Source organism: Pseudomonas sp. Z3-8, assembly GCF_051131975.1.
GTDB lineage: Bacteria > Pseudomonadota > Gammaproteobacteria > Pseudomonadales > Pseudomonadaceae > Aquipseudomonas.
The window spans coordinates 5,280,001-5,391,820 of sequence record NZ_CP071643.1 but is presented as its reverse complement, the minus strand read 5'-3'; the positions used below and the strand labels follow the sequence as shown (position 1 = coordinate 5,391,820).

Annotated in this window: 107 protein-coding genes (2 of these 107 running past the window's edge); 43 read left to right on the top strand and 64 right to left on the bottom strand. The window is 61.7% G+C overall.

All coding sequences use genetic code 11. The features are described from left to right. Together pncB and J3P94_RS24620 are read right to left on the bottom strand one after the other, a co-directional pair. Window positions 1-449, bottom strand: partial view of a nicotinate phosphoribosyltransferase gene (pncB, locus tag J3P94_RS24625; protein ID WP_305497159.1) — the 5' portion only. The gene continues 778 nt to the left of window position 1, outside the view; only the first 449 of its 1,227 coding nucleotides appear in the window; the start codon lies at window positions 447-449; its stop codon lies beyond the left edge, outside the window. 236 nt (window positions 450-685) lie between these two features. Continuing rightward, window positions 686-1,594 carry a LysR family transcriptional regulator gene (locus J3P94_RS24620; RefSeq protein ID WP_434569987.1) on the bottom strand — a complete coding sequence of 303 codons (909 nt, stop codon included), beginning with the start codon at window positions 1,592-1,594 and terminating at the stop codon, window positions 686-688. A 179-nt stretch (window positions 1,595-1,773) separates the two neighbouring features. Between J3P94_RS24620 and amaB the strand changes: the two genes are divergently transcribed. From amaB to J3P94_RS24580, 8 genes are all read left to right on the top strand, one after another. Then, complete coding sequence (amaB, locus tag J3P94_RS24615) at window positions 1,774-3,264, top strand: L-piperidine-6-carboxylate dehydrogenase (RefSeq protein ID WP_434569986.1); 1,491 nt, start codon at window positions 1,774-1,776, stop codon at window positions 3,262-3,264. A gap of 168 nt (window positions 3,265-3,432) precedes the next feature. Beyond that, window positions 3,433-4,716 (top strand): L-pipecolate oxidase, encoded by a 1,284-nt coding sequence (gene amaA / locus J3P94_RS24610; RefSeq protein WP_434569985.1) that lies wholly within the window; start codon window positions 3,433-3,435, stop codon window positions 4,714-4,716. A gap of 370 nt (window positions 4,717-5,086) precedes the next feature. Then, window positions 5,087-6,223, top strand: coding sequence for a branched-chain amino acid ABC transporter substrate-binding protein (locus tag J3P94_RS24605; protein WP_434569984.1), 1,137 nt, complete (start codon window positions 5,087-5,089; stop codon window positions 6,221-6,223). A gap of 162 nt (window positions 6,224-6,385) precedes the next feature. Beyond that, complete coding sequence (locus J3P94_RS24600) at window positions 6,386-7,300, top strand: ABC transporter permease subunit (protein WP_039592565.1); 915 nt, start codon at window positions 6,386-6,388, stop codon at window positions 7,298-7,300. Between the two features lie 2 nt (window positions 7,301-7,302). After that, window positions 7,303-8,583 (top strand): high-affinity branched-chain amino acid ABC transporter permease LivM, encoded by a 1,281-nt coding sequence (gene livM, locus J3P94_RS24595; RefSeq protein ID WP_434569983.1) that lies wholly within the window; start codon window positions 7,303-7,305, stop codon window positions 8,581-8,583. Next, complete coding sequence (locus tag J3P94_RS24590) at window positions 8,580-9,452, top strand: ABC transporter ATP-binding protein (protein WP_434569982.1); 873 nt, start codon at window positions 8,580-8,582, stop codon at window positions 9,450-9,452. The genes livM and J3P94_RS24590 overlap by 4 nt, the downstream gene beginning before the upstream one ends. Next, entirely contained in the window at window positions 9,449-10,165 is a 717-nt protein-coding gene (locus tag J3P94_RS24585) for an ABC transporter ATP-binding protein (RefSeq protein WP_305497148.1), read from the top strand. Before J3P94_RS24590 ends, J3P94_RS24585 begins: the two co-directional genes overlap by 4 nt. Window positions 10,166-11,012: 847 nt before the next feature. Then, window positions 11,013-11,777 carry an SDR family oxidoreductase gene (locus J3P94_RS24580; RefSeq protein WP_434569981.1) on the top strand — a complete coding sequence of 255 codons (765 nt, stop codon included), beginning with the start codon at window positions 11,013-11,015 and terminating at the stop codon, window positions 11,775-11,777. 124 nt (window positions 11,778-11,901) lie between these two features. Here J3P94_RS24580 and J3P94_RS24575 read toward each other — a convergent pair whose 3' ends face one another. From J3P94_RS24575 to J3P94_RS24545, 7 genes are all read right to left on the bottom strand, one after another. After that, a complete protein-coding gene (locus J3P94_RS24575; protein ID WP_434569980.1) occupies window positions 11,902-13,035 on the bottom strand; it encodes an AGE family epimerase/isomerase in 1,134 nt (377 codons plus the stop codon). A gap of 178 nt (window positions 13,036-13,213) precedes the next feature. Next, a complete protein-coding gene (locus tag J3P94_RS24570) occupies window positions 13,214-13,786 on the bottom strand; it encodes a HupE/UreJ family protein (protein WP_434569979.1) in 573 nt (190 codons plus the stop codon). Between the two features lie 30 nt (window positions 13,787-13,816). Then, a complete protein-coding gene (gene ureG / locus J3P94_RS24565; RefSeq protein ID WP_434569978.1) occupies window positions 13,817-14,431 on the bottom strand; it encodes an urease accessory protein UreG in 615 nt (204 codons plus the stop codon). Window positions 14,432-14,440: 9 nt separating this feature from the next. Next, a complete protein-coding gene (locus J3P94_RS24560; protein WP_434569977.1) occupies window positions 14,441-15,115 on the bottom strand; it encodes an urease accessory protein UreF in 675 nt (224 codons plus the stop codon). Next, a complete protein-coding gene (gene ureE / locus J3P94_RS24555; RefSeq protein WP_434569976.1) occupies window positions 15,112-15,612 on the bottom strand; it encodes an urease accessory protein UreE in 501 nt (166 codons plus the stop codon). Before ureE ends, J3P94_RS24560 begins: the two co-directional genes overlap by 4 nt. Window positions 15,613-15,888: 276 nt before the next feature. After that, window positions 15,889-16,521, bottom strand: a complete 633-nt coding sequence (locus J3P94_RS24550) for a TetR family transcriptional regulator (RefSeq protein WP_305497134.1) — start codon at window positions 16,519-16,521, stop codon at window positions 15,889-15,891. A 155-nt stretch (window positions 16,522-16,676) separates the two neighbouring features. Next, window positions 16,677-17,186 carry a hypothetical protein gene (locus tag J3P94_RS24545; RefSeq protein ID WP_305497132.1) on the bottom strand — a complete coding sequence of 170 codons (510 nt, stop codon included), beginning with the start codon at window positions 17,184-17,186 and terminating at the stop codon, window positions 16,677-16,679. A gap of 388 nt (window positions 17,187-17,574) precedes the next feature. Here J3P94_RS24545 and J3P94_RS24540 point away from each other — a divergent pair, with 388 nt between their 5' ends. The 3 genes from J3P94_RS24540 to J3P94_RS24530 all read left to right on the top strand — a co-directional run bounded on the left by J3P94_RS24540 (window position 17,575) and on the right by J3P94_RS24530 (window position 21,484). Continuing rightward, window positions 17,575-19,644 (top strand): AsmA family protein, encoded by a 2,070-nt coding sequence (locus J3P94_RS24540; RefSeq protein ID WP_434569975.1) that lies wholly within the window; start codon window positions 17,575-17,577, stop codon window positions 19,642-19,644. 172 nt (window positions 19,645-19,816) lie between these two features. Then, window positions 19,817-20,722: a hypothetical protein gene (locus tag J3P94_RS24535; protein WP_434569974.1), complete on the top strand. Its 906-nt coding sequence runs from the start codon at window positions 19,817-19,819 to the stop codon at window positions 20,720-20,722. 51 nt (window positions 20,723-20,773) lie between these two features. Next, a complete protein-coding gene (locus tag J3P94_RS24530; protein ID WP_434569973.1) occupies window positions 20,774-21,484 on the top strand; it encodes a hypothetical protein in 711 nt (236 codons plus the stop codon). Here the strand turns inward: J3P94_RS24530 and J3P94_RS24525 are convergent. After that, on the bottom strand, window positions 21,466-22,434 hold the full coding sequence (locus J3P94_RS24525) for a LysR substrate-binding domain-containing protein (RefSeq protein WP_434569972.1): 969 nt from the start codon (window positions 22,432-22,434) through the stop codon (window positions 21,466-21,468). The two genes, J3P94_RS24530 and J3P94_RS24525, sit on opposite strands and share 19 nt — an antisense overlap. Before the next feature lie 128 nt (window positions 22,435-22,562). On the opposite strand from J3P94_RS24525, the gene J3P94_RS24520 reads away from it, so the two are divergent. The 4 genes from J3P94_RS24520 (at window position 22,563) to J3P94_RS24505 (ending at window position 25,960) form a co-directional block, all read left to right on the top strand. Next, the gene (locus tag J3P94_RS24520; protein ID WP_434569971.1) at window positions 22,563-23,201 is read left to right on the top strand and encodes an FMN-dependent NADH-azoreductase; all 639 of its coding nucleotides are present in this window, start codon (window positions 22,563-22,565) and stop codon (window positions 23,199-23,201) included. Window positions 23,202-23,336: 135 nt separating this feature from the next. Then, window positions 23,337-24,227: an alpha/beta fold hydrolase gene (locus J3P94_RS24515; RefSeq protein ID WP_434569970.1), complete on the top strand. Its 891-nt coding sequence runs from the start codon at window positions 23,337-23,339 to the stop codon at window positions 24,225-24,227. Between the two features lie 199 nt (window positions 24,228-24,426). Further along, complete coding sequence (locus J3P94_RS24510) at window positions 24,427-24,723, top strand: PsiF family protein (protein WP_305497125.1); 297 nt, start codon at window positions 24,427-24,429, stop codon at window positions 24,721-24,723. A 223-nt stretch (window positions 24,724-24,946) separates the two neighbouring features. After that, window positions 24,947-25,960, top strand: coding sequence for an AI-2E family transporter (locus tag J3P94_RS24505; protein WP_434569969.1), 1,014 nt, complete (start codon window positions 24,947-24,949; stop codon window positions 25,958-25,960). 132 nt (window positions 25,961-26,092) lie between these two features. Here the strand turns inward: J3P94_RS24505 and J3P94_RS24500 are convergent, their stop codons facing one another. Then, window positions 26,093-27,367 (bottom strand): Hsp70 family protein, encoded by a 1,275-nt coding sequence (locus tag J3P94_RS24500; RefSeq protein WP_305497121.1) that lies wholly within the window; start codon window positions 27,365-27,367, stop codon window positions 26,093-26,095. Between the two features lie 292 nt (window positions 27,368-27,659). Here J3P94_RS24500 and J3P94_RS24495 point away from each other — a divergent pair, with 292 nt between their 5' ends. Beyond that, a complete protein-coding gene (locus J3P94_RS24495; protein WP_434569968.1) occupies window positions 27,660-28,598 on the top strand; it encodes a DnaJ C-terminal domain-containing protein in 939 nt (312 codons plus the stop codon). Window positions 28,599-28,649: 51 nt separating this feature from the next. Then, a complete protein-coding gene (locus tag J3P94_RS24490) occupies window positions 28,650-28,949 on the top strand; it encodes a chaperone modulator CbpM (protein WP_264433249.1) in 300 nt (99 codons plus the stop codon). A 142-nt stretch (window positions 28,950-29,091) separates the two neighbouring features. Here J3P94_RS24490 and ureC read toward each other — a convergent pair whose 3' ends face one another. The 11 genes from ureC to urtA form a co-directional block, all read right to left on the bottom strand. Next, window positions 29,092-30,792, bottom strand: a complete 1,701-nt coding sequence (ureC, locus tag J3P94_RS24485; RefSeq protein ID WP_434569967.1) for an urease subunit alpha — start codon at window positions 30,790-30,792, stop codon at window positions 29,092-29,094. Window positions 30,793-30,933: 141 nt separating this feature from the next. Continuing rightward, the gene (locus tag J3P94_RS24480) at window positions 30,934-31,242 is read right to left on the bottom strand and encodes an urease subunit beta (protein WP_434569966.1); all 309 of its coding nucleotides are present in this window, start codon (window positions 31,240-31,242) and stop codon (window positions 30,934-30,936) included. Then, on the bottom strand, window positions 31,239-31,772 hold the full coding sequence (locus J3P94_RS24475; RefSeq protein ID WP_305497115.1) for a GNAT family N-acetyltransferase: 534 nt from the start codon (window positions 31,770-31,772) through the stop codon (window positions 31,239-31,241). Before J3P94_RS24475 ends, J3P94_RS24480 begins: the two co-directional genes overlap by 4 nt. A gap of 5 nt (window positions 31,773-31,777) precedes the next feature. Continuing rightward, a complete protein-coding gene (locus J3P94_RS24470) occupies window positions 31,778-32,311 on the bottom strand; it encodes a GNAT family N-acetyltransferase (RefSeq protein ID WP_434569965.1) in 534 nt (177 codons plus the stop codon). 9 nt (window positions 32,312-32,320) lie between these two features. Next, a complete protein-coding gene (gene ureA, locus J3P94_RS24465; protein WP_434569964.1) occupies window positions 32,321-32,623 on the bottom strand; it encodes an urease subunit gamma in 303 nt (100 codons plus the stop codon). Window positions 32,624-32,771: 148 nt separating this feature from the next. Further along, window positions 32,772-33,614: an urease accessory protein UreD gene (locus J3P94_RS24460; RefSeq protein ID WP_434569963.1), complete on the bottom strand. Its 843-nt coding sequence runs from the start codon at window positions 33,612-33,614 to the stop codon at window positions 32,772-32,774. A 30-nt stretch (window positions 33,615-33,644) separates the two neighbouring features. Further along, window positions 33,645-34,343 carry an urea ABC transporter ATP-binding subunit UrtE gene (gene urtE, locus J3P94_RS24455; RefSeq protein ID WP_434569962.1) on the bottom strand — a complete coding sequence of 233 codons (699 nt, stop codon included), beginning with the start codon at window positions 34,341-34,343 and terminating at the stop codon, window positions 33,645-33,647. Between the two features lie 133 nt (window positions 34,344-34,476). Beyond that, complete coding sequence (gene urtD / locus J3P94_RS24450; RefSeq protein ID WP_434574294.1) at window positions 34,477-35,349, bottom strand: urea ABC transporter ATP-binding protein UrtD; 873 nt, start codon at window positions 35,347-35,349, stop codon at window positions 34,477-34,479. Next, window positions 35,349-36,425, bottom strand: a complete 1,077-nt coding sequence (gene urtC, locus J3P94_RS24445; RefSeq protein WP_434569961.1) for an urea ABC transporter permease subunit UrtC — start codon at window positions 36,423-36,425, stop codon at window positions 35,349-35,351. Before urtC ends, urtD begins: the two co-directional genes overlap by 1 nt. Then, on the bottom strand, window positions 36,425-37,927 hold the full coding sequence (gene urtB / locus J3P94_RS24440) for an urea ABC transporter permease subunit UrtB (RefSeq protein ID WP_434569960.1): 1,503 nt from the start codon (window positions 37,925-37,927) through the stop codon (window positions 36,425-36,427). Before urtB ends, urtC begins: the two co-directional genes overlap by 1 nt. A 162-nt stretch (window positions 37,928-38,089) precedes the next feature. Next, on the bottom strand, window positions 38,090-39,355 hold the full coding sequence (gene urtA / locus J3P94_RS24435) for an urea ABC transporter substrate-binding protein (protein ID WP_434569959.1): 1,266 nt from the start codon (window positions 39,353-39,355) through the stop codon (window positions 38,090-38,092). Between the two features lie 272 nt (window positions 39,356-39,627). Between urtA and J3P94_RS24430 the strand changes: the two genes are divergently transcribed. Continuing rightward, window positions 39,628-41,163, top strand: a complete 1,536-nt coding sequence (locus J3P94_RS24430; protein WP_434569958.1) for a class I SAM-dependent methyltransferase — start codon at window positions 39,628-39,630, stop codon at window positions 41,161-41,163. On the opposite strand, the gene J3P94_RS24425 is transcribed toward J3P94_RS24430, so the two are convergent. The 12 genes from J3P94_RS24425 to cbiE all read right to left on the bottom strand — a co-directional run bounded on the left by J3P94_RS24425 (window position 41,138) and on the right by cbiE (window position 51,038). Next, window positions 41,138-42,148, bottom strand: coding sequence for a FecCD family ABC transporter permease (locus tag J3P94_RS24425; protein ID WP_434569957.1), 1,011 nt, complete (start codon window positions 42,146-42,148; stop codon window positions 41,138-41,140). The genes J3P94_RS24430 and J3P94_RS24425 overlap by 26 nt on opposite strands. After that, window positions 42,145-43,092 (bottom strand): ABC transporter substrate-binding protein, encoded by a 948-nt coding sequence (locus tag J3P94_RS24420; protein WP_434569956.1) that lies wholly within the window; start codon window positions 43,090-43,092, stop codon window positions 42,145-42,147. The genes J3P94_RS24425 and J3P94_RS24420 overlap by 4 nt, the downstream gene beginning before the upstream one ends. Further along, window positions 43,089-43,877 (bottom strand): ABC transporter ATP-binding protein, encoded by a 789-nt coding sequence (locus J3P94_RS24415; RefSeq protein ID WP_434569955.1) that lies wholly within the window; start codon window positions 43,875-43,877, stop codon window positions 43,089-43,091. The genes J3P94_RS24420 and J3P94_RS24415 overlap by 4 nt, the downstream gene beginning before the upstream one ends. Before the next feature lie 194 nt (window positions 43,878-44,071). Further along, entirely contained in the window at window positions 44,072-45,451 is a 1,380-nt protein-coding gene (locus J3P94_RS24410) for a PepSY-associated TM helix domain-containing protein (protein ID WP_434569954.1), read from the bottom strand. Window positions 45,452-45,731: 280 nt separating this feature from the next. Then, window positions 45,732-46,121 carry a DUF2946 domain-containing protein gene (locus J3P94_RS24405; RefSeq protein WP_434569953.1) on the bottom strand — a complete coding sequence of 130 codons (390 nt, stop codon included), beginning with the start codon at window positions 46,119-46,121 and terminating at the stop codon, window positions 45,732-45,734. A 57-nt stretch (window positions 46,122-46,178) separates the two neighbouring features. Beyond that, the gene (locus tag J3P94_RS24400; protein WP_434569952.1) at window positions 46,179-46,658 is read right to left on the bottom strand and encodes a copper chaperone PCu(A)C; all 480 of its coding nucleotides are present in this window, start codon (window positions 46,656-46,658) and stop codon (window positions 46,179-46,181) included. A 46-nt stretch (window positions 46,659-46,704) separates the two neighbouring features. Beyond that, the gene (locus J3P94_RS24395) at window positions 46,705-47,103 is read right to left on the bottom strand and encodes a DUF2946 domain-containing protein (RefSeq protein WP_434569951.1); all 399 of its coding nucleotides are present in this window, start codon (window positions 47,101-47,103) and stop codon (window positions 46,705-46,707) included. Window positions 47,104-47,223: 120 nt separating this feature from the next. Then, window positions 47,224-47,514 (bottom strand): addiction module antidote protein, encoded by a 291-nt coding sequence (locus J3P94_RS24390; protein ID WP_305497099.1) that lies wholly within the window; start codon window positions 47,512-47,514, stop codon window positions 47,224-47,226. 3 nt (window positions 47,515-47,517) lie between these two features. Next, window positions 47,518-47,820, bottom strand: coding sequence for a type II toxin-antitoxin system RelE/ParE family toxin (locus J3P94_RS24385; protein WP_434569950.1), 303 nt, complete (start codon window positions 47,818-47,820; stop codon window positions 47,518-47,520). A gap of 191 nt (window positions 47,821-48,011) precedes the next feature. After that, window positions 48,012-48,740, bottom strand: a complete 729-nt coding sequence (locus J3P94_RS24380; RefSeq protein WP_434569949.1) for a cobalt-precorrin-6A reductase — start codon at window positions 48,738-48,740, stop codon at window positions 48,012-48,014. After that, a complete protein-coding gene (locus tag J3P94_RS24375) occupies window positions 48,737-49,834 on the bottom strand; it encodes a cobalt-precorrin-5B (C(1))-methyltransferase (RefSeq protein WP_434569948.1) in 1,098 nt (365 codons plus the stop codon). Before J3P94_RS24375 ends, J3P94_RS24380 begins: the two co-directional genes overlap by 4 nt. After that, window positions 49,827-51,038, bottom strand: coding sequence for a precorrin-6y C5,15-methyltransferase (decarboxylating) subunit CbiE (gene cbiE / locus J3P94_RS24370; RefSeq protein WP_434569947.1), 1,212 nt, complete (start codon window positions 51,036-51,038; stop codon window positions 49,827-49,829). The genes J3P94_RS24375 and cbiE overlap by 8 nt, the downstream gene beginning before the upstream one ends. A 324-nt stretch (window positions 51,039-51,362) precedes the next feature. Between cbiE and cobG the strand changes: the two genes are divergently transcribed. The 4 genes from cobG to cobJ are packed head-to-tail and all read left to right on the top strand — an operon-like array spanning window position 51,363 to window position 55,726. Beyond that, window positions 51,363-52,682, top strand: a complete 1,320-nt coding sequence (cobG, locus tag J3P94_RS24365; RefSeq protein WP_434569946.1) for a precorrin-3B synthase — start codon at window positions 51,363-51,365, stop codon at window positions 52,680-52,682. Next, window positions 52,675-53,301: a precorrin-8X methylmutase gene (locus J3P94_RS24360; protein ID WP_434569945.1), complete on the top strand. Its 627-nt coding sequence runs from the start codon at window positions 52,675-52,677 to the stop codon at window positions 53,299-53,301. The genes cobG and J3P94_RS24360 overlap by 8 nt, the downstream gene beginning before the upstream one ends. Further along, the gene (locus tag J3P94_RS24355; RefSeq protein WP_305501368.1) at window positions 53,301-54,032 is read left to right on the top strand and encodes a precorrin-2 C(20)-methyltransferase; all 732 of its coding nucleotides are present in this window, start codon (window positions 53,301-53,303) and stop codon (window positions 54,030-54,032) included. The genes J3P94_RS24360 and J3P94_RS24355 overlap by 1 nt, the downstream gene beginning before the upstream one ends. Then, window positions 54,029-55,726: a precorrin-3B C(17)-methyltransferase gene (gene cobJ, locus J3P94_RS24350; protein WP_434569944.1), complete on the top strand. Its 1,698-nt coding sequence runs from the start codon at window positions 54,029-54,031 to the stop codon at window positions 55,724-55,726. Before J3P94_RS24355 ends, cobJ begins: the two co-directional genes overlap by 4 nt. A gap of 25 nt (window positions 55,727-55,751) precedes the next feature. Here the strand turns inward: cobJ and J3P94_RS24345 are convergent, their stop codons facing one another. Next, window positions 55,752-56,411 (bottom strand): hypothetical protein, encoded by a 660-nt coding sequence (locus J3P94_RS24345; RefSeq protein WP_434569943.1) that lies wholly within the window; start codon window positions 56,409-56,411, stop codon window positions 55,752-55,754. A gap of 217 nt (window positions 56,412-56,628) precedes the next feature. Between J3P94_RS24345 and J3P94_RS24340 the strand changes: the two genes are divergently transcribed. After that, window positions 56,629-57,450 carry a hypothetical protein gene (locus J3P94_RS24340; protein ID WP_434569942.1) on the top strand — a complete coding sequence of 274 codons (822 nt, stop codon included), beginning with the start codon at window positions 56,629-56,631 and terminating at the stop codon, window positions 57,448-57,450. A gap of 4 nt (window positions 57,451-57,454) precedes the next feature. On the opposite strand, the gene J3P94_RS24335 is transcribed toward J3P94_RS24340, so the two are convergent. The 13 genes from J3P94_RS24335 to J3P94_RS24275 all read right to left on the bottom strand — a co-directional run bounded on the left by J3P94_RS24335 (window position 57,455) and on the right by J3P94_RS24275 (window position 74,293). Then, a complete protein-coding gene (locus J3P94_RS24335) occupies window positions 57,455-58,051 on the bottom strand; it encodes a MarC family protein (RefSeq protein WP_039593516.1) in 597 nt (198 codons plus the stop codon). A gap of 62 nt (window positions 58,052-58,113) precedes the next feature. Continuing rightward, window positions 58,114-60,888, bottom strand: coding sequence for a response regulator (locus tag J3P94_RS24330; protein ID WP_434569941.1), 2,775 nt, complete (start codon window positions 60,886-60,888; stop codon window positions 58,114-58,116). A 99-nt stretch (window positions 60,889-60,987) separates the two neighbouring features. After that, window positions 60,988-62,283, bottom strand: a complete 1,296-nt coding sequence (gene purD, locus J3P94_RS24325; protein WP_434569940.1) for a phosphoribosylamine--glycine ligase — start codon at window positions 62,281-62,283, stop codon at window positions 60,988-60,990. 148 nt (window positions 62,284-62,431) lie between these two features. Then, window positions 62,432-64,039 (bottom strand): bifunctional phosphoribosylaminoimidazolecarboxamide formyltransferase/IMP cyclohydrolase, encoded by a 1,608-nt coding sequence (purH, locus tag J3P94_RS24320; protein ID WP_434569939.1) that lies wholly within the window; start codon window positions 64,037-64,039, stop codon window positions 62,432-62,434. Window positions 64,040-64,122: 83 nt separating this feature from the next. Next, entirely contained in the window at window positions 64,123-64,443 is a 321-nt protein-coding gene (fis, locus tag J3P94_RS24315) for a DNA-binding transcriptional regulator Fis (protein ID WP_025211617.1), read from the bottom strand. Beyond that, on the bottom strand, window positions 64,440-65,447 hold the full coding sequence (dusB, locus tag J3P94_RS24310; protein ID WP_434569938.1) for a tRNA dihydrouridine synthase DusB: 1,008 nt from the start codon (window positions 65,445-65,447) through the stop codon (window positions 64,440-64,442). Before dusB ends, fis begins: the two co-directional genes overlap by 4 nt. Window positions 65,448-65,631: 184 nt before the next feature. Beyond that, complete coding sequence (locus tag J3P94_RS24305) at window positions 65,632-66,861, bottom strand: DUF3426 domain-containing protein (protein WP_434569937.1); 1,230 nt, start codon at window positions 66,859-66,861, stop codon at window positions 65,632-65,634. Window positions 66,862-66,891: 30 nt separating this feature from the next. Continuing rightward, window positions 66,892-67,770 (bottom strand): 50S ribosomal protein L11 methyltransferase, encoded by an 879-nt coding sequence (prmA, locus tag J3P94_RS24300; RefSeq protein ID WP_434569936.1) that lies wholly within the window; start codon window positions 67,768-67,770, stop codon window positions 66,892-66,894. Between the two features lie 151 nt (window positions 67,771-67,921). Then, window positions 67,922-69,280 carry an acetyl-CoA carboxylase biotin carboxylase subunit gene (gene accC, locus J3P94_RS24295; RefSeq protein WP_007971365.1) on the bottom strand — a complete coding sequence of 453 codons (1,359 nt, stop codon included), beginning with the start codon at window positions 69,278-69,280 and terminating at the stop codon, window positions 67,922-67,924. A 17-nt stretch (window positions 69,281-69,297) separates the two neighbouring features. Next, window positions 69,298-69,762 (bottom strand): acetyl-CoA carboxylase biotin carboxyl carrier protein, encoded by a 465-nt coding sequence (gene accB / locus J3P94_RS24290; RefSeq protein ID WP_053118072.1) that lies wholly within the window; start codon window positions 69,760-69,762, stop codon window positions 69,298-69,300. Window positions 69,763-69,810: 48 nt separating this feature from the next. After that, window positions 69,811-70,263, bottom strand: coding sequence for a type II 3-dehydroquinate dehydratase (gene aroQ / locus J3P94_RS24285; RefSeq protein ID WP_305497076.1), 453 nt, complete (start codon window positions 70,261-70,263; stop codon window positions 69,811-69,813). A gap of 360 nt (window positions 70,264-70,623) precedes the next feature. Next, on the bottom strand, window positions 70,624-71,226 hold the full coding sequence (locus J3P94_RS24280; protein WP_370871141.1) for a methyl-accepting chemotaxis protein: 603 nt from the start codon (window positions 71,224-71,226) through the stop codon (window positions 70,624-70,626). A gap of 1,396 nt (window positions 71,227-72,622) precedes the next feature. After that, window positions 72,623-74,293 (bottom strand): diguanylate cyclase, encoded by a 1,671-nt coding sequence (locus tag J3P94_RS24275; protein ID WP_434569935.1) that lies wholly within the window; start codon window positions 74,291-74,293, stop codon window positions 72,623-72,625. A 429-nt stretch (window positions 74,294-74,722) separates the two neighbouring features. Between J3P94_RS24275 and J3P94_RS24270 the strand changes: the two genes are divergently transcribed. The 6 genes from J3P94_RS24270 (at window position 74,723) to J3P94_RS24245 (ending at window position 81,379) form a co-directional block, all read left to right on the top strand. Beyond that, on the top strand, window positions 74,723-75,790 hold the full coding sequence (locus J3P94_RS24270) for a DUF2333 family protein (RefSeq protein WP_434569934.1): 1,068 nt from the start codon (window positions 74,723-74,725) through the stop codon (window positions 75,788-75,790). A gap of 3 nt (window positions 75,791-75,793) precedes the next feature. Then, window positions 75,794-76,351 carry an NUDIX hydrolase gene (locus J3P94_RS24265; RefSeq protein ID WP_434569933.1) on the top strand — a complete coding sequence of 186 codons (558 nt, stop codon included), beginning with the start codon at window positions 75,794-75,796 and terminating at the stop codon, window positions 76,349-76,351. A 171-nt stretch (window positions 76,352-76,522) separates the two neighbouring features. After that, window positions 76,523-76,894 carry a translation initiation factor Sui1 gene (locus J3P94_RS24260; protein ID WP_434569932.1) on the top strand — a complete coding sequence of 124 codons (372 nt, stop codon included), beginning with the start codon at window positions 76,523-76,525 and terminating at the stop codon, window positions 76,892-76,894. A 208-nt stretch (window positions 76,895-77,102) separates the two neighbouring features. Then, window positions 77,103-79,016 carry an arginine decarboxylase gene (gene speA / locus J3P94_RS24255; RefSeq protein WP_039593533.1) on the top strand — a complete coding sequence of 638 codons (1,914 nt, stop codon included), beginning with the start codon at window positions 77,103-77,105 and terminating at the stop codon, window positions 79,014-79,016. A 246-nt stretch (window positions 79,017-79,262) separates the two neighbouring features. Beyond that, entirely contained in the window at window positions 79,263-80,585 is a 1,323-nt protein-coding gene (locus J3P94_RS24250; protein WP_434569931.1) for a type VI secretion system Vgr family protein, read from the top strand. Continuing rightward, window positions 80,582-81,379: a DUF4123 domain-containing protein gene (locus J3P94_RS24245; RefSeq protein WP_434569930.1), complete on the top strand. Its 798-nt coding sequence runs from the start codon at window positions 80,582-80,584 to the stop codon at window positions 81,377-81,379. Before J3P94_RS24250 ends, J3P94_RS24245 begins: the two co-directional genes overlap by 4 nt. A 5-nt stretch (window positions 81,380-81,384) precedes the next feature. Here the strand turns inward: J3P94_RS24245 and J3P94_RS24240 are convergent, their stop codons facing one another. Both J3P94_RS24240 and J3P94_RS24235 read right to left on the bottom strand, forming a co-directional pair. Further along, window positions 81,385-82,734 carry an MATE family efflux transporter gene (locus J3P94_RS24240; RefSeq protein ID WP_434569929.1) on the bottom strand — a complete coding sequence of 450 codons (1,350 nt, stop codon included), beginning with the start codon at window positions 82,732-82,734 and terminating at the stop codon, window positions 81,385-81,387. Window positions 82,735-82,956: 222 nt separating this feature from the next. Continuing rightward, a complete protein-coding gene (locus J3P94_RS24235; protein WP_305497064.1) occupies window positions 82,957-83,250 on the bottom strand; it encodes a hypothetical protein in 294 nt (97 codons plus the stop codon). A gap of 164 nt (window positions 83,251-83,414) precedes the next feature. Here J3P94_RS24235 and J3P94_RS24230 point away from each other — a divergent pair, with 164 nt between their 5' ends. Genes J3P94_RS24230 through J3P94_RS24215 form a run of 4 tightly spaced genes read left to right on the top strand, consistent with a single transcriptional unit; the run spans window position 83,415 to window position 85,677 of the window. Next, a complete protein-coding gene (locus tag J3P94_RS24230; protein ID WP_434569928.1) occupies window positions 83,415-83,720 on the top strand; it encodes a MazG-like family protein in 306 nt (101 codons plus the stop codon). After that, window positions 83,717-84,466: a methyltransferase gene (locus tag J3P94_RS24225; protein ID WP_434569927.1), complete on the top strand. Its 750-nt coding sequence runs from the start codon at window positions 83,717-83,719 to the stop codon at window positions 84,464-84,466. Before J3P94_RS24230 ends, J3P94_RS24225 begins: the two co-directional genes overlap by 4 nt. A 24-nt stretch (window positions 84,467-84,490) precedes the next feature. Next, window positions 84,491-85,099: a DUF4136 domain-containing protein gene (locus J3P94_RS24220; RefSeq protein WP_305497058.1), complete on the top strand. Its 609-nt coding sequence runs from the start codon at window positions 84,491-84,493 to the stop codon at window positions 85,097-85,099. A gap of 20 nt (window positions 85,100-85,119) precedes the next feature. Next, window positions 85,120-85,677 carry a DUF4136 domain-containing protein gene (locus J3P94_RS24215; protein WP_434569926.1) on the top strand — a complete coding sequence of 186 codons (558 nt, stop codon included), beginning with the start codon at window positions 85,120-85,122 and terminating at the stop codon, window positions 85,675-85,677. Window positions 85,678-85,797: 120 nt separating this feature from the next. Here the strand turns inward: J3P94_RS24215 and J3P94_RS24210 are convergent, their stop codons facing one another. Further along, window positions 85,798-86,652: a MaoC family dehydratase gene (locus tag J3P94_RS24210; protein WP_434569925.1), complete on the bottom strand. Its 855-nt coding sequence runs from the start codon at window positions 86,650-86,652 to the stop codon at window positions 85,798-85,800. Window positions 86,653-86,654: 2 nt separating this feature from the next. After that, window positions 86,655-88,007 (bottom strand): 3-oxoacyl-ACP reductase, encoded by a 1,353-nt coding sequence (locus J3P94_RS24205; RefSeq protein WP_434569924.1) that lies wholly within the window; start codon window positions 88,005-88,007, stop codon window positions 86,655-86,657. 181 nt (window positions 88,008-88,188) lie between these two features. Here J3P94_RS24205 and J3P94_RS24200 point away from each other — a divergent pair, with 181 nt between their 5' ends. Continuing rightward, window positions 88,189-89,466 carry an acetyl-CoA C-acetyltransferase gene (locus J3P94_RS24200; protein ID WP_434569923.1) on the top strand — a complete coding sequence of 426 codons (1,278 nt, stop codon included), beginning with the start codon at window positions 88,189-88,191 and terminating at the stop codon, window positions 89,464-89,466. Here J3P94_RS24200 and J3P94_RS24195 read toward each other — a convergent pair. Continuing rightward, complete coding sequence (locus J3P94_RS24195) at window positions 89,453-90,481, bottom strand: bile acid:sodium symporter family protein (RefSeq protein ID WP_434569922.1); 1,029 nt, start codon at window positions 90,479-90,481, stop codon at window positions 89,453-89,455. The two genes, J3P94_RS24200 and J3P94_RS24195, sit on opposite strands and share 14 nt — an antisense overlap. Window positions 90,482-90,560: 79 nt before the next feature. On the opposite strand from J3P94_RS24195, the gene J3P94_RS24190 reads away from it, so the two are divergent. Together J3P94_RS24190 and J3P94_RS24185 are read left to right on the top strand one after the other, a co-directional pair. Continuing rightward, window positions 90,561-91,352, top strand: coding sequence for an AraC family transcriptional regulator (locus J3P94_RS24190; protein WP_434569921.1), 792 nt, complete (start codon window positions 90,561-90,563; stop codon window positions 91,350-91,352). 205 nt (window positions 91,353-91,557) lie between these two features. Continuing rightward, a complete protein-coding gene (locus J3P94_RS24185) occupies window positions 91,558-92,451 on the top strand; it encodes a PA4780 family RIO1-like protein kinase (protein WP_072410317.1) in 894 nt (297 codons plus the stop codon). 160 nt (window positions 92,452-92,611) lie between these two features. Here J3P94_RS24185 and cueR read toward each other — a convergent pair whose 3' ends face one another. The 3 genes from cueR to J3P94_RS24170 all read right to left on the bottom strand — a co-directional run bounded on the left by cueR (window position 92,612) and on the right by J3P94_RS24170 (window position 95,970). Then, the gene (cueR, locus tag J3P94_RS24180; protein WP_434569920.1) at window positions 92,612-93,004 is read right to left on the bottom strand and encodes a Cu(I)-responsive transcriptional regulator; all 393 of its coding nucleotides are present in this window, start codon (window positions 93,002-93,004) and stop codon (window positions 92,612-92,614) included. Beyond that, window positions 93,001-95,394 carry a heavy metal translocating P-type ATPase gene (locus tag J3P94_RS24175; protein ID WP_434569919.1) on the bottom strand — a complete coding sequence of 798 codons (2,394 nt, stop codon included), beginning with the start codon at window positions 95,392-95,394 and terminating at the stop codon, window positions 93,001-93,003. Before J3P94_RS24175 ends, cueR begins: the two co-directional genes overlap by 4 nt. A gap of 192 nt (window positions 95,395-95,586) precedes the next feature. Beyond that, on the bottom strand, window positions 95,587-95,970 hold the full coding sequence (locus J3P94_RS24170; RefSeq protein ID WP_434569918.1) for a hypothetical protein: 384 nt from the start codon (window positions 95,968-95,970) through the stop codon (window positions 95,587-95,589). A 148-nt stretch (window positions 95,971-96,118) separates the two neighbouring features. Here J3P94_RS24170 and J3P94_RS24165 point away from each other — a divergent pair, with 148 nt between their 5' ends. Both J3P94_RS24165 and J3P94_RS24160 read left to right on the top strand, forming a co-directional pair. Then, a complete protein-coding gene (locus J3P94_RS24165; RefSeq protein WP_434569917.1) occupies window positions 96,119-96,316 on the top strand; it encodes a heavy-metal-associated domain-containing protein in 198 nt (65 codons plus the stop codon). Window positions 96,317-96,411: 95 nt separating this feature from the next. Beyond that, on the top strand, window positions 96,412-97,614 hold the full coding sequence (locus tag J3P94_RS24160; protein ID WP_434569916.1) for a multidrug effflux MFS transporter: 1,203 nt from the start codon (window positions 96,412-96,414) through the stop codon (window positions 97,612-97,614). A 1-nt stretch (window position 97,615) separates the two neighbouring features. Here the strand turns inward: J3P94_RS24160 and J3P94_RS24155 are convergent, their stop codons facing one another. Together J3P94_RS24155 and J3P94_RS24150 are read right to left on the bottom strand one after the other, a co-directional pair. After that, the gene (locus J3P94_RS24155; RefSeq protein WP_305497035.1) at window positions 97,616-97,786 is read right to left on the bottom strand and encodes a hypothetical protein; all 171 of its coding nucleotides are present in this window, start codon (window positions 97,784-97,786) and stop codon (window positions 97,616-97,618) included. A 144-nt stretch (window positions 97,787-97,930) separates the two neighbouring features. Then, on the bottom strand, window positions 97,931-98,944 hold the full coding sequence (locus J3P94_RS24150; protein ID WP_434569915.1) for a zinc-binding alcohol dehydrogenase family protein: 1,014 nt from the start codon (window positions 98,942-98,944) through the stop codon (window positions 97,931-97,933). Window positions 98,945-99,265: 321 nt separating this feature from the next. On the opposite strand from J3P94_RS24150, the gene J3P94_RS24145 reads away from it, so the two are divergent. Further along, complete coding sequence (locus J3P94_RS24145) at window positions 99,266-100,000, top strand: ArsR/SmtB family transcription factor (protein ID WP_434569914.1); 735 nt, start codon at window positions 99,266-99,268, stop codon at window positions 99,998-100,000. Between the two features lie 89 nt (window positions 100,001-100,089). Beyond that, entirely contained in the window at window positions 100,090-101,472 is a 1,383-nt protein-coding gene (locus J3P94_RS24140) for an MFS transporter (protein WP_434569913.1), read from the top strand. 56 nt (window positions 101,473-101,528) lie between these two features. On the opposite strand, the gene J3P94_RS24135 is transcribed toward J3P94_RS24140, so the two are convergent. Then, window positions 101,529-102,482, bottom strand: coding sequence for an adenosine deaminase (locus tag J3P94_RS24135; RefSeq protein WP_434569912.1), 954 nt, complete (start codon window positions 102,480-102,482; stop codon window positions 101,529-101,531). Window positions 102,483-102,669: 187 nt separating this feature from the next. Here J3P94_RS24135 and J3P94_RS24130 point away from each other — a divergent pair, with 187 nt between their 5' ends. Continuing rightward, window positions 102,670-103,761: a calcium:proton antiporter gene (locus J3P94_RS24130; RefSeq protein ID WP_434569911.1), complete on the top strand. Its 1,092-nt coding sequence runs from the start codon at window positions 102,670-102,672 to the stop codon at window positions 103,759-103,761. Window positions 103,762-103,880: 119 nt separating this feature from the next. Here J3P94_RS24130 and J3P94_RS24125 read toward each other — a convergent pair whose 3' ends face one another. The 5 genes from J3P94_RS24125 to J3P94_RS24105 all read right to left on the bottom strand — a co-directional run bounded on the left by J3P94_RS24125 (window position 103,881) and on the right by J3P94_RS24105 (window position 108,821). Then, a complete protein-coding gene (locus tag J3P94_RS24125; protein WP_434569910.1) occupies window positions 103,881-105,239 on the bottom strand; it encodes an 8-oxoguanine deaminase in 1,359 nt (452 codons plus the stop codon). 172 nt (window positions 105,240-105,411) lie between these two features. After that, window positions 105,412-106,098 (bottom strand): SDR family oxidoreductase, encoded by a 687-nt coding sequence (locus J3P94_RS24120; RefSeq protein ID WP_434569909.1) that lies wholly within the window; start codon window positions 106,096-106,098, stop codon window positions 105,412-105,414. A gap of 446 nt (window positions 106,099-106,544) precedes the next feature. Beyond that, complete coding sequence (locus tag J3P94_RS24115; RefSeq protein WP_434569908.1) at window positions 106,545-107,138, bottom strand: IMPACT family protein; 594 nt, start codon at window positions 107,136-107,138, stop codon at window positions 106,545-106,547. Window positions 107,139-107,144: 6 nt separating this feature from the next. Next, a complete protein-coding gene (locus J3P94_RS24110; RefSeq protein WP_305497021.1) occupies window positions 107,145-107,795 on the bottom strand; it encodes a TetR/AcrR family transcriptional regulator in 651 nt (216 codons plus the stop codon). A gap of 105 nt (window positions 107,796-107,900) precedes the next feature. Next, window positions 107,901-108,821, bottom strand: coding sequence for a LysR family transcriptional regulator (locus J3P94_RS24105; RefSeq protein WP_434569907.1), 921 nt, complete (start codon window positions 108,819-108,821; stop codon window positions 107,901-107,903). 121 nt (window positions 108,822-108,942) lie between these two features. Here J3P94_RS24105 and J3P94_RS24100 point away from each other — a divergent pair, with 121 nt between their 5' ends. Both J3P94_RS24100 and J3P94_RS24095 read left to right on the top strand, forming a co-directional pair. After that, window positions 108,943-110,292 (top strand): aspartate aminotransferase family protein, encoded by a 1,350-nt coding sequence (locus J3P94_RS24100; protein WP_434569906.1) that lies wholly within the window; start codon window positions 108,943-108,945, stop codon window positions 110,290-110,292. 63 nt (window positions 110,293-110,355) lie between these two features. Then, a protein-coding gene (locus tag J3P94_RS24095; protein WP_434569905.1) for a CoA-acylating methylmalonate-semialdehyde dehydrogenase crosses the window boundary here: on the top strand, window positions 110,356-111,820 show its 5' portion. 29 nt of this gene lie beyond the right edge of the window; 1,465 of the gene's 1,494 nt are visible here — the first part of the coding sequence; it begins with the start codon at window positions 110,356-110,358; its stop codon lies beyond the right edge, outside the window.

Here is a 111,820-nt window from a genome sequence, read left to right as displayed (position 1 = left end):
TCTCGCGCCTGTTCCAGGACGACTTCACGGTAGCGATAACGGTTGCGCACCTCGCTGACGATGGCCAGCAGCGGTACTTCGAACAGGATGACGTGCAGCCAGGGCCCGCGCAGACGGATAAACAGCTCGCCGTTATCGATGCCGGTGTGCACATAGCGCAGGTTGAAGCGAAACAAGCCCAGGAAGCGCAGGAAGTCCGGCTTGAGGAAGCTGATGCGCTCGAGGAAACCCAGCTGGTCGGCGCTCAGGCTCAACTCGGCGAGGCGTTCGATCTGAAAACGAATTTCCGCGAGGTAAGGGCGCAGGTCTTCGCTGTTGCGGCAACGAAACTCCCATTCCACCTCGACGTTGGGGTAGTTGTGCAGCACCGCCTGCATCATCGTCAGCTTGTAGAAGTCGGTGTCGAGCAGGTTCTGCACGATGCGATCGGCAAACACGCTCTCGCTCATAATGGGAATCTCCAGACGGGTGCTGCGGCGTGCGGCAGTTCGTGTTGAAAGGTCTAGTGGCGCATAACCGTGATGGTTATTGCCAGTATTTTTTAGCGTCCGCAGATCTTTTGTGGTGAGGGAGCTTGCTCCCGCTCGGCTGCGAAGCAGACGCAGAATTTTTCATCTGACAGATTTTTAGGGCCGCTGCGCAGCCCAGCGGGAGCAAGCTCCCTCGCCATGGGGGGCAACTGTCGCTATGGCGGCGCATCAGGGCTATCGATCTGCTCCAGCATCCATTCCACGAACATCCGCACCTTGGGCACCTCCGCCGAATGTTCCGGGTACGCCAGGTAATAGGCATTAGTGTTGGGCATTGCATGTTGCCAGGGAATGACCAGTTTGCCGTCGGCCAGTTCTTCTTCCACAAGGAATCTGGGCAGCAGTGCAACGCCGCAGCCGACCTGCGCGGCGCGGATGCACATGTAAAAAGTTTCGAAGCGCGGCCCGTGGTAGCTGTGTTCGGTGTGGTAGCCCTGGTCATCGAACCAGTCGTGCCAGGCCTGGGGGCGCGAGGCGTTTTGCAGCAGGACCAGATCGGCCAGTTGCGTCGGGTCGGTAAAAGGCTCGTCCGGCAAGCTGCCCGGGGCGCAGACCGGCACCAGTTCTTCGCCGAACAGCTTCAGGGATTCGGTGCCCGGCCGCGATCCCTGGCCAAAATAGAACGCCAGGTCACTGCGTCCCTGCTGCAGGTCGTCGGCCTCCTGCTCGCTGCACAGGTCCAGATGAATGCTGGGATGGCGCAGGCGCCAGCCCTTGAGGCGTGGGACCAGCCAGCGGGCGCCAAACGTCGGCGGCGTGGAGACTCGTAGTACTTCGGTATCGCCTCCGTAGGAGCGCAAGTAATGGGTCGACATCTCGACTTGGGTGAGGATTTTTCGTACCTCTCCCAAGTACAAATCGCCAGCGGGTGTCAGTTGCAAGCGTCGGCGCACGCGACGAAACAGCAGGTGCTGCAGCAACTCTTCCAGTTGCGCGACCTGTTTGCTGACGGCGCTCTGGGTCAGGTTCAATTCTTCGGCGGCGCGGGTGAAGCTCAGGTGACGGGTCACCGCTTCGAAGCACTGCAGCGCCGTGATCGACGGCAAATAACGTTTATTGAGCATGACGGGGCCTTGGTTCTGGTCGCTCTGCTTGTCCTGTAATCAGGTCAGCATGAATAAACGGAATGATATCTCGCTTAAAGGTCGTTTGTTGGCAAGTCTCGGGCCAGCTACAACTACAGGTCTGATCAGCCGTGATTGCCCGGCTGCCACATCTTTGTCTTTCGCATGAGGAATTACCCATGGTTGCTGCATTGCTTGATCGTCTGGGCGTCAACCCGGCCCTGTACCAGAACGGCAAACAGCCCGTGCATTCGCCCGTCGACGGCAGTCGCATCGGCGCGGTGAACTGGGAAGGCGCCGCTGAAGTCGAGCAACAGGTCAGCCGTGCCGAACATGCCTTCGATTTGTGGCGCAAGGTGCCGGCGCCCCGTCGCGGCGAACTGGTGCGTCAGTTTGGCGACCTGCTGCGTGAATACAAGGCCGACCTCGGCGAACTGGTGTCGTGGGAAGCCGGCAAGATCACCCAGGAAGGCCTGGGTGAAGTGCAGGAGATGATCGACATCTGTGATTTCGCCGTCGGTCTGTCCCGCCAGTTGTATGGCCTGACCATCGCCTCCGAGCGACCGGGCCATCACATGCGGGAAACCTGGCACCCGCTGGGGGTGGTCGGGGTGATCAGCGCCTTCAACTTCCCGGTGGCGGTGTGGGCCTGGAACACCACGCTGGCCTTGGTGTGCGGCAATTCGGTGATCTGGAAACCGTCGGAGAAAACCCCGCTGACTGCCCTGGCCTGCCAGGCATTGTTCGAGCGCGTACTGGAGAATTTCAGTGATGCGCCGCCGTACCTGAGCCAAGTGATCATCGGTGGCCGCGATGCCGGCGAAGCCTTGGTGGATGACCCGCGCGTGGCGTTGATCAGCGCCACCGGCAGCACCCGGATGGGGCGCGAAGTCGCACCGAAAGTCGCGGCGCGTTTTGCCCGCAGCATCCTCGAACTGGGTGGCAACAACGCCATGATCCTGGCCCCGAGCGCCGACCTGGACATGGCCGTGCGGGCGATCCTGTTCAGCGCCGTCGGAACCGCCGGCCAGCGCTGCACCACCCTGCGCCGTTTGATCGCCCATGACTCGGTGAAGGAGGAGATCGTCACCCGCCTCAAGGCCGCCTACTCGAAAGTGCGCATCGGTCATCCGCTGGAAGGCAACCTGGTAGGGCCGCTGATCGACAAGCAGAGCTTCGACAACATGCAGGATGCGCTGGAACAGGCGCTGAGCGAAGGCGGTCGGGTGTTTGGCGGCAAGCGCCAGCTCGAAGACCAGTTCCCGAACGCTTACTACGTTTCGCCGGCCATCGTCGAAATGCCGGAGCAAAGCGACGTGGTGCGCCACGAAACGTTCGCGCCGATCCTCTACGTGGTCGGTTACAAGGATTTTGCTGAAGCGCTGGATTTGAACAATTCCGTGCCCCAAGGCTTGTCGTCGTGCATCTTCACCACCGACGTGCGTGAGGCCGAGCAGTTCATGTCGGCGGTGGGCAGCGATTGCGGCATCGCCAACGTCAACATCGGCCCGAGCGGCGCGGAGATCGGCGGTGCCTTTGGTGGCGAAAAGGAAACCGGCGGCGGTCGCGAGTCCGGCTCCGATGCATGGCGCGGCTATATGCGTCGTCAGACCAATACTGTGAATTATTCGCTGGAACTGCCTTTGGCCCAGGGGATTACTTTCGACTGAGAACCGGTCAGCGAAAGCTCTCTGTGGAAATAGTCCCCCTGTGGGAGCGAGCCTGCTCGCGAAAGCGCCGGATCAGCCAATATGAAGGTTGGTAGATGAACCGCTTCGCGAGCAGGCTCGCTCCCACATTGAATTCTGTGTTTGTTAGGTTTCTGTTGGAGTCTGGCAATGCCGTTACGCGAAGAATGTCTGTGGGAAAAGCTGACGCCACAACGGCCCGAAAACACCATGCTCACAGGCGAGGTCACGGTAGATGTCTGTGTGATCGGCGCCGGTTTCACCGGTCTGTCAGCGGCGGTGCACTTGCTCGAGCAGGGCAAACGCGTGGCAGTGCTGGAGGCCCATCGGGCCGGACATGGCGGCTCGGGGCGTAACGTCGGGCTGGTGAACGCCGGCCTGTGGATCCCGCCGGATGATATCGAGGCCGGTTTTGGCGAGGCGGTGGGCAGCCAGCTCAACCGCATGCTCGGGGCCGCGCCGGCCTTGGTATTCAGCCTCGTCGACAAATACAACATCGATTGCCAGCTGCGCCGCGAAGGCACCCTGCATATGGCCCACAACGCCCGGGGCGAGGCGGACCTGCGCAGCCGCGAAGAACAATGGAAACGCCGTGGCGCGCCAGTGGAACTGCTGACCGGCCAAGCCTGTGCCGAGGCTACCGGCACCGACAGGATCGCCGCGGCATTGCTCGATCGCCGCGCCGGCACGCTCAACCCGATGGCCTACACCAGCGGGCTGGCCAAGGCCGCCAAGGACCTTGGCGGCCAGTTGTTCGATCATTCGAAGGTCACGCGCCTGGAACGCCAAGGCCAGCGCTGGTCAGTGCAGACTGCCCAGGGCTCGGTGCTGGCCGAGCAAGTCGTGATCGCGTCCAACGCCTATACCGAAGGCGACTGGACCGAACTGCGGCGCAATTTCTTTCCCGGATATTACTATCAGGTCGCTTCGGTCCCACTGACCGACGCGGCCGCCCACCGCATTCTGCCGGGCGGGCAAGGTTCCTGGGATACTCGCCAGGTATTGAGCAGCATTCGCCGGGACAAGGACGGGCGCTTGCTGCTCGGCAGCCTGGGCAATGGCAACCGTAAGCCAACCTGGTTTCTCAAGGCCTGGGCGGACCGGGTGCAGCAGCATTATTTCCCTTACCTCAAACCCGTGGAGTGGGAGTGCACCTGGACCGGTTGCATTGCGTTCACGCCCGATCATCTGATGCGCCTGTTCGAGCCGGCGCCAGGCCTGGTGGCAGTCACCGGCTACAACGGTCGAGGCGTGACCACCGGCACCGTGGTCGGCAAGGCATTCGCCGATTATCTGTGCCACGGCGATGCCAAGGCATTGCCGATCCCTTTCGCGCCCATGGAACCCTTGGCCGGCGTGGGCCTGCGCAGTTGCCTGTATGAGGCGGGCTTTTCCCTGTATCACGCGGGCCAGTGCCTGCGGATCGTCATCTGATTGTTGAAAAGTGTTACGAGCAGCGGCGTTTTTCAACACAGCGGCTAGCCTGTTATGGTGCGGGCTGTAGCAGCCGCGCACCGGCAGTGTGCAGTTAGGTGACGCAGGTTGTTACACAGTGGTTGCACGCCGTTTCGTATGGCGGTTGCAATGATGGCTCATGGAGGGTTCCACCTACTTGTAAAAACGGTTGCACCTCGTCCGGTTTAGACGGTTGCACGCCCTGTGAAAAAGGGCCCGAAACAGTCGAAATAACAATAAAGCAGCGACTTTTTTAAGAATAAAAAACCGATGGCACGGCCCTTGCTCTTAGCTTTTCAGTGAAGTGAAGTCGCAGTGCCAACTAAAAAAAACCTTGGAGCACCACCTCATGTCCCAGACGTTTTACAAGAAAGGCTTTCTGGCCCTCGCAGTGGCAGCTGCGCTGGGTGTTTCTGCGTTTGCCCAGGCTGATGTGAAATTTGGTGTGGCGGGGCCGATGACCGGCGCCAACGCCGCGTTTGGCGAGCAGTACATGAAAGGTGCGCAGGCCGCGGCCGATGTCATCAACAAGGCAGGTGGCGTCAATGGCGAGAAAATCGTTCTGGTCGCCGGTGACGATGCCTGCGAACCGAAGCAGGCCGTGGCCGTGGCCAACCGACTGGTTGACCAGGACAAAGTGATCGGCGTGGTCGGGCACTTCTGCTCGTCCAACACCATCCCGGCCTCCGAGGTCTATGACGAAGCAGGCATCATTGCCATCACCCCAGGCTCGACCAACCCGGCCGTTACCGAACGTGGCCTGAGCGCGATGTTCCGCATGTGCGGTCGTGACGACCAGCAAGGCATCGTGGCTGGCGACTACATCGTCGACGTGCTCAAGGGCAAGAAAGTCGTCGTCCTGCACGACAAGGACACCTACGGCCAAGGCCTGGCGGATGCTACCAAGGCACAACTGGCCAAGCGTGGCGTGACCCCTGTGTTGTACGAAGGCCTGACCCGTGGCGAAAAAGACTTCAGCGCCGTGGTGACCAAGATCCGTTCGGCCGGTGCCGACGTGGTCTACTTCGGCGGCCTGCACCCGGAAGCCGGCCCGCTGGTTCGCCAGCTGCGTGAGCAAGGCCTCAAGGACGTCAAGTTCATGTCCGACGATGGCATCGTCACCGATGAACTGGTCACTACCGCTGGTGGCGCGCAATACGTCGACGGCGTGTACATGACCTTCGGCGCCGACCCGCGCCTGCTGCCGGACAGCAAGGCCGTGGTGGACGCTTTCCGTGCCCAGGGCGTCGAGCCTGAGGGCTACACCCTGTACGCCTATGCCTCGGTGCAGGCACTGGCCGCCGGTTTCAATGGTGCCAAGTCCAACAAGGGCGAAGACGCCGCCAAGTGGCTGAAAGCCAACCCGGTGAAAACCGTCATGGGCGAAAAAGCCTGGGACTCCAAGGGAGACCTGAAAGTCTCCGACTATGTGGTCTACCAGTGGGACAAGGACGGCAAATACCACCAGTTGGAAAAACAGAAGTAAGGGCTGAAGCGACCGTCCAGACCCTTCTGGAAGCCGGCCAAACTCCGGTTTCCAGAAGGTGCGCGCTGGTCGCGCCTGACATTGCTCCGACGTAAATCTGTATTTTCCTTAGAAGAGCCGCACGCCCTGGGTGTGCAGGTTCTCACTGCGTGAGATTGCGTTATGGATGGTATTTTCCTGCAGCAACTGATCAATGGCCTGACCCTCGGGTCGGTCTATGGTCTGATCGCCATCGGCTACACAATGGTCTATGGCATCATCGGCATGATCAACTTCGCCCACGGCGAGGTTTACATGATTTCCGCTTACCTCGCGGCAATCAGTCTGGCTCTGCTGGCTTACTTCGGTATCGAATCCTTTCCGCTGATGATCCTTGGCACTCTGGTGTTCACGATCGTGGTCACCGGGGTATACGGCTGGGTCATCGAACGCGTCGCCTACAAACCCCTGCGCAACTCCACCCGACTGGCACCGCTGATCAGCGCCATCGGCATCTCGCTGATCCTGCAGAACTACGCGCAGATCAGCCAGGGCGCCCGCCAACAGGGTGTGCCGACACTGCTCGAAGGCGCCATGCGCGTCGATATCGGTACCGGCTTCGTGCAGCTCACCTACACCAAGATATTCATCCTGATTGCCGCATTCGCCGGCATGGCGCTGCTGACCTACATCATCAAATACACCAAGCTCGGCCGCATGTGCCGTGCCACCCAGCAAGACCGCAAGATGGCCTCCATCCTTGGCATCAACACCGACCGGGTGATTTCCTACGTGTTCATCATCGGTGCGGCTATGGCGGCCCTGGCCGGTGTGCTGATTACCATGAACTACGGCACCTTCGACTTCTATGCCGGCTTCATCATCGGCATCAAGGCGTTCACCGCGGCGGTACTCGGCGGCATCGGCTCCCTGCCTGGGGCAATGCTCGGCGGGATCATCCTCGGGATCTCCGAGTCGCTGTTCGCCGGTCTGATCAACTCCGACTACAAAGACGTGTTCAGTTTCTCGCTGCTGGTGCTGATTCTGATTTTCCGTCCCCAAGGCCTGTTGGGTCGCCCACTCGTGGCGAAGGTATAAGTATGTCTGCTGCCAATAAACCGCTTGATATCAAAAAGAGCGTCATCGACGCGATCCTGGCCGGCCTGATCTCGCTGATCGTATTCGGGCCGATCGTCGGCGTAGTGCTCGACGGCTACAGCTTCAACCTGCAACCGGCCCGCGTCGGCTGGCTGGTGGCGATCGTGATGGTCGGGCGCTTTGCCCTGAGCCTGTTCCTGCAAACCCCGAAGGGGCTGAAGATCCTCCAGGGGTTCGAGAGCACCGGTTCCGGCGTGCATGTGCTGCCACCCGACTACAAATCGCGGCTGCGCTGGATCATCCCGGCCCTGATCGTGATTGCCATCGTGTTCCCGTTCTTCGCTAACAAGTACGTGCTTACCGTAGTGATCCTCGGGCTGATCTACGTGCTGCTGGGCCTGGGCCTGAACATTGTGGTCGGCCTGGCCGGGTTGCTCGATCTGGGTTACGTGGCGTTCTACGCCATCGGCGCCTACGGCCTGGCGCTGGGTTACCAATACTTGGGGCTGGGTTTCTGGACCGTGCTGCCGCTGGCGGCCATCGCAGCGGCGATGGCGGGGTGTATTTTAGGATTCCCCGTGTTACGAATGCACGGTGACTACCTGGCCATCGTGACCCTGGGTTTCGGCGAGATCATCCGGCTGGTGCTGAACAACTGGTTGTCGTTCACTGGCGGGCCGAATGGCATGCCGGTTCCTGCGCCAACCTTCCTGGGCCTGGAGTTCGGCAGGCGAGCGAAGGACGGCGGGGTGCCGTTCCATGAGTTCTTCGGCATCGACTACAACCCCAACATCAAATTCCTGTTCATCTACATCGTGTTGTTCATCACCGTACTGCTGGTGCTCTACGTCAAGCATCGCCTGACCCGCATGCCGGTCGGCCGCGCTTGGGAGGCCCTGCGCGAGGACGAGATCGCCTGTCGCTCCATGGGCTTGAACCATGTGCTGGTCAAGCTTTCCGCGTTCACTATCGGTGCTTCCACCGCTGGCCTGGCAGGTGTGTTCTTCGCCAGTTACCAGGGTTTCGTCAATCCGTCCTCGTTCACCTTCTTCGAGTCGGCGTTGATCCTGGCAATCGTGGTGCTGGGTGGCATGGGCTCGACGGTTGGCGTGGTGATCGCGGCATTCGTGCTCACCGTGGCGCCGGAGCTGTTGCGCAGTTTCTCCGAGTACCGCGTGCTGCTGTTCGGCGTGTTGATGGTATTGATGATGATCTGGCGCCCACGCGGCCTGATCCGCATCAGCCGTACCGGTGTGACGCCGCGCAAGGGGGTAGCGCCATGAGCGAAGTCGTACTCAAAGTCGAAAACCTGATGATGCAGTTCGGTGGCATCAAGGCCCTCAGCGACGTCAGCCTGCAAGTCAAGCGCAACTCGATCTTCGCCCTGATCGGCCCCAACGGCGCGGGCAAGACCACGGTGTTCAACTGCCTGACCGGTTTCTACAAGGCTTCGGGCGGCAAGATCGAACTCAACGTGCGTGGCGAGCAGACCAACGTGATCAAGTTGTTGGGCGAAGCGTTCCGCCCGACGGACTTTGTCTCGCCAAAGTCTTTCGCCAGCCGGCTGTACTACAAGATGTTCGGCGGCACCCACCTGGTAAACCGCGCCGGCCTGGCGCGAACGTTCCAGAACATTCGCCTGTTCAAGGAAATGTCGGTGCTGGAAAACCTGCTGGTGGCCCAGCACATGTGGGTCAATCGCAGCCTGGTGGCGGGCATCCTAAATACCAAGGGGTATCGCCAGGCTGAAAGCGATGCCCTGGACCACGCTTTCTACTGGCTGGAAGTTGTGGACCTGGTGGACTGTGCCAACCGCCTGGCTGGTGAGCTTTCCTACGGCCAGCAGCGCCGCCTGGAAATCGCTCGGGCGATGTGCACGCGTCCGCAGATCATCTGCCTCGACGAACCGGCCGCCGGCCTCAATCCCCAGGAAACCGAAGCGCTGAGCGCGATGATCCGGCTGCTGCGCGACGAGCACGATCTGACCGTGGTGCTGATCGAACACGACATGGGCATGGTGATGAGTATTTCCGATCACATCGTAGTGCTGGACCATGGCAACGTGATTGCCGAGGGCGGTCCCGAGGCGATTCGCAACGATCCGAAGGTGATCGCGGCTTATCTGGGCGCCGATGAAGAGGAATTGGTATGAGTGGGCCTATCCTCGAACTCAAGGAGCTGGACGTGTTCTACGGGCCGATCCAGGCCCTGAAGAAAGTCTCGATGCACATCGGCGAAGGCGAAACCGTGAGCCTGATCGGCTCCAACGGTGCCGGCAAGTCCACGCTGCTGATGTCGATCTTCGGCCAGCCCCGCGCTGCGGGTGGGCAGATCATCTACCAGGGCGTGGACATCACCCACAAGTCGTCGCACTACATCGCCTCTAACGGCATCGCTCAATCGCCGGAAGGGCGCCGGGTGTTCCCCGACATGACCGTTGAGGAAAACCTGCTGATGGGCACCATTCCTATCGGTGACAAATACGCCAGCGAAGACATGCAGCGCATGTTCGAGCTGTTCCCGCGGCTCAAGGAGCGCCGCAACCAGCGAGCCATGACCATGTCCGGCGGCGAGCAGCAAATGCTCGCCATCGCCCGGGCCTTGATGAGCCGGCCGAAATTGTTGCTGCTCGACGAGCCGAGCCTGGGGCTGGCGCCGATCGTGGTGAAGCAGATCTTCGCCACCCTGCGGGAGCTGGCGTCCACCGGCATGACTATCTTCCTGGTGGAGCAGAACGCCAACCACGCGCTCAAGCTGTCGGACCGGGCCTACGTGATGGTCAACGGAGAAATCCGCCTGACCGGCAGCGGCAAGGAACTGCTCGCCAACGAAGAGGTGCGCAACGCGTATCTTGGCGGGCATTGAGGCGGCAGCTGCAATGAAAAAAACCGGCGAGTGATCGCCGGTTTTTTTATCTCTCCAAACCACCATCGTCTCCTGTGGGAGCGAGCCTGCTCGCGAATGCGCCGGATCAGTTGTCGCTCATGTATTTGACTCGCCGCCTTCGCGAGCAGGCTCGCTCCCACAGGGGGATATATACAGTTTTCAGAATTGTGGACAACAATCTCGAAGCCCTGCGAAACCGCGACATAAAGTCGCCGCAAACAGTTGTTTTGTCACGGTTTTGACTTGTCCCCGTTTGCTGTTGAACTGGCTGTGGGTAACGTGGGTGTACTTGGCTGGAGCCCTTTGATTACGAGGCTTTCAGCGAGGTGAGCGTTTTTTGATCAGGCAGTTTTGGTCATTCGGAAGTGGCAGTTGTCAACAGTTTTTTGAGCGTCATAGGCGTTCGGAAAACGGTGAGCAAGCCTGTGGATAAGTCTGTGACTAAACTCTGGAAAGACCGCGCTGAGCAGCGTCGTTGCTGGCTTGGCGCCATCGTCTATCTAGACTCGGCTTATAGCAGATAACTTCTGCTGCACAAGCTCAGTTGGCGGGTCAAGCGAAAAAAATTTCCAAATGTCCCGCAAAGCCTTATACACAGCGGCTTCCGGTGTTCGTACTTGCCCCCGATTATTGTGGACGTGCCTGTGGATAAGATGCGCGCAACCCGCTGCAGCCCTTGTTTGGCAAGGCCTGGGCTCGATTGGTTGTTTTATGACCAGCCGTGCAGGCAAAAACGCGTCCTCAAGCCTTGCCCACGGCGTGTCAGGGCGGGCATGCTGTGGGCCGATTTCCATTAATGGTTTGAAGCCCAAGCAAGGAGAACACGATGTCCGACACCCTGTTTATCACCGGCGCTACGTCCGGTTTTGGTGAAGCCTGTGCCCGTCGTTTTGCCGAGGCCGGTTGGAAACTGGTGCTGACCGGTCGTCGTGAAGAGCGCCTCAGCGCCCTCTGTGCCGAGTTATCGAAGCAGACCGAGGTCCATGGTCTGGTTCTGGACGTGCGTGATCGCAAGGCAATGGAAGAGGCCATCGCCAGCCTGCCGCCTTCGTTCGCCAAATTGCGTGGGCTGATCAATAACGCCGGCCTAGCCCTGGGCGTCGACCCCGCGCCCAAGTGCGACCTCGATGACTGGGACACCATGGTCGACACCAATGTCAAGGGCCTGATCTACAGCACTCGCCTGCTGTTGCCGCGGCTGATTGCCCATGGCCGTGGCGCCGGGATCGTCAACCTGGGCTCCATCGCCGGCAACTACCCATATCCGGGCAGTCACGTGTATGGCGCGAGCAAGGCTTTCGTCAAACAGTTCTCGCTGAACCTGCGCTGTGACCTGCAGGGCACCGGCGTGCGGGTGAGCAATATCGAGCCGGGGCTGTGCGAGAGCGAATTTTCCCTGGTGCGCTTCGGTGGTGACCAGGAGCGCTACAACGCGACTTACGCTGGCGCCGAGCCGATCCAGCCGCAGGACATCGCCGACACCATTTTCTGGGTGCTCAACACCCCGGCGCACATCAACATCAACAGCCTGGAGCTGATGCCGGTGAGCCAGACCTGGGCCGGCTTCGCCATCGAGCGCAACAAGGCCTGACGGGGTTCTGGAGATGAGCTTTTGTGGCGAGGGAGCTTGCTCCCGCTGGGCCGCGTAGCGGCCCAAAAAAGCTCACGACTGCTTCGCAGCCGAGCGGGAGCAAGCTCCCTCGCCACAGGGGGGATCAGGCCAGATATTCGGCCAGCCCGCGATAGCAGGTCAGCAGGTGATAAGGCGTAGTGGACGGCATGTCCCGGCGGCTGACATTGCCGTTGGCATCAAGGCATTCGTTCCAGCCCAGGGGGTGCAGGAAATGTTGCTGCAACGCCCGTAGCTGGCGCAGCAACGTCCCTTCGCTGCCAGGGCGCAACGTGAGTGCCCGCAGGTATTCCGCCTGGGCCCAGATGCGTGGGGTTGCATCGCGCGGAGCCGTCTGCGGTTCCAGGCCCAGCATGGCGCAAACGCCAGCGGTATCCGGATCGACGCCTTGTTGTTCGGTATCGCCGAAGCTGCGTTCCAGGGCCAGGTGCAGTTTGCCGCCACGCAACAAGGGCGATGAGGCCAGCAGGAAATACCACTCGAACTGATGCCCCGGCTCGAACCAGTTATCCACAGCCTTGAGCGGTTTCTCCATCATGACTTGTCGTTGCGGATCAACGAAGCACTTGAACATTCCCTCGCACAGGCTCAGCAACGCTTGGCGAACAGCGGCATCGTCGCGAACCGCAAGGGTCGCGAGAAAAGCTTCCGCCAGATGCATCAGCGGGTTCTGCAGCGGGCCGGTCTCGGCTGTCGACCAGTCGCGGCCGAGGCTGGCTTCGTAGAGACCGTCGCCAGTGGCGAAGCGTCGCGCGATGATTTCCAGGGCCGCGTTGAGCACCGACTCCACCAGCGGTTCGCGAACCTTGCCCCAGTAGTGGGCGCAGGCGAACAGGATGAAGGCGTGGGTGTACAGATCCTTGCCGGTATCCAGCGGTATCCCCTGCTGGTCGATGCTGTAGAACCAGCCGCCATGTTCGGCATCGTGGAAGTGCCGTTGCAGCGAGCGAAACAGCGCGGCGGCCCGTTCCTCGGCCTGCGGCACTTCGCCGATCAGGCTGGCGAATACATACAACTGCCGCGCACAGGCCATGGCGCGATAACGCTGGGGCGGCAGCGGCTTGTGCTGGGTATCCAGGGACTCGTAGGGCAACGCCAGCTCGGCATTCCAGCCCGGACCTTGCCACATTGGCACGATCACATCGTGAAACTGCTGATGCACCGTGGCGAACAGCGTGGTCAATTCGGGTAGAAGGGCGGAGCGGGAGGCTTCAGGCATTGGCGGACGTCGTCACGGCGGGGGCGTTTGCGCGACATGGTAGCAGAGTGGCAGGTTCTGGGATGCGGTGCCTGTCAGGCCGCTTTCGCGAGCAGGCTCGCTCCCACATGGACGGTGGACGCCAATCCATGTGGGAGCGAGCCTGCTCGCGAAGAGGTTTTGAATAAAACAGAAAAGGTCAGCTGGCCAACAACCAGACCCCAGCCGCCGCCGAAGCAGCCCCGGCCAACCTGATCACCGGCGCCGCCGCGCGTGGCAACACACGAACCAGCGCGAAGCCCGCGCCATGCAGCGCCGCCGTTGCGGCGACGAACCCCACCGCATAGGCCCACGGACTCGACATGTCCGGCAGCTCCAAGCCATGGGCCACGGCATGGAACAGCGCAAATATCGCCGTCGCACCGACTGCCAGGCTTAGCGGCGGACGCACCGCCAGGGCCACCGCCAGGCCAAGAGCGAGCACCGAGGCGGCGATGCCGCTTTCCAGCGCAGGCAGGTCCAGGCCTTCGAAGCCCAGCAAACCACCGAGCAGCATCGTCCCGACGAAAGTGCATGGCAATGCCCAGCGCGCGGCGCCTTGTTGTTGGGCCGCCCACAAGCCGACCGCCAACATCGCGAGCAGATGGTCGAGCCCGCCGATGGGGTGGCCCAGGCCGGCGATCAGGCCGTTATCGCCGTGACCGGGATGGGCGAAGGCCAGAGCTGGGGTCAGCAGCAAGGCGAGGGTTCCGAGGATACGTTTGAATGTCATGGATAAGCTTCCTTGTTCGAATGGGGAAAGTCACGCCGCGCTCAGCAGGCCCTGACGCTCGATGAAGGCGATGATGTCGTCCAGGCCCTGGCCAGTCTTCTGGTTGCTGAACACGAAGGGCTTGCCGTTGCGCATCCGCTGGGTATCGCTGTTCATCATTTCCAGGGAGGCACCCACCAATGGCGCCAGGTCGATCTTGTTGATCACCAGCAGGTCGGATTTGCAGATGCCCGGCCCGCCCTTGCGCGGCAGCTTGTCGCCAGCCGACACGTCGATCACGTAAATGGTCAGGTCCGATAGCTCGGGGCTGAAGGTCGCGGACAGGTTGTCGCCACCGGACTCGACCAGGATCAGGTCGAGGCCCGGGAACCGCCGGTTCAACTGGTCCACCGCTTCAAGGTTGATCGAGGCGTCTTCGCGAATCGCCGTGTGCGGGCACCCACCGGTTTCCACGCCGATGATCCGCTCCGGCGCCAGGGCTTCGTTGCGCACCAGGAAATCAGCGTCTTCACGGGTGTAGATATCGTTGGTGACCACGGCCAGGTTGTAGCGCTCGCGCAAGGCCAGGCAGAGAGCCAGGGTCAGTGCAGTCTTGCCGGAGCCTACCGGGCCGCCAATACCGACGCGCAAAGGTTGTGTATTCATGTATCTCTCCTAGGAACGGAACAGGCGGCTGTACTGGCGCTCATGGGCCATGCACGCCAGGGACAGGCCAAACGCGGCGCTGCCGTAATGGTCGGGGTCGATGGTCGAGGCGATCTGCTGGGCCTGTTGCAGCAATGGCAGCAGCTCGCTGGTCAACCTCTGCGCGGCTTGCTGGCCCAAGGGTAGGGTTTTCATCAGCACCGCCAGTTGGTTTTCCAGCCAGCTCCACAACCAGGCGGCGAGGGCATCCTCTGGCTTGATATCCCAGGCACGGGCCGCCAGGGCCCAGCCCAACGCCAGGTGCGGTTCGCTACGCTGTTCAAGGAAGCTGCGCGCGGCGCTGTCGAGCTCCGGCAGGCCCGCCAGCAATTGTTGCAACGAGTAGCCCATCTGCCGGCTCTCCTGGTACAGCTCGCGGGTTTCCCGACTGGCACGGTGTTGTTCACAAAGTTCCAGCAGCGCGTGCCAATCGTCGGCAGCGGCCGCCCTGCAATGAGCCAGCAGCAAGGGCGCTTCGAAACGCGCCAGGTTCAGTAGCATCTGATCGCTGATCCAGCGGCGCGCGTCGTCCGGCGTCTTGACCAGGCCGTTGTCCACAGCCATTTCCAGGCCCTGGGAGTAGCTGTAGCCGCCAATCGGCAGTTGCGGACTGGCCAGGCGCAGCAGTGCCCAGGCCGGGTTCATGAACGCACGCCGAACTGGTGCAGGCGCGGTGCGTAATTGAAATCTTCGTCGCCGTGCCGGGAATGATGATGGCCGCCGCCATAAGCGCCGTGTTCCGGCTGGAACGGCGCTTCAATGGATTCGGCGCTGGCGCCCAGTTGCTCAAGCATCGCCTTGAGCACGTAATCGTCCAGCAGGCGCAGCCAGCCATCGCCCACCTGCAGGGCAACGTGGCGATTGCCCAAGTGGTAGGCAGCACGGGTCAGTTCGAACGCATTGGCGCAGGTAACGTGGAGCAATTGTTCAGGGCGGGCGCAGACACGCACGATGCGCCCATCTTCGGCCTGAAGGCATTCACCGTCGTACAGCGGCGGCTGGCCTCGCTCCAAGAACAATCCCACGTCTTCACCCTCGGCACTGAAACAGCGCAGACGGCTTTTGCTGCGGGCGTCAAAGGTCAGGTGCAGCTCGGCGTCCCAGCGCGGTTGAGTGTCGATTCTGCGGTGGATAACCAGCATCGGAGTGCTTCCAGCAATAAACGGTGCTGTGTTTAGAGCAAGGGGCTTGCCAATCGAAGGGGATGTAGGAAATGGCGGGGATGGCGTTCCTGGATGGGGCGGGCTTCGTGCCGTTATGGTGCGCCTGGCGAAATCGTGCACCACTTCGAATCACGCACAAAATATTGTGGGAGCGAGCCTGCTCGCGAAGCGGTGCGTCAGGAAAATCAATGTTGGCTGACCCGGCGCTTTCGCGAGCAGGCTCGCTCCCACATGGAGGGTTGGGGGGGCAGGCAGTTACTCGGTGCTACCCAACCCGTGCCAATGCTTGAGGCCGATGAAGATGAACCGTAGTTGCTGGGTAATCTTCGCCTGGGGGGTGAGATGTTCGGGAAGCGCTTTGGCGGGCGGGTCGATGATGTCCGGCAGGGTGGCGAAGACACTCTTGACGACGAGGTCGGCCATCACGCTCAGTCCCGCAAGGTCCAGGTGTTGCAACTTGGGCATCAATGCCAGGTCGGCAGCCAGGTCCGAGCTGATGTCTTCGCGCAGCTTCGCGATGGCCTGGCGTACTGGCAGGGAGCCGCCGTACTGCTCGCGGGCCAGGAAGAGAAACTGCGATCGGTTGGCATGCACCACGTCGAGAAAAATCCGCACAGACGCATCGATGATGCCGCCCATGACAAATTCGTTGTGGCGCACCAGCCGGATGGTTTCGCGAAACGTCTGCCCGACTTCGCTGACGAGCGCCAGGCCAAGCTGGTCCATGTCGTCGAAATGTCGATAGAACCCGGTGGGTACGATGCCGGCTGTCTTGGCGACTTCGCGCAGGCTCAGGCTGCCGAATCCCCTGCCGCACTCCATCAAATGGCGCGCTGCATCCATCAGGGCATTTCGGGTCTGTTGTTTCTGTTCGGCGCGGGGAAGCATTGCAGGGCTGACTTCCAGGTCATGGGAGCGATGCACTCTAGCAAATCGTCTTTGGCGGCGTCGAACGGTAGGGACGGATCAGTCGGGAAACGAGGGGCTTGAAAAGTCAAAAGCCCGATTCAGGGAATCGGGCTTTTTTACGGGCCACCATGGGCTCAGCTCACTGCACTGTTGCGTTCGATTACGCGGTCACCACCGCCTTCGGCAAGGGTCTGGCCTTGTGGAGTGCGATCGGAACCGTCAGCGGCCAGGGTTTCGCCCAGTGGGGTACGGTCGGAACCGTCCGCGGCCAGGGTTTCGCCCAGTGGGGTGCGGTCGGAGCCGTCGGCCGCCAGGGTCTGGCCTTGTGGGGTGCGGTCGGAGCCGTCAGCCGCCAGGGTCTGGCCTTGTGGAGTGCGGTCGGAACCGTCAGCCGCCAGAGTCTGGCCTTGTGGAGTGCGGTCGGAGCCGTCAGCCGCCAGGGTCTGGCCTTGTGGGGTGCGGTCGGAACCACCTTCGACCAGGCCTTTCTCTTCCAGGCGGTCACGGCCACCTTCGGCTACGGTCTGGCTATAGACAGAATGGCTGTCCTTGACTTGCGGCGTGGCCTGTTCGGAAGCTGGCAAGGCGAAAGCGGTAGAGGCCAGCAGGGAAAGGGAAAGACTCATCAGTAGTTGGCGTTTCATGATCGTTGCTCCTCGAGAGGGCTGAAAAGTGGGTACGAGGGCAATGCTACTCTCGATAAGTCGATATAAAAGTTCATAAACACAATGGTAATAATCAACGGAATTGATTGTTCTGCGGGAAGGCTCTAGAACGGGCCTTTCAGAGGGGCGGTTTTGCCCTGGAGTGGGTAGTTTGTACCCACTCGCGCCCCGCAAAAGTGCGGGCGCGGTAACAGGTAGCTGTCGAAACGGTCAGGTTCCGAGGCGTTTTTTCGTGCCGGTCGTCGCGCTTGGTGGTAAACCTGTCGGCCGTTTCGGCAGTCCAATCGTTTATCGGCAGTGAGCCAGTAGCGGTTCGCCTTGCCTCAGGCGTCGCGGTCCGCACGCCAAATTGTCAGGAGCCTTGTGCATGACGCGCACCTCAAAAATTTTCGCCTGGGGCTTTGCCTGCCTCATCGCACTGCTGGCCGCGCTTGTGCTGGTCATCGCTTTCTTCGACTGGAACCGCCTCAAGCCCACGCTCAACGCGAAGGTTTCCGAGGAGTTGCATCGTCCATTCGCAATCAATGGCAACCTGGCGGTGATCTGGCAGCGCGAACCGCAGGAAGGCGGCTGGCGCGCCTTTGTGCCATGGCCACATGTCGTGGCCGAAGATTTGAGCCTGGGAAACCCAGACTGGTCGAAAATCCCGCAAATGGTCACGCTCAAGCGCGTCGAGCTACGTATTTCGCCCTTGGCCCTGTTGGCCCGGCGGGTGGCGATCCCGCGCATCGACCTGACCGAACCCAACGCCAGCCTGCAGCGCCTGGCTGATGGGCGCGCCAACTGGACCTTCCAGTTCGATCCGAAGGACCCGGACGCCGAACCGTCCAGTTGGTCGGTCGATATCGGTGCCATCGGCTTTGACAAGGGGCATGTCACGCTGGATGACCAGACGCTCAAGACCAGGCTCGAGGTGTTGATCGACCCGTTGGGCAAACCCATTCCGTTCAGCGATATCGTCGGTGAGAAGACTGCGAACAAAGCCCGGGAACAAGGTGCGGCACCACAGGACTACGCCTTTGCTTTCAAGGCTGACGGGCAGTATCAGGGACAGAACCTGAGCGGTTCCGGCAAGGTCGGTGGCTTGCTGGCCTTGCAGGATGCATCGCAACCCTTTCCCCTGCAGGCCCAGGCGAAGATTGCCGACACCCGCATCGAGCTGGCCGGCACCCTTACCGACCCGAAGAACCTTGGTGCCCTGGACCTGCGTCTGAAACTGGCCGGTAAAAGCCTGGCCAATCTTTACCCGTTGACTGGCGTGACGCTGCCGGATTCGCCGCCCTATGCCACCGATGGTCGCCTGATCGCCAAGCTTCACGAACCGGAGGGGGCGCAGTTCCGCTACGAGGCGTTCAACGGCAAGATTGGCGAAAGCGATATTCATGGCGACCTGGCTTATGTTTCCAGCCAGCCGAGACCGAAACTCACTGGCGCGCTGGTATCCGATCAGCTGTTGTTCAGCGACCTGGCGCCGCTTATCGGCGCCGACTCCAACACGCAACAGAAGGCTCGCGGCGGTGCCAGCAAACAACCGACCGACAAGCTCTTGCCGGTGGAAGAATTCCGCACTGAGCGCTGGAGCGTAATGGATGCCGACGTGGAGTTCACCGGCAAGCGCATCGTCCACAGCGAGCAGTTGCCCTTCACCGACCTCTACACTCATTTGCTGCTGAACAATGGCCAGTTGAGTCTTGAACCCTTGCGCTTTGGCGTGGCCGGTGGCCGTCTCGATGCGCAGATTCGCCTCAATGGACAGACTCGGCCCCTCGAAGGCCAGGCGAAACTGACCGCGCGAGGCTTCAAGCTCAAGCAGCTTTTCCCGGGTTTCGAACCGATGAAAACCAGTTTCGGCGAGCTCAATGGCGATGCCGATCTGTCCGGCCGAGGTAATTCGGTAGCGGCGTTGCTGGGCACCGCCAATGGCAACTTGAAGATGCTCATCAACGACGGTGCTATCAGTCGGGAGTTGATGGAGCTGGCAGGATTGAACGTTGGCAACTATGTGGTAGGAAAAATCTTCGGCGACAAGGAAGTGAAGATCAATTGCGCGGCGGCTGATTTCGGCATCAAGACCGGTCTGGCGACCACTCGCCTGTTTGTATTCGATACCGAGAACGCGATCATCTATATCGATGGCACGGCGAATATGGCCACTGAACAACTGGACCTGACTGTTACGCCGGAGTCCAAGGGCTGGCGATTGATTTCCCTGCGTTCGCCGCTGTACGTACGAGGCACCTTCGCCAAGCCCGCCGCCGGGGTGAAGGCCGTGCCGCTGATGTTGCGTGGGGCCGGAATGGTCGCGCTGGGTGTCATCGCCGCGCCGGCGGCGGGGTTGCTCGCGTTGGTCGCTCCCAGCGGCGGTGAGCCCAACCAATGTGCACCGTTGCTCGAACAGATGAAGGCCGGCAAGGCGCCGAAGACGGTAAAGGACTGATCGCGTTTGCGAAGTGGGCGGATGTTTGCCGGGTAGCAGAAAGTTAATGGACTGTCTGTTCTATTAGTTTCTGAGTGGGTGAGTGTTATTGGTCGAATTGTAACGCCGTCTTGGTTTTTAACGAATCGGACAGGGTTGCATGCGGCCGCTTGGATGGTGGTAATAAGCGGTCATGGATGAACTGTGGAAAGTCCGGGCTTATGTGATTAAGTTGGCGCTTGCCGTCATGCGGCTGAATAAGAAACAACAATCACTTATTAAAAGGAATATCATGAGTATTTTATTGCCCAGCATCGACGAGAGTATGCGCTTTTTTGAAACGGTAAGGCTTGCGCCCGTCAGTGTTGCTGATTTCTCTGCAGGTGCACCAAAGAGTTCCCGTTTAACGGCTATGGCTGAAAAGTCGGAGAGTCAGTCAGTTGCCCAGGCAGACGTATTATTAGCCAACGAGAATCCTGCCATTATCGGCTTTGCCGATAATTTGGACGGAGATACAAAACACGCGGCGGCGGACAGTGTTCACTTTGCTGAACGTGTTGCCACTTTCAAATTTGACAAGAACAAGCAGCCCCTCGAGTGGCACGCACTGTACAGTGATGCAATGAGGCATTGCGGATGGACGATGACCAGCAACAAGTATCAGGAGTTTACAACTTCACATACAAGTCTGACGATGGATTCCATCGTTCTGGAAATTGTCCAGGCGGTGGCAGGCCGAAACGCTCCGGCGATGCTTGATTTATTGTTCGGCGTCTTTGATCGGCTGCGATCCGACGAGAAGCTGGTAAATCTTTTTGATAGCACCAGTAAAAAAGGTGCGGATAAGGACTTCAGAATCGTGCCCTGCATCCAATCCCCAGGGGGAACTCCAATAACGGCTTTCCTGGCGGTCGACTGCACTCTCTCTTCAAGCCAAGGTGGGGCTTGGTTCTGGAAATGGAAAGTGTCGCGGCTTCGAATGAAGCGCGTGGCTACGATGGCCGAGCTCAATATGCGCATACATGATCGGAACAGGGACATGATCTACCAGAAACTGGATAAGAGCTCTGACGATTTTTTCAACAGTATCGAGTTATAAGCGCTCACCGGGTTGTTCGAATGAGCAACCCATCTTGGAAGGTGGTCTGTCATGTTGAATGAGGAAATGCTGCTGTTTCCGGAAGGGCTGTTGTCTATTTCGGAAGGCGTGCCGAAGGAGTGGCGGCAGAAACTTAAATATTCGTTGCTCTATTCGCATCTGCACGCTCGCTCGACCGGTGACAAGTTTGATGCCTTGGCGAAGTGGCGCGCAGGTTATTCTCGCGCCATGGAAAATCTGGAATGGACAACCCTGGCGAATAAAGCGTCCAGTTTCGAGCCGAAGAACGGGGTTGTCATTGTGCTGAGCGACTTGCTCGGGGAAAAATTGATATCAGATGTCAAGCTGCAGGCGCAGCTTGATCGGCTGATAGCCAGTGTTGAGGAAGCGCTGGGTTCAGAGGCGTTGGGTGCTGCAATCAGGGAGCAGTTGCTTTCACCTGCTCAGGCGAAGGACAAGTCCGATACGACTGTTTTCGTGCATGTCAGCCTGATAGACGTGGGCCCCGTTGTTTATACGGTATCTGTGAGGTTTCGGACTTCGCAACGTATTGATGAGCTTTTTTTCAAGCAGCGTTTCACGGGCAAGCATGTAGTGGGACAGGTCAGTGTGAATGTTTCCACAAGGCAACTCAGCACAGCCCGTTACGAAAGAAATGGTATTGAACAAAAGGTGCGGCGCGGCCTACCGACCAACGCGGACTCATTGCTCGTCGAGCTTTCTTCGGCAGGCTGTCCAGAGCCTCATGCTCTGCCAGCATGATCGCTCTGGCTCTGGGCGACCCGATCCTGAAACAGTTTTAACGAACTCGTCAGTGCGTGCCCGGACTGCCGCGCCTCTTCCTCCAGCCATTTGAAAAACGCTCGTACTGGCGGATGGCGTTCCCGGCCCGGAACGCATAAGGCGCTGTAGCCCGCGCCATTGACTTGGACGTGCGGGTGGTAAGCGACCAGTAGGCCGCTGGCGACGCTCTCGGAGGCCAGCACGTTGCTCGCCAGGACCAGGCCTTGCCCGGCAATTGCCGCTTGCAGGGCGTAATGCTCCTCGTCGTATTCGCGTATGCAGGGCTGACGGGTCATCCAGGTTTCTCCCGCCCGCGCGCACCAGGCTTCCCAGCCATGGGCATAAAGCTTGGTGTTGTGCCACCGTACACTGATCAACGTCGTCGGTTGTCGGGTCGCCAGAGCGGCTATTTGCTCCGGTGACCCGTATACACCGAAGTACTCATCGAACAGGCACATGCCATATAGGTTCGGGTAGTTCTCCAGGCTATAGCGCACCACCATGTCCACGCTGGCGTCCTGGTGCAGGTCGATCACTTCGCAGTGCGTGTCCAGGCGGACATTGATGGTGGGATGGCGCGCGTAGAACCGACCCAGGCGCGGCACCAGCCAAAGCGCCGCGAACGCTGCGGTGGTGGAAATCGTCAGATGCGCGGTGCTGCGTTGCGGGCGCAGGGTATCGACGCTTTGCGCCACTTCCAGCAAGGCACCGTGCAGGCTGTGGAACAAGCGTTGGCCACCTTCGGTCAGCCTCACCTGGCGAGGCAGGCGCTCAAAGAGTTGCACACCCAGCCAGGTTTCCAGTGAGCGGATCTGGTGGGAAATCGCCGTGGGCGTTACCGACAGCTCAGCCGCCGCGGCCTTGAAACTGAGCAATCGTGCCGCGGATTCGAAGGCACGCAACGCGTTGAGTGGCAGGGCAGCAAACATCTGGAATCTCCAATAGATGAGAACAGTTCATCCCGGTCAACTAACGCTCATTTGAGCTGATGCAGGCTTTGGCTTCAGTCTGAGAGCCATACATGGTTTCCAGTGTAGTCACAGTCCAGGAGTTTCAGATGAGCAATATTCTTGTGGTACATGGCAGCCCTCGCGGCGAGCGTTCCCATTCCCGACGTTTGACGGAGGCTTTCATAGCGGCTTGGCAGGCCGCCAATCCACCTACCCAACCGACCCGCCGCGAGGTCGGCCGGACCGTTATTCCTCCGGTCAACGAAGCCTTCATCGCCGCGGCGTTCCACCCCGAGCCTCAGGCAAGGCCGTTGACCATGCAGGCCGACCTGGCCTTGAGCGATGCGTTGGTGGCGGAGCTGCAGGACCATGACCGGCTGGTGATTTCCGCACCCATGCATAATTTCGGCGTGCCCAGCGGCGTGAAGGCCTGGATCGACCAGATCGTGCGCATTGGCGTGACGTTCAACCACAGCCTGGATAACGGTGTCTCGCAATATGAGCCGTTGGTGCTGGGCAAAAAGGCCCTGATCGTGACCAGCCGTGGCGATTTCGGCTTCGGCCCCGGAGGCTCGCTGGAATCCATGAACCACGCCGATACGCTGCTGCGCACGGTCCTGGAGTTTATCGGCATCAGCGACGTGACGGTGGTGGCCGCTGAAGGAGAGGAGTCGGCCGAGCACAGCTTCGCGCGGTCCTACGCCGAGGCCGAGCGGCGCTTGCTGGCGCTGGCACGAACATTCTGAACGGGGCTCGATCGGTTCATCGGGGGCTGGCGTCGGCGCCTTCGATTGACGACGCGGGCCGAAGTGGCGGGTGTGTCATAGACTGGTCATCATCGGTACCGATGCTGACCACCTCTTGATCACAAGGACGTCGCCATGTCGCAACGCTGCGCCACTCGCTACCCGCTGGTGCTGGTCCCGGGCATGCTTGGGTTCATTCGCCTGGTGTTGTATCCGTATTGGTATGGCATCGTCGAGGCGTTGCGCCGGGGTGGAGCCGTGGTGGTCGCGGTGAAGGTTTCGCCATTGCATTCGTCCGAAGTTCGCGGCGAGCAATTGCTGGCACGGATCGAGGAGATTCTCAGGGAAACCGGCGCGCAAAAGGTCAACCTGATCGGCCACAGCCAGGGCGCTCTCACTGCCCGCTACGCAGCCGCCCTGCGCCCGGATCTGGTCGCCTCGGTCACATCGGTGGCCGGCACCAACCACGGGTCCGAACTGGCCGATTACCTGCAAGACCATTATCCGGCCGACAGCGCCAAAGGGCGGTTGCTCAGCGCTTTTCTGCGGCTGATCAACGCGTTGATGAGCCTGCTCGACACCGGTTATCACGGGCCGAAATTGCCGGTGGACATCCGCGCCTCCCACGCCTCGCTGACGACTGCCGGCGTGGCGTTGTTCAACGAGCGTTATCCACAAGGCCTGCCGCAGACCTGGGGCGGGCAGGGGCCGGAAGAAGTCAATGGGGTGCGTTATTACTCGTGGTCCGGGACTCTGCAGCCGGGCAAGACCGACAGGGGCCGCAACCTGTTCGACGGCACCAATCGCAGCTGCCGGCTGTTCGCGCGCACCTTCGTGCGCGAAGCCGGGCAGTGCGACGGCATGGTCGGGCGCTACAGCTCGCACCTGGGCACGGTGATTCGTGATGATTATCCGCTGGACCATTTCGACGTGGTCAATCAGTCGCTGGGACTGGTGGGCAGGGGAGCGGAGCCGATCCGGCTGTTTGTCGAGCATGCGCAGCGGTTGAAGGATGCCGGGGTGTAGCGCATCAGTTGGACCGCGTTATCGTTCTTCGCGAGCAGGCTCGCTCCCACAGTGGCTCTGCGCCGTGCCCCTTTTGGGAGCGAGCCTGCTCGCGAAAGCGGTAGATCAAGCAATGAAGATCTGGCGATGAGGTGTAACAGGCTTTGTCTACACTGCACTTCATCGCCGTCCTTCTCGGGCGGCAACCAGGAGAAACACCATGAAGATGCTGCGTGTCCCTTTGTTGATGATCGGCCTGCTGCTGTGTTCCCAGGGCTTCGCCGCCACCGCCCAACAGACCAAGATGACCACCTGCAACGCCGACGCCACCGCCAAGGCCCTCAAGGGTGACGAACGCAAGGCTTTCATGAGCAACTGCCTGAAGGCCACTCCGGCCGCCGCTGAACCCAGTACACCGCAGGAACGCATGAAGACCTGCAACGCCACCGCGACGACCCAGGCCTTGAAGGGCGATGCGCGCAAGGCGTTCATGAGTGATTGCCTGAAGAAAAAGTAAGCGTTGAATCTGAGGAGGCTTCATCGCGATCAGGCTCGCTCCCACAGTGGCTTTGCAGTGCTCGGTCTGATGTGGGAGCGAGCCTGCTCGCGAAGAGGCCGGTGCGAGAAACAAAAAAACGCCTGAACCAGGACCCAGGTCGGCCGATACAATCCCTAGTGCTGCCAGCGGAACGCTGGCAGACTGCCGATCCTTTCATGTCGTTTTTTTGTCCTGGGGCTGTATGCCAACGTTTTCTCAGCGTCATATGTTGTTGGTGATCAGTTGGGTGATCATTTTTGGTGGGTTGTTGCTGGTGTTGCCGCTGCGCCTGTTGCCGAGCCTGTTGGCCGGGCTGCTGGTGTTCGAGCTGGTCAACATGCTCACCCCGCAGTTGCAACGACTGATCGAAGGCCGGCGTGCCCGCTGGCTGGCGGTAGCATTGTTGGGCACGCTGGTGGTCAGTGTGCTGAGCCTGATTTTCGCCGGGGCCTTCAGTTTCCTGCTGCACGAAGCGGAGAACCCGGGCGCATCCCTGGATAAATTCATGGGCGTGGTCGACCGCGCCCGTGGGCAATTGCCGCCGTTCATCGACGCCTACCTGCCGGCCAGCGCCGCCGAGTTCCGGGTGGCGATCGGCGACTGGGTGAGCAAGCACCTGAGCGACCTGCAGCTGGTGGGCAAGGACGCGGCGCACATGTTCGTGACGTTGCTGATCGGCATGGTCCTGGGCGCCATCATCGCCTTGCAGCGCATCCCCGACCTGACCAAGCGCAAGCCCCTGGCCGCCGCGCTGTTCGACCGCCTGAACCTGCTGGTGAAGGCGTTTCGCAACATCGTTTTTGCCCAGATCAAGATTTCCCTGCTTAACACCTTCTTTACCGGGATTTTCCTGGCGGTGGTGCTGCCGCTGTTCGGCATTCAACTGCCGTTGACCAAGACCCTGATCGTGATGACGTTCCTGCTGGGGCTGTTGCCGGTGATCGGCAACCTGATGTCGAACACCCTGATCACCATTGTCGCCCTGTCGCTGTCGATCTGGGTGGCCGTGGCGGCGCTGGGTTACCTGATCGTGATCCACAAGCTCGAATACTTCCTCAACGCCCGCATCGTCGGCGGGCAGATCAGTGCCAAGTCGTGGGAACTGCTCATGGCAATGCTGGTGTTCGAAGCCGCGTTCGGCCTGCCGGGTGTGGTGGCGGGGCCGATCTACTATGCGTATCTCAAGAGCGAGTTGAAGCAGGTGGGGATGGTTTGATCCAAAGGATGTGCTGTCTGATCTGGCGCCATCGCGAGCAAGCTCGCTCCCACAGTTAACCGGGTTTTTTCAGGAGGATGCGGTCAAGTGTGGGAGCGAGCTTGCTCGCGATTCAGGCGCCTCGGTCCTGGATCAGACCTGGCTGCCATACCGCTTCATCGCCTCGATCGCCAACCCGCTGCCAATACTGCCGAAGATATTACCTTCCACATGGCGCGCCTGGGGCAGCATCGCCGCGACGCTATTGCGCAGCGCCGGAATGCCGCTGGAGCCGCCGGTGAAAAACACCGTGTCGACTTGATCAACCCGCACGTTGGCATCGTTGAGCAGTTGCGTGACGCTGTTGCGCACTCGCTCCAGCAGGCCGTCGATCGCCGATTCGAACAAGGCGCGGCTCAGGTCCACGCTCAGGCCCGGCTCGATCCGGTCCAGGGCCACGTGGCGCTGGTCGGCGTGGGTCAGCTGAATCTTGGTTTCCTCCACTTCCATCGCCAGCCAATGCCCGGCACGCTGTTCGATCAGCTTGAACAGCCGGTCGATGCCGCCGGTGTCTTCGATGTCGTAGCGCATGCTGCCCAGGGCCAGCGTGGACTTTTGCGAATACACCGCGTTGATGGTGTGCCAGGTCGCCAGGTTCATGTGATGGCTGGTGGGCATGTAGGCGCCGCTTTTCATCCGGCTGCCGTAGCCGAACAGCGGCATCAGGCCTTGCAGGCTGAGCTGCTTGTCGAAATCGGTGCCGCCGATGTGCACGCCGCCGGTGGCGAGGATGTCGGCGTGACGGTTGTCGTGCATGCGGCGCTCGGGAGACAGGCGCACCAGGGAGAAGTCCGAAGTACCGCCGCCGATGTCGACGATCAGCACCAGCTCTTCTTTTTCGATGGTCGATTCATAATCGAACGCCGCCGCAATGGGTTCGTACTGGAAGGAGACTTCCTTGAAACCGATGGCCCGCGCCACGTCCACCAAAGTGTTCTCGGCTTCCTGATCGGCCATTTCATCGTCATCAACGAAAAACACCGGACGCCCCAGCACCACTTCTTCGAATTCCCGCCCGGCGGTGGCTTCGGCACGCTTCTTCAACTGACCGATGAACAACCCCAGCAGATCCTTGAACGGCATCGCCGTGCCGAGCACGCTGGTATCGTGCTTGATCAGCTTGGAACCCAGCAGGCTCTTTAGCGAGCGCATCAGCCGGCCTTCGTAGCCTTCCAGGTATTCGTGCAGTGCCAGGCGACCGTAGACCGGGCGACGTTCCTCAAGATTGAAAAAGACCACCGAGGGCAAGGTGATCTTGTCATCCTCCAGCGCGATCAACGTTTCCATGCCAGGACGCAGCCAGCCGACGGTGGAGTTGGACGTGCCGAAGTCGATACCGCAGGCACGCGCCGGGGATGGGTTTTTCATGTCTTTCAGTTCCGGTCGTAAAAACGGCCGCGCAGTGTATGCCAGTGCGGCGCGGATTCGAAGGCCGGTTGTCCACTAATTCGCAAACCCCGGCCTTGAAAGACCGCGTCGGCCCCCCAAACTTGCTGGCATGGGTCTGGTGGCACAGGGCGGTACAAGATCCGCCGCCAGCTGCCGATAAACTTCTGATGCACCGTCCGGTCACAATCTTGAGGCCGGTCAACCCGCTGTCCGGTCATCCGGGCATGCCGTGCGTGGCGGTGCGACATCGATAACGGATGGTGATGCTTAGATGGATTTCAAAGACTATTACAAGATCCTGGGTGTGGAGCCGACGGCCGACGACGCCACGATCAAGGCCGCCTATCGCAAACTGGCGCGCAAGTACCACCCGGATGTAAGCAAAGAGAAAGACGCCGAGACCAAGTTCAAGGATGTCTCCGAGGCGTATGAAGCGCTAAAGAGTGCGGACAAACGCGCTGAATACGATGACTTGCGCCGCTATGGCCAGCACGGCCAGCCGTTCCAGGGGCCGCCGGGGTGGCAGAGCCGTGGTGGTTTTGGCGGGCAGGACACTGGCGATTTCTCGGATTTCTTCAGTTCGATCTTTGGCAATCGCGGGCCGGGTTTCGGTGGCGGACAATCGGGTCGCAGCGCCGGCCGTCGGGGGCAAGACGTGGAAATGGAATTACCGATCTTCCTGGAAGAGACCCTGTCGAACGAATCGAAGAAGGTCAGCTTCCAGGTGCCGCAGTACAACGCCGCGGGCCAGCATGTGAGCAATACCAGCAGAAGCCTGAACGTGAAGATCCCGCTGGGAGTGACCGATGGCGAGCGCATCCGCCTCAAGGGCCAGGGCGCGCCCGGCATCGGTGGCGGCGCCAATGGCGACTTGTACCTGACCATTCGTTTCGCCCCGCACCCCAAGTTCGATGTCGAAGGCCAGGACCTGATCATCACTTTGCCCCTGGCGCCGTGGGAACTGGCGTTGGGCACCGAGGTGGCGGTGCCGACCCTCACCGGCAAGATCAACCTCAAGGTGCCGGCCGGCAGCCAGAACGGCCAGCGCATGCGCGCCAAGGGCCACGGCCTGCGCAACAAGGCCGGCGAGCGCGGTTACCTGTTCGTGCAGCTCAAGGCCGTGATGCCCAAGGCCAGCGACGAATCGGTCAAGGCGCTGTGGGCGGAGTTGGCGAAGAAAGCCGCATTTGATCCGCGGGAGAACTTCTGAACCGAGGATCATGGCTAGACTCGACAGTTGAAGCATTGGGAGAAGCAGACCATGAGCAACCCGATCATTGAACTGAACCTGATGGAATTCTGTGAGGCCGCTGCGTTGGCCGATGTCCATGTGATCGAAATTATCGAGCATGGCATTCTCGAACCTCACGGCACGGCCCCCACGGACTGGCGTTTCACTGATTACGAACTGGTCCTGGCCCGGCGTGCAGCGAAGCTGCGCCGCGAGTTGGAGCTGGAATGGGAGGGCGTCGCCCTGGCGCTGGACCTGCTGGAAGAGGTGCAGCAGCTGCGCAGCGAAAACCGCATGCTCAAGCAGCGGCTGGGGCGGCTGGTCGAATGAGGCAGGCTGGACATAAAACCCTGTGGCGAGGGAGCTTGCTCCCGCTCGGTTGCGCAGCAAACGCCAAAAAGCGAGGGCTGCTTCGCACCCCAGCGGGAGCAAGCTCCCTCGCCACGGAGTTTGCGTTCGGCCAGTTATCCACTCAAAACAGAAAATACCGCTGCGCCATCGGCAGCACATCAGCCGGTTCACACCACAACAGCACGCCATCGGCCTTGACCTGATAGGTTTGCGGGTCGACGTCGATGCTCGGCAGGTAGTCGTTGTGGATCAGGTCGGTCTTCTGCACATCGCGACAACCTTTCACCACGGCGATCCGTTTCTTCAAGCCCAATTGCTCCGGCAGGCCCGCCTCGGCGGCGGCCTGGCTGATGAAGGTCAGGCTGGTGGCGTGTCGTGAGCCGCCGTAGCTGGCGAACATCGGCCGGTAGTGCACCGGTTGCGGTGTCGGAATCGAGGCGTTGGCATCGCCCATCAGGCTGGCGGCAATCGCCCCGCCCTTGAGAATCAAGGTCGGTTTGACGCCGAAGAACGCCGGGCGCCACAACACCAGGTCGGCCCATTTGCCGACTTCGATGGAGCCCACCTCATGGCTGATGCCATGGGTGATCGCCGGGTTGATGGTGTACTTGGCGATGTAGCGCTTGATGCGGAAATTGTCGTTATCGGCGCCATCGCCGGGCAGGGCGCCGCGCTGCTTTTTCATCTTGTCGGCGGTTTGCCAGGTGCGGGTGATGACCTCGCCGACGCGACCCATGGCCTGGCTGTCGGAGCTGATCATCGAGAACGCGCCGAGGTCATGGAGGATGTCTTCGGCAGCGATGGTTTCACGGCGGATGCGGCTTTCGGCGAAGGCCACGTCTTCGGCGATGCTCGGGTCCAGGTGGTGGCAGACCATCAGCATGTCGAGATGCTCGTCGATGGTGTTGCGGGTGAATGGCCGGGTCGGGTTGGTGGAGCTGGGCAACACGTTAGGAAAACCGCAGGCCTTGATGATGTCCGGTGCATGACCGCCACCGGCACCTTCGGTGTGGTAGGTGTGGATGGTGCGGCCCTTGAACGCCGCCAGGGTGGTTTCGACGAAGCCGGATTCGTTGAGGGTGTCGGTGTGGATCGCCACCTGCACATCGTACTGGTCGGCCACGCTCAGGCAGTTGTCGATGGCCGCCGGCGTGGTACCCCAGTCTTCATGCAGCTTCAGGCCGATGGCCCCGGCCTTGACCTGCTCGACCAGCGGCTCCGGCAGGCTGGCGTTGCCCTTGCCGGTGAAACCGATGTTCATCGGGAACGCGTCGGCGGCCTGGAGCATGCGCGCCAGGTGCCACGGCCCGGAGGTGCAGGTGGTGGCGTTGGTCCCGGTAGCCGGGCCCGTGCCGCCGCCGATCATGGTGGTGACACCGCTCATCAGCGCTTCTTCGATCTGTTGCGGGCAGATGAAGTGGATGTGGGTGTCGATGCCGCCGGCGGTGAGGATCATGCCTTCGCCGGCGATCACTTCGGTGCTCGCCCCGATGGCGATGGTCACGTCGGGCTGGATGTCCGGGTTGCCGGCCTTGCCGATCGCCGCGATGCGCCCGTCCTTGAGGCCGACATCGGCCTTGACGATGCCCCAGTGGTCAATGATCAGTGCGTTGGTGATCAACGTGTCGACCACCTCGGCGGCCAGCAGTTGGCTCTGGCCCATGCCATCGCGAATCACCTTGCCGCCGCCGAACTTCACTTCTTCGCCGTAGGTGGTGAAGTCCTTTTCCACTTCGATCCACAACTCGGTATCGGCCAGGCGAACCTTGTCGCCGACGGTGGGGCCGAACATGTCGGCGTAGGCTTGTCTCGAAATCTTCATGTGCTCGCCTTGAGGTTCTTAAGTCGTATGCAGTCCATTGTGGCGAGGGAGCTTGCTCCCGCTGGGCTACGTAGTGGCCCTCGCTTTTTTGCGGTTGCTGCGCAACCGAGCGGGAGCAAGCTCCCTCGCCACAAAGGCGCTTCAGTCCAGGTCGCCCATGACCCGCCCGGCGAACCCGAACACCCGCCGGTGCCCGGCCAGGTCCACCAGTTCCACCTCGCGGCTCTGGCCCGGTTCGAAGCGCACCGCCGTGCCGGCCGGGATGTTCAGGCGCATGCCTCGGCTGGCGGCGCGGTCGAAGGCCAGGGCGTCGTTGGTTTCGAAAAAATGAAAGTGCGAGCCGACCTGGATCGGCCGGTCGCCGCTGTTGGCGACGTTCAGCTTGAGGGTACGGCGGCCGACGTTGAGCTCGATGTCGCCGGGCTGGACCTGGTACTGGCCTGGAATCATTGCGGTTGCCCCAAAGTCTTGTAGTAGATGGCGGTCGGGCTGTAGGTCCCGTCCGGGCTCTGGCAGTAGTCGGGCAGTTCGCCGACGCGGGTGTAGCCCATGGCGCGGTAGAACGCCTCGGCCTCGGAACCGGCCTCGGTGTCGAGGTACAGCAGGCCGCGCTTGTGCTGGCGCGCACCGAGCTCCAAGGCATTCATCAACTGCTGGCCGAGGCCGCGGCGGCGGGCATCGCCGCGCACCAGCAGCTTTTGCACTTCGGCGCGGTTGAGGCCGTTGGGCTTCTGGCACAGCGCGAGCTGGACGCTGGCTTGCACCTGCTCGTCCTTGACCACCACCCACAGCAGCAGATGGCCCTGGTTGAGGCTGGCCTGGACCTCGTCGAAATAGGCGCGGGCCTGGACGGCATCGAGGTCAGCCATGAACCCCACGCTGGCGCCATAACCCACGGCGTCAAGCAGCAGATCAATCAAGCCCTGGCGGTAATGCGCGAAGCTTTCAGCGTGGACTCGGCGCAACTGGGCGGCGTTCATCGGTATCACTCCTTGTCGATGGTGGGCGGTAGCGCCCCGGGATTGAGGACCAACTGCATGAAGGTCAGGTCCAGCCAGCGACCAAACTTGGTGCCCACCTGGGGCATCTGCCCGGTGATGGCAAAACCGGCCCGCTCGTGCAGTCGAATCGACGCCGAGTTGCCGCTCTCGATGGCCGCAACCATCACGTGTTTGCCGCAGGCCCTGGCGCGCTCGATCAGCGCACTCATCAGCAACGGGCCGAGCCCATTGCCACGTTGATCGCTGCGTACGTACACCGAATGTTCCACGGTGTGGCGGAAACCGTCGAACGGCCGCCAGTCGCCGAATGAAGCGTAGCCGAGCACGTTATCTTCGGCGTCGCTGATCACCAGCACCGGATAACCCTGGGTTTGCCGGGCGCTGAACCAGGCCTGGCGATTGCCCAGGTCCACAGCCTGTTCGTTCCAGATCGCCGTGGTGTTGAGGACCGCATCGTTGTAGATGTCACGGATCGCCGGCAGGTCGGCAGGGCGGGCGTCACGAATCTGATAAGTCATGCCGCGACCTCAGGCGATGGGCTGGTGGACGGTGACCAGTTTGGTGCCGTCGGGGAATGTCGCCTCGACCTGGATCTCGGGGATCATTTGCGGAATGCCTTCCATCACCTGCTCGCGGCTCAGCAGCGTTGTGCCGTAGTGCATCAGCTCGGCCACGGTCTGGCCGTCACGAGCACCTTCCAGCAGCGCGGCGGAAATGTAGGCCATGGCTTCCGGATAGTTGAGCTTCAGGCCACGAGCCAGGCGCCGCTCGGCGACGAGGCCGGCGGTGAAGATCAGCAGCTTGTCTTTTTCGCGTGGGGTCAGGTCCATGTGCAGTCCAGTAAGGGCAGAAAAAATTTTGCGGTAGACACATTCCACTGTGGGAGCGAGCCTGCTCGCGAAAGCGGTGTGTCAGTCAACAATCATGTTGGATGTTCTATTGCTTTCGCGAGCAGGCTCGCTCCCACAGATGAAATAACTAAGTACTCCAGATTCTCGGTGGCATGGCTTCTCGTCCGAGCAAAGCGGGCCTGAGCAAGCGCCACAGTTCAATCAACCACCCGCGCGCCAGTAATGCCTCGCTCGCCAGGCAGCGGGCGACGACCAGGCCGGGCAACTGGGTCAGGTCGCCGCGCACGGCATGGCCGAGGGATCGGCAGCGCTCCAGCAGCTCGCTGTCGATCTCGCCGGTTACCAGCAACGTCGCAAACACCGGATCACCGCCCAGCCCGATGGGGGAATCGAGCAAGCCGTCACCGCCGACAATGCGCTGGCGTTCATGCCACAGCAACTGGCCGTCGCGGCGAATGTCCAGCCGCGATTGAAAGTGGCCGAGATCGAAGCGTTCGCCGCTGGCCGGTCGGCCGAGGGCAACCATATCCCAGTAGAACAGCCGGGCGTCGCCCTGCAGATCGATGCAGGTGCTGAGTTCGGCCTGTGCCGCGCTGAAGACGATGGTTTCCTGAGGCAGCCATTCCAGGGTCGCACCGCCAGCCACGCTCAGTTTCAGTTGCTGGTACGCCGGGCCGGCCGCGCGGTACCACTTGGCCGCGCCGGGGCTGGTCAGTTGCGCCCAGGCACCGGGGCCGACGTGAGCCGAGATGTCCAGCCGATCACCGCCGGCAATCCCGCCGGGCGGGTGGACGATGATGTGCTGGCAGACTTCGGGACCTTCGGCGTACAGGTGTTTCTGCACCCGCAGTGGACCTTTGTGGCGACGCTGGACCGGACGCGTGCAGTCGCCGAATCGGGCATAGGCCAAGTCCAGCTCGGCGTGCCAGCTGGGGGTGAAGAGGGCGGAGGGCGATACAGGTAGATTCATGATTTTCTGATTATCGTCGGGACGCCAAGACTAGATCGTTACCAGCCCGCGCACACCCTCGGCTTGCATATTTTCGCCGCGGCCTTGCTGGACGATCTCGCCCCGGGACATCACCAGGTACTGATCGGCCAGCTCGGCGGCGAAGTCATAGAACTGCTCCACCAGCAAGATCGCCATGTCGCCCCGGGCCGCGAGTTGCCTGATTACCGCGCCAATCTCCTTGATCACCGACGGCTGGATGCCTTCGGTGGGCTCGTCGAGAATCAGCAGGCGCGGACGGCTGGCCAGGGCCCGGCCAATGGCGAGCTGCTGTTGCTGACCACCAGACAGGTCACCGCCGCGGCGTTGTTTCATCTGTAGCAGCACCGGGAACAGTTCATAGATGAAGGCCGGCACTTCCTTGGCCTCGGAACCCGGGAAGCGCGAAAGCCCCATCAGCAGGTTTTCTTCCACCGTCAGCCGAGCGAAAATTTCCCGGCCCTGGGGCACATAGGCGATGCCGGCATGTACCCGCTGGTGCGGCTTGAAGCCGGTGATGGCCTTGCCTTCCCAACTCACCACGCCTTCCTTGGCCGGCAGCAGGCCCATCAGGCATTTGAGCAGGGTGGTCTTGCCCACACCGTTGCGGCCCAGCAGGCACGTCACCTCGCCGACCTTCACGTCGAACGACAGGCCCCGCAGGATGTGGCTACCGCCGTAGTACTGGTGCAGCTTGTCGACTTGCAGCATTGTTTGAATCCCCTTATGCCCCTTGTGGGAGCGAGCCTGCTCGCGAAAGCGATGTGTCAGTCGATATTCATTGTTGAATGTTCCGTTGCTTCGCGAGCAGGCTCGCTCCCACAGGAAAACTACTTCTATCGCCTCATCGACCGAGATACACCTCGATCACCCGCTCATCGGCCTGCACCTGCTCCAGCGACCCTTCGGCCAACACGCTGCCCTGGTGCAGCACGGTGACGTGATCGGCGATCGCGCCGACGAAGCCCATATCGTGTTCCACCACCATCAGCGAATGTTTGCCGGCCAGGGATTTGAACAGCTCGGCGGTGAAGTCGGTCTCGGCGTCGGTCATGCCCGCCACCGGCTCGTCGAGCAGCAGCAGTTGCGGGTCCTGGACCAGCAGCATGCCAATCTCCAGAAATTGCTTCTGCCCGTGAGACAGCAACCCGGCGGCGCGATTGACCGAGGCGGTGAGGCGGATGGTTTCAAGCACTTCGCCGATACGGTCATGTTGTTCGCCGGTCAGTTTCGCCCGCAGGCTGGCCCATACCGATTTGTCGGTCTTGAGCGCCAGTTCCAGATTCTCGAACACGCTCAAGGCTTCGAACACCGTCGGCTTCTGGAACTTGCGGCCGATACCGGCCTGGGCAATCTGCACTTCGCTCATGCTGGTCAGGTCCAGGGTTTCGCCAAACCAGGCCTTGCCGTGGCTGGGTCGGGTCTTGCCGGTAATGACGTCCATCAAGGTGGTCTTGCCGGCACCGTTGGGGCCGATGATGCAGCGCAATTCGCCGACGCCGATGTACAGGTTCAGATCGTTGAGCGCCTTGAAACCGTCGAAGCTGACGCTGATGTCTTCCAGGGTCAGGATGGTGCCGTGGCGGGTGTTCAGGCCCACGCCAGCGGCGTGGCCGAGGCCGATCGCATCGCGGCTGCTGCCTTGGTCCCGATTGGCATCGACAGGGGGCTCGATAATCGGTTCGAGCATGAAGTCCGCCGTGGGTGTGATTCGCATCATTCGCCCCTTTTCTTCAGCAAGCCGATCACGCCCTTGGGCAGATACAGCGTCACGACAATGAACAACGCGCCGAGGAAGAACAGCCAGTACTCAGGAAACGCCACGGTGAACCAGCTCTTCATGCCATTGACCACGCCAGCGCCCAGCAGCGGTCCGATCAGCGTGCCGCGCCCGCCAAGGGCCACCCACACGGCAGCTTCGATTGAATTGGTCGGCGACATTTCGCTGGGGTTGATGATGCCCACCTGCGGCACGTACAGCGCCCCCGCCAGGCCGCACAACACTGCGCTCAACACCCAGACGAACAGCTTGAAACCACGGGGATCGTAGCCGCAGAACATCAGGCGATTTTCCGCATCGCGCAGGGCCGTCAGCACCCGTCCGAACTTGCTGCGGGCCAGGCGCCAACCGATGAACAGGCTCGCCACCAGCAACAGCACCGTGGCAAAAAACAGCACCGCGCGGGTGCCCGGCTCGGTGATGCCAAAGCCCAGGATCGAACGGAAATTGGTGAAGCCGTTGTTGCCGCCAAAACCCGTCTCGTTGCGGAAAAACAGCAGCATCCCGGCGAAGGTAAGGGCCTGGGTCATGATCGAGAAATACACGCCCTTGATCCGCGAGCGGAACGCGAAGAAGCCGAAAACCAGTGCCAGCAAACCGGGTGCCAGCACCACCAGGCACAGCGCCCAGAGGAAACTGTCGGTGCCGGCCCAGTACCAGGGCAGTTCGGTCCACGACAAAAACGTCATGAATGCCGGAAGGCCGTCACCGGCGGCCTGGCGCATCAGGTACATGCCCATGGCGTAGCCGCCCAGGGCGAAGAACAGGCCGTGACCGAGGGAGAGCAGGCCGGCGTAGCCCCAGACCAGGTCCAGCGCCAGGGCGACGATGGCATAGCAGAGGATCTTGCCCACCAGGGTCAGCGTGTACGCCGAGATGTGCAGCGGATTGTCCGCCGCCAGCAACGACAGCAACGGCAGGCTCAGCAGCACGGCGAGAATCAGCGCGCCAACGGCAACGGTGAGTTTGGGACCGGCCTTTTGTGTGGCCGTGAGCATCAGGGGCTGGTTCATCAGTCGATTACCCGTCCTTTGAGCGCGAAGAGGCCTTGCGGACGCTTCTGGATGAACAGAATGATCAGCGCAAGGATCAGGATCTTGCCGAGCACGGCGCCGATCTGCGGTTCGAGGATCTTGTTGGCGATGCCCAGGCCGAACGCGGCGAATACGCTGCCGGCCAGTTGGCCGACGCCGCCAAGTACTACCACCAGGAACGAGTCGATGATGTAGCTCTGGCCCAGGTCCGGGCCGACGTTGCCGATCTGGCTCAAAGCCACGCCGCCGAGCCCGGCGATGCCCGAGCCGAGGCCGAAAGCGAGCATGTCGACCCGCCCGGTGGGCACGCCGCAGCAGGCGGCCATGTTGCGGTTCTGGGTCACGGCGCGCACGTTCAGGCCCAGGCGCGTCTTGTTCAGCAACAGCCAGGTCAGGACCACCACGAACAGCGCGAAGGCGATGATCACGATGCGGTTGTACGGCAGCACCAGGTTCGGCAGCACCTGGATCCCACCCGAGAGCCAGGCCGGGTTGGCGACTTCGACGTTCTGCGCGCCGAACACCAGGCGCACCAGCTGAATCAGCATCAGGCTGATGCCCCAGGTGGCGAGCAGGGTTTCCAGCGGGCGCCCGTAGAGGTGGCGGATCACCGTGCGCTCCAGTGCCATGCCGATGGCCGCGGTGATGAAAAACGCCACCGGCAGGGCGATCAGCGGGTAGAACTCGATGGCGTTCGGGGCGAAGCGCTGGAACAGCATCTGCACCACATACGTGGAGTAGGCGCCGAGCATCAGCATCTCGCCGTGGGCCATGTTGATCACCCCGAGCAGGCCAAAGGTGATTGCCAGGCCGAGGGCGGCGAGCAGCAGGATCGAGCCCAGGGACATGCCGCTGAAGGCCTGGCCCAGCAGCTCGCCGATGAGCAGTTTGCGCTTGACCTGGCCGAGGCTGGTTTCAGCGGCGGTGCGCACGGCGGCATCGGTTTCGACGCCGGGTTCGAGCAGGGCTTCCAGGCGGGTGCGGGCCAGCGGGTCGCCGGTTTCCCCCAACAGGCGGACGGCGGCCAGGCGCACGGAAGGGTTGGCATCGACCAGTTGCAGGTTCGCCAGGGCCAGGCTCAGGGCGGCATGCACGTCTTCGTCCTGCTCACCGGCCAGTTGCCGATCAAGAAACGCCAGTTGCGCGGGGCGGGCACTTTTTTGCAACTGCTGCGCGGCAGTCAGGCGTACGCGGGCGTCCACGGCGAGTAGCTGGTGGCTGGCGAGAGCGGTTTCGATCAGCCCTCGCAAACGGTTGTTCAGGCGCAGGGTCTTTGGCTGGCCGTCGATGGTCAATTGGCCTTGCTGCAGGGCATTGATCAATTCGACGCGCGCGGGGTCGGGCTGCGCGGCCCAGGCTTCCAGGAGCTTGGCCTGCTGGGTCGGGTTGGCGGCGACGAAGTCTTCGGCTTCGCCGGCGTTGGCGCCCAGCGGCAACAGCAGCACCAGGGCGAGGATGAGGCGGTAAAGGGCGGTGGGCATAAGCTAGGCCTTGCGCAAACTTCTTTCTCTGTGGGAGCGAGCCTGCTCGCGAATGCGGTGGGTCAGCCTGGATGAATATCGCTGATACACAGCATTCGCGAGCAGGCTCGCTCCCACAAGGGTTGTGTGTCGGTCCGGGAATTCGGCCCGACACCCATGGGCTCAGTTGCTCTTCACCGCATAGTCAGGCTTCTTGTCGTTGCCGGCGATGAACGGGCTCCACGGCTGGGCGCGGATCGGCCCTTCGGTCTGCCAGACCACGTTGAACTGACCGTCGGCCTGGATCTCGCCGATCATCACCGGCTTGTGCAGGTGATGGTTGGTCTTGTCCATGGTCAGGGTGTAACCCGACGGCGCGGCGAAGGTCTGGCCGGCCAGGGCTTCGCGGACTTTGTCGACATCGGTGGACTTGGCTTTTTCCACCGCTTGCGCCCACATGTGGATGCCGACGTAGGTGGCTTCCATCGGGTCGTTGGTTACCGCTTTGTCGGCGCCCGGCAGGTTCTTGGCCTTGGCGTAGGCCTTCCAGGAATCGACGAATTTCTTGTTCGCCGGGTTATCCACGGATTCGAAGTAGTTCCACGCCGCCAGGTTACCCACCAGCGGTTTGGTGTCGATGCCGCGCAGTTCCTCTTCGCCCACCGAGAAGGCCACGACCGGTACATCGGTGGCTTTCAGGCCCTGGTTCGCCAGCTCTTTATAAAACGGTACGTTGGAATCGCCATTGACCGTGGAGATGACGGCGGTCTTGCCGCCGGCCGAGAATTTCTTGATGTTGGCAACGATGGTCTGGTAATCGCTGTGGCCGAACGGGGTGTAGACCTCTTCGATATCCTTGTCCGCCACGCCTTTGGAGTGCAGGAACGAACGCAGGATCTTGTTGGTGGTGCGCGGATAGACGTAGTCGGTGCCCAGCAGGAAGTAGCGCTTGGCGCTGCCGCCTTCTTCGCTCATCAGGTATTCCACCGCCGGGATCGCCTGCTGGTTTGGCGCTGCGCCGGTGTAGAAAACGTTCGGCGACATTTCTTCGCCTTCGTACTGCACCGGATAGAACAGCAGGCCGTTGAGTTCTTCGAACACCGGCAACACGGATTTGCGCGACACCGAGGTCCAGCAGCCGAACACCACGGCGACCTTGTCCTGAGTCAGCAACTGGCGGCCCTTTTCAGCGAACAGCGGCCAGTTCGATGCCGGGTCCACGACCACCGCTTCAAGCTTCTTGCCGTTCACTCCACCCTTGGCGTTGATCTCGTCGATGGTCATCAACGCCATGTCCTTGAGGGACGTTTCGGAGATCGCCATGGTCCCGGACAACGAATGCAGGATGCCGACCTTGATGGTCTCGGCGGCCTGGACGGTCCAGGCCATGCCCATCGCGGCAATGCTTGCCGAGAGTGTAAAAGCCTTGATCAAGCTATGACGCTTCATTGTGCGATCTCCGTGGTCTTTATGTTTTTCTGGATGGCAGATGCAAACGCTGAAAGCGCTTTTGCAAGGGGTGTGCCCGGTCGGGGAAAGGCTTTGAAATGCGGGGCCGGCGGCAAGAGAGGGAAGTGACGATGCACCATCAGCGACCACATCGCTGATGCTGGTGCAGGATGGCGCTCCGCATTGGGGCGCGGATGAGGTTGACCCAAGGTGAAATTATCGCCCGCCCGACTATGCTGACTCTTCTGCCGTTGCGAAGTAGGGAAAGCCGTTTGAACGACTCTGGCGCTGCAAGCTATTTTCTTCTCGACGAGACGGCAGCATTCGCCGTGTTGCCTGAAGTCAAACCGGCCGAGCATCCGCAATGGATGCACGTGACGCATTTGCGAGAAGCGAGATATTCGCTGATTCTCACCGCCGGGGAACATCTGCGAAGTAGCCAGCTGGATGTGTTTTCCGATTCCAGACTCTACATTCGTTTTTCGGCAGCGCTGCCAGGCATCAGTGTCGACGGGCTCACGTGTTCAGTTGTTTTTGTCGATGATCCAGGTCAAACCGAATTTCCACTCGGAATGTTTCATATTTGCGGAGGATCTACGCCGTCGGAATGGCGGTCGGTCGATCTGGATCTGGCTTGGTTGGCGGGGAAACGTGGCCGTCTCTTGGTAACGTGCGGGCCAGGGGCAAAAAATGACCCTACAGCCGACTGGTTGGCGATAGCTGACTTGTGCGTTGCCAGGGAAGGAGTGATGAAGCTTCTCCTGGCGAAAACACACCATCAGATGCGCGTGAAAAACGAGATAGCACACTTCAGTAGCGTCTACCGGAACGAGTTTTACTCGAACGTTCAGGAGCGACAGAGTGAAGCGGCCATGGGCGTAGCTCGCAACGTTCGCCGATTGAATGGCCTGGCTCCGGCGCAAGGGCAGGGTGCCCAGTCCGAGATGGTGATTCCGGAACCGTTTGAAGGAGAGGTCGCCTACTCCTATGCCATTCGTATGCTGAGGGCGAACGTCCCGCAAACGCCGCCCGACTTTCAAGCAAGGCTACGTCGGAAAGTCAGGGATCACGGTGCAATAAAAGTCCTGTCGATCTGCAGCGGTGCCGCGCGGATAGAAGCTGGTCTGTCGGCCGCTGTTCCGGAAGGCGTGGAATGGTCACTGCTGGATATCAATGAAGACCTGCTTCACATCGCGGCGAAGCAGTTTTCTTCAGGGGTCGGCCTCGATCTGATCGTGGCCGATGCGAATAACCTGGTGCCTACCGGTGAGCAGTGGGACGTTATTATCTGCGTCTCGGCATTGCACCATTTGATCGAGCTGGAAAAAGTGATGCTCTTTATCTCCCATAGTTTGAAAAACGATGGCGAGTTCTGGAGTGTGGGTGAGGCCGTGGGGCGCAATGGCAATCGCTTGTGGCCTGAGGCAATAATTGCGGCCGATGCAGCGTTCTCGGCATTGCCGGCACGCTACCGGCTAAACGCCGATACCCAGGTTGTCGATGCTGTCATTCCAGACAAGGACCACTCGATCGGGTGCTTCGAGGGTATTCGAAGTGAGGAAATTACCGCGCTCCTCGAACGTTGGCTCAAGCCGGTAGATGTTTACCGAACCAACTGCTTCCTCTGGCGAATGGTCAATCTCGCCTACAGTGGAAATTTTAATCTTGCAAAAGCCGAGGACCGGGCGTTGGTCATTGATATGGTTCGAGCGGAGCTGGAGCATTTTCGAAATGGCGGCCTTGGTACCGAGCTATTCGGCGTGTACAAGAAGAAGCATCTTTTCAGCGACGGCGCATCAGACCCATAAAGAACAGCCCACCGATAGCGGCTGTAGCGACTCCGATCGGCAAATCCTCCGGCGCGATCAGCGTGCGAGCCGCCACGTCCACCCAAACCAGGAACAGGCTGCCCAGCAGCACGCAGGCCGGCAACAGCCGACGATGCTCGGCGCCCACCAGGCGGCGGGCGATGTGGGGCACCATCAGCCCGACAAAACCGATCGAGCCGCTGATGGACACCAGTACGCCGGTCATCAAGGACGCGATCAGGAAAATCCATAGCCGCACCTTCGCCGCGTTCAGCCCCAGGGTCACGGCGGTCTGCTCCCCGGCCATCAGCGCGTTCAACGGCCGGGCCATGCCCAGCAGCAACACCAGCCCCAGCAATACACTGGCGGCTGGCACCGCGAGCAGTTCCCAGCGTGCCAGGCCCAGGCCGCCGAGCATCCAGAACATCACCGCCGAACTGGCGCGATGGTCTCCGAGAAACAGCAGCAGGTTGGCCGCCGCCATCATCACGAATGACACCGCTACGCCGCAGAGCAGCAGGCGATCACTCTCCAGGCGGCCCTGGCGGGCAGCGATGGCCAACACCAGCAACATACTCAACAGCGCGCCGATGAAGGCGGCCAGCGGCAGGGTCAGCAGGCCGATGATCTCGCCGACGTGCAACACCACGATGACCGCTCCGAGGGTGGCGCCGGAGGTGACGCCGAGCAGGTGCGGATCGGCCAGCGGGTTGCGTGTCACCGCTTGCAGCACCGCGCCGATCAACGCCAACCCTGCGCCTACCAGCGCCCCGAGCAGCAGGCGCGGGACGCGGATCAGCCAGACGATATGCTCCTGGCCGGCTGTCCAATGCACCTCGCCGACACCGAAAGCCTTGTGCAGCAGCAGGTCCCAGACCACGGCCACCGGTACTCGCGCGGGCCCGAAACCCAGCGACACCACGCACGACACCAGGAGCAGCGCGCCGAGCAGTAGCAGCAGTGCACCATAGCGACGATCGTTCATTGGCCGTGCAAACCCCGCGCCAGGGTTTGCACCGCCAGCACGTTATCGATACCTGGCGTGGCCTGCACGTAAGGGATCACGACGAAGCGCCGGTGCTTGATCGCATCGACTGATTGCAGGGCCGGGTTGCTCAACAGGAATTGCTGTTTCTGCTCGGCACTGACTTCGCCGTAATCGACGATCACGATGACTTGGGGGTTACGCTCCACCACGTTTTCCCAATTGACGCGGGTCCAACTGGCGTCCACGTCATCCAGAATGTTGCGCCCGCCGGCTGCGTCGATCAGGGCCTGGGGCATGCCCAGGCGGCCGGAGGTCATGGCCCGGTCTTCGCCGCTGTCATACAGGAACACTCGCGGTTGTCGGGTTGGCAGGTGCTTGCGCACTTCGGCGACCTGGGCCTGCATCGTGGCGATCAGCGCGTTGGCGCGATCCTGCACGTCGAAGATTTTCCCAAGGTTGCGCAGGTCGTTGTAGGTGTCCTCCAGCGAGGCCGCCGGGCGTTTCATCACGAACGCGCAGGACTCGGTCAGTTCGTAGACGTTGATGCCCAGCGGTTGCAGGGTCTGCGGAGTCAGGTCGCCGCCGACGCGCATGCCGTAGTCCCAACCGGCGAAGAAAAAATCGACGTTGGCGTCGAGCAGGGTTTCCACCGAGGGATATTTGGCGGCCAGTTCCGGCAGGCCATCGAGGATCTTGGCCATGTCCGGCGTCACCGATTTCCAGCCGCTGATGCCGCTGTAGCCAACCATGCGTGGTTTTAGTCCCAGGGCCAGCATCATCTGGGTCATGTTGATGTCATGGCTGACGGCGTGCCGAGGGGCCTCGTTGAACATCACCTGGCGGTTGCAGCTCTGGATCGTCAACGGGTAGCGGCTGGTCTCGGCCTGGACATGCAAACTTGCCAGCAATAACGGAAGCAACAGCAGGGGACGCAGGATCATGGTCGGGTTATCCAGGTGATTCGTGGGTAGTCGGCCAGCGGGTGTTCGTCCACCAGGGCCGCGACGCCGAACACTTCGCGCAACAGGTCTACAGTGAGGACGTCCCTGGGCGTGCCGCTGGCGACGATGCGCCCGTGTTCGATCACGTACAGGCGGTCGCAGAACGCGGCGGCAAGGTTCAGGTCATGAATGCTGGCGAGGGTGCCGATGCCCAGGCCCTTGATCAGTTGCAGCAACTGCAATTGATAGCGCGGGTCGAGGTGATTGGTCGGTTCGTCGAGGATCAGCAACTGCGGCTGCTGGGCCAGGGCGCGTGCGAGGATCACCCGTTGCTTCTCACCGCCCGAGAGCGTGGCGAATGCATGGTCGCCAAAGCCTGCAAGCCCGGCCGACTCCAATGCCTGGAGCACCAGTCGGCGATCTTCCTGATTGTCACCATCGAACAGACCCTTGTGCGGCGTGCGCCCCATCGCGACCACCTCATCCACCGTCAGGCCGAAGGCGTCGGGAAACTCTTGCAGCACCACGGCGATGCGTTGGGCGCACCAGCGCGAGGGCTGTTTCCAGACGTTGTGGTGTTCGAGTCTGACCTCGCCGCTTTCTGGCCGGCTGAAGCGGTAGGCGCAGCGCAACAGGCTGGTCTTGCCGCTGCCGTTGGGCCCGATCAACCCGACAAACTCCCCGGCCGCCACCTGCAACGTGGCATCACGCAGTTGGAACTGGTGATGGCAGTGGCCATGGCCCAGCGGGGTCCAGGCGAGGTGGGAGAGGGTTAGCGAGGTCATGCATTTACTCGAATCATGGGCGGCGCGCGGGTCTTGGGAGCGAGCTTGCTCGCGATAGCGGTGGTTCAGCTTGCATCATTGTTGAAGTACTGCCGCCATCGCGAGCAAGCTCGCTCCCACAGGGATGGTGTTTAGGTTTGGAAGGCGGGCGCGATTGTAGAGGCTTCGCGCCGCTTTCCGTCAACGCGCAATTCTCAGCTTGAAGATGAAGCGGCTTCAGGCTGGCGATTGAACCGTGTAACAAGTCGGTCCAACAGCCACACCACCACCAGCGACGCCCCCACCAACGGGAACACCACCGCCAGGGCCAACATGATGAACACACCGGTCTTCCACGTCGGCAGGTCGTGGCGCAGTGGCGGCACGCCGAACTTGCCCTGGGGCCGGCGTTTCCACCAGATCACCATTCCGCTCACGGCGCTGAGCAGGATCATCAGGCAGATCAGCAGGACGATGATCTGGTTCACCGGACCGAACATCTTGCCTTCGTGCAGCATCACCCCGGTCTCGGTGGCGCGGGCAACGACGTTGTAGTGCTCCCAACGCACGTCGGCCAGGACTTTGCCGGTGTACTGGTCCACGTGCAAGGTCGCGTCGTTGCGCGGGTCATCGGCAAACACGGCGATGGTGAATACGCCCGAGGCGGTCGTTGGCAGGGTGATGCTGTAGCCGGGCTCGACCTTGCGCTCGGTGGCGATGTCTTGCACCGCTTGCAGGCTGACGGTGGGTGCGGCGGGGCCTTCGTGCATGCCGCCATGGGCCATGTGTTCGGCGTGGTCGCCGGACATCGGCATTGGCGTGTTCTCCACCGCCCAGGGCACGGTCTGGCGATGGGCGTTGTTGAGGCTGCCGGCCTCGATGTCGGACTTCGGTACGTCGTTCCACATCGCCGCCGGGAAACGGTTCCAGAGGTCGGCGTACTGCTTGCCCCAGAAGCCGGTCCAGGTCATGCCGCTGAGCAGCATCACCAGCAGGAACGCCGCGCCCCAGAAACCGACAACGATGTGCAAGTCGCGCCAGAACACCCGACCGCGAGCACCCCAGCGCGGCCACAGCACGCCGGCCGAGGACTGCCCACGCGGCCACCACAGGTACAGTCCGGAAACCACCAGCACCACGCCCCAGCCGGCAGCCATTTCCACCAGCCGGTCACCGACGGTGCCGATCAGCAATTCACCGTGAATCGCCCGGGCCATAGCTTGCAGGTTGTCTTTCGCGTCCTGCTCGCCGAGCACGTCGCCGTGGTACGGGTCGATGAACACATTCAGCTCCCGACCCTTGTCGATCACCACGAATTGCGCGCTGCGCTCGGCGTTGATCGGCGGCAGGTACTGTTTGACCTGGCCTTCGGGGTAAGCCTGGCGGACCTGCTTGAGCAGGTCGTCCGCCGCCAGGCTGTGATGCCCGGCCGGTACGTTCAGCAGGTTGCCGTACATCAACGGATCGAGTTGCGGCTTGAACAGGTAGATGATCCCGGTCAGGGCCAGCATCACCATGAACGGCGCCACGAACAGCCCGGCATAAAAATGCCAGCGCCAGGCCAGGTTGTAGAAATTGGGTTTCGGTTGGCTCATTGCAAAGCGCTCCGCAGGGCAAATTCGGTTGTCATGTTGTGCGGCTGCCGGGCAGCCGATAGCAGGTGAGCCTTGACTAAGCACAGACCCCGTGGCGAGGGAGCTTGCTCCCGCTGGGCTGCGCAGCGGCCCTTGGCTTTTGCGGTTGCTACGCAACCGAGCGGGAGCAAGCTCCCTCGCCACAAGGTCAGGTGTCAGGTCTTGCCTGCGTTGTCAGGCACTCATCCGTGTTCAGGGCAGCGTTGGGCTGTCCTTTGCGACCGGGTGAGCAGGTGCGGGCTTACGCGTCGAGTGGCGGTGCGCGGGTGCGGGCGCCCGGAAAGAACGCCGGTCGGGCATGACCCAGGCGCGGGGAAGGGCTGGTGAAGGTGTGTCTGGGAGGGGTGTCGAAGACGGCGAATGTGTGGCCGCCAGGCAGCGCCGGGCAATTGAACAGCAGGCTGCAATAACCGCATTTTTCCCATAACGCGTGGTGTTCGCTCTGGGGCGCGCAGTGCTCGGCCGCCGGCGCTTCATGCACCGGCATGTCCATGCTCATCTCCATTTCCATGCTCACGGACACAGGCATGGACATGCGCTGATCCATCGGCATCGACTGGGAAACCAGTGGTCCGATAAAGATCATCAGCATGGCGAACAGGCTGATCCAGCTGCCGCGTGTCAGGCTCATGGGCTGACGGCGGTGCCTGGACGGGCTGGCGCGACGAGGTTGCATAGGCGGCTACGTCTACTGGGCGTGCTGGTGTGTCTTGGCGCCGTCGGGTGCTTTTTTCTGCACCGCGACATCCACCGTCACGTCCCCGGCCTTTTCGAAATGCAGGGTCATGGGGAAACGTTTGCCGTCGCTGAGCAAGCTGCGGTCCTTCAGGTCCAGCAACATCACGTGATAGGCCATCGGCGCGAAGGTGACGGTCGCACCGGGGGCGATGGCGACGACGGGCACCGGTTGCATTTTCATCAGGTCGTTTTGCATCACATGTTCATGGAGCTCGGCCTTGCCGGCAATCGGCGAGTCGACGCCGAGCAGTTTGTCGGCGGTGGCGCCGCCGTTGTGAATCACGAAGTACGCGGCCACGGTTGGCGCGTTGGGCGGCAACTCCTGGGACCACGGGTGGGCGATCTCAAGCTCGGCGGCCTTGTACTGGTGCGCCTGGGCGAGGCCAGCCGGGAGCAGCAGGGCGGCCAGCAGGATGAGTCTGTTCAACATGGCAATTCTCCGGAACGATTCAGGACGCAGTTTCATGCGGGAAGAATCAGGCCAGAGGCGAAGCACGGGGGTTGAGGCTGGGCCATTGCTGGCGCGGGGTCGGGCTGTCGAGCTTTGCGTGGGCCGTACCGCGATCGGCCCGTTGTGCGTCCAGATACAACTGCGGGGCGTGCCCGGCAAGCGCCATCAGCGGCGCCGGGCCTGAGCAGCACCAGCAATGTTGCATCGTCGAGTGATTGTCTTTCTGTGGCGTGCCTTGTTCCAGCTTGCCCAGGGAAACCGCCAGCATCTTCGTGCCGCTGGACGAGCAGAAACTGCCCCACAGCATTTGTTCCGCTGGCGTACTGGCGGCTGCACCGGCGCTATTGGAAAGCGGCATGGCAAGCATGTTGAACAGCACTGCGAAGCAGGCGATCCAGGCAAATGCAAGCCGTTGTCGGGACATGGGGCAATCCGCTCGGTTGGGCGATCAGGTGGCGGTATTTAGCCTGATCGGTGTCCAGAAGTAAAAAGGCCACGTGCGGTGTAGGGTCGCAGGGCTGGTGTTAACAGTAGCAATGGATCTTCAAATGGTCGTCGCACGTAACTTCAAGCCCAGAGCTTTCATGACTTTGATGATAGTTGTGAATTCTGGATTGCCCGCACTGCCCAGGGCTTTATAAAGACTCTCTCGCCCGAGCCCGGCATCACGGGCGATCTGCGTCATGCCTTTTGCCCTGGCGATATCGTTGAGAGCTGCGCGAACCAGTGCGCCGTCACCGCTATCTTCTTCAAAACAGGCATCCAGATAAGCAGCCATCTCCTCCGGTGTCTTGAGGTAGCTGGCTGCATCGAAACGTGTAAATTCTGCGGTCATGATTCACTCCTCGTCACTCATGGCTTGCGCTATTTGAACAGCGCGTTTGATGTCCCGTTTCTGAGTTGATTTGTCACCTCCCGCAAGCAGCAGGTAAAGCACGGAGTCTCGACGGGCAAAATACACTCGATAACCTGGGCCCGAGTGAATGCGCATCTCATACACTGCGTTGCCGACTGGTTCGCAATCACCAAGATTGCCATGCTCAGCAGATCGAATCCTGGCAATGATGCGAGCTTTCCCTGTGACGTCTCTCAAACCGTCAAGCCAGCTTGAGAAGATCCGGGACTGTACAAATTCGATCATTGGATCGTATTCCTTGGGATACGCTGTGGCAAGCAGCGCTTTTCCAGGCGCGAGACGGATCGCTCATGCTTGTTGACTGCCAGACGCTGAGGTGGGTATCAAGGAGCGGAACTATAGAATTGAATGTCTTGGACGAAACAGCCGGCTGCGTCTGGAAAACTTGTCAGAAATGTCTCGCTGATCTGCTGAATTCAAAAGCCGTTGGGTACGGATAAAGCGTCCAGCACGTCATTGACCGCTGCAAACTCCCGATCCACCCCCGCCAACACCGGTCGCTTCAACACCAGCACTGGCACCCCCCGCTCCCGGGCCACCTCCAGCTTCGGCTCGGTGGCCGTGCTGCCGCTGTTCTTGCTGACCAGCACATCGATTCGTCGCCGTTCGAACAGTTCGCGTTCACCGTCAATGTGAAACGGCCCACGGGCGCCGATGACTTCGCAGCGTTCGTTGCCGGGGTAAACGTCCAGTGCTCGCAGCGTCCAGAACTGTTCGGCGGGGATTTCCTGCAGATGCTGCAGCGGCTCCCGGCCGAGGGTGAACAAGGGGCGGCGGAAAGGCTGCAAGGCCTGGATCAGTTCGGCCCAGTCGGCCACTTCGCGCCAGTCATCGCCGGCCCGTGGGCGCCAGGCCGGACGGCGCAGGGCCCAGCAGGGGATGGCGCAGGCGCGGGCGGCACGGGCGGCGTTGTAGCTGATTTGCGCGGCGTAGGGGTGGGTTGCGTCCAATAGCAGGTCGATGCCCTCGGCGCGGATGAATTGCGCCAGGCCTTCGGCGCCGCCGTAGCCGCCGACACGTACCTGGCAGGTCAGGTCGGTGGGGACGCGACCGATGCCCGCCAAGCTGTAGATGTGCTCGGGGCCGAGCGTGCGAGCGATGGCCAGGGCCTCGGTGACGCCACCGAGGAGCAGGATGCGTTTCATTTAAAGGCTCCAGCGTGGCCGACGATTGCGCCCTGACGGTCGATGGCGAAGACTTCGACCTGGACCTGGGCCGGGACCACGCTGCGAGCGAAGGCCAGGGCGTGCTCGCACACGGCATCACCGAGGGCGATGCCGACGGCGCTGGCCATCGCGAGGGCTTGCTGGCTGGTGTTGGCTTGACGAATGTCGTGCTGCAACTTCTCATCGGCCCCGATTGCCGCCGCCCATTTGGCCAGTTGTGGCAGGTCGATGCTTGAATGGCGGCTGTGCAGGTCCATATGCCCGGCGGCGAGTTTGCTGATCTTGCCGAAGCCGCCGCAAAGACTGAGCTTTTCCACCGGCACCTTGCGCACATGCTTGAGCACGGCGCCGACAAAGTCGCCCATTTCGATCAAGGCGATTTCCGGCAGGTTGTAGACCCGGCGCATGGTGTCTTCGCTGGCATTGCCGGTGCACGCGGCGATATGCAGGTAGCCGTTGGTTTTCGCCACGTCGACGCCCTGGTGGATCGACGCTATGTAGGCTGCGCAGGAAAACGGCCGGACGATGCCGCTGGTGCCGAGGATCGACAGACCGCCGAGGATGCCGAGTCGCGGATTCATGGTTTTCAGCGCCAGGGCTTCGCCGCCCTCGACATTGACCGTGACTTCGAACCCCCCGGCATAACCGCTTTCCTCGGCCAGGCGACCCAGGTGATCGTTGATCATTTTGCGCGGCACCGGGTTGATCGCCGGCTCACCGACAGCCAGGACCAGTCCCGGTCGCGTCACCGTGCCGACGCCACGACCGGCAACAAAACGCACGCCAGGTTCGGCAATCAGGCGCACCTGGGAAAACAACAGCGCGCCATGAGTCACGTCCGGGTCATCTCCAGCGTCCTTGATCGTTCCGGCCTCGGCACCTTGTTGGGTCAGCCGGCAGAACTCCAGGCGCATCTGCACCTGCTTGCCCTTGGGCAGGACGATTTCCACGGCATCGGCCTCGGTGCCGCACAGCAGCAGTCGCGCCGCCGCCAGGCTGGTGGCCGTGGCGCAACTGCCGGTGGTCAGGCCGCTGCGCAGGGGGGCGGGTTGCTCGGCGGTTTCGTCACGCATCGAGAGGTTTCGTCAGGTCCAGCAAGGTGATTGGCAAGGCTTGGCGCCAGGTATCGAATGCGCCCAAAGGCTGGGCCTGGGCGACATGGATGCGGGTCAGCTCACCGCCGTGGCGTTCGCGCCAGCTCATCAGTGTCATCTCGCTTTGCAGGGCCACGGCATTGGCGACGAGCCGACCGCCAGGCTTGAGCCGGGCCCAACAGGCATCAAGCACGCCTTCGCGGGTGACGCCGCCACCGATGAACACCGCGTCCGGACGCTCCAGGTTCTCCAGCGCCTGCGGGGCGCTGCCGCGAATCAACTGGAGGCCGGGCACGCCAAGGGTGTCGCGGTTGCGTTCGATCAAGGCTTGGCGGCCTTCGTCGGCTTCGATGGCCAGGGCTCGGCAACTGGGGTGGGCGCGCATCCATTCGATGCCGATCGAGCCGCTGCCGGCGCCGACGTCCCAGAGCAGCTCGCCGGGAGTCGGGGCGAGGCGAGCCAGGGTGACGGCACGCACGTCGCGCTTGGTCAGCTGGCCGTCATGCTCGAAAGCGCTGTCCGGCAGGCCGGCCAGGCGTGACAGGCGCTGCGTCGACGGATCGGCCCGGCATTCGATGGCGATCAGGTTCAGATCGGCGACCGCCTCATCGGACCAGTGCGCAGCGCAACCGTCGATCCGTCGTTCTGCCGCACCGCCCAAATGCTCCAGCACGGTCATGGCACTCGGGCCGAATCCGCGCTCGCGCAGCAGTGTTGCCACGGCGCCGGGGCTGTGGCGGTCGTTACTCAGCAGCAACAGCCTGACGCCACTGGACAAGTGCGCATTGAGCGCCGCCAGGGGGCGGGCCACCAGCGACAGCGTGACTGCGTCCTGCAACGGCCAGCCCATGCGCGCCGCCGCCAGCGAGCAGGAGGATGGCGCGGGGATGACCTGCATTTCCTCGGCCGGCAGCTGTTTCGCCAGGCTGGCGCCGACGCCATAGAACATCGGATCGCCACTGGCCAGCACGCACACCGGCTCGCCCCGTCGAGCCAGCAGCGGTTCCAGGGAGAACGGGCTGGGCCACAGCACCCGCTCGCCGCGGATACACAGCGGCAGCAGTTCCAACTGACGGGCGCTGCCCAGTATCCGCGACGCCCGCAGCAATGCATGGCGGGCCGTTCGGCCCAGGCCCTTGAAGCCCTCTTCACCGATGCCCACTACGGTCAGCCAGGGGGTCATCTCTGTTCCTCGAATAAATGGGTTGATCGCCAGGGTTGTTGCCGCCGCGAACCGGGTCGCCATCATACCGTGCCTCGACGGATCTGACGTGAACCATCCCTTGTGGGAGCGAGCTTGCTCGCGATGACGGCGTTACATTCAACATTATCTTTCCAGACAGACCGCTATCGCGAGCAAGCTCGCTCCCACAGGGGATTTGCGGTGAGCATGGGATTTATGTGCCCACCATCAGCAATCCGACCGGCAAGCTTTTCATGACCATAGGCAAAGCAGGCATAATGGCGGCCCTCGCCGCTGCGGCGTTTCCTATTTACCGGTTCTGCCTTGAACGAACGTCCATCTTCCAACGTCATTCGCCCCTCGGGTTGTCCGGGGTTGCTGCGTGTCGTCCAGGCACTGGACGGAGGAATCTGCCGAATCAAGCTCGATGGCGGCGTCATCCACGCGGATCAGGCCGAAACCGTCGCGTGGGTGGCCGAGCAGTTCGCCGGGGGCGTGATCGAGGCCACTAACCGCGGCAACTTGCAGATCCGCGGTATCGGCCCTGAGCCGGATGCATTGATCGAGCCGTTGCTGGCCGCCGGGCTTGGCCCGCGCAAGGCGGCCGGCGATGACGTGCGCAACCTGATGCTCAGCCCCTCGGCGGGGCTCGACCGGCAGATGCTGTTCGACACCCGTCCGCTGGCCGCGCAGATCCTCTTCACCCTGCAAACCCATGAACGCTTCCACGAACTCTCGGCCAAGTTCGCCGTGCAGTTGGACGGTGGCGAAGCCTTGGCGATGCTCGAGCATCACCATGACCTGTGGCTATCGGCGCTTGTCCAGCACGGCGAGCCCTGGCTTGCCTTTGGCTTGGCCGGTTCGCCATTGGACACGCCGGCGGGCAAGGTGCCCCTGGCCCAAGGGCATGCCCTGGTGGTAGCGGTGCTGGAGCTGTTTCTCGAACTGGCCCGCCCGGACCAGAACCGCATGCGCCAACTGCTGGCTGAATGTGCCGTGGATGAATTCATGACCCGGTTGGCCGGCCGCGTGCCGCTGCAACCTTGCCTTGACTGGCGGCGGAGTGCGTCGCCCGGCGGCCTGCACATCGGTATTCATTCCCAGCACGACGAACGGGTCTATGTCGGCGCGGCGGCGCCCCTCGGCCGGCTTGATACGGTCATGCTGCGCGGCGCGGCGCAGTTGGCGCGGGAGAAGGGCGACGGCAATCTTCGTTTCACTCCCTGGCAAAGCCTGTTGCTGCCCAACGTGCGCCGCGAAAATGCGGATGCCGTGTTGACCCAGCTCGACGCGCTGGGCCTGTTGTGTTCGCTCGATCACTCCCTGGCGCAACTCATCGCCTGCACCGGCTCCAGTGGCTGTGGCAAAGGCCTGGCCGACACCAAGGGCGATGCCCGCCAGTTGGCGGATCTGCTGCAACGCCCGGGCCAGGCTTTGAGCATTCATCTGTCCGGCTGCCAGCGATCGTGCGCGGCGGCCCACATCGCCCCGGCGACGTTGCTGGCGGTCGCCCCCGGTCGTTACGACCTCTATTTTCGTGATGCCGCGTTGCCGGGTTTCGGCGCGCTGCAAGCACACAATCTGACAATCGAAGCGCTCGGCCACTGGCTCGACGCTCATCCCCGGAGCTCCCTTGATGCTTGATTACATCCGCGACGGTCAGGAGATCTATCGCAACTCCTTCGCGATCATCCGCGCCGAGGCCAATCTGGCGCGCATTCCTGCCGATCTGGAAAAACTCGCGGTGCGGGTGATCCACGCCTGCGGCATGGTCGAGGCGGTCGATGGCCTGCAGTTTTCCGCAGGTGCAGGCGCGGCGGGGCGCCAGGCACTGGCGGCCGGTGCGCCGATCCTGTGTGATGCGCGGATGGTGTCCGAGGGCGTGACCCGGGCGCGCCTGCCGGCCAACAATCCGGTGATCTGCACCTTGCGCGACGACAGCGTGCCAGCGCTGGCCCGCGAGCTGGGCAACACTCGCTCGGCGGCCGCGCTGGAGCTGTGGCGTCCACACCTGGAAGGTAGCGTCGTGGTCATCGGCAACGCACCGACCGCGCTGTTCTATCTGCTGGAAATGCTCGATGCCGGCGCGCCGAAGCCGGCCCTGATCCTTGGCTTCCCGGTGGGTTTTGTTGGCGCCGCCGAGTCCAAGGCCGCGCTGGCGGCCGACAGCCGAGGCGTGCCGTTCGTGATCATGCAAGGCCGCCTGGGCGGCAGCGCCATGGCCGCCGCCGCCGTCAATGCCCTCGCCACGGAGGTTGAATGATGCAGCAGCCTGGACGCTTGATCGGCCTCGGCGTAGGGCCGGGTGACCCGGAACTGATCACGGTCAAGGCCCTGCGCCTGCTGCGGGAATCGCCGGTGGTGGCGTACTTCGTCGCCAAGGGCAAGAAAGGCAACGCCTTCGGCATCATCGAGGCCCATCTGCAGGACGCGCAGACCCTGCTGCCACTGGTCTACCCGGTCACTACCGAAGTGCTGCCGGCGCCGTTGTCCTATGAAGAGGTAATCGCCGACTTCTATGACACCGCCGCCGAGCAACTCGCCGTGCACCTGGATGCCGGTCGCGACGTGGCGGTAATCTGCGAGGGCGATCCGTTTTTCTACGGCTCCTACATGTACCTGCACGACCGCCTGGCCGAGCGCTACGAGGCCGAGGTCATTCCCGGCGTGTGTTCGATGCTCGGTGGTGCCTCGGTGCTGGGAGCCCCGCTGGTCTATCGCAACCAGAGCCTGTCGGTGCTCTCCGGCGTCCTGCCCCACGACGATCTCAAGCGTCGGCTGGCCGATGCCGATGCGGCGGTGATCATGAAGCTGGGGCGCAATTTTCCCAAGGTTCGGCAGGTGCTTGAGGAACTGGGCATGGACGGGCGGGCGCTGTACGTCGAGCGCGCGACCATGGCCAACCAGAAAATCGTGCCGCTGGATGAAGTCGAGCCGATGTCTTCGCCGTACTTCTCGCTGATCATCGTCCCGGGCGAGCGGTGGCAGGGATGAGGAAGGCTGCGGCAATTGTCATCCTCGGTCCGGGCAGCCTCGCGACGGCCCGGCGTATCCAGCAGTGCTATCCCGAAGCGCTGATCCATGGCCTCGTCGGGCGGGTCGAGGGCGATCGGCAATACCTTGAGTTCGGCACCACATTGCGCGAACTCTATCGACAGGACACGCCGATCATTGCGCTGTGCGCGGCGGGCATCGTCATTCGCACCCTCGCGCCGCTGTTGCTGGAAAAGGGCGTCGAGCCGCCGGTGCTGGCGGTGGCCGAGGATGGCAGCGCCGTGGTGCCGCTGCTGGGCGGTCTGGGCGGCGTGAATGTCATGGCCCGGGAAATCGCGACAGCGCTGCAAGTCGCCCCGGCGATCACCACCAGCGGCGAGTTGCGTTTTGGCACCTGCCTGCTCAATCCACCGAGCGGCTACAGCCTCGGCGACCTGGAGCAGGGCAAGCGCTTCGTGTCCGACCTGCTCGCCGGCGAGCCGGTGCGGGTCGAAGGCGCGGCGCCGTGGCTGGACCAGGCGCAGTTGCCTCAGGATGCGCAGGCACGGTTGGCGATACGCATCGACAGCGCCGCGGGTGTACCCGCGCCGGACGAATTGCGGATCTATCCGCGCAACGTGGTGGTCGCGGTGAGTGCCGGCACGCCGGACGTGTCGATTGCGGTCAGCGACGCGCTGCACCGAGCCGGCCTCGCCGTGCAATCGCTGGCGTGCCTGCTGGCGGCGGACAGCGACATGGCCCGCGTCGAGTTGCACCACGCGGCGCTGGCGCTGGGCGTGCCGCTGCGCTTCGCGCGGGCCAGCGATGACATCGAGCAATGGTTGGGTGATGCGTTGGGCCTGCCGGTTTCGTTGCAACCAATGGGCGGCGTGGCCATCGCCGTGGCTGAGCGGCCCGTCGACCCGCTGCAGCTTGGCCGTGCGCGCGGACGTCTGGCGGTGATCGGCCTTGGCCCTGGAGCGGCAGAGTTGATGGTCCCGGCCGTGCGTGCCGAACTCGACCGCGCCAACGATGTGCTCGGTTATGAGACTTACGTGCGCATGGCCGAGCCTTTGCGGGCCGACCAGGTGCAGCATTGCACCGACAACCGCGAAGAAATGCAGCGTGCCCGACATGCCTTCGAACTGGCGGCTCAGGGCCGGTCGGTGGTTGTGGTGTCATCCGGCGACCCTGGCGTATTCGCCATGGCTGCCGCTGTACTGGAAGCGCTGCATGAGTCGACTGATGCCGACTGGCATAACGTCGACCTGCAAATCCTGCCAGGCGTCTCGGCCTCCCTGGCCACGGCGGCCCAGGCCGGCGCGCCGCTGGGTCATGATTTCTGCGTGATGTCGTTGTCGGATAATCTCAAGCCGTGGTCGATCATCGAGAAACGCCTGGACCTGGCGGCCGAGGCAGACCTGGCCCTGGCGTTCTACAACCCGATCTCCCGCTCCCGTCCGTGGCAACTGGGGCGGGCGCTGGAAATCGTCGCACAACACCGCGCGGCGGATACTCCAGTAGTGCTGGGACGTGACATCGGCCGACCGGGCCAGACCCTGCGCGTCACCACGCTAGGGCAACTGGCCCCGGACCAGGTGGACATGCGCACCATGGTGCTGATCGGTTCCTCCACCACCTGCGTATTTCCGCGCGTCGAAGGTGGCGACTGGGTGTATACGCCGCGTTGGTACGGCGATAAGCCAGGGGCATGAGTGAGTGCCATGGTGCCCAAGTGACTCAACTGTTCATGGGGCGGTTCTGGCTGAGGTCGAATCGCTCCATGCGTTTTTTTTCCAATCGCCTGTTTATCAATACTCGCTGCCCGTCGAGTATCGTCTTGTTCAACCTCAGGTAGGCTTTTCGCTGGACTATCCTGGCTGAGTGTTTTTCCCAAGTCCAGAACAGGAAGTTGGTTCTCTTCATGTAGGCGTTCAGCTCAAGTTTGAAGACGGCAATATTGAGAAGGCCTCGCGCGTCGTAGCGGGCCGGAACAACTTGGAAGCTATCCCCTGAAGCGCTCTCCCGGTCAAAAGAGACGAGCGCCGGACTGTTGGTTTTCAAACTGTCGAGCGTGTCGATCATGGCATTTCCTTGCCGCGTATCGCTCATCGCGCTTGCGCTCTCGACCAGGAAGTCCGCCACAGAGCCCGTAAGGACATGTTGTGTGCGGGTAAATATCGCGTCCGCATAGATTGACCATCCAATAGCCCTTAACACACCGATGTATCTTTCAAGCCATCGTTCTGTGTCGTAATAACGATTGTACCTTTCGTCAGCAATGAGAATCGCGAAGTTGTCGCAATCTGCAATGTCGTCGTGCTCTGACAGGGGAAGCGTCTCGATGTATGAAAACAGGCTGGGGCCCGTTATCAGTCCGGTAAGTGTTTTGTTGGTCACGTGTTTCATCCGTAAAGTTTAATGGGTTGCTGTATGAATACAGCAACCGATGCGGACTTCAAGTGGGCCGGACAGTCGTTTGGAGACCAAATGTTTTCAGCCCGTCGGCAAGCGCCGAACATGTTGTAATCGTTTGTGGTTTGTTGTTGGTTTGGAAAGTAACTAGATTTTAGGCTTGTCCGCAGGAGCGGCCATTAACATAACCAAGGAAGAAGGTATGAAACTGTTCGAAAGTAATGTCAGTATCGAAAAAAGTATTGAATCCATTGTTGCGCGTATCGACAGGCGCAAGACCTCGGTAACAGCCCGGGTCCGTGTGCGCAGGTCCGTCGCGCAGTCGCAGGACAACCCCACCAAGGAACTGGATGCGCTGATGCTGGGCGATGCGCTGGTGGGTTATGGCAATAACATGTCGCTCGGCAACATGGCGATCATGGAAAACCTGATGACCATGGCAATCATGGAGGCCAATTACGAGGTTCCCGCCGGCAAGAATTCTCGCGAGTGGTATGAGGCGTTCATCAAATGCCTGGTGGACCTCGGGTGTTTCGTGCCGGACAGTGGCTACACCCGTTACTCCGAGAATTCCGTGCAGGTGGACCTGGACCTGGTGATCAAGGATATCGTCAAAGGGATCATTGATGGCGTGAAGGCCAGTTTCCCGGCAGCGACGGTGCTGGGCTCCGTGGTGACCACCACGATCGATGGCCTGAAGCAGGACGAGAAAACCATCAAACTCTTCCAGAGCCAGGCCAAGACCTTCGATGGCGCGCGCCTCTCCTTTATCCCATGTGAGCAACTGGCCAACGGAATCCTGATTGCTTCTGCGGCGTCTATAAAGCAATCCGGCTCTTCAAACAATGGCGGTGTTCTTTTCGTGAACTGGCGGGCCTCGGCGCGGGAATTTTTCCGTGGCAAGTCGTTCGTGACCTTCAACCCGGCCCGCTATGAAGCGTTCAGGGAGCAGATCGAGGAGTACCTGGGTGAGCATCGCAAAGAGGTATTGAGCGCAAGGTTCAGCCGGCGCAAGCGCGGATAAACGGCTATGGGGCCAGATACCCTTTTACTCCAGTAAAAATGATCTGCGCCGCCAGCGCGCAGACAAACAGCCCCATCAGGCGGCTGACGATCTGCAGGCCCTGGTCGCCGAGGATCCGTTCGATGCGGCTGGACAGGTAAAGCACGACGCCAACGGTGAAGCTGGCCAGGGCGATGCTGATGATCGCCATGAGCTTGTCGTCCCAGTGCGGCTGGCTTACGCCCATCACCAGCAGGGCACCGATGGTGCCGGGGCCGACAGTCAACGGAATGGTCAGCGGGACGATGGTCACGTCCTGCTGGACATTGTCGGTCTGTACCGCCGATTTGCCCTGGGCCATGCCCAGCGCCGAAATGAACAGCACGCTGCCGGCGCCGATACGGAATGCATCCACGGTGATGCCGAACACGCTGAAGATGACCCGCCCGAACAGATAGAGCAATACGCTGGATACCAGCGTCGCGGTCGCGACCTTCCAGGCCAGCCGACGTTGCTCCTTGCGCGAATAGCCGCGGGTGAGGCTGATAAAACACGACAGCACGAAGAACGGGCTATAAAGCACCAGCATTTTCAGGTAAACGCTGAACAGCACATGGAGCATGGTAGAGGCTCAAGGCGGAGGAGGACGACGGGAGTCTATCAGGGGTTTTGGTGCCTGTCGGCTCAGGACGTCTGCGCCGTACGGTTCTGTTGGTCGCGCTGGGCCACCCAATGCTCGATCAGCTCGCGCAACTGCGACAGCTCCACCGGCTTGGCCATATGTCCGTCCATCCCGGCCTGGCGCGCGCGTTCCTTGTGTTCGGCCAGGATGTGCGCCGTCAGCGCGACCACCGGGGTGCGGGTCCGTTGGTTGCCGACTTCCCAGGCGCGTAACTGCTGGGTGGCGGAGAAACCGTCGAGTATCGGCATCTCGCAATCCATCAGGACCAGGTCGTAGCGCTGCTCCTTCATGGCCTTGAGGGCTTCTTCGCCATTGCTGGCGGTATCGGGTTGCAGGTTGAGCTTGCCAAGCATGCCGCGGATGACTTTGGTGGAGATGCTGTTGTCTTCGGCTACCAGAATACGAAAGTCGCTGGGCACTTTCACCGGCAGGAGAGGGCCGGCATTCACCGGTGCAGTCGGGGCCTGGCCTTTGTTGCGCTGGTTGAGTTCGTCCGCCAGGGTGGTCTTGAGCGTATAACCGGCGACAGGTTTGGCGAGGATGCGCTTGACGCCACTGTTGCGCGCCACGATCTTGCTCGGCGCGTTGCTGATGCCGGTGAGCATGATCAACAGGATGTCGTGGTTCAGGCTCGGGTCTTCCTTGATCTTGGCCGCCAATTGCGTGCCGGTCATGCCGGGCATGTTCTGGTCCAGCAGCACCACGTCGAAATAATCGCGCAGGTGCGCCTTGGTGCGCAGCAGCGCCAGGGCTTCCTTGCCCGATGGCACCGCGCTGACGTTCAGGCCCCAGGCGCTGCATTGTTGCACCAGTACTTTGCGGCAGGTGTCGTTGTCGTCGACGACCAATACCCGCGCCCCTTGCAGCGGGCTGTCGAGATCGGAAGTCGGGTGTTCGAGACGGTCGGGGTCCAGAGGCAAGGTCAGCCACAAGGTGCTGCCCTGGCTGCTTCCACTCTTGATGCCGAACTCGCCATGCATCAGCATGATCAACTGGCGGGCGATGACCAGGCCCAGGTTGCCCCCCAGCCGCGTGGCGGAGAGAAAATTCTTGCTGTGCAGCTCGGCGTGCATCAGCGTGTCGCGCTCCTCGGCGTCCATGGGCGAACCACTGTCCTGCACCGCGATACGCAGGCGTGGCTGGTTGCTGCGTTCATCAAGGGCGACGACGATCAGCACTTCGCCCTCGTCGGTTTTCTTCAGGGCATTTTCCAGCAGGCTCAGCAGGGCCTGGCGAAGCCGCGTCGGATCACCACTGATGACGCGTGGCACCTGGGGCTGGATAAAACTGATCAGCTCGACATTCTGCTGTTCAGCCTTGGCGCGGAAGATACTCAAGCAGTCCTCGATCAGCGCATTCAGGTCGAATTGCACATCGTCCAGCTCGATCTGGCCCGATTCGAGACGGGATATATCGAGAATTTCGTTGATCAGTGTGAGCAGTTCGTTGCCGGCGCTGTGGATCGTCTGCACGTAGTCACGCTGCTTGACCGACAATGGCGTGCCCAGCAGCAACTCGGTCATGCCCAGCACGCCGTTCATGGGGGTGCGGATCTCATGGCTGATCTTGGCCAGGAACTCGGCCTTGGCGTTGATCTCGGCGTTGCTTGCCGCCAGGTCGCGGCTGATGCTGAAGCGGCTCTCGTTGATCGACCGCTGGCGTTCGCCCAGCGCGACGCTCATCAACAGGCCGCTGATGCAGATGAAGACCAGCAGCGTGACGATCAGGCCTTGCGGCGCGACTTCCGTCAGCCCTTGCAAGGCCGGGAGGATGATCAGCGTGCCGAGGTTGAACACCACCATGGCGGCGACGAACAGGCGTGCCGGGCGGTAGCCTTTCTGCCAGTGCCAGGCGCTGACGAACAACATGCTCAGCCCGGCCAGCGCCACCAGTGCATAGGTGATGATGTTGAGCGGCAGCGTGTTGACGAACAACAGCAGCAGGCTGCATAGCACGATGAAGACAATTTCCCCCACCAGCAGCCGGTTCAGCGGATGCTCGCCCAGCGGCGCGAAGAAACGAAAAGCGAACATCAAGCCGCAGGGCGCGGTCAGCAACAGCGCCAGGTACGCTCCCGGCGTCTGGATCGCCGGCCAGTCAGGCAGCCAGGCCCCGGCCAGGTTCAGCAACAGGATCAGGCTGAGCATCAGCAACCCTTCACAGGCTGCCAGCCACAGGCAACTGCGCGAGCGGGTATAGGCGTAACGGGTGAGGTTGTGCAGGATCAACATGGCGATGCAGCCGAACAGCAGGCCGTAGATCAGCGTCTGGTTCTGGTTGGCCGCCGCCGTTATGGCTGGTTGCAATGTGACGTAGGGGCGCAGTTCGTACCGTGAGGCCAATCGCAGGTAAACGTCGAGGGGCTTGTCGCTGCGCGGCAGTGCCAGCATGAGATCACTGCTGGGAGCGGACTGTCCGGTATCTGGCGAGGCATTGCCACTGATCTGTTGATCAATCAGCGTATCGCCGTCCAGCACATAAAGATTCAGGCGCGACAGGTCTGGGGCAAAGATGCGCAGAATCTGTTCATGCCGGTCAGGCGCCAGCCGGAAACGCAGCCATAATGCTCCGCCGGGTTCGGCCGCCTTGAGGTGGTCCAGGTCTATCGGGCTGAATTGATTGGTGTAGCGGGCAGAGCGGATGTCGCTGAGCTTCAGGTTACCCTGTTCGTCGAGCAATATCGCCCAACCACTGCCTGGCGCGGCCTGGGCCGGGTACATGCAGAGCAGCGTCAGCAGGGTAACGGTGAAGCCTATGGCAATCCTGAGCCAGCGCACGGCGAAATCCCTTCATAGGTTGATGCCAGATTATAACTATGCGCGGCGCCCCGGCAGCCAGGCAAGGGCCATGGGCCTCTGCCTGGCTGAACGGCCGGGTTATTCCTGGTTTTCGCCACGCTCACGGGCAATGGCTCGGTAGCCAATGTCGTTGCGGTAGAAACAACCTTCCCAATCAATCTGCGCGGCAAGCCGGTAGGCCTGCTGCTGGGCCGCATCGACACTGGCGCCCATGGCCGTGGCGCAAAGCACGCGACCACCGGCGGTGACCACCTGTCCATCCTTCAATGCCGTGCCAGCGTGGAACACCTTGCCTTCCAATTGCGCGGCGGCGTCCAGGCCCTTGATGGCGCTGCCCTTGGCATAGTCGCCTGGATATCCACCCGCCGCCAACACTACGCCAACGCTTGGACGCGGATCCCATTGGGCTTCAACCTTGTCCAGCGCCTGGGCCAGGGCCGCTTCGACCAGCAGCACCAGGCTCGATTGCAGGCGCAGCATCACCGGCTGGGTCTCAGGATCGCCGAAACGGCAGTTGAATTCGATGACTTTCGGGTTACCTGCCTTGTCGATCATCAGGCCGGCGTAGAGGAAACCGGTGTAGACGTTGCCTTCCTCGGTCATGCCGCGCACGGTCGGCCAGATCACCTGGTCCATCACGCGCTGGTGTACCTCGGCGGTGACTACCGGAGCGGGGGAGTAGGCGCCCATGCCGCCGGTGTTCGGGCCGCTGTCGCCGTCGCCGACACGTTTGTGGTCCTGGCTGGTGGCCATCGGCAAGACATTCTTGCCGTCGACCATGACGATGAAACTGGCTTCCTCGCCATCGAGGAATTCTTCGATGACAACCCTCGATCCGGCGTCACCAAAGGCGTTGCCGGCGAGCATGTCACGCACGGCATCTTCGGCTTCGGCCAGGGTCATGGCAACGATCACGCCTTTGCCGGCGGCCAGGCCGTCGGCCTTGATCACGATCGGTGCGCCTTTTTCGCGCAGGTAAGCCAGTGCCGGTTCGATTTCGGTGAAGTTCTGGTAGTCGGCGGTCGGGATCTTGTGACGCGCCAGGAAATCCTTGGTAAACGCTTTCGAACCTTCCAGCTGTGCGGCCCCGGCGGTCGGGCCGAAGCAGTCCAGGCCGCGAGAGCGGAACAGGTCGACCACGCCAGCGACCAGCGGCACTTCCGGGCCGACGATAGTCAGCGAGACATTCTTCTCGGCGAAGTCGGCCAGTTGTTCCAGGGCCAGCACGTCGATGGCAACGTTTTCGCACTTGGCTTCGATGGCGGTGCCGGCATTGCCCGGTGCGACAAAGACCTTCTGCACGCGCGGATCCTGAGCCACTTTCCAGGCCAGGGCATGTTCGCGGCCACCGCTGCCAATGATCAAAACATTCATTTCAAAAACCTCAAATTCTGTAAGGCGCCGCTGGGGCGCTTTATGTGGGAGCGAGCCTGCTCGCGAAAGCGGTGTGTCAGCCAACATCAACGTCGCTGGCAGATTGCATTCGCGAGCAGGCTCGCTCCCACATTTCGATCAGGTTGGATCAGTGACGGAAGTGGCGCATGCCCGTGAAGACCATCGCGATTCCGGCTTCATCAGCCGCGGCAATCACTTCAGCGTCACGCATCGAACCACCCGGCTGGATCACCGCCGTGATGCCGACCTTGGCTGCGTTGTCGATGCCATCGCGGAACGGGAAGAACGCATCGGAGGCCATGACGGCGCCCTGTACTTGCAAACCGGCGTGCTCAGCCTTGATCGCAGCAATGCGAGCCGAGTTGACGCGGCTCATCTGGCCGGCGCCGACACCGATGGTCTGGCGGTTCTTGGCGTAGACGATGGCGTTGGACTTGACGTACTTGGCGACTTTCCAGGCGAAGATCAGATCGTTGATTTCATGCTCGCTCGGCGCGCGCTGGGTCACGACCTTGAGGTCCTCGCTGCCGATCATGCCGATATCGCGGCTCTGGACCAGCAGGCCGCCATTGACGCGCTTGTAGTCCCAGGCCGGCGCACGGTCGGCCGACCACTGACCGCAGGCCAGCAGGCGCACGTTGGCCTTGGCGGCAACAATGGCGCGGGCTTCTTCGCTGACGGAAGGGGCAATGATCACTTCGACGAACTGGCGCTCGACGATGGCCTTGGCGGTCTCGGCGTCCAGCTCGCGGTTAAAGGCGATGATGCCGCCGAAGGCCGACTCGGTATCGGTGGCGTAGGCCAGTTCGTAGGCCTGGCGGATGCCGCCCTCGGCGTCCGGGCTTACCGCGACGCCGCATGGGTTGGCGTGCTTGACGATCACGCAGGCTGGCTTGACGAAGCTTTTCACACATTCCAGCGCGGCGTCGGTGTCGGCCACGTTGTTGAACGACAGTTCCTTGCCCTGCAATTGGGTCGCGGTGGCAATGCCGACTTCGGCTGGCTTGGCTTCCACGTAGAACGCCGCGCTCTGGTGCGGGTTCTCGCCGTAGCGCATTTCCTGGGCCTTGATGAACTGGGTGTTGAAGGTGCGCGGGAATTCGCTGCGGCCTTCGGTGCTCAGGGTCTCGGCCGCCTGGTTCACGGTGCCCATGTAGTTGGCGATCATGCCGTCGTAGGCGGCGGTGTGTTCGAAGGCCTTGAGCATCAGATCGAAGCGCTGGGCGTACGTCAGGCCACCGGCCTTGAGGTTTTCCAGGACGCCGGCGTAGTCGCTGGCATTGACGACAATGGCCACGTCCTTATGGTTCTTGGCCGCCGAGCGGACCATGGTCGGGCCACCGATGTCGATGTTCTCGATGGCGGTCGGCAGGTCGCAGCCGGGCTTGTTGATGGTTGCTTCGAACGGGTAGAGGTTGACCGCCACCAGATCAATCGGATTGATGCCGTGTTCGTTCATGATGGCGTCATCAATGCCGCGACGACCGAGGATCCCGCCGTGGATCTTCGGGTGCAGGGTCTTGACCCGACCGTCCATCATTTCCGCGAAGCCGGTGTAGTCCGCAACTTCCACTGCGGCGACGCCGTTGTCCTGCAGCAACTTGAAGGTCCCGCCGGTCGAGAGGATCTCGACGCCCAGCTGTTGCAGCTCGCGGGCGAATTCAAGGATCCCGGTCTTGTCGGAGACGCTGATCAAGGCGCGGCGGATCGGCAGGCGGGTGGTCTGGTCGGTCATTTCAATTTCCATCAAAAGCAAGGGAAGTCAGCAAAAAAGGCGACCGTTTTTTACGCGGGCGCCTTTCTGGTTTGATTGAATGCTTACAGCAGATCGTACTGCTTGAGTTTCTTGCGCAGGGTGCCGCGATTCAGGCCCAGCAGCTCACTGGCCTTGGTCTGGTTGCCCTTGACGTAGTTCATCACGCTCTCGAGCAGCGGCGCCTCGACTTCGGAAAGCACCAGGTTGTACACATCCGTGACGGCAGCGCCCTCAAGGTGGGCGAAATAATTGTGCAGCGCCTTCTCGACGCTCCCGCGAAGGGTCTGGCCTTCTTCGCTGGGCGTGTTGAGGTGCTGTTTCAAATTCACGTTGTCGCTCACGGGTGTTATTCCACTCACTAAAGTCTCGGTCATCATCGTCATGCGGCCACCCCTTCGTCCCCTGTCAGGCTCTTGTAACGTTCGGCGAAAAACGCCTGAACGTCGGCGCATTGTGCTTGCGTACCATCCAAACGATTGAAACGGGCGCGAAACTCCCTGGCGCCCGGCAGGGTTGCGAGATACCAGCCCACATGCTTGCGAGCGATGCGTACGCCCATGACTTCGCCATAGAAGGCGTGCAGCGCGGCCAGATGCTCTAGCAGAATACGTTCCACCTCGGACAATTGCGGCGCAGCGAGCTTTTCACCGGTGCGCAGGAAATGTTCGATCTCACGAAAAATCCATGGCCGCCCCTGGGCGGCCCGGCCGATCAACAGGCCGTCGGCACCGGTCGCGTCCAGCACGTACCGGGCCTTTTCGGGCGAATCGACATCGCCGTTGGCAAACACCGGAATGGACACCGCCTGCTTGATCGCGGCAATGGTGTCGTACTCGGCTTCGCCGGTGTACAGGTCGGCACGGGTGCGGCCATGCACCGCCAGCGCCGTGATACCTGCCTGTTCGGCGATCTTTGCCACCGTCAGGCCGTTCTTGTTGTCCCGGTCCCAGCCGGTGCGGATCTTCAGGGTCACCGGCACATCGACTGCGGCGACAACCGCCTGCAGGATCTCGGTGACCAGGGCTTCATCCTTCAACAGCGCCGAGCCTGCGGCCTTGTTACAGACCTTCTTCGCCGGGCAGCCCATGTTGATGTCAATGATCTGCGCCCCCAGCTCGACGTTTGCCCGGGCCGCCTCCGCCAGCATCTGTGCGTCACCACCGGCGATCTGTACCGAGCGGGGCTCGGGATCGCCTTCGTGAATCATGCGCAGACGCGATTTGCGGGTGTTCCACAGACTCATGTCGCTGGTGACCATTTCCGAGACCACGAGACCGGCGCCCAATCGTTTGCACAACTGACGAAAGGGCTGATCGGTAACGCCCGCCATTGGGGCGAGGACCAGACCGTTCTGCAATGTATATGGGCCGATGCGTACCGCCGACATAGGACTTCCCTGAAGTGGGGCCGGATCATGAGACTTCGAAAAAGGGTTGGCATGATACCCGCTCTCGATGACTGGATAAAGGTCGAATTGGATAAAATCTGAACAGCTATTCTGTTATCGCCAGCGGTTTGGTCTGGGTGGGTCGAGTCAGAAAGCTGCCGTCAATCAATCGGCCCTGACGGCTTCATTCGGGTGAATGAAAGCTCAGGCTGTAGTTCACCGCTTTCGGCCCCGGATCGAGGATATCCAGGGCGATATGGATCGGCGTCTGCGGCGGCATTTCCCCCCGGCCTTCGAGATCGCCGCCCAGGTACTCGCCTGGCTTGAAGCGACGGCTGGCGATCAGGTGACCGTTGAGGTCGGCAAAACGCAACTCCAGCAGCGGGAATGGCTGGGAGAAGGGCGCACGATTGTAGATGATCGCATCCACCACCAGGGCGCCGCTGAATTCCGGATGGCTGCGCACCACCAGGTTGCTGCTCTTGATCTTGGCGATATCGACCTTGGACGGGACATCGCAGCCGATGACCGGGCAGATTTGCAGGAACCACGGACGGTACTGGTCCTGGCGGGCCAGTTCTTCGAAATGGTAGGCGATGTACTGGCCGGCCAGCGCTGCCGCGCCGAGCAATATCAACAGGCTCCAGAGCAGGCGACGGCCCCAGGGCGAGCGGCGTTTGCGCCAGTCCAGTTGCAACGGATCGTCGTCCAGGTCCTGCAGGGCTTCGGCGCGTATCCCCGGCTCATGGCGCTCGCGCTTCTTGCGCGGTGTTGCCGCAGGCTCCGGTTCGTCATCCAGGTCATCGGTAGCGGACAGGCGCTCAAGGTGTTCGTGCGGCTCGTCGTCCGGCGTGAGGCTGAGCGGGGCGACGGGTTCGTCGTCCGGCTCCAGGGGCTCAAGGGCCAGGGACAAGGAAGGTTCGGTCCGTGGCGGCCGGGCGGGCTCATGAGGCTCGAACGGCTCGACCGGCATTTGCAGAGCGCCTTCGGCGCGCTCGTCGGGGGCTTCGCTATAGAGGCTGTCGGACCAGGTTTCCTGTTCCTGCGGAAGCTGCTCGCGCTGGGCGCTCAGGTTGTCTTCGCGACGCCGGCCGCAGCTGTCCGGGGCGCGCTTTTCGAGGCGCTCCAGACGCGCCAGCTCCTTGTCCAGGTCATCAAGGTCGAGCTCGGCGGCACTCCATTGTTTCTGGCTGATGGCGCGGGGCGGCGGTGTATCGACGGCTGGCGCGGCGAGCGGCGCGAGTGGGGGCGCAACGGTCTTGGCCGTGCGCTGCTCGAGCAATTGTCGCGCGGCGTTGAACACCTGCAGGCACGAGCCGCAGCGAACCACCCCGCGTGCCACGCTCAATTGAGCATGGCTGACACGAAAACTGGTGTGGCAATGCGGGCACTGGGTGACGAAGCTGTCGGTCATGCGGCAATCCGGTCGATACAGGCGGCCATTCTAGCGCCGACGTCCAGTGATGCGCACCCAGCCATCGCGATTGGCAATCGGGTCCAGGTCGAAATTCCCGGCATAGGCGGCGGCGACTTCTTCGCCCTGTTCCGCCAGGATGCCCGACAGCGCCAGGCGTCCGCCCGGCTTGACCAGGCTGGACAGCTGCGGTGCCAGCGACACCAGCGGGCCGGCGAGGATGTTGGCCACCAGTACGTCGGCCTGTACTTGGGGCAGGTCTTGGGGCAGATACAGCGGGAAAAGTGCCTCGGCAATGTTGTTGCGTCCGGCGTTGTCGCGGGACGCTTCCAGGGCCTGGACATCGATGTCGGTGCCGACCGCTTCCTTGGCGCCCAGCAGCAGCGCGGCAATGGCCAGGATCCCCGAACCGCAGCCGAAGTCCAGTACGTGGCAGTTCTTCAGGTCCTGGCCGTCGAGCCACTCCAGGCACAGCGCGGTAGTCGGGTGCGTGCCGGTGCCGAACGCCAGGCCCGGGTCCAGCAGCAGGTTGACCGCGTCCGGCTCCGGTGCGGCATGCCAGCTCGGCACGATCCACAAGCGCTGGCCGAAGCGCATCGGCTGGAAGTTATCCATCCAGCTGCGTTCCCAATCCTGGTCCTCGATCACTTCGCTGTGGTGCTCGGGTAGCGGGCCGCCGGTCAGCAGCTCCAGGTGAGCAAGCACGCTGGTGGCTTCGGTGCCACCCTCGAACAGGGCCAGCAGATGGGTGTGAGACCACAGCGGGGTGGTGTTGAGTTCCGGCTCGAAGATCGGCTGGTCTTCGGCATCCATGAAGGTGACCGAAACGGCGCCAACTTCAAGAAAGGCGTCTTCATAGGTTTCGGCTTGTTCCGGGCTGATGGCCAGACGTACTTGCAGCCAAGGCATGGCGGGCACCTTTGGAAAATGATGATTGCAGCCTAGCGGCCAGCGAAGCGCGCAAGTTTACGCGAGCGCAAAGCTTTTGTGGGAGGGTTTGCGAAACCTGCAGGAACGACAAAGCCGCCCGAAGGCGGCTTTGTCTGGTGCGGGTTGAAGCTTAGTGCTTCTCGCCAGCCAGCTTGTGCTCGAGGTAGTGAATGTTCACGCCCCCTTTGCAGAAACCTTCGTCGCGGGTGAGGTCGCGGTGCAGCGGGATGTTGGTCTTGATCCCGTCCACCACAATCTCGTCCAGCGCATTGCGCATGCGCGCCATGGCTTCGTCGCGGGTTGCCCCGTAAGTGATCAGCTTGCCGATCAACGAGTCGTAGTTCGGCGGAACGGCATAACCGCTGTACAGGTGCGAATCGACGCGAACGCCGTTGCCGCCGGGGGCATGGAAATGCTTGACCGTGCCAGGGCTTGGCATGAAGGTTTTCGGGTCTTCGGCGTTGATCCGGCATTCCAGCGCGTGACCGCGGATGACCACGTCATCCTGAGTGAACGACAGTTTGTTGCCAGCGGCGATGCTGAGCATCTCCTTGACGATGTCGATACCGGTGACCATTTCCGAAACCGGATGCTCCACCTGAACGCGGGTGTTCATTTCGATGAAGTAGAAACGACCGTTCTCATACAGGAACTCGAAAGTACCCGCGCCGCGGTAACCGATATCGATGCAGGCCTTGACGCAGCGGGCCAGGACTTCCTGGCGAGCCTGCTCGTCGATGCCTGGTGCCGGCGCTTCTTCGAGGACCTTCTGATGACGACGCTGCAGCGAGCAATCGCGGTCGCCAAGATGAATCGCCTGGCCTTGGCCGTCGGACAGTACCTGGACCTCGACGTGACGTGGGTTGGTGAGGAATTTTTCCAGATAGACCATCGGGTTGCCGAACGCCGCGCCTGCTTCGGAGCGGGTCAGTTTTGCCGAGGAAATCAGGTCTTCTTCCTTGTGCACCACACGCATGCCGCGACCACCACCGCCGCCAGCGGCCTTGATGATCACCGGATAGCCGACTTCGCGACCGATGCGCAGAGCGGTTTCTTCGTCTTCAGGCAGCGGGCCGTCGGAGCCCGGAACGGTTGGCACGCCGGCAGCGATCATGGCGTGCTTGGCCGAAACCTTGTCGCCCATCAGGCGAATGGTTTCGGCTTTCGGGCCGATGAAGGCAAAACCGGAGTTTTCCACCTGTTCGGCGAAGTCGGCGTTTTCCGCGAGGAAACCGTAGCCAGGGTGAATGGCGGTAGCGCCGGTCACTTCGGCGGCGGCGATGATCGCCGGGATGTGCAGGTAGGAGTGCGCAGCCGACGCCGGACCGATGCAGACGGATTCATCCGCCAGGCCCAGGTGCATCAGTTCTTTGTCGGCCTTGGAGTAAACGGCGACGGTCTTGATGCCCATCTCTTTGCAGGCACGCAGAATCCGCAGGGCGATCTCACCGCGGTTAGCGATCAGAACTTTTTCCAACTTCGCAGTCATCAAAGGCTCTCCGCGGTTCAAACGATGGTGAACAGCGGTTGGTCGTACTCAACCGGCTGGCCGTCTTCGACGAGGATGGACTCGATCACACCGCTGGTTTCAGCTTCGATGTGGTTCATCATCTTCATGGCTTCGACGATGCACAGGGTGTCGCCTTTCTTCACGGTCTGGCCAACTTCAACGAAGGACGGCGAGCTCGGGGAAGACTTGCGATAGAACGTGCCCACCATCGGCGAGCGAGCAACAGTGCCGTTCAGCGTCGGCGCGGCCGGTGCGGCAGGTGCAGCGGCGGCAACTGGCGCAGCTGCCGGAGCAGGTGCAGCGGCTGGCGCTTGCATCGGTGCCGGTGCATAGAACTGCTGGGCCGGGGTCTTGCTGTGGCGGCTGATGCGTACGGACTCTTCGCCTTCCTTGATCTCGAGCTCGTCGATGCCGGACTCTTCCAGCAATTCGATCAGTTTCTTAACTTTACGGATATCCATGAATCATCAACTCCCAAGGGTCGGTCAGGGGCGTTTAACGCTTGTTGTTCAAGCTGTTGCCTGTTTTTCAAGCTGCTCTAGAGCGGCCTCCAGGGCCAGTCGGTAACCGCTGGCGCCAAGGCCGCAGATCACGCCTACTGCTACATCGGAGAAGTAGGAGTGATGGCGGAAAGGTTCGCGTTTGTGCACGTTGGACAAATGCACTTCGATGAATGGGATGCTCACTGCCAGCAGCGCGTCACGTAATGCGACGCTTGTATGTGTAAAAGCCGCGGGATTGATCAGAATGAAGTCCACGCCTTCGCCGCGCGCGGCATGGATGCGGTCGATCAATTCATATTCGGCATTGCTTTGCAGGTAGAGCAAATGATGGCCGGCGCTACGGGCCCGTTGCTCCAGGTCCTGGTTGATCTGGGCCAGTGTCACGGCGCCATAGACGCCCGGTTCACGGGTGCCCAGCAGGTTCAGGTTGGGTCCGTGCAGGACCAGAAGGGTCGCCATCTGCTGTTCCTTGTTGTCTGTGAGCAGGTGTCAGAACCCGGAGACTATGCCGCAAAGTCTTTGTGACTGTCCAGTTCCCGGCAATAGCCGGCACGTTGACCGATGTTTGCGCGAAGTTTGTGACCATGCCCCCGGGTTCGGTCACTCGCAGCCATGAGCCCGCAGCTGAACCCTGTGGGAGTAATACTCTTAAGGCAATCGAACCATCCGTGGCGAGGGAGCTTGCTCCCGCTCGGCTGCGCAGCAGTCGTAACCGGCGGGCGTGGTGTGCCTGATGCTCCGCACATGGCAGGTTTTGGGGCCGCTTCGCGACCCAGCGGGAGCAAGCTCCCTCGCCACAGGGTCAGTGGGCTTCTGAAATCACACCCGGAACGCCTGCACCGCCGTGTGCAACCGCCCGCCCAGGAGCAGCAGGTTGTCGCCCTGTTCCCGGCCCTGGCCGATGCGCTGCAGGTTATCCCCGCCCAGTTGGTGGATCCGCTCGCTGTGATCGCGGATTTCGCTGACGGCGCCGCTTTGCTGGGCGGTGACATCGGCGATGCGCACCGCCGTATCGGCGATGGTCTGGATCGCCTCGACGATTTTATCCAATGCACCATCGGCCGCCTGGGCCTGGCTGGCGGTGGCTTCGGCGTGTTCGACCTGGGCGCGCATGCCTTCCACGGACTGGCGTGCAGCCTGCTGCAAACGGGCAATCAGCGCCTGGATCTCGGCCGTGGCGCCTGCGGTGCGTTGAGCCAGGGAGCGGACCTCCTCGGCCACAACCGCAAAGCCGCGGCCCATTTCTCCGGCGCGGGCGGCTTCGATGGCGGCGTTGAGGGCCAACAGGTTGGTCTGGTCGGCAATCGAGCGGATGACGGTCAGCACGCCGCCGATGGTCGCCGACTCCTCAGCCAGTTGTTCGATCATTTGCGCATTGCCCTGCACTTCGCCGACGAGCGAGTGCAAGCCGGCGAGGCTCATGCCGATCACTTTCTGGCCTTGCTCCACGGCATGGCCCGCACTGCGACTGGCATCCGCGGCCTGGCTGGCATCGCCGGCCACTTGCTGGATGGTCGCTTCGAGCTCACTGAGGGAGTCGCGGATCAATGCCGTGTCACCGGCCTGGTCTTCGGCACCGCTATGCAATTCGCCACTGAGCTCGGCCAGGGTCCGGCTGCTGCCGGCCACCTGTTCGGCGTTCAGGCGGATGGTACCGACCAGATCCACCAGATAGGCGCGCAGGCGATTGAGCGAGGCTTCGATGTCCTGCAGTTCACGGTTGCTGGCGCCGACACGGATATCGCCACTGAAATCGCCTTCGGCCCAAGTGGAAAGGGCTGGCGCCAGGCGGGTCAAGGTCCGGGCCAGGCGTCGCTGCAACGTATCGATAAGAAGGGCGATCAGCAGAATCAGACCGATCATCACCCCTTGGATGACCCGTACTTCGCCCTGGATCTGACCATGTTGGGCACGGACCGCAGGCTCCATGGCGTCGATTGCCTGTTGCACATCGGTGGTTTTCAAGTGTGTGGCATCGGCCAGCTCGGTGCGTTTCTGGATCAGTTCGCGCGTGCGCGCCAGTTCCGCGGGATAACGCCCGAGCAGGCTGTTGAGTTCGCGCTTGAGGGCAATCCCGGCGTCTTCGGCGGCGGCCTTTTCCTCGGTTTCCAGACCCATCAACGCGGCGAAGTCATCGCTGCCCGATTCGTTGCTGGCGGTGACGCCGAGCAGCGGCAGACTGTCCAGTTGCTGGGCCTGGGTGCGGACGTTGGCCAGTTCCCGTTCGACATCGGCGGCCAGCTCACTGCGGCCGCTGCTGACCAGTTTGTCTCGGGCGAGGGACAACCGGCCCAAATGCTGTGAGGCAGCAAACAGCGGCGGCAGATAAGCCGGCGCGCCGTTGGCGTACTGGGCAAGTTGGTCCAGGCTGGCGCTCAGCTCACGTTCAGCCTGCAACAACAGGGCCTGTGGATCAGCCGCCAGTTTGCCGGCGGCCAGCAGGTCGGTCTTGCTGAAACCGTCAAGGTTCGACAGGCTCGGGCTTAGCGTCCTGGCCAGGTCCGGCGGGAACTGGTCCAGATCTTTTTGCAGGGTTTCCAGGGCCTGGGTGGCTGCGCTGAGGCGCAAGGCGTCGCCGCTGGCCAGGTAATCTTCGATGTTGCGCGCCACTTCGCCCTGGAACTGCCGCGACAGGCCCAGGTAGCGTTCCATCAGCAGATAAGGACGCTCCAAGGCAATCTGCGACCACCACAGGGTGGCGCCGAGGCCAAGGCATACGGCAACTAAAAGAACAGTGTTTAGGTTGGTCAGCAGCTTCAGGCGCATCAAGGGTCTACCGGGGGCAGAATCGTAAGTGCCTGAAGTTATTGCGTTTGCGTTACACGTTTATGACCGAATCAGTCGATTCCGATGAAAAAGTGGCACTTTGCTTTGATTGCCTGGCGCTCTGCACCCGATTGCGCCCGGCGTGCTTGGCACGGTACAGCGCCTCATCCGCCTGGCTGGCCATCATCAGGCTGTCGGACTCTTCGCTCATCTCCACCACCCCGGCGCTGAAGGTGCACCACAAGTCCTGAGGTTGGGCCGGGTAGTGAATCTCGGCAAAGCGCTGGCGGATTTCGTCCAGCACTGTACAGGCGGCATCAATGTCGGTGTCGGGCATGACGATGGCGAACTCTTCGCCGCCGTACCGGCCGATGAAATCGGTCTTGCGCAAGCGTTGCTTGAGAAACAGCGCCAGGCTCTTGATCACCCGGTCGCCCATGGGGTGGCCGTGGCTGTCGTTGACCCGTTTGAAATGGTCGATATCGAGCATGGCGAAGCTCAAGGGCTTGCCCTCACGGCGGGCGCGGAAGCTGCAGTCTTCGAGCAATTGCAGGATATGGGTGTGGTTGTACAGGCCGGTGAGGCTGTCGCGCACCATCCGCGCCTTGAGATTGCGGGCCCGGGCAGCGCGGTTGCGCACGGTGGTGATCAGGTGCCTGGGCTTGATCGGTTTGGTCAGAAAGTCATCGCCGCCCTCGCTCATGGCGTCGAGTTGTTTGTCCAGGTCGTCTTCGGCGGACAGGTAAATGATCGGCACGCTGACGTAGCGGTCGTTGTGGCGGATCACCTTGGCCAGTTCCGTACCGGTGCAGGCGGGCATGTACATGTCGAGGATGATCAGGTCGGGCTGGAAGTCCGCCAGCTCGGCCATGGCCTGGATCGGCTCGATCAGCGTGCGCGTGACAATGCCGGCGCTGTTGAGCAGGCGTTCGGTGTGCAGGGCCTGGGCGCGGGAGTCATCGATGATCAACACTTTGTAGGGTTCGTACTGGGCGACGCAGGTCAGCACTTCGATTTTTTCCAGCAGGCTCGAGGCCTCCAGCGTGCCGGTGAGAAACTCCTGCCCGCCGGCGCGCACGGCGGCCAGCCGCGTTGGTGTATCGGTTTCCAGCAAACTGAAAAACAATAGCGGCAGTGGTTGATCCAGGCCTTCCTGGGCTTGGGCCGCCAGCTTCAGGCCCACGCCCGGGCCGCTGAAATCCACGTCCATGACAATGGCCGCAGGCAGGCGCTCGACCATCGCGGCCCGGAATGCAGCGACGCTGTCCAGGGACTGGGCGCTGAGGCCGAAGAATTCCAGTTGCTTGGCCAGCCGTTCGGCACGGTCATGGTCTTGCAGCAATATGTAGATGGGCTTGCGCAGCGGTGGCAGGAAGGTCTGCTCGAGCTGGTCGCCATGGCGCAAGCCGGTGCGGGACAGGCGTTGCATCAAACGATTGATTTCGGTGATCAGCTGGCTGCTCAGGCGCCCGCGATTGGCATCTACCGCTTGCAACGACTGGCCGATACCTTGGGCAAGCTGGCAATGCTCAGGTTGCTCGAAGCGCTCGGCAAAGCGCAGCAGGCGCAGATTGGCTTCACTGAGCTCCGACAGGTCGGTGCTGGACCATTCGCTGCGTTGCAGGCGCTGCCATATCTCCAGGATCTGGCGAGCCTGATGAATTACCCGCTGGGCAAAGTGGTGCTTGAGGCGCTCGCGGCTGGGGTCTTCTGGCTCGGTCATATCCTGACTACTAGTTAGGGGGCATGCTGAGATCGACTGGTGGCTCTATGCTAGCACCTCTTTTCCCTTACATGAGTGTTCTACATCAATAATCTGCCAGGAGGCGCCATTCAGTTTCTGACCTGTCGGTCTGGAATTGCCTTTGCGGACGTAGTGAAGGCCCGGTAAATAAAGGTCTTCAGGAGTTTCCAATAGCCGATCCAAGCTATTTCGGTACGGCACAACGACGCGGCTTCGGGATGTTGCCTGCGCTTTTCTCCGACGTCGTTTCTTCGATTTTCCAGCCGATGAGGTTCAGGGATTCCCCTAGGCGGGTCTTTGTCTCGTGGCGGTAATTCTCGGATAAGCCCAACGACGGATGCCGGCCAAGGCACGTTGATGTAAGGTTGTGGTCGAACCGTGAACTCAAGTGATTGAAGGGACATCGCCATGCTGGACTGGAAGAACCGCGCGGGCAGCGCGCCTGAACGCGCCGCCGAACCGAAATCGGACACCCGCAGCTATCTGGGTGGGCTGTTTTTCAGTCGGGCGCTGGCCACGCTCATTGGCCTGTACCTGCTGGTGACTATTGCTGTCGGCTGGTATTGGAGCCAGGAGCCCGAGTTGTTTCCGGTACAGCAGAACGCCCAGGCAGCGGCCGAGAAGGATGGCCGGCAGATGGTGGTCGGCTACACCACCGTGGAAACCCTCAAGACCGTCGCCGGAACCTTGCTGACCAAGCAGGGCGGCTACATTTCCAACGACCGCTTCCCGCCAGGCCTGTGGATGGACAACATGCCCAGTTGGGAATACGGCGTGCTGGTGCAGGTCCGCGACCTGAGCCGTGCCCTGCGCAAGGACTTCGCCCGTTCCCAGTCGCAGTCCGCCGAAGACGCCGACCTGGCCAAGGCCGAGCCGCGCTTCAACTTCGACAACCGCAGTTGGGTGCTGCCGTCCAGCGAATCGGAATACCAGGAAGGCATCAATTCCTTGAGCCGTTATCAGGCGCGCCTGTCCGATCCAAGTCAGAAAAGCGCGTTGTTCTACGCCCGCGCCGACAACCTGAACAACTGGCTGGGGGATGTCGGTACGCGCCTGGGGTCGCTGTCCCAGCGCCTGTCCGCCAGCGTCGGCCGGGTCAAGCTCAACACCTCGCTGAAGACCGAGGTCCCGGCGCCAGGCCAGGTGCCGCAGGTTGACGAAGAGGTGGTCGAGACACCTTGGCTGCAAATCGACAACGTGTTCTACGAGGCTCGTGGCCAAGCCTGGGCGCTGTCTCACTTGTTGCGCGCCATCGAGGTGGATTTCGCAGACGTGCTGGCGAAGAAGAACGCGACGGTCAGCGTGCGGCAGATCATTCGAGAACTGGAGGCTTCACAGGAGCCGATCTGGAGCCCGATGATTCTCAACGGCAGCGGCTTCGGGGTGTTGGCGAACCACTCGCTGGTCATGGCCAACTATATTTCTCGCGCCAATGCGGCGGTGATTGACCTGCGACAATTGCTCAACCAGGGCTGAAGGATGGACGAAAGCACCCGGGAGGACGCTCACCGAGTGGCCTCGGATGCCGAGCTGATCGCTTGGGTCGACGAAGATGACAATCTGCTCGGCAGCCTGGTGCGCTCGGATCTGCGCGAGCGAGGCCTGATCGGACGCGGCACCTATATCATGCTGTTCAATTCGGCGGGCGAGCTGTGCGTTCATCGAAGGACTTTGAGCAAGGCCATCTACCCCGGCTACTGGGATGTCGCGGCAGGGGGAATGGTGCAGGCCCAAGAGACGTACGCCGAGTCGGCGGCGCGCGAGCTGGCCGAAGAATTAGGCGTGAGCGGCGTCGAATTGGTCGCCCACGATCATTTCTATTTTGAGGACGCTGGCAGTCGCCTGTGGTGCGCGGCGTTTTCCGCCGTGTGGGACGGGCCGTTGGTCCTGCAACCGGAAGAAGTCCTGGAAGCGCGCTTTTTGCCCGTCGAGCAGGTGCTCGATGAAATCCGCCACAAACCGTATTGCCCGGACTCCCTGGCGGCGCTTGGGCGCTATTTGCGCGCCCGTGAGCGCGGTGTCGCAAAGAAGCTGTAAATTGGCGCTGATTGGCCCTTAGCAAGTGGGCTTTTTGTCGTTACACTGCGCGACTTTTCAAGCTTGGCCGACTTCGTTCGGTCCAGCTGCGCTGCCCCTGCCTGAGTGGGGCTTCGCGGTCGAGGCACTTTCGCCCCTCGACCAGTCTTTGTCCTCCGAAGAGGATTGCCGGTGGCCAAAAAAGCCGCATCCTTCGCCGCCCTGGGCGGCCTGGTATTTTCTACCGACGCCGGTCGTCATTGCCCTGATTGCCGCCAGCCGGTGGATGCCTGCATCTGCAAACAGACCGCCATACCCGCCGGGGACGGCATTGCTCGCGTACGCCGCGAAAGCAAAGGCCGAGGTGGCAAGACGGTGACCACAATCACCGGCGTGCCGCTGGCCGAGGACGCGCTCAAAGATCTCGCAACGACGCTGAAAAAGCGCTGTGGTACCGGCGGCGCGTTGAAGGACGGCGTCATCGAGATCCAGGGCGATCACGTCGAGCTCTTGCTGGCGGAACTCACCCGACACGGTTTCAAGGCAAAGAAGTCCGGCGGCTAGCAGCTTCTGTGAAACCCACCCTGGCTTGATCCGAACCCCGGTTCGCGATCGCCCACATGGTTTTCACAGAGCCTGTTCTGAACGGGGTTCTAAACTCAGCGCTGCGGGCAGGGTCTACCTGCTTACAGGCAAATCGTCATTTCCATTCTCTAGACTGCGCCAGCCTCCGACCGGATGGTGCATTTTGACTTCTTTATAGGGGACTTCGATGTCCGTACGACGCACACGCAAAGACGATGGCAGCCAATGGACAGTTGCGGACAGCCGCAGCGTTTACGGGATCCGCCATTGGGGGGCCGGGTATTTCGCGATCAATGAAGCCGGTCGCGTCGAAGTCCGTCCGAACGGCCCCGACAGTTCGCCGATCGATTTGTACGAGCAAGTCGACCAGTTGCGCCAGAGTGGCCTTTCGTTGCCGCTGTTGGTGCGCTTCCCCGATATCCTGCAAGATCGAGTGCGTCAGCTCACCGGCGCGTTCGACAGCAACATTGCACGCCTGGAATACCAGAGCCAGTACACCGCGCTTTACCCGATCAAGGTAAACCAGCAGGAGGCGGTGATCGAAAACATCATCGCCACCCAGAATGTCTCCATCGGCCTGGAAGCCGGTTCCAAGCCCGAGTTGCTGGCGGTGCTGGCCCTGGCGCCAAAGGGCGGGACCATCGTCTGCAATGGCTACAAGGACCGCGAGTTCATCCGCCTGGCGCTGATGGGCCAGAAGCTGGGCCACAATGTCTTCATCGTAATCGAGAAAGAGTCCGAGGTCGGCCTGGTGATCGAAGAGGCTGCGTCGCTCAAGGTCAAGCCGCAGGTCGGTCTGCGGGTGCGCCTGTCGTCCCTGGCATCGAGCAAATGGGCCGATACCGGTGGCGAAAAATCCAAGTTCGGCTTGTCCGCAGCGCAGCTGTTGTCGGTGGTCGAGCGCTTCCGCGGCGCCGGCCTCGACCAGGGCATCCGCCTGCTGCACTTCCACATGGGCTCGCAGATCGCCAACCTGGCGGACTACCAGCATGGTTTCAAGGAAGCGATCCGTTACTACGGTGAGCTGCGCAACCTCGGCCTGCCAGTGGATCACATCGATGTCGGCGGCGGTCTGGGCGTGGACTACGACGGTACGCATTCGCGCAACGCCAGCTCGATCAACTACGACATGGACGATTACGCCGGGGTCGTGGTGGGGATGCTCAAGGAGTTCTGCGATGCGCAGAGCCTGCCGCACCCGCACATCTTTTCCGAGAGCGGCCGCTCGTTGACCGCCCACCACGCGATGCTGGTGGTCCAGGTCACCGACGTCGAGAAGCACCATGACGATGTGCCGGTGATCGAAAACAAGGAAAGCCTGCCGGAAACCGTGCAATGGCTGGTGGACCTGCTGGGCCCGACCGATATCGAGATGGTCACCGAGACCTACTGGCGTGCCACCCACTACATGAGCGACGTGGCTGCGCAGTACGCCGATGGCAAGCTGACCCTGGCGGAAAAAGCCCTGGCCGAGCAGTGCTACTTCGCCGTGTGCCGTCGTCTGCACAACTCGCTGAAGGCCCGTCAGCGCTCGCACCGTCAAGTGCTCGATGAGCTCAACGACAAGCTGGCCGACAAGTACATCTGCAACTTCTCGGTGTTCCAGAGCTTGCCGGACACCTGGGCGATCGGCCAGGTGTTGCCGATCCTGCCGTTGCATCGTCTCGATGAAGAGCCACTGCGCCGCGCCGTGCTGCAAGACCTGACCTGCGATTCCGACGGCAAGATCAAGCAATACGTCGATGAGCAGAGCATCGAGACCAGCCTGCCGGTCCATTCGCTCAATCCGGGCGAAGACTATCTGCTGGGCATTTTCCTGGTGGGTGCCTACCAGGAAATCCTCGGTGACATGCACAACCTGTTTGGTGACACCGATTCGGTGAACATCTACCAGAACGCCGACGGCAGCGTGTACCACGCCGGTATCGAAACCCACGACACCATCGAGGACATGTTGCGCTACGTGCACCTGTCGCCGGAGGAACTGATGACTCACTACCGTGACAAGTGCGCCAGCGCCCGGATCACGGCGGCCGAACGCACCCAGTTCCTGGATGCCCTGCGTCTCGGGTTGACTCGTTCCTCCTACCTGTCTTCCTGACAGGGCAATAGCGCCAAGCGCAACGCCCTCCGGGGCTGTCAGAAAATACGCCGCATGCCGCGGGTATTTTCGGACAGTTCCGGAGGGCGTTTTGATTTGCGCTGTGGAAATTTCCTCACACGGGGGCAGCTAATCGGAAAGGTCCTTATTTCGTGTAGTCCCGTTCCTTACTTGTACTTGGCCCCTCTACTCGACCCGGGCTCTCGGCCAGAATGCCCGGTCGCCCCCTCCTGTAGAGAAACGCCGATGTCCTGTCCAGCCCGCGAGTCATCATTTCGTCTGGAGATAGCCGGTCTGCCCGAGTCCTTTGTTGTCGTGGCCTTCACCGGCAATGAAAACATCAGCGAACCTTTCCTGTTCGAGGTGGAACTGGTGACCAGTGACACGCCGCTGGACCTGGCGGGCCTGCTGTACCGCAGCGTCTGGTTGAGTTTCGGGAGCTGCGGCCGGGGCATTCACGGACAACTCCACGAAGTTGTGCAGCACCGTCATGGAGGTAATTGCCATGTGCGCATCGAGCCGAAGCTTGCATACCTGGCGCAGCGCTTCAGCCAGCGGGTGTTCAGTGGCCGCTCGGTACCGCAGATCATTCGCCAGGTCTTGAGCGGGCACGGCATCGGCGGGCGCGGGCTGTGCCTGGACTTGAGCGGTGGTTTTCCGACGCGGGATGTCTGTAGCCAATACCGGGAGTCCGACCTGCAATTTTTGCAGAGAATATGCGCCCAGGCTGGTATCCGGTTCCATTTCGAGCATGCCCGGGATGGGCACTGCCTGGTTTTCTCCGATGCGCCGGGCAGAGTCTTTTCCGCTGACGAGGTTATCTACGGCGGTGACGGCCAGGCTGACGCCGTGCACGCCTTCAGCGCTCAGGTTGGCTTCGAGGGTATCGGCATACAGGCCGCCGAGGGCCAGAGCGATCTGATGCACTTGCACAGCGGGCAGACCCTGACCCTGACCGCTCACCCTTTCAAGGACTGGAACCGGCGCTGGTTATTGACCAGGGTCGAACATCGTGGCCACTCAGGTCGATATGCCAACCGGTTCCGGGCCATTCCCTTCGCGCTGTCGTTTGTGGCAGACAAGGTGCCTGCGAAGCCGGTCATGGTGAGCCGGCAACGCGGATGGGTGGTAAACGTGGATGAGCCTGCGGACCAGATGCCTGGGCGAGTGGCGGTGCAGTTCGACTGGGTCTATCAAGGGGAAGGGGCCAGCGCCAGCCATTGCTGGCTGCCGTTGGCGCCTGAGCTGGCGGCCTGCGCAGGCGATCGGATTCGTGAGGGCACCGAGGTCCTGGTGAGCTTTATCGAGGGTGACCCGGATCGCCCGCTTATCTGTGCCTTTCTCGGCCCACTGCCCCTCATTGGCACACAGCCAGCGCCAGCCAGTGCGAGCTTGTCGGAAACACCCGGGACGCCTGGAGTCGATGACCACCTGTTGTCTGCAGTGCGCGGTGGCGAGCCGCTGTTCCTGCTGTGCCTGTTGCCCGGCGGAGGGGCGTTCAACCCCTGCGCCCGTGCGGTGTGCATCTGCCGCCTGGTGACGCAACGTGGTGCGGGCGCAGCGCCATGAACGCTGCCGCCATGCCTGGCGCCACGCCGCAATGGCTGCTGCTCGACGTGCCGAACGTTCCCGCAGCCGCGCAGCGCCTGCAAGAGCAATTTGTCGAGGCTCGACGCTTTTTTCTGTTCGAAGACACCGATCTCCACGAACTGAGAGACGATGGCCCGCTATTGGTTGATCTGCACCGATCGCCAGCGTTGGCCAGTCTGTGCCAGCTGGATAGTCAATCCTGGCCGGGGCTGCTGATAGTGAGCGCAGCGCCTGCCGAAGTATTGCTGGCGCATTTGCGGCGCATGCTGACGGTCACGCTGGGCCTGCACCACAAGGCTTTGTTGAGTTATTACAACCCGCACACCGCGAGTTACTTTTTTGATGGTTGCGACCCTCGGGAACTCAGTTGCTGGCTGGGGCCGATCAGCATTCTGCGCTGGTTCGGAGGCACCTGGGCTGATCGGACCATGGGCTCGGAGGGCTGGCAACAGCTCGCCAATCCTGGCTTGTCGGTGCCGGCGCTGGAGAACGAGCCGGGCCTCAGTGACAGGCAACAAAGCCAGTTGCAGGCGTGTGTATTGGAGCGTCATGTCTGGCGTTGGTCCTGCTCCATCGGGCATGACTACTGGTCGCTCTGGGAATATATGCAGCAAGGGTTGGCGCTGGGGTTCAGCGAACAGAGCGCCCTCGACGGCTGGTTGTGGCTACGCTTGCAATACCCTGATGCTCAGCCAGCGCCGGAGCTGGCTGGCGGCTCGCAACACGAACGTCTGGAGCAGTTGCGGCGGCTATGGCAAGGCAACCAGGATTGAAGGCCTCACCGGGCATTGCCACCGAGCCAGCTGTCGTGTTGTTGCAAACGCCAGGCGAAGATACCGAGCGTCAGGCTGCGCAAGGCCATGAACAGCAGGAAAGTGATCCACAGGCCGTGATTGCCCAATCCTTGCAGGACCCAGGCGAACGGCAACGTCAGTAGCAGGGTCAGGAGCATGCCGTTGCGCATTTCCCGGGCGCGGGTGGCGCCGATGAACAGGCCATCGAGCAGATAGCTCGATACCGCAATCAACGGTAACGCCGCCAGATAAGGCAGGTAATGGTAAGCGGTGTTCCGCACTTCGGTGATGTCGGTCTGCATGTCGATGAACAAATGCCCAGCAAGCAGGAACAGCAGGGCAAACCCCAGGCTGGCAATCAGTGACCAGCCGCTGGCAACGACCAGCGCGCGGCGCAGGGCCAGGCGGTCGCGAGCCCCAATAGCGTGGCCGCACAGTGCTTCCACGGCGTGGGCCAGGCCGTCCAGGGCGTGGGCCGTCAGCAGCAGGCCGTTGAGCAGCAGGGCATTGGCCGCCACGGTCGCATCGCCCAGGCGCGCGCCTTGCACCGTGATCAGGAAAAACACTGATTGCAGCACCAGGCTGCGGATGAAAATGTCCCGGTTCACCGCCAGCAACGGTCGCCAGCTCTGCCACAAGCCCAGCGCCGCCCAGGCTATTTGCCCAGGCCAGTTGCGCAGGGTGTTGCGCGCCAGGGCCAGGCCTACCAGCGCGCCCGTCCATTCGGCGATGACCGACGCCCGGGCCGAACCGGTCACGCCCCAGTCCAGGCCGATCACGAACCAGAGGTTCAAGGCGATGTTCACCAGGTTGGTCACCAGCAGGATCGCCAGCGGCGCGCGGGCGTTCTGGGCGCCGAGGAACCAGCCGACCAGCGCATAGCTGGCCAGCGCCGCCGGCAAGCCGAAAAGGCGAATGTGGAAGAAATCGCGGGTCAACTGGTTGAGTTCGGCGGACGGTTGCATGAAGTGCAGCGCCACGTCGCTCAAGGGAATGCCGACGGCACCGAGCAGCACCGCCAGCCCCATCGCCAGCAGCAGGCCCTGCAACAACACCTGGCGCAACGCCGCGCCGTCGGCACGCCCGGCCGCCTGGGCGGCGAACCCGGTGGTGCCCATGCGCAGGAAACCCATGGCCCATGCCAGCACCGTATACAGACTCGCCCCGACCGCCACTGCGCCTAACTGATGGGCATGGGGCAAGTGGCCGATGACGGTGCTGTCCACCAGCGCCACCAGCGGCACGGAAATGTTCGAGAGAATCATCGGCGCAGCCAGCGCCCAGACCCGGCGATGAGTAAGGCGGTCGCGCCAGTCGGTAATCAGCTTGGGCATGCGGGCTCCTTGAAAGGAGCGCGATTGTAGCGGGTTATTGCAGCGTTTCATTCATCTGTGCGGCAGGCTTTTGTGGCGAGGGAGCTTGCTCCCGCTCGGCGGCGAAGCCGTCGCAAGACTGGGGGCGCGGTGTTTCTGGAGAACCGCGTCAGCCCGGTTTGGGACTGCTGCGCAGTCCAGCGGGAGCAAGCTCCCTCGCCACAGGGTGTCCAAGTTGGGGTCTCAGTGAATAATCCAGCTCAACAGCCACAACCCCAGCACCAGCCAGATGATGCCCATGACGATCGACGCCCGCATGAAGGCGCGGATCGCCGAATACAACAGCATCAGCCCGAGGATCAGCGCAATGATGCTGATGATTGAAGTATCCATTCCCAGCGTCCGGGACAGGCCTTCGACAAAATTGCCGCCGGCATTGGCCAGGGTGTTGAACAGGCCACTGAGCAGATCGACGATAAAACGGATCACCGAACCGAGCGCCTGACCGAGCCATTCGAAAAAGCTTTCTACCTGCATGTGTGCGTCCTGATGAGAGGGAATCCACGTTGAGCCTTTTGGCCCTGAATGTAGGAGCGGTCCGGGCCGGGATCGTTCGATTATGGGGCAAACCGGCGCTTTGTATCGAGCCTCTTGCCTTACCTCGTCATCCCCTCGAAGCTATGCGCATCCAGGAGAGCCCGATGAACCTTGTTGAACTGACCGAACGCCTGCATGCCATCCGTGATCGTAACGATTGGCGGCAATTTCACAGCCCGAAAAACCTGACCATGGCCGCCAGCGTCGAAATGGCTGAATTGGTGGAGATTTTCCAGTGGTTGACCGAGGAGCAGTCACGCCAGTTGCCCGCGGAAAAACTTGCCCACGCCGGGCAGGAAATCGGTGACATCGTCTTGTACCTGTTGCTGCTGTGCAGCGAGCTGGGCCTGGACATGGACGCCGTGGTGCGCAGCAAGTTGGCCGACAGCGAACGGCGGTTCGGCCAATGAGCGATCGCCATTTCGATCAACTCGCCACGCGTTTTGCCGAAAAAATCTACGGAGGAGCCAAGGGGGCTATTCGGCTGGCCGTGCTTCAGGCCGATCTCCTCGAAGCGTTGCCGGATCGCCCCTTGCGAGTGCTGGATATTGGCGCGGGGCTGGGCCACATGTCGCTGTGGCTGGCCGAGCGCGGGCATCAAGTCACCCTGGCCGAACCGGCCGAGCCGATGCTCGAAGGCGCTCGCCAACGCTTTGCCGAGGCGGGCCAGGCCGCAACGTTCATCCAGGCGCCGTGGCAGGATCTGCTCGGCCAGCTCACCGAACCTTACGATCTGGTGCTGTGCCACGCGGTGCTCGAATGGCTGGCCGAGCCCCATGCGATCCTGCCGGTGCTGCATCAGTTGACGGTGCCTGGCGGCTGGTTGTCCCTGGCGTTCTACAACCGCGATGCGCTGGTCTATCGCAACCTGCTCAAGGGGCACTTTCGTAAACTGCGTAAAAACGACATGGCCGGCGAGAAACAGAGCCTGACCCCTCAGCAACCGCTTGATCCACGAGAATTGGCGGCGCAACTTGAAGGCCTGTGGCAGGTCGAAACCCAGAGTGGGGTGCGGGTTTTTCACGACTACATGCCGGTGGAGTTCCAGGGCCGTGCAGAGCTTGCGCAACTGCTGGAGATGGAACTGGCCCACCGTCGCCATCCGGCCTTTGCCGGCTTGGGACGTTACCTGCACTGGGTTTGCCGTCCCCTCTGATCCGCGAAGCAATCGGAGAGCGAAATGAAAGGTCGTTCAGGGTTAATGGTGTTGTGCCTGGGGCTGGCGGCCTGCCAGGGCAGCAACCCTTATGTCGCGACATCCAGGCCGCTGCCGCCAGCACCACCCGAGGCCGCCACGGTATTCGATCGCAGCGCCTATCCCGCACCGCCCCGGGATTACGGGCGCTATCGCAGCTGGGCCTGGCTCAACGGCCGACTGCCACCGGGCACGGCCTGGGCGGACTCGGCGCAGGTGGCCGAAGCGGTGAGCAATGCCCTGGACCAGCGCGGCCTGCGCCCGCTGCATGACAATCGGCCGGCGGACCTCTTCGTCAGTGCCGACCTGCGCCTGGAGACCCGCGTACGCCAGGTTCGCGACGATTATGATTCAGGCTACTACGGCGGTTACAACCGATACGGGCCGGGTTATGGCATGTACAACAGCGTCCCCGTGGTACGCACTTACCGGGAGCAGGTCGTGGTGGTTCGGGTTGATCTGTTCGATGCCCGCAACAACCAACCGGTTTGGAGTGCCAGCGCCGAGACCAGCCAGCGAGGCAGTCAGAGCGAACGTAGCGATGCCATTCGTGAGGCGGTGGAGAAGGCTCTTTCGGCTTATCCTCCCAGTTGATTACGCAACGGAGAAAAACCATGTTTCGCCGTATCGCCCCATTTGCCCTGGCCTTGTTGCTGGGCGCCTGTACGTCCAATCAGGTCAATCATGACTTCGACACCACCCGCGATTTCGCGGCCTACCGCAGCTGGAGTTGGAAAGAGCCGGCGTTGCAGTATCGGCCGGATGACCCGCGCATCAAGAGCGACCTGACCGAACAGCGGATCCGCCAGGCCATTGCCGATCAGCTTGATCAGCGCGGCTTGCGCCCGGCTCCGTCCGGTACCCGCAGCGATGTGCAGGTCCAGGCCTACCTGATCGTCGAGGACCGTCAGCAACAGGTGACGACAAACTACGGCGGTGGCTGGGGCGGCCCCTGGAATGGCTATTGGGGCGGGCCGATGTATAACGAAACCCGCAACGTCAGCTACAAAGTCGCCACGGTGCAGATCGACCTGCTCGACGGCAAGGACGGCAAGCTGGTGTGGCGCGGTAGCGATGAGCAACTGCTCAGCGAGTCGCCCAACCCTACGGAGCGCAGCACGAAGGTGCGCGAGACGGTGGGACGGATCCTGTCGAATTATCCCCCACGTTGATTGAGTATTTCCTGTGGGAGCGAGCTTGCTCGCGATGGCGGTGGGTCAGTTTGCATACTCGTTGAATATGCAATTGTCATCGCGAGCAAGCTCGCTCCCACAGGATTGATAGGGACACTTTCAGGCAACCGGCTGCCAACTGCCGAGCATGTGTTCCAGTTCTCCAGCCCCCACCAGCCGCAGTTTTCCACTGGACCCCGCGGCGCTCGCCAGCAGCGTCACCTCGCTGGGCAGGCGCACCGGTTTCCTGAAGTTCATTTCGATCTCGATGTTGGCCTCGGGCAAATGGTCGTCCAGCGCCGCTAACGTCCGGGCCTTGTTCCACAGGCCGTGGGCGATGGCGGTGGGGAAGCCGAACAGCCGAGCGCTGGCGGCGCTCAGGTGGATCGGATTGTAGTCGCCGGACACCTTGGCGTATTGCCGGCCAATGTCCGCAGGTGCTGTCCAGTGTCCCACTTCCGTCAACTCAAGGGCGGCAATCGCCGGCTCCTCCACCAGCGCCCCATCAAGCTGGACGCCTTTGCACAGCATTTGGCTTTCGGCCTGCCACAGCGGTCCCAACTGATCTTCAATGCGGGTCACGAGATCGAACACCGCGCCCTTGGCGTGCGGCTGGAGATTCTCGACATTGACGCTGGCGCGCACCTGGCTGACCCCGCCCATGGGGCGCAGTATGCGGATGCGGTTGCTGAGGTGGATCAACCCCAGCAGCGGGAACGGAAAATTCCGATCCGTCAGTAGCTGCATTTGCAGGGCGAACGCCAGCACATGGGGATAGGTCGGTGGCAGCAGACCGTTTTCGGTAAAGCCGCAGACCTTGCGATAGGCCGCCAGGCGCTGCTGATCAACCTGGATCACTTGGCGCAGCCCAACGTCCGGCAGGGTAGTGCCGGTGATCTTGCGGCGTGTCGCGGCCTTGGCGTACAGCCCGGACATCGACGGCGCGGCGTGTATCTCATGCCATTGGATCGTCATGATCAGGCCCCCAGCAGGCTTTGCCCACACACGCGCAGCGCCTGTCCGGTCACGGCACCGGTGCCCGGTTGCGCGAGCCAGGCCACGGCTTCGGCGACATCCTGGGGCAGGCCGCCCTGGCCCAGCGAGCTCATGCGTCGCCCGGCTTCGCGCAGGGCGAAAGGAATATCTGCGGTCATGCGGGTCTCGATGAAGCCTGGCGCCACGGCGTTGATGCTGATGCCTCGGGCCTGCAGGGTTGGCGCCCAGGCTTGAGCCAGGCCGATCAGCCCGGCCTTGCTCGCGGCGTAGTTGGTCTGGCCGCGATTGCCGGCGATGCCACTGATGGATGCCAGCAGGATGACCCGGCCGTTATCGCGCAGGGTGCCGCTGTCGAGCAGGGCCTTGGTCAGCAGTTGCGGCGCATTGAGGTTGACTGCCAGCACCGCGTCCCAGAATTCCGGGGTCATGTTGGCGAGGGTCTTGTCCCGGGTGATGCCAGCGTTATGTACAACGATGTCGACGCCGTCGGGCAGGTGTTCAATCAACTGCGTGGCTGCGTCTTCTGCGCAGATGTCCAGCGTCAGGCTGCGCCCGCTCAGGCGAGCGGCCAAGGCATCGAGGTCGGCCTTGGCTGGCGGTACGTCCAGCAGGATCACATCGGCGCCATCGCGGGCCAGTGTTTCGGCAATGGAAGCGCCGATGCCACGGGCAGCGCCGGTAACCAATGCCTTGAGCCCCGTCAACGGACGGGTCCAGTCCTGGACCTGGGTTGCACAGGCCTTGAGACGAATCACTTGCCCCGAAACGTAGGCACTCTTGGGCGACAGGAAAAACCGCAGCGCACCTTCCAGCTGGGTTTCGGCGCCTTCGCCGACGTACAGCAACTGCAGCGTCCCGCCATGGCGCAGCTCCTTGGCCAAGGACCGGCTGAAACCCTCCAAAGCCCGCTGGGCGCTGGCGGCGAACGGGTCGTCGAGGTTTTCCGGAGCGCGGCCGAGGATGACGACATGAGCGCTGTGGTCGAGATTTTTCATCAGCGGCTGGAAAAACTCGCGCAACTGCTTGAGCTGGTCGACCTGCGCCAGGTGGCTGGCGTCGTACACCACAGCCTTGATCTTCGGGCCGTGCCCGGGGATCCATTCGGTGGCGAGCGTCGGTTCGCCACCGTAGATGAAAATGGCGTCGGTCAGGCGCTTGGCGAATGTGCCGACCTGTTCGGTCAGCGGCCCGCCGCCCAACAGCAAGGCCCCCTCGATTGGCCGCAGGCGCCCGGCTTGCCAACGCTCCAGGCGTACCGGCGATGGCAAGCCGAGAGCGCCAACCAGACGCAGGCCAATGGGCGAATTGGCAAAGTCTATGTAACGGTCTGACATGGAACACACTCCGGCTGATGAGGTTCCAAGTGTGGACCATGTTTGGCAATCAGTCGTTCGATCGGCGGGATAAAGCCTAAGCTGTGTTCCAGGGCACCGCCTTCACATGGGAACAGGCCTGCTCCCATGGGTGATAGGTCAACGCTGACGGCACATTTGGACATACAACGGGGAGTTCTACATGGCACAGCTACGCCGCGTCGCGATCATCGGCGGTAACCGCATTCCTTTCGCCCGCTCCAACGGGCCCTATGCCACCGCCAGCAACCAGGCGATGCTGACCGCTGCGCTTGAGGGCTTGATCGAGCGCTACAACCTGCACGGCGTGCATATCGGGGAGATGGCCGCGGGGGCGGTGCTGAAGTTTTCCCGGGACATGAACCTGACCCGCGAGTGCGTGCTCGGCTCGCGGCTGTCGCCCAGCACACCCGCCTATGATGTGCAGCAGGCCTGCGGCACGGGGCTTGAGACGGTGCTACTGGTGGCCAACAAAATCGCCCTCGGGCAGATCGACAGCGCAATTGCCGGCGGCGTGGACACCACCTCCGACGCACCGATCGGCGTCAATGAAGGGCTGCGCAGGATCCTCCTGCAAGCCAATCGCGCGAAAACCACCGCCGACAAAATCAAGACGTTCCTGCAATTGCGCCCCCAACACCTGGTACCTGACCTGCCGCGCATCAACGAGCCGCGCACTGGCCTGAGCATGGGCGAGCACTGCGAATTGATGGCCCAAACCTGGCAGATCCCCCGACAAGAGCAGGATCAGTTGGCCTTGGAGAGTCATCAAAAAATGGCCGCCGCTTACGCCGAAGGCTGGCACAACGACCTGATGACGCCGTTTCTCGGCCTGACCCGCGACAACAACCTGCGCCCGGACCTGACCCTGGAGAAACTCGCTTCCCTCAAGCCAGCCTTCGAAAAAACCGCCAAGGGCACGCTGACGGCGGGCAACTCCACCCCACTGACCGATGGCGCCTCGCTGGTGTTGTTGGCGAGCGAGGAATGGGCCAAGGCCCGTGGGCTGCCGATCCTGGCCTACCTGCGCGACGGCGAGACGGCGGCGGTGGATTTCGTCAACGGCGCCGAAGGTCTGCTGATGGCGCCGGTCTATGCCGTGCCGAGGCTGTTGGCGCGCAACGGCCTGACCTTGCAGGACTTCGACTATTACGAGATTCACGAGGCGTTCGCCGCCCAGGTGCTGTGCACCTTGAAAGCCTGGGAAGACGCGGATTACTGCAAGGCCCGCCTGGGCCTTGATGCGCCGCTGGGTACTCTCGACCGCAGCCGGCTGAACGTGAAGGGCAGCTCACTGGCCGCCGGACATCCATTTGCTGCAACTGGCGGGCGTATTGTCGCCAACCTGGCCAAGCTGCTGGACGCGGCAGGGAAGGGCCGGGGGCTGATTTCCATCTGCGCAGCCGCCGGCCAAGGGGTGACGGCCATTATCGAGCGCTGACGATGGCCTCGCTCTTTTGCGATGCCTGCGCCCGTTGCCGGCTTGCATAGCGTTCGGCGAGGACCGAGCAGACGATCAGTTGCAGCGGGTGATAGATCATGATCGGCAGCAGGATCAGCCCGAGGCCGGGGTTGTTGCCGAAAATCAGCGCCGCCATCGGCACTCCGGCGGCGAGGGATTTCTTGCTCGCGCAAAATACCGCGGCGACTTCATCGGCGTTGTTGAAACGCAGGGCGCGAGCGGTGCGGGTAGTCATCCACAGAATGACAGCCAGCAACACCGCACTGCCCAGCACGGCGCTGAGCAGTACGCCATGACCTTGTTGTTGCCAGATCCCGGAAATCATCGAATTGCAGAATGCGGCGTAAACCAGCAGCAGAATGACCAGTTTGTCGATGATGCTGGCATAGCGCTTGTAGCGCGCGAAAAAACTGGCCAGCCAGCGCCGCAAAAACTGCCCGAGCACCAGCGGCAACAGCAACATCATGCACAGGTCGAGCAGCGTCGAGCCCAGGTCGATGCCACCGGCACCGTTGCCGACCACCAGACTGACCAGCAGCGGCGTCAGGAGAACCCCCAGCACGCTGGACAAGCTGGCGTTGAGAATCGCCGCGGGTACGTTGCCGCCGGCGCTGCCGGTCAGGGCCACCGAGGACGAAATGGTCGAAGGCAACGCGCACAGGTAAAAGAACCCCAGCATCAACAAGGACGGCACATGGCTGCCCAGGGTCCAGTTGCCGAGTAGCCAGATCAATGGAAATACCCCGAAGGTGAAGCCTTGCACCATCAGGTGCAGCCGGATGTTTTTCAGGCCATGGCGGATCTGCTCGCCGGACAGATTGACGCCGTGGAGGAAAAACACCACGAAGATGCCAATGTTGACCACCCATTCGGCATGCATGGCGCCGCCGGTAGCGCCGAAGCGTGGGAAGAAATACGCCAGCAGCGTGGCGAGCAACATGCCGCACAGGAACCAGTCGGTCGCCATGCGCTTGAGGTGTCTGAGGATGTGCATAGGGCACCGCAGATTGTAAGAAGAGTTGTCTTAGCCTAACGTCGGTCTACCCAGTCGTCTTGCGACATAAGGCCAATCAATGCCGACTAACGGACACCAACAGCTCGAACGACGTATTCCGGACCTGACGGAGCTGCCTCGGCCGCTTTATGCCCGGGTCGAAAGTCTGAATGCCGGTTCGTGGACCCAGGCTCATCGCCACGATTGGGTGCAATTCTCCTACGCGATCAGTGGCGTGCTCGGCGTCCATACGGCCGAAGGCAGCTTCTTCGCGCCACCGCAATGGGGCATCTGGATCCCGGCCGACCTGGAGCATCAGGTCGTGACGTCCATGCGCGCGGAAATGCGCAGTCTTTACGTCCATCGCCAGGCGTGCCCGTGGGCCGAAGATCGTTGCCGGGTGCTCGAAGTTACACCGCTGGCGCGGGAGCTGATCAAAGTGTTCTGCCAGTTTCCCGCCGCTTACCCACAGGGCGAGACCCAGGAAACACGCTTGGTCCAAGTGCTGCTGGACCAATTGGCGGCGCTGCCGGAAGTGGGCTTTTCCCTGCCATTGCCCCGTCATGCTCGTTTGCTGGAACTGTGCAACGAATTGATCGAGCAACCCGAAGGCAGCGTGACCCTGCAAGCCTGGGCCGAGCGCCTGGGCACGTCGGAAAAAACCTTGATGCGCCTGTTCCAGCGTGAAACCGGCTTGAGCTTCCGTGCGTGGCGCCAGCGCATGCGCCTGTTGTCTTCCCTGGAATCGCTGGAACAGGGCGATAGCGTGACCAGCGCCGCCTTGTCCTGTGGGTATGATTCGACGTCCGCTTTCATTGCGGCATTCAAGGGACTGTTCGGTTTTACGCCGGGGGAACTGTTCAAGCGCTGACTCGTTTGGCTCTTGTCGCAACCGCTTGCCATTCACTGAGCAACCCCACGCCCGGTCTCGACTATGATTTGGCTCGGTTGTCCGACCCGGCACAGTGTGTGCATTCAGGGTTCATAGGTCGGACCCCCTCCCCGTGGAGGGAGGATTGCCGTATAACGACCTGTCATTCGCGTGTTTGGTAATAAAGGACCCAGAATAAAAGCTGATGAAGACTCCAAAACGCATTGAACCCCTGATCGAGGACGGTCTGGTCGACGAGGTGCTGCGCCCACTCATGAGTGGTAAAGAAGCAGCTGTTTATGTGGTGCGCTGCGGCAATGAGCTACGTTGCGCCAAAGTCTACAAGGAGGCGAACAAGCGAAGTTTTCGCCAGGCGGCCGAATACCAGGAAGGCCGCAAGGTGCGCAACAGCCGTCAGGCCCGGGCCATGGCTAAAGGCTCGAAGTTTGGCCGCAAGGAAACCGAAGACGCCTGGCAGAACGCTGAAGTGGCCGCGCTGTTCCGGCTGGCCAGCGCCGGCGTGCGGGTTCCGAAGCCGTATGACTTCCTCGAGGGCGTGCTGCTGATGGAATTGGTGGCCGACGAATACGGCGATGCGGCGCCGCGTCTCAACGACGTGGTGCTGGAGCCGGATCAGGCCCGCGAGTATCACGCTTTTCTGATTTCCCAGATCGTGTTGATGCTGTGTACCGGTCTGGTGCACGGCGACCTGTCGGAGTTCAACGTGCTGCTGACGCCGACGGGGCCGGTCATCATTGATCTGCCGCAAGCGGTGGACGCTGCCGGGAACAACCACGCCTTCAGCATGCTGGAGCGGGACGTCGGCAACATGGCGTCCTACTTCGGTCGGTTTGCCCCGGAGCTGAAACGCACCAAATACGCCAAGGAAATGTGGGCCCTGTATGAAGCAGGCACCCTGCACCCGGCGAGCGTGCTGACCGGTGAGTTCGACGAGCCGGAAGAACTGGCGGATGTCGGCGGGATCATGCGCGAAATCGAGGCCGCGCGCCTGGATGAAGAGCGCCGCCAGGCCGTACGCGCCGCCGACGATGCGCCACCCGGCAAGACCGAAGAGCCGCCTCCGCCGTGGATGCAGTGATCGGTTGACCTGAAACCCGGCCATGGCCGGGTTTTTAGCGTGCTTCAGAAACGCTTTTGTGGGAGCGAGCCTGCTCGCGAAAGCGGTGGATCAGCTTGCATCAATGCATTGGCCGCCGTCTTCGCGAGCAGGCTCGCTCCCACAGGGAGACAGCCGCTTTTTAGCACCCCGACGCCAATTTCCTGAGGATCGGGCAGTCCGGGCGATGATCGCCCTGGCAGTGCTCCACCAGATCCTGGAGCGTGTCGCGCAGTTCGGCCAGTTCGCGGATTTTCTGGTTCAGTTCGTCGATATGCTGCCGGGCCAGGGCCTTTACGTCGGCGCTGGCACGTTGACGGTCCTGCCATAAGGTCAGCAATTTGCCGACCTCTTCCAGGGAAAACCCCAGATCCCGGGAGCGCTTGATGAATGCCAATGTGTGCAAGTCATCGGCACCATAGATCCGATAACCACTCTCCGTGCGATGGGCTGCCCTGAGCAGGCCGATGGATTCGTAGTACCTGATCATCTTTGCGCTGAGGCCGCTCTGGCGGGCTGCCTGGCCAATGTTCATCGCTTGTCCTCCAGATGCGCGGGTGTCCAGAACTTCAACAACAATGCATTGCTCACCACGCTGACGCTCGACAGCGCCATGGCTGCGCCGGCCAACACCGGGTTGAGCAAACCGAACGCCGCCAGCGGAATGCCGATCAGGTTATAGACGAACGCCCAGAACAGATTCTGACGGATTTTTGCGTAGGTCTTGCGGCTGATGTCCAGCGCCGCCGGTACCAGGCGCGGATCGCCGCGCATCAGGGTGATGCCGGCGGCCTGCATCGCCACGTCGGTGCCGCCGCCCATGGCAATGCCGATGTCCGCGGCGGCCAGGGCCGGAGCGTCGTTGATGCCATCGCCGACCATCGCCACCACCGAGGCGGCTTTCAGTTGTTGAACGATGGCGGACTTGTCGCCCGGCAACACTTCGGCGTGGACGTTGGCGATTCCCAATGCCTGGGCAACGACCCGAGCGCTGCCCCGGTTGTCGCCCGTGAGCAGGTGGCTGGCGATCTGACGTTGCTTCAAGGCCTCGACCGCCGCCAGAGCGCCGGGCTTGAGGGTATCGCCGAAGGCGAACAGGCCCAGGACCCGAGGCGTTGCGCCTTGCTCGACGAGCCAGGACAGGGTTCGGCCTTCGGTTTCCCAGGCTTGCGCCGACTCGGCCAGCGAACCGGGGTTCAGGCCCAGCTCTTCCAGCAGACGACGATTTCCCAAGGCCAGGCGGCGCCCGTCGAGGCTACCGGCGATACCGCGTCCGGTCAGGGACTGGCTATCGCTGGCATCCGCTACGCTCAGGCCGCGTTCGGCGCAGGCGTCGAGCACCGCTTTGGCCAGCGGGTGTTCGCTGCCGCGCTGCAAGGCGCCGGCCATGTTCAGCAGTGCGTCTTCATCACCGTCAAGCGCAGCCAGATGGGCGATGCGTGGCGTGCCGGACGTCAGTGTGCCGGTCTTGTCGAACACCACCGTGCCGACTTCATGGGCACGCTCCAGCGCCTCGGCATCCTTGATCAGAATGCCGTGGCGGGCGGCCACGCCAGTGCCGGCCATGATTGCCGTCGGCGTCGCCAGGCCCAGGGCACAGGGGCAGGCGATCACCAGCACGGCGACGGCGTTGATCAGCGCCGTCTCCAGCGGCGCACCGTAGAGCCACCAGCCAAGCAACGTTGCGAGTGCCAGGATCAATACGACCGGCACGAAAACCTGGCTGACTTTGTCCACCAGCTTCTGAATCGGCGCCTTGGCGGCCTGGGCGTCTTCCACCAGGCGAATGATGCGTGCCAGCACGGTCTCGGCCCCCAGGGCCCGGGTGCGCACCAGGAGGCGCCCTTCGCCATTGATCGCGCCGCCAGTGACCTGATCACCGGGCTGCTTCGGCACGGGCAGGCTTTCGCCGCTGATCAACGCCTCGTCGGCATGACTCTGGCCCTCGAGCACTTCACCGTCCACCGGGAAGCGCTCGCCGGGCTTGACCAGCACCAGATCATTCAAGCGCAGGGCACTGATAGCGACGTCCCGTTCCTGACCGTCGATCAGTTGGATGGCCCGCTCCGGTCGCAAGGCTTCAAGGGCGCGGATGGCGCTGGCGGTCTGTCGTTTGGCGCGGCTTTCCAGGTACTTGCCCAGCAGCACCAAGGCAATCACCACGGCCGATGCCTCGAAATACAGGTGCGGCATGCTCCCCGGTCGGGCCATCGCCCACTCATAGAGGCTCAAGCCATAGCCGGCGCTGGTGCCCAGGGCAACGAGCAGGTCCATGTTTCCGGCGCCGGCGCGGACGGCTTTGAACGCCGCGACGTAAAACCGCGCACCGAAGATGAATTGCACCGGCGTCGCCAGCGCGAATTGCGCCCAGGCCGGCAGCATCCAATGCACGCCGAACGGCTGCAACAGCATCGGCAATACCAGCGGGATCGACAGCAGAATCGCCAGCACCAGGGCTACGCGCTCGCGGCTCAGCTGATCGGTTCGGGTTTTTCGAGGCTGTTCGACTTGCCAGACACTGGCGTCGTAACCGGCGCGTTTAACCGCGTCGATCAGGCTTTGCGGATCAACCTGCCCGAGCAATTCGAGGTGTGCTCGTTCATTGGCGAGATTGACACTGGCCCGGTTCACCCCGGCAACTTTCCCCAGCGCCCGTTCGACCCGGCCAACGCAAGAGGCGCAGGTCATGCCCTCGATACCCAACTCCAGGGTCTGGACGGGAACGCTGTAACCTGCCTGCTCGACTGCCTGCATCAACGCCGGCAGGCTTCCCTGCGGGGCCTGGATCCGCGCCTGTTCCGTTGCCAGGTTGACGCTGACGGCGCTAGCGCCGGCGACCTTGCTCAAGGCTCGCTCGACTCGCCCGGCACAGCTTGCGCAGGTCATGCCGGAAATCGGCAGATCGAAAGTGGTGGACTCGGACATCGGACAGGCTCCCTGTAGTGAGTGACTACAGGATCAACCTTGCCACGCGGGCAAGGTCAAGCACCAGTTCAAAAGCTTGGGTGGACCGTTGTGGGAGCGAGCCTGCTCGCGAAGAGGTCGGTAAGGCCAATATCTTCATCGGCTATCGCACCGCTTTCGCGAGCAGGCTCGCTCCCACAAGGACTCGCGAGGTCAGTAACCGAGATCAGCCTGCTTGAGGTACATGCCCTCATGTGTCATGGCGATGCGGTACTTCAGGATGTCGCCGGCCTTGAGCGTGATGTTCTGCGAACCGGGGGCAAGCATGCCTGGGTTGCAACCCGGCGCCTGGCCTGGCAGCAATTTCAGGCGCAAGGAGAACTGCCCCGGCGGCAAATTGAATGAAGTGCTCTGCTCCTGGAACAGCCTGGCCGCGAGCTGGTCCTGAATGTAGATGCCGATTTCGCAGCTGGTCGACACTTCCAGGCGCTCGCGGGAAATGATCAGCACACCGAAATCTTCGCCGGCGGCCGATGCCTGGGGCACCAATGCAGAAAAACCGAGCATGCAAAACAGGCTGAACGCTGACCAGCGCATGGCTGAACCTCCGGTATTAAATCCTTGATGTGTGCAGCTTGGCCGAGCGCGCAGCCGATTGCCAGCCCGGCAGTTTCCGTCAGAACTTGACCTTGCCATGATGGCAAGCCTGAAACTGCGCACAACCTCAAACCAAGGAGTCATTTTCATGCAGATTTTCAATGTTCAAGGCATGTCCTGCGGTCATTGCGTAAAGGCCGTCACCCAGGCTCTTCAAGCCAAGGACCCGGACGCCGAGGTAAAGGTGGATCTGGGCGCCAAGACTGTTGAGGTCCAAAGCAAGTTGTCGTCCGATACCGTAATCGAGGCAATCAGGGAAGAGGGTTACGAAGCCAGTCTTGCTTGAAACTTTTCAATCGTTAGCGAGCTATCGGAATGTTCAAGAGCGCCAAGCCCGGCTAGACTGTCGGGCTGCCGACTGACGCCTGAGCTGGACGCCCGATGAACCTCCGTACCATTCTGATTCTTGGCGCCTTGAGCGCTTTTGGTCCCTTGGCGATCGATTTCTATCTGCCGGCCTTCCCGGCAATGGCGATCGCCTTTGGCACCGATGAAAACCATGTCCAGCTGACCCTGGCCGCCTACTTCCTCGGGCTGTCCCTCGGGCAACTGGCCTACGGGCCGGTGGCGGATCGCTTTGGACGACGTATCCCGCTGCTGACAGGCGTCGGCCTGTTCACCGTGGCATCGCTGGCCTGTGCCTATGCGCCCAGTCTCGAATGGCTGATTGGCGCTCGCTTCGTCCAGGCGTTGGGCGGCTGTGCCGGGATGGTGATCTCCCGGGCGGTAGTCAGCGACAAATGCGACGCGGTGGGCTCGGCCAAGGTGTTCTCGCAACTGATGCTGGTGATGGGCCTGGCGCCGATCCTCGCGCCGATGCTCGGCGGCTTGCTGGTGAACCTGTACGGTTGGCAATCGATTTTCATCGGCCTGACCTTGTTCAGCGCGCTCGCGGCGACGGCCGTCGCGTTGTGGCTCCCGGAGAGCCTGCCGGCCCATGTACCTCGGCAACCGTTATCGGGCGCGTTGCGTCAGTACGGTCGGCTTCTCACAGACTCGATCTTCCTGGGGCATGCCCTGACGGGCGGCATCGCGATTGCCGGGATGTTTGCCTACATCGCCGGTTCGCCATTTGTCTTCATCAAGCTTTACGGCGTACCGGCCGAACACTTCGGCTGGTTGTTCGGTACCAACGCGGCGGGTTTCATCCTGGTGGCCCAGGTCAATGCCCGCTTGTTGTCCAGGCGAGGCCCGGCATTTTTGCTGGCTCGCGCCGTCTGGGTCTACTGGATAGCCGGGCTCAGTTTACTGGCTGTCAGCGCCTTGCAGCCGGAGCGTTTGTGGCCGTTACTGATCCCATTGTTCATCTGCATAGCCAGCCTTGGCTGCATCCTTCCCAATGCATCGGCCTGCGCCATGAACGGGCAGGGGGCCCGGGCCGGTAGCGCTTCGGCGATGCTGGGGTGCCTGCAGTTTTCCGTAGCCGCCGGGGCCGCCGCACTGGTGGCGGCGCTGCATGACGGCACGGCGGTGCCGATGGCGATGGTAATCAGCCTGTGCGGACTATTGGTGGTGGGTGCCGCGATGCTGACCCGTCGGCTGCAGAACGCCCGGGCGCTCGCTCAGGCGGGCCAGCAGAACTGAGTCAGCTGGCGGCACGCTGCTGATGTTCGGGAAATTGATGCGGTGCATGGATGCGCGCTTGCAAGGTCGCGGCGAAAGCCTGGGCCTCGGCTTCTGAGCGAAAGGTCACGACGTGCTGGTCAAGACGCACTTGCCATTGGGATTTTGCCACCTCTTTTATCAGGATCTTCATTGCTGGCCTCCTCACGTAAAAGATTGCGTTGCAAAGGCCTCGAGTGTAGACCCGAATGCCAGCGCAATTGTGACGACGGTCAATTGTCGGACTAACGGTGCAGTTGCCCCACAGGATTGTTTGCAGGGCAACAGCCCGCTGCAGTCAGAATCCCTCTAGCACGATCTTGCCCTTGGACTTGCCGCTTTCCAGCAACGCGTGAGCCCGGCGCAGGTTCTCGGCATTGATGGTGCCAAAATGTTCGCCCACCGTGGTCTTCAACGTGCCGGCATCGATCAGTCGGGCCACGCGGTTGAGCAGCTTGTGTTGTTCAAGCATGTCGGCGGTCTCGAACAGTGAACGGGTGTACATGAACTCCCAATGCAACGACAAGCTCTTGCGCTTGAGCTTGGTCACGTCCAGCGATTTGGGATCATCGATCAGTGCCAGTTTGCCTTGGGGCGCCAGGGCTTCGACCAGTTGGTCGAGGTGCTGATCGGTCTGCGTCAGGCTGGCAACGTGGGTCACTTGGGCCTGGCCCGCCTCCTTCAGTGCTTCGCTCAGCGGCTGGCTGTGATCCACGACAAGGTGGGCGCCAAGGCCTTGCACCCATTCCTGGGTCTGCGGCCGGGAAGCGCTGCCGATGACGTTCAGTCCGGTGAGTTGGCGGGCCAGTTGCGTCAGGATCGAACCCACACCCCCGGCGGCGCCGACAATCAGCAGGCTCTGGCCCAGATCGCTCTGGCCTTCCTTGATCTGCAATCGATCAAAGAGCAATTCCCAGGCGGTGATAGCGGTCAGCGGCAATGCGGCCGCTTCGGCGAAACCGAGGGTTGTCGGCATATTACCGACGATGCGCTCATCGACAACGTGCAACTCGCTGTTGCCTCCGGCCCGGGCGATCGAACCGGCGTAGAACACCTTGTCTCCGGCCTTGAACAGCGTGACTTCGCTGCCTACGGCCTTGACCACGCCGGCCACGTCCCAACCCAGCACCTTGGCCGCGCCTGCTTCGGGCTGGACGTTCTGGCGGACCTTGGTGTCGACGGGGTTGACTGAAATGGCCTTGACCTCCACCAGCAGGTCGCGGGGGCCGGCGACCGGTTCGGGCAACTCGATGTCTTGCAGCGACTGCGGGTGGGTGATAGGCAGCGATTGGTAATACGCGATGGCTTTCATACAGCAGCTCCGTAAGGGGGTTCGATGAAGCCCATGTTTGGCTATTCAGGCGCGAGATTAAAGCAGCTGGAGCGACAGGCTCTTTCAATGATTTTTTGATAATGACCATAGTCGCGGATAAATAGAGACTTTTCCCTCACGAACAATCGCCTCCAAAGGTTTCCGGAGGACAGGCAACCGCGATCCGCACGCTTATACTAGCGGCCGCCTGTATCGGCATGGCATCGAGCACGGCTGCAACCGGCCAGGAACCGGCCGGCACCTCATTACGGCTCAGTAGGCCCAGAGCAGTAGACGAACGATTCAACAGGGAGTGAATACATGGAACATGCACCTTGCATCAGCCAGATCGCCACGCTGCTGGCCGACCCCAAGCGCAGCGCAATGATGTGGGCGTTGATGGACGGTACGGCCCGGCAAGCTGAAGAGTTGGCCTTGCTGGCCGGGCTTTCGCCGTCCTCGGCCAATGCCCATCTGGGACGTCTGTCTGCCGGTGGCCTGGTGAAGGTCGAGATCCGTGGCCGCAAGCGGTTTTTTCGCCTGGCGGCACCCGAGATCGGCGCTGCCGTCGATGCATTGGCGAGCGCAACCCTGGCCAGCACGCCGCGACAGGTTCCGGAAGTCTTCAAGCGCAGCCTCATGCCTAACAGGACGCCGACGGCACCCGCTTCGTTGATGCGGGCCAGGCTTTGCGATGACCACCTGGGTGGCACACTGGCAGCGGACCTGTATCAGCGGCTGCTGGAAGCCGGATGGCTCGAACAGCTTGAGCATCGGGTGGTCGTCACGCATAAAGGTGCCAGCCAACTGGCTGGGCGAGGTCTGTTCATCCAGGCACTGGCTTATCGCGAGACGCGTATGGCCTGCGCCTGCCCCGACTGGAGCGAACGTCGTCCACATCTGGGAGGGGCGCTGGGGGCGGCACTGCTGCAATTGTTCATGCAGTCCGGCTGGCTCAGCCTGCCCAACGACTCCAGGGCGTTGCAGGTAACCGCGCTCGGTCAACAGGAAATCCATCGATTCGCCAGGCAAGAGGTTCTGGAAATGGCGCTCTAGAGCGGTACACAGGTCGTTATCAGCAATAGCCGCCCGTGAGGTTCGCGCACACTCGGTCCGAGGTTCTATCGGATGGGGGGAACGCAATAATGGACACTCACGTTTACAGTGCAGCGGAACGTCTTGAGCGGTTGCCCATGAGCGGCTATCACCGGGTCATCTTCATTATTATCGCGCTGGCTTTTTTCTTTGATTCCATGGATCTGGCCATGATGACGTTCCTGCTGGGCTCGATCAGAACCGAGTTCGGCTTGAGCGCCGCCCAGGCCGGTTTGTTGGCCAGTTCAAGCTTTTTCGGCATGGTGCTGGGCGCCTCGTTGTCGGGACTGCTTGCCGATCGCTTCGGACGCAAACCGGTGTTCCAGTGGAGCATCGTCTTGTGGGGGCTCGCCAGTTACCTGTGTTCCACCGCCCAAGACGTGGAGATGCTGACGCTGTTTCGCATCCTGTTGGGCGTCGGCATGGGCATGGAGTTTCCGATTGCCCAATCGATGCTCTCGGAGCTGATCCCGGCGAGGCAGCGCGGACGCTACATCGCCTTGATGGATGGCTTCTGGCCGCTGGGCTTCGTGGCGGCGGGGGTGCTGTCGTATTTCCTGCTGCCGCTGATCGGCTGGCGGGACATTTTCCTAGTGTTGGCGGTGCCGGCGGTGTTCGTCCTGGTGATCCGCTTCTTCATCCCCGAGTCGCCACGTTGGCTGGAACAGGCGGGGCGGGGCGCCGAGGCGGATGCCGTGCTCAAGCGGATCGAGGACAAGGTCCGGGCCTCGCTGGGTCGCCAGGACCTGCCCGAACCGATTCGCCTGCCGACACTGGCGACGGCGCCCGGCAATTTCTTTTCGGCTCTGGCGCAGATCTGGTCACCGCTGTACCGCCAGCGCACGATGGTGATCTGGAGCGTCTGGTTTTTTGCCTTGCTTGGGTTCTACGGGCTGACGTCCTGGCTCAGCGCGCTGCTGCAGCAGTCGGGGTTTGCGGTGACCCAGTCGGTTTATTACACGGTGCTGATTTCCCTCGGCGGGATTCCCGGTTTCCTGATGGCGGCCTGGCTGGTGGAGCGGTGGGGGCGTAAACCGGTGTGTGTCATCACGCTGCTGGGCGGCGGGGTCATGGCATTTCTTTATGGCCAAAGCGCGGTGTTTGGCGGGAATGTCACGCTGCTGATCAGCTCCGGGCTGCTGATGCAATTTTTTCTGTTCGGCATGTGGGCAGTGCTCTACACCTACACCCCGGAACTGTATCCCACCTCGGCGCGAGCCACGGGGTCGGGCTTTGCCTCGGCGGTCGGTCGCATCGGTTCGCTGCTTGGACCGCTGGTGACCGGCTTGGTCTTTCCGATCACCGGGCAGGGCGGAGTGTTCGCCCTTGGCGCCCTGTGTTTTGCCGTGGCGGCGGGCGTGGTCTGGTTGTTTGGAATGGAGACGCGGGGCAAGACGCTGGAGGAGTTGAGCGAGGGTACGGTCGCTGACTAAACACAAGCCCCTGTGGGAGCGAGCTTGCTCGCTCCCACAGGGGCTGAACGCCAGTCTTAAGGTTTCACCAACCGCGCATCCAGGCTGTTCTGCGCCAACCGCCTGGCCTGGTCCTGGGTCATGCCCAGATGCGTGTGCAATGCGTGGAAGTTCTCGGTGACGTAGCCGCCGAAGTACGCCGGGTCATCGGAGTTCACCGTCACCTTCACGCCGCGTTCGAGCATGTCGAGGATGTTGTGCTGCGACATATCATCGAACACGCACAGCTTGGTGTTGGACAACGGGCAAACCGTCAAGGGGATCTGTTCGTCGATGATCCGCTGCATCAACCGCTCGTCTTCGATGGCTCGCACGCCGTGGTCGATGCGCTGGATTTTCAGCAGATCCAAGGCTTCCCAGATGTACTCGGGAGGGCCTTCTTCGCCAGCATGGGCGACGGTCAGGAAGCCTTCATTGCGCGCCCTGTCGAACACCCGCTGGAACTTGCTCGGCGGGTGGCCCATCTCCGAGCTGTCCAGGCCGACGGCCACGAACGCGTCGCGGAAGGGCAGCGCCTGGTCGAGGGTTTTTTCCGCCTGCTCTTCGCTCAGGTGACGCAGGAAGCTCAGGATCAGGCCGCTGGTGATGCCCAGTTGTTGCTCACCGTCCTTGAGGGCGGCGGCAATACCGTTGAGCACCACTTCGAATGGAATGCCCCGGTCGGTGTGGGTCTGCGGATCGAAGAACGGTTCGGTGTGAATCACGTTCTGTGCCTTGCAGCGCAGCAGGTAGGCCCAGGTCAGGTCGTAGAAATCCTGGGAAGTGCGCAGCACGTCGGCGCCCTGGTAATACAGGTCGAGAAACTCCTGCAGATTGTTGAAGGCATAGGCCTGGCGCAGGGTGTCCACGTCGCTCCACGGCAGGGCGATCTTGTTGCGTTCGGCCAGGGCAAACAGCAGCTCGGGCTCCAGCGAGCCTTCTAGGTGCAGGTGCAGTTCAGCCTTGGGCAAGGCGTTAAGCCAGTCGTACATGTTTTTTTCTCATCAGCGAATCAATGGCGGGCATTCTACAGGGGTGGACGCCGATGTCTGGTAAAACCTGACCGGCTGATCCACTAACCGCGCAAGCCTGAACGACAGCTACGGCACATCCGAAGGAAACGTTCCCGTCACGTCACAGTCTAGTAGCTCATGACCCGTCCATGGCGATAGGCCCACAATGCTGACGTTGATCAAGCAAGAAAAATTGCTGCTGCTGGCCCTGCTTGCCGCTTTTGTCGCCTACCCGCTGGAGCATTGGCTGCTGGGCAGCGGGCAGGTCGTGGCGTTGGGTGGCGGCCTGGTGCTGATCGGTTTCATTGTAGCCGCCTCCATGCGCGTGGCCCATCACGCCGAGTTGCTGGCGGAAAAGGTCGGTGATCCTTACGGCACGATGATCCTGACTTTGTCGGCGGTGCTGGTGGAAGTGGTGATCCTGGCGATCATGATGAGTAACGAGGCGTCGCCGACCCTGGTACGGGACACCATCTATTCGGCGGTGATGCTCGATATCAACGGCATTCTCGGGCTGGCGGCGCTGATGGGTGGGCTCAAGCACGGCGAGCAGGTCTATAACGACGATTCGGCGCGTACCTACAGCGTGATGATCCTCACCGCCATGGGCGTGTCGATGGTGGTGCCGGAGTTTATTCCGCAGGAAAACTGGAAGCATTATTCGGCATTCACCATCGGCGCGATGATCGTCTTGTATACGTTGTTTCTGCGCATGCAGGTGGGGCCACACAGCTATTTCTTCAGCTACAGCTACCCGGAAAAACGCCGCAGGAAGGAACCGGTGGAAGCCGAGCCGAAACCCATCAGCCTGGCGTTCTCCATCGGCGCACTGGTGTTCGGCGTGGTGGTCATCGGTGCGCTGGCCGAAGTCATGTCCAAGGCTATCGACCTCGGGCTGGAAGGCTCCGGCGCGCCGCCGGTGGTCACGGCAATTCTGGTGGCGGTCATCTCCGCTGCGCCGGAAATTCTCACCGCCCTGCGCGCAGCCTTGGCCAATCGCATGCAGTCGGTGGTGAACATCGCCTTGGGCGCGTCGCTGTCCACCGTGATCCTGACGGTGCCGGTGATGGAAGCCATGGCCCTCTACACCGGCCAGCCTTTCCAGATGGCGATGACCCCGGTGCAGACGGTGATGATCTTCATCACCCTGATCGTCAGCGCCATCAACCTCAATGATGGCGAAACCAACGCCATCGAGGGTATGACCCACTTTGTATTGTTTGCCACGTTTATCATGTTGTCGTTGCTCGGTCTTTAAGCCTGTCACAGCCCTGTGAGAGCGAGCCTGCTCGCGATGAGGCCAGGTCAGTCAATATCAATGCCGGATATGAAACCGCTATCGTGAGCAGGCTCGTTCCCGCAGGTTTTCTGGTCGGGTCAGGTACCCGCGATCAGCTCCCGCGCCGCCTGGCTGTGGTCGGCAATCAAGCCCTTCAGGTCCAGCCCTTCGACCTGTCCATCGATCACTCTCCACTGACCCGCGACCATCACCCGGTCCGCCCGATCAGCGCCGCACAGCAGCAGGGCCGAGATCGGATCGTGGCTGCCGGAAAAGCGCAACTCATCAAGCTTGAACATCGCCAGGTCGGCTTGTTTGCCCTCTGCCAGTTCGCCGATGTCGCTGCGTCCCAGCAATTGGGCCGAGCCTCGGGTCGCCCAGCCCAGCACCTTTTCCGGCGTGATCGCTTGCGCGCCATAGCGCAAGCGCTGGATGTATAGCGCCTGACGGGTTTCCAGCAGCATGTTCGACGCATCGTTGGACGCCGAGCCGTCCACCCCAAGGCCCAATGGCGCGCCGGCTGCGGTCAGTTCAAGCGTCGGACAAATGCCCGAGGCCAGGCGCATGTTCGAACTGGGGCAATGGCAGATGCCGGTTCCGGCGGCGCCGAGACGGGTGATTTCGTCAGGATTGAAATGAATGCCGTGGGCTAGCCAGGTACGTGGGCCCAGCCAGCCGACGCTGTCGAGGTAGTCCACGGTGCGCAGGCCGAAGCGCTGCCGGCAGAAGTCCTCCTCGTCGAGGGTTTCGGCCAGGTGGGTATGCAGGCGTACGTCGAGCTTTTCCGCGAGCTCGGCGCTGGCGTGCATGATCTCGGGCGTGACCGAAAACGGCGAGCAAGGCGCCAGGGCAATCTGGATTTTCGCGCCGGCACCGCGCTCATGGTATCGAGCGATCAGTCGCTGGCTGTCGTCGAGAATCACCTGGCCCTGCTGCACGGTCTGCTGCGGCGGCAAGCCACCGTCGGCCTCGCCCAGGCTCATGGAACCACGGGTCAGCATTGCGCGCATGCCCAGCTCACCGACGCATTGCACCTGCACATCGATGGCGTTTTCCAGGCCTTCGGGAAACAGGTAGTGGTGATCGGCCGCCGTGGTGCAACCCGACAACAGCAGTTCGGCCAACGCGACTTTGCTCGCCAGCGCGAGTTTTTCCGGAGTCAGCCGCGCCCACACCGGATAGAGGGTCTTCAGCCATGGGAACAACGGCTCGCTTACGACGGGTGCCCAGGCGCGGGTCAGGGTCTGGTAGAAGTGATGATGGGTGTTGATCAGCCCCGGCAGGATCACGTGTTCTCGAGCATCGAACACGGTGTCACAAGGCTGTGCGGGCTGTTGCCCGGCGCTGAGCAGCTCAACGATCACACCGTCCTGCAGGACGAGACCGCCACGGGCATCGAGGCCGTTGGCCGTGAAAATGGCGAGGGGATTTTTTAACCAGGTACGGGTCGCAGGCATGGTGGCCGGCTCCTCTGAAAGTGGGTTCAGGTTAGCCAGCTCAGTGATGCCCTGTCTGCTGATCCAGGGGCGCCTTGGAGGGCGCGGTTCGGAGTGTACTCAGGTTGCCGGACACATTTCCAGTGCCCGACAAAAGTCCTGCAGGATGGATGCTCCAGGGGTATCGGGGTGATTACCAGGCAATCGTCTCGCCTTTATAATTGACGAAGTGATGCCCACCCTTGCCGGCAAAGGCATTGACTTGATCGATCAGCCCACGGGTGCTGGTCTCGACATCGATGGCCGCGCCTTCGCCGCCCATGTCGGTCTTTACCCAGCCCGGGTGCAGCGACAGCACGGTCAATGCGTGCTCGCCCAGCTGACTGACAAAACTGTTGGTCATGGAGTTGAGCGCGGCTTTGCTGGCCTTGTACAGCGCCAGTTCGGGGGCGTCGGGCATGGTCACGCTGCCCAGCACCGAGCTCATGAAGGCCAGCACGCCGCTGCCGTCGCGGATCTGCCCGACGAAGCGTTGGGCGAGGTTGATCGGTGCCACGGCATTGGTGAAGAACAGCTGACCGACCTCAGCCAGCGTTGCGCCGCCCGGGCTCTGGTTGTCGGGGCCTTTGACGCCGGCATTGACGAACAACAGGTCGAAGGTCTGGTCCCTGAGCTGCTGGCTCAAGGCGATGACCGCTTGCTGGTCGTCCATATCGAGCTTTTCGATTCGCACCGGGCCCAGCGCCTTCAAGGCCTCGGCGTTCTGTGGGTTACGTACCGTGGCGGTCACGTTCCAGCCATCACCCAGAAGCGTCTTCACCAAGCCGAGGCCCAGTCCCCGAGAGGCGCCGATGATCAATGCGGTTTTTGCCGAATTCATGAATGCTTCCTTGAAAGAAAAGTCACGGAGTTAATGGACAACATTGCCCGGGCGGTTGTTTCAGCTTGCGGCACAACGTGTCGGGAGCGGTCATGCGGTTTCGATCAGGTTCAGGTCCTTATTATGTCTGGTTAAAAAATGATCAGACGGCTGCAAGCCATGCTGTTCTTGGGGCGGCTGGAGCCATGAACGGGTTATCCACAGGTTGCTCCACAGTTATTGTGCGCAAGCCTGAAACTCGGGCATAAGCCCTGTGCGGCTTTCTTCTAAAGGCGATAAAGCATCGCAACTATTTGTTTTTTTGACGGATTCGCCGGATCGGCGAATTTTTGTATGAAAAATGAACAATGCTCGAAAACCCGCATGACAGAAGGGTTACAGCTGGATGCGCCCAGGTTATCCACAGGCAGGTGCACAGCGCATGTGGGCAAACCTGTGCCTTTTTTTCATGAGGCTGCCGGGCGCTCAAGTCGTATCTGTCCGCGACTCAAGTCGGCCAGTCGCGTTTGCAGGCTCTCGATGTGTTCTTCACCGACTGCCAATTGAAGTTCCACGCCGTTGGCGGTGAAATCCTCGGCGAGGACCAGACCGCCGCATTCGGCTATCCGTAGTTTCACCAGGGCCAGCTCGGCGAAACCGCACAGGCAACGCAGCGCTACGCGGCTGATCAACTCAACCTTCTCGGCAGTTTGCAGGCATTTGTTCGCACCGCCGCCATAGGCGCGGGCCAAACCGCCGGTACCCAGCTGGATTCCGCCGTACCAGCGTATGACCAGCACCACGACCTGATCGCAATCCTGGGCCTGGATGGCCGCGAGGATCGGGCGTCCGGCGGTGCCGCCCGGCTCGCCATCGTCGCTGCTGCGATATTGGTCGCCCAGTTTCCATGCCCAGCAATTATGCGTGGCGTTCAGGTCGCTGTGCCGCTCTATAAAGGCCTGGGCCTCGGCGGGGCTGGTGATGGGGGCGGCGAAGGTGATGAAACGGCTTTTGCGGATTTCTTCACGGTATTCGCAAAAGCCGGCAAGGGTATAAGGCATGGAGTCCTAGAGGTCTGGTGTCAGGCCGCAGCCTTTGAGAATGATGCGGATGAGATTGTCGCCGGCGTCGATCATGTCTTGCCTGGTCAATTTGCTACGCCCGGTCACGCGGCAGATCTGAGTGGCGAAATCGGCGTAATGCTGGGTGCTGCCCCACAGCAGAAAAATCAGGTGAACCGGATCGACCGGGTCCATTTTGCCCGCATCGATCCAGGCCTGGAACACGGCCGCGCGGCCCTTGAACCAGGCGCGATAATCCTGGTTGAAATACTCGCTCAGGCATTCGCCGCCGCTGATCACTTCCATGGCGAAAATGCGCGATGCCTGGGGCTGGCGCCGTGAGAATTCCATCTTGGCGCGAATGTAGCGGGTCAAAGCCTGCGCTGGATCATCCTCGGCGGTCAGGGAGTTGAAAGTGCTGTCCCACAACTCGATGATGTTGCTCAGCACGGCGACGTAGAGCCCGAGCTTGTTGGTGAAATAGTAATGCAGGTTCGCCTTGGGCAATCCGGCCTTCAAGGCGATGGCGTTCATGCTGGTGCCCTTGAAGCCGTGCCGGGCGAACTCATCCTCGGCGGCCCTGAGGATGGTTTCCTCGTTTTTTTGACGAATACGGCCGGTAGGCTTGCCACCATGGGCAGGAACTTCAAAGGTCATGGACGTTTCCGGGCTGGGTCTGTGGGGGCGGGCAAGTGCGTTCATAGCGCACCGGCGCGGATCCGACAAGTGCTGCTGCCATAAAAGCTGTGTACTGCAAAAATGTCAGCGGGTTGCCGCCAGGTTTTCGAGAAAACTTTCCAGCACCAGGTGCGGGCGGCGACCCTTGCGTGTGACCGACGCCAGGCTCAGATCATAAAAACGTGCCAAGGGCTTGAGGGCTCGCAGCCGTCCTTGCTGAACCCATAGATTGGCGTAGTGATCTGGCAGATAACCAATGTAACGTCCGGTGAGGATCAGGAACGCCATGCCTTCGCGATCCGAGGCGCTGGCGGTGCAGTTGAGTGCCTGGTAGTGAGCCTGGATCTCGGCGGGCAGGCGAAAGGTTGGCGCGATGGCGTCCTGGCTGTTGAGCCGAGCGTCTTCAAGCTGTTGGTCGTCCACATAAAACAGCGGATGACCTACTGCGCAGTACAGCAGCGAGCGTTCACTGTAGAGCGGTTGATATTCGAGTCCGGAAAGGGCGCTGGCCTGGGGCACTACGCCGACATGCAGGCGCCCGTCGAGCACGCCTTGTTCGACTTCGTTGGGAGCGATCATGCGAATCTGGATCTGCACGTCCGGCCCGCGTTCTTTCAACTGGGCCAAGGCATGCGTGATCCGCATATGGGGCAGGGTGACAAGATTGTCCGTCAGGCCGATGGTCAACTCACCGCGCAAATGCTGGTGCAGGCCGTTGACCTCGGTGCGAAAGCTCTCCAGCGCGCTCAATAACTGCAATGCCGATAGGTAGACTTCCCGCCCTTCCTCCGTCAGTGAAAAGCCCGCGCGCCCACGCTGGCACAGACGCAGGCCAAGACGCTGCTCCAGATCGTTCATCTGCTGGCTGATGGCAGAGCGGCCAATGCCAAGCACGGTTTCCGCTGCCGAAAACCCGCCGCATTCCACCACGCTGCGGAAAATGCGCAGCAAGCGGATATCGAAGTCGCTGACTTGGGCCAGTGGATCGGGACGACGAGCGCTCATAGTTTAGTGGTCCGCTGACTGAAGGTTAGAAAAGCTGGGTTTCACCGACTTTATCGTCGTGGCAACGTAGCCGCAAGAACGCCTTGGCTTCATGCCGCTCATACCCTGCGAGGTTTTGTCGATGAACATGCCCGAACACGCTGTCGGTTCCCTGGCCAGCCAGCTCAAGCTGGATGCCCACTGGATGCCCTACACGGCCAATCGTAATTTCCAACGCGATCCCCGCTTGATCGTCGCCGCCGAGGGTAGCTGGCTGACGGATGACAAGGGGCGCAAGGTCTACGATTCGTTGTCGGGCTTGTGGACCTGTGGCGCCGGGCACACTCGCAAGGAAATCCAGGAGGCGGTCGCCAGGCAATTGGGCACCCTCGATTATTCCCCGGGATTCCAGTACGGCCATCCGCTGTCGTTCCAACTGGCGGAAAAAATCACCAGCCTGACCCCGGGCAACCTCAACCATGTGTTCTTCACCGACTCCGGTTCCGAGTGCGCCGATACCGCAGTGAAGATGGTCCGTGCCTACTGGCGCCTCAAGGGACAGGCCACCAAGACCAAGATGATCGGCCGTGCCCGTGGTTATCACGGCGTGAACATCGCCGGCACCAGCCTGGGCGGCGTCAGTGGTAACCGTAAGTTGTTCGGCCAGGCCATGATGGACGTTGATCATCTGCCCCACACCTTGCTGGCCAGCAATGCCTATTCCCGTGGCATGCCGAAGGAAGGTGGCATCGCCTTGGCCGATGAGCTGCTGAAATTGATCGAGCTGCACGACGCTTCCAACATTGCGGCCGTATTTGTCGAGCCGATGGCCGGATCCGCCGGGGTCCTGGTCCCGCCTGAGGGATATCTCAAGCGTCTGCGGCAGATCTGCGACCAGCACAACATCCTGCTGGTGTTTGACGAGGTCATTACCGGTTTCGGTCGCACCGGTTCGATGTTCGGCGCGGATAGCTTTGGCGTGGTTCCGGACCTGATGTGTATCGCCAAGCAGGTCACCAACGGCGCCATCCCCATGGGGGCGGTGATTGCCAGTTCGGAAATCTACCAGACGTTCATGAACCAGCCGACGCCCGAATATGCGGTGGAGTTTCCCCACGGCTATACCTATTCGGCGCACCCGGTGGCCTGTGCGGCTGGCCTTGCGGCACTGGATCTGTTGCAGAAGGAAAACCTGGTGCAAAGCGTGGCCGAGGTCGCGCCGCATTTCGAGAGTGCCTTGCATGGTTTGAAAGGCTCGAAGAACGTCATCGACATTCGCAACTTCGGCCTGGCCGGGGCGATCCAGATTGCCCCGCGCGACGGCGACGCCATCGTGCGTCCGTTCGAGGCCGGGATGGCCCTGTGGAAAGCCGGTTTCTATGTGCGATTCGGCGGCGATACCCTGCAGTTCGGACCAACGTTCAACAGCAAGCCGCAGGATCTGGATCGTCTGTTCGATGCGGTCGGTGACGTGCTGAATAAAATCGACTGATTTCTTTCTTACATAGAGACGCTCGTTCAAGAGCGTCTGGCGAGCGAATTGTCTGGAGTCCCCATGAGCCTCATCCCGCATCTGATCAATGGCGAATTGCTGAGCGACAGCGCACGCACGGCCGACGTCTTCAACCCATCCACCGGGCAAGCAATCCACAAGGTCCCGCTGGCGGATCGCGCAACTGTCCAGCAGGCCATCGATGCCGGCAAGGCGGCTTTCCCGGCCTGGCGCAACACGCCGCCGGCCAAGCGTGCCCAGGTGATGTTTCGTTTCAAGCAGTTGCTGGAGCAGAACGAGTCGCGCATTGCCCAATTGATCAGCGAAGAACATGGCAAGACCCTCGAAGACGCCGCCGGTGAGCTCAAGCGCGGCATCGAAAACGTCGAGTTTGCCTGTGCAGCGCCGGAAATCCTGAAGGGCGAATACAGCCGTAACGTAGGACCGAACATCGACGCCTGGTCAGACTTTCAACCTTTAGGCGTGGTGGCGGGCATCACCCCGTTCAATTTCCCGGCGATGGTGCCGCTGTGGATGTATCCGCTGGCAATCGTCTGCGGTAACTGCTTCATCCTCAAGCCATCCGAGCGTGACCCGAGTTCGACGCTGCTGATCGCCCAGTTGCTGCTGGAAGCAGGTCTACCCAAGGGGGTGTTGAGCGTGGTCCATGGCGACAAGGCAGCCGTGGATGCACTGATCGAAGCGCCGGAAGTGAAGGCGCTGAGCTTTGTTGGCTCGACGCCGATTGCCGAGTACATCTATGCCGAAGGTACTCGTCGCGGCAAACGCGTTCAGGCGCTAGGCGGTGCCAAGAACCATGCGGTGTTGATGCCGGATGCCGACCTGGACAATGCCGTCAGCGCGCTGATGGGCGCAGCTTACGGTTCATGCGGTGAGCGTTGCATGGCGATTTCGGTGGCGGTGTGTGTCGGCGATCAGGTGGCGGATGCGCTGGTGGCCAAGTTGGTGCCGCAGATCCAGGCACTGAAGATCGGTGCCGGTACGTCTTGCGGTCTGGACATGGGGCCGTTGGTGACCGGCCAGCATCGGGACAAAGTCAGCGGCTATATAGAAGAGGGTGCGGCAGCAGGCGCCTCGCTGATTGTCGATGGTCGCGGCTTGAGTGTGTCTGGGCATGAAGAAGGGTTTTTCCTGGGCGGTTGCCTGTTTGATCGCGTAACGCCCGAGATGCGTATCTATAAGGAGGAAATCTTCGGGCCGGTGCTGTGTATCGTCCGGGTCAATAGCCTGGAAGAGGCGATGCAACTGATCAATGATCACGAATATGGCAACGGTACTTGTATCTTTACCCGGGATGGGGAGGCGGCACGGTTGTTCTGCGATGAGATCGAAGTCGGGATGGTCGGTGTAAACGTTCCATTGCCAGTGCCTGTTGCCTATCACAGCTTTGGCGGTTGGAAGCGTTCATTGTTTGGCGACCTGCATGCCTACGGTCCGGACGGGGTGCGTTTTTATACCCGTCGCAAGGCCATTACCCAGCGCTGGCCGCAGCGTGCCAGCCACGAGG

What these genes read in the sequence shown, in the direction of transcription:
- J3P94_RS24620 (WP_434569987.1), bottom strand. Translation starts at nt 1,594, where the DNA reads ATGCTCAATAAACGTTATTTGCCGTCGATCACGGCGCTGCAGTGCTTC.
- amaB (WP_434569986.1), top strand. Translation starts at nt 1,774, where the DNA reads ATGGTTGCTGCATTGCTTGATCGTCTGGGCGTCAACCCGGCCCTGTAC.
- amaA (WP_434569985.1), top strand. Translation starts at nt 3,433, where the DNA reads ATGCCGTTACGCGAAGAATGTCTGTGGGAAAAGCTGACGCCACAACGG.
- J3P94_RS24605 (WP_434569984.1), top strand. Translation starts at nt 5,087, where the DNA reads ATGTCCCAGACGTTTTACAAGAAAGGCTTTCTGGCCCTCGCAGTGGCA.
- J3P94_RS24600 (WP_039592565.1), top strand. Translation starts at nt 6,386, where the DNA reads ATGGATGGTATTTTCCTGCAGCAACTGATCAATGGCCTGACCCTCGGG.
- livM (WP_434569983.1), top strand. Translation starts at nt 7,303, where the DNA reads ATGTCTGCTGCCAATAAACCGCTTGATATCAAAAAGAGCGTCATCGAC.
- J3P94_RS24590 (WP_434569982.1), top strand. Translation starts at nt 8,580, where the DNA reads ATGAGCGAAGTCGTACTCAAAGTCGAAAACCTGATGATGCAGTTCGGT.
- J3P94_RS24585 (WP_305497148.1), top strand. Translation starts at nt 9,449, where the DNA reads ATGAGTGGGCCTATCCTCGAACTCAAGGAGCTGGACGTGTTCTACGGG.
- J3P94_RS24580 (WP_434569981.1), top strand. Translation starts at nt 11,013, where the DNA reads ATGTCCGACACCCTGTTTATCACCGGCGCTACGTCCGGTTTTGGTGAA.
- J3P94_RS24575 (WP_434569980.1), bottom strand. Translation starts at nt 13,035, where the DNA reads ATGCCTGAAGCCTCCCGCTCCGCCCTTCTACCCGAATTGACCACGCTG.
- J3P94_RS24570 (WP_434569979.1), bottom strand. Translation starts at nt 13,786, where the DNA reads ATGACATTCAAACGTATCCTCGGAACCCTCGCCTTGCTGCTGACCCCA.
- ureG (WP_434569978.1), bottom strand. Translation starts at nt 14,431, where the DNA reads ATGAATACACAACCTTTGCGCGTCGGTATTGGCGGCCCGGTAGGCTCC.
- J3P94_RS24560 (WP_434569977.1), bottom strand. Translation starts at nt 15,115, where the DNA reads ATGAACCCGGCCTGGGCACTGCTGCGCCTGGCCAGTCCGCAACTGCCG.
- ureE (WP_434569976.1), bottom strand. Translation starts at nt 15,612, where the DNA reads ATGCTGGTTATCCACCGCAGAATCGACACTCAACCGCGCTGGGACGCC.
- J3P94_RS24550 (WP_305497134.1), bottom strand. Translation starts at nt 16,521, where the DNA reads ATGCTTCCCCGCGCCGAACAGAAACAACAGACCCGAAATGCCCTGATG.
- J3P94_RS24545 (WP_305497132.1), bottom strand. Translation starts at nt 17,186, where the DNA reads ATGAAACGCCAACTACTGATGAGTCTTTCCCTTTCCCTGCTGGCCTCT.
- J3P94_RS24540 (WP_434569975.1), top strand. Translation starts at nt 17,575, where the DNA reads ATGACGCGCACCTCAAAAATTTTCGCCTGGGGCTTTGCCTGCCTCATC.
- J3P94_RS24535 (WP_434569974.1), top strand. Translation starts at nt 19,817, where the DNA reads ATGGATGAACTGTGGAAAGTCCGGGCTTATGTGATTAAGTTGGCGCTT.
- J3P94_RS24530 (WP_434569973.1), top strand. Translation starts at nt 20,774, where the DNA reads ATGTTGAATGAGGAAATGCTGCTGTTTCCGGAAGGGCTGTTGTCTATT.
- J3P94_RS24525 (WP_434569972.1), bottom strand. Translation starts at nt 22,434, where the DNA reads ATGTTTGCTGCCCTGCCACTCAACGCGTTGCGTGCCTTCGAATCCGCG.
- J3P94_RS24520 (WP_434569971.1), top strand. Translation starts at nt 22,563, where the DNA reads ATGAGCAATATTCTTGTGGTACATGGCAGCCCTCGCGGCGAGCGTTCC.
- J3P94_RS24515 (WP_434569970.1), top strand. Translation starts at nt 23,337, where the DNA reads ATGTCGCAACGCTGCGCCACTCGCTACCCGCTGGTGCTGGTCCCGGGC.
- J3P94_RS24510 (WP_305497125.1), top strand. Translation starts at nt 24,427, where the DNA reads ATGAAGATGCTGCGTGTCCCTTTGTTGATGATCGGCCTGCTGCTGTGT.
- J3P94_RS24505 (WP_434569969.1), top strand. Translation starts at nt 24,947, where the DNA reads ATGCCAACGTTTTCTCAGCGTCATATGTTGTTGGTGATCAGTTGGGTG.
- J3P94_RS24500 (WP_305497121.1), bottom strand. Translation starts at nt 27,367, where the DNA reads ATGAAAAACCCATCCCCGGCGCGTGCCTGCGGTATCGACTTCGGCACG.
- J3P94_RS24495 (WP_434569968.1), top strand. Translation starts at nt 27,660, where the DNA reads ATGGATTTCAAAGACTATTACAAGATCCTGGGTGTGGAGCCGACGGCC.
- J3P94_RS24490 (WP_264433249.1), top strand. Translation starts at nt 28,650, where the DNA reads ATGAGCAACCCGATCATTGAACTGAACCTGATGGAATTCTGTGAGGCC.
- ureC (WP_434569967.1), bottom strand. Translation starts at nt 30,792, where the DNA reads ATGAAGATTTCGAGACAAGCCTACGCCGACATGTTCGGCCCCACCGTC.
- J3P94_RS24480 (WP_434569966.1), bottom strand. Translation starts at nt 31,242, where the DNA reads ATGATTCCAGGCCAGTACCAGGTCCAGCCCGGCGACATCGAGCTCAAC.
- J3P94_RS24475 (WP_305497115.1), bottom strand. Translation starts at nt 31,772, where the DNA reads ATGAACGCCGCCCAGTTGCGCCGAGTCCACGCTGAAAGCTTCGCGCAT.
- J3P94_RS24470 (WP_434569965.1), bottom strand. Translation starts at nt 32,311, where the DNA reads ATGACTTATCAGATTCGTGACGCCCGCCCTGCCGACCTGCCGGCGATC.
- ureA (WP_434569964.1), bottom strand. Translation starts at nt 32,623, where the DNA reads ATGGACCTGACCCCACGCGAAAAAGACAAGCTGCTGATCTTCACCGCC.
- J3P94_RS24460 (WP_434569963.1), bottom strand. Translation starts at nt 33,614, where the DNA reads ATGAATCTACCTGTATCGCCCTCCGCCCTCTTCACCCCCAGCTGGCAC.
- urtE (WP_434569962.1), bottom strand. Translation starts at nt 34,343, where the DNA reads ATGCTGCAAGTCGACAAGCTGCACCAGTACTACGGCGGTAGCCACATC.
- urtD (WP_434574294.1), bottom strand. Translation starts at nt 35,349, where the DNA reads ATGCGAATCACACCCACGGCGGACTTCATGCTCGAACCGATTATCGAG.
- urtC (WP_434569961.1), bottom strand. Translation starts at nt 36,425, where the DNA reads ATGAACCAGCCCCTGATGCTCACGGCCACACAAAAGGCCGGTCCCAAA.
- urtB (WP_434569960.1), bottom strand. Translation starts at nt 37,927, where the DNA reads ATGCCCACCGCCCTTTACCGCCTCATCCTCGCCCTGGTGCTGCTGTTG.
- urtA (WP_434569959.1), bottom strand. Translation starts at nt 39,355, where the DNA reads ATGAAGCGTCATAGCTTGATCAAGGCTTTTACACTCTCGGCAAGCATT.
- J3P94_RS24425 (WP_434569957.1), bottom strand. Translation starts at nt 42,148, where the DNA reads ATGAACGATCGTCGCTATGGTGCACTGCTGCTACTGCTCGGCGCGCTG.
- J3P94_RS24420 (WP_434569956.1), bottom strand. Translation starts at nt 43,092, where the DNA reads ATGATCCTGCGTCCCCTGCTGTTGCTTCCGTTATTGCTGGCAAGTTTG.
- J3P94_RS24415 (WP_434569955.1), bottom strand. Translation starts at nt 43,877, where the DNA reads ATGACCTCGCTAACCCTCTCCCACCTCGCCTGGACCCCGCTGGGCCAT.
- J3P94_RS24410 (WP_434569954.1), bottom strand. Translation starts at nt 45,451, where the DNA reads ATGAGCCAACCGAAACCCAATTTCTACAACCTGGCCTGGCGCTGGCAT.
- J3P94_RS24405 (WP_434569953.1), bottom strand. Translation starts at nt 46,121, where the DNA reads ATGAGCCTGACACGCGGCAGCTGGATCAGCCTGTTCGCCATGCTGATG.
- J3P94_RS24400 (WP_434569952.1), bottom strand. Translation starts at nt 46,658, where the DNA reads ATGTTGAACAGACTCATCCTGCTGGCCGCCCTGCTGCTCCCGGCTGGC.
- J3P94_RS24395 (WP_434569951.1), bottom strand. Translation starts at nt 47,103, where the DNA reads ATGTCCCGACAACGGCTTGCATTTGCCTGGATCGCCTGCTTCGCAGTG.
- J3P94_RS24390 (WP_305497099.1), bottom strand. Translation starts at nt 47,514, where the DNA reads ATGACCGCAGAATTTACACGTTTCGATGCAGCCAGCTACCTCAAGACA.
- J3P94_RS24385 (WP_434569950.1), bottom strand. Translation starts at nt 47,820, where the DNA reads ATGATCGAATTTGTACAGTCCCGGATCTTCTCAAGCTGGCTTGACGGT.
- J3P94_RS24380 (WP_434569949.1), bottom strand. Translation starts at nt 48,740, where the DNA reads ATGAAACGCATCCTGCTCCTCGGTGGCGTCACCGAGGCCCTGGCCATC.
- J3P94_RS24375 (WP_434569948.1), bottom strand. Translation starts at nt 49,834, where the DNA reads ATGCGTGACGAAACCGCCGAGCAACCCGCCCCCCTGCGCAGCGGCCTG.
- cbiE (WP_434569947.1), bottom strand. Translation starts at nt 51,038, where the DNA reads ATGACCCCCTGGCTGACCGTAGTGGGCATCGGTGAAGAGGGCTTCAAG.
- J3P94_RS24360 (WP_434569945.1), top strand. Translation starts at nt 52,675, where the DNA reads ATGCTTGATTACATCCGCGACGGTCAGGAGATCTATCGCAACTCCTTC.
- J3P94_RS24355 (WP_305501368.1), top strand. Translation starts at nt 53,301, where the DNA reads ATGCAGCAGCCTGGACGCTTGATCGGCCTCGGCGTAGGGCCGGGTGAC.
- cobJ (WP_434569944.1), top strand. Translation starts at nt 54,029, where the DNA reads ATGAGGAAGGCTGCGGCAATTGTCATCCTCGGTCCGGGCAGCCTCGCG.
- J3P94_RS24340 (WP_434569942.1), top strand. Translation starts at nt 56,629, where the DNA reads ATGAAACTGTTCGAAAGTAATGTCAGTATCGAAAAAAGTATTGAATCC.
- J3P94_RS24335 (WP_039593516.1), bottom strand. Translation starts at nt 58,051, where the DNA reads ATGCTCCATGTGCTGTTCAGCGTTTACCTGAAAATGCTGGTGCTTTAT.
- purD (WP_434569940.1), bottom strand. Translation starts at nt 62,283, where the DNA reads ATGAATGTTTTGATCATTGGCAGCGGTGGCCGCGAACATGCCCTGGCC.
- purH (WP_434569939.1), bottom strand. Translation starts at nt 64,039, where the DNA reads ATGACCGACCAGACCACCCGCCTGCCGATCCGCCGCGCCTTGATCAGC.
- fis (WP_025211617.1), bottom strand. Translation starts at nt 64,443, where the DNA reads ATGACGATGATGACCGAGACTTTAGTGAGTGGAATAACACCCGTGAGC.
- dusB (WP_434569938.1), bottom strand. Translation starts at nt 65,447, where the DNA reads ATGTCGGCGGTACGCATCGGCCCATATACATTGCAGAACGGTCTGGTC.
- J3P94_RS24305 (WP_434569937.1), bottom strand. Translation starts at nt 66,861, where the DNA reads ATGACCGACAGCTTCGTCACCCAGTGCCCGCATTGCCACACCAGTTTT.
- prmA (WP_434569936.1), bottom strand. Translation starts at nt 67,770, where the DNA reads ATGCCTTGGCTGCAAGTACGTCTGGCCATCAGCCCGGAACAAGCCGAA.
- accC (WP_007971365.1), bottom strand. Translation starts at nt 69,280, where the DNA reads ATGACTGCGAAGTTGGAAAAAGTTCTGATCGCTAACCGCGGTGAGATC.
- accB (WP_053118072.1), bottom strand. Translation starts at nt 69,762, where the DNA reads ATGGATATCCGTAAAGTTAAGAAACTGATCGAATTGCTGGAAGAGTCC.
- aroQ (WP_305497076.1), bottom strand. Translation starts at nt 70,263, where the DNA reads ATGGCGACCCTTCTGGTCCTGCACGGACCCAACCTGAACCTGCTGGGC.
- J3P94_RS24280 (WP_370871141.1), bottom strand. Translation starts at nt 71,226, where the DNA reads ATGAGCCTCGCCGGCTTGCACTCGCTCGTCGGCGAAGTGCAGGGCAAT.
- J3P94_RS24275 (WP_434569935.1), bottom strand. Translation starts at nt 74,293, where the DNA reads ATGACCGAGCCAGAAGACCCCAGCCGCGAGCGCCTCAAGCACCACTTT.
- J3P94_RS24270 (WP_434569934.1), top strand. Translation starts at nt 74,723, where the DNA reads ATGCTGGACTGGAAGAACCGCGCGGGCAGCGCGCCTGAACGCGCCGCC.
- J3P94_RS24265 (WP_434569933.1), top strand. Translation starts at nt 75,794, where the DNA reads ATGGACGAAAGCACCCGGGAGGACGCTCACCGAGTGGCCTCGGATGCC.
- speA (WP_039593533.1), top strand. Translation starts at nt 77,103, where the DNA reads ATGTCCGTACGACGCACACGCAAAGACGATGGCAGCCAATGGACAGTT.
- J3P94_RS24250 (WP_434569931.1), top strand. Translation starts at nt 79,263, where the DNA reads ATGTCCTGTCCAGCCCGCGAGTCATCATTTCGTCTGGAGATAGCCGGT.
- J3P94_RS24245 (WP_434569930.1), top strand. Translation starts at nt 80,582, where the DNA reads ATGAACGCTGCCGCCATGCCTGGCGCCACGCCGCAATGGCTGCTGCTC.
- J3P94_RS24240 (WP_434569929.1), bottom strand. Translation starts at nt 82,734, where the DNA reads ATGCCCAAGCTGATTACCGACTGGCGCGACCGCCTTACTCATCGCCGG.
- J3P94_RS24235 (WP_305497064.1), bottom strand. Translation starts at nt 83,250, where the DNA reads ATGCAGGTAGAAAGCTTTTTCGAATGGCTCGGTCAGGCGCTCGGTTCG.
- J3P94_RS24230 (WP_434569928.1), top strand. Translation starts at nt 83,415, where the DNA reads ATGAACCTTGTTGAACTGACCGAACGCCTGCATGCCATCCGTGATCGT.
- J3P94_RS24225 (WP_434569927.1), top strand. Translation starts at nt 83,717, where the DNA reads ATGAGCGATCGCCATTTCGATCAACTCGCCACGCGTTTTGCCGAAAAA.
- J3P94_RS24220 (WP_305497058.1), top strand. Translation starts at nt 84,491, where the DNA reads ATGAAAGGTCGTTCAGGGTTAATGGTGTTGTGCCTGGGGCTGGCGGCC.
- J3P94_RS24215 (WP_434569926.1), top strand. Translation starts at nt 85,120, where the DNA reads ATGTTTCGCCGTATCGCCCCATTTGCCCTGGCCTTGTTGCTGGGCGCC.
- J3P94_RS24210 (WP_434569925.1), bottom strand. Translation starts at nt 86,652, where the DNA reads ATGACGATCCAATGGCATGAGATACACGCCGCGCCGTCGATGTCCGGG.
- J3P94_RS24205 (WP_434569924.1), bottom strand. Translation starts at nt 88,007, where the DNA reads ATGTCAGACCGTTACATAGACTTTGCCAATTCGCCCATTGGCCTGCGT.
- J3P94_RS24200 (WP_434569923.1), top strand. Translation starts at nt 88,189, where the DNA reads ATGGCACAGCTACGCCGCGTCGCGATCATCGGCGGTAACCGCATTCCT.
- J3P94_RS24195 (WP_434569922.1), bottom strand. Translation starts at nt 90,481, where the DNA reads ATGCACATCCTCAGACACCTCAAGCGCATGGCGACCGACTGGTTCCTG.
- J3P94_RS24190 (WP_434569921.1), top strand. Translation starts at nt 90,561, where the DNA reads ATGCCGACTAACGGACACCAACAGCTCGAACGACGTATTCCGGACCTG.
- J3P94_RS24185 (WP_072410317.1), top strand. Translation starts at nt 91,558, where the DNA reads ATGAAGACTCCAAAACGCATTGAACCCCTGATCGAGGACGGTCTGGTC.
- cueR (WP_434569920.1), bottom strand. Translation starts at nt 93,004, where the DNA reads ATGAACATTGGCCAGGCAGCCCGCCAGAGCGGCCTCAGCGCAAAGATG.
- J3P94_RS24175 (WP_434569919.1), bottom strand. Translation starts at nt 95,394, where the DNA reads ATGTCCGAGTCCACCACTTTCGATCTGCCGATTTCCGGCATGACCTGC.
- J3P94_RS24170 (WP_434569918.1), bottom strand. Translation starts at nt 95,970, where the DNA reads ATGCGCTGGTCAGCGTTCAGCCTGTTTTGCATGCTCGGTTTTTCTGCA.
- J3P94_RS24165 (WP_434569917.1), top strand. Translation starts at nt 96,119, where the DNA reads ATGCAGATTTTCAATGTTCAAGGCATGTCCTGCGGTCATTGCGTAAAG.
- J3P94_RS24160 (WP_434569916.1), top strand. Translation starts at nt 96,412, where the DNA reads ATGAACCTCCGTACCATTCTGATTCTTGGCGCCTTGAGCGCTTTTGGT.
- J3P94_RS24155 (WP_305497035.1), bottom strand. Translation starts at nt 97,786, where the DNA reads ATGAAGATCCTGATAAAAGAGGTGGCAAAATCCCAATGGCAAGTGCGT.
- J3P94_RS24150 (WP_434569915.1), bottom strand. Translation starts at nt 98,944, where the DNA reads ATGAAAGCCATCGCGTATTACCAATCGCTGCCTATCACCCACCCGCAG.
- J3P94_RS24145 (WP_434569914.1), top strand. Translation starts at nt 99,266, where the DNA reads ATGGAACATGCACCTTGCATCAGCCAGATCGCCACGCTGCTGGCCGAC.
- J3P94_RS24140 (WP_434569913.1), top strand. Translation starts at nt 100,090, where the DNA reads ATGGACACTCACGTTTACAGTGCAGCGGAACGTCTTGAGCGGTTGCCC.
- J3P94_RS24135 (WP_434569912.1), bottom strand. Translation starts at nt 102,482, where the DNA reads ATGTACGACTGGCTTAACGCCTTGCCCAAGGCTGAACTGCACCTGCAC.
- J3P94_RS24130 (WP_434569911.1), top strand. Translation starts at nt 102,670, where the DNA reads ATGCTGACGTTGATCAAGCAAGAAAAATTGCTGCTGCTGGCCCTGCTT.
- J3P94_RS24125 (WP_434569910.1), bottom strand. Translation starts at nt 105,239, where the DNA reads ATGCCTGCGACCCGTACCTGGTTAAAAAATCCCCTCGCCATTTTCACG.
- J3P94_RS24120 (WP_434569909.1), bottom strand. Translation starts at nt 106,098, where the DNA reads ATGAATTCGGCAAAAACCGCATTGATCATCGGCGCCTCTCGGGGACTG.
- J3P94_RS24115 (WP_434569908.1), bottom strand. Translation starts at nt 107,138, where the DNA reads ATGCCTTATACCCTTGCCGGCTTTTGCGAATACCGTGAAGAAATCCGC.
- J3P94_RS24110 (WP_305497021.1), bottom strand. Translation starts at nt 107,795, where the DNA reads ATGACCTTTGAAGTTCCTGCCCATGGTGGCAAGCCTACCGGCCGTATT.
- J3P94_RS24105 (WP_434569907.1), bottom strand. Translation starts at nt 108,821, where the DNA reads ATGAGCGCTCGTCGTCCCGATCCACTGGCCCAAGTCAGCGACTTCGAT.
- J3P94_RS24100 (WP_434569906.1), top strand. Translation starts at nt 108,943, where the DNA reads ATGAACATGCCCGAACACGCTGTCGGTTCCCTGGCCAGCCAGCTCAAG.